The 115,343-nt window shown below is 70.6% G+C and carries 98 protein-coding genes, 2 tRNA genes, 1 pseudogene and 1 riboswitch (2 of these 102 running past the window's edge); of the genes and pseudogenes, 55 read left to right on the top strand and 46 right to left on the bottom strand.

The genetic code is table 11. The features are described from left to right. The 4 genes from xylB to H9Y04_RS00955 form a co-directional block, all read left to right on the top strand. Positions 1–484: the end of a xylulokinase gene (gene xylB, locus H9Y04_RS00940; protein ID WP_187811660.1), read on the top strand. The gene continues 998 nt to the left of window position 1, outside the view; only the last 484 of its 1,482 coding nucleotides appear in the window; the start codon falls outside the window, past its left edge; the stop codon is at positions 482–484. A 67-nt stretch (positions 485–551) separates the two neighbouring features. Beyond that, entirely contained in the window at positions 552–2,780 is a 2,229-nt protein-coding gene (yicI, locus tag H9Y04_RS00945) for an alpha-xylosidase (RefSeq protein ID WP_187811661.1), read from the top strand. A 131-nt stretch (positions 2,781–2,911) separates the two neighbouring features. Next, positions 2,912–3,604 carry a class I SAM-dependent methyltransferase gene (locus H9Y04_RS00950; protein ID WP_187811662.1) on the top strand — a complete coding sequence of 231 codons (693 nt, stop codon included), beginning with the start codon at positions 2,912–2,914 and terminating at the stop codon, positions 3,602–3,604. 77 nt (positions 3,605–3,681) lie between these two features. Beyond that, on the top strand, positions 3,682–4,410 hold the full coding sequence (locus H9Y04_RS00955) for a DUF1707 SHOCT-like domain-containing protein (protein ID WP_187811663.1): 729 nt from the start codon (positions 3,682–3,684) through the stop codon (positions 4,408–4,410). Between the two features lie 94 nt (positions 4,411–4,504). Here H9Y04_RS00955 and H9Y04_RS00960 read toward each other — a convergent pair whose 3' ends face one another. Together H9Y04_RS00960 and H9Y04_RS00965 are read right to left on the bottom strand one after the other, a co-directional pair. After that, complete coding sequence (locus tag H9Y04_RS00960) at positions 4,505–5,755, bottom strand: serine hydrolase domain-containing protein (protein WP_187811664.1); 1,251 nt, start codon at positions 5,753–5,755, stop codon at positions 4,505–4,507. A 110-nt stretch (positions 5,756–5,865) separates the two neighbouring features. Next, on the bottom strand, positions 5,866–6,717 hold the full coding sequence (locus H9Y04_RS00965; RefSeq protein ID WP_214660700.1) for a formylglycine-generating enzyme family protein: 852 nt from the start codon (positions 6,715–6,717) through the stop codon (positions 5,866–5,868). A 171-nt stretch (positions 6,718–6,888) separates the two neighbouring features. On the opposite strand from H9Y04_RS00965, the gene H9Y04_RS00970 reads away from it, so the two are divergent. Next, positions 6,889–7,959, top strand: coding sequence for a questin oxidase family protein (locus H9Y04_RS00970; protein ID WP_187811665.1), 1,071 nt, complete (start codon positions 6,889–6,891; stop codon positions 7,957–7,959). Positions 7,960–8,002: 43 nt separating this feature from the next. Here the strand turns inward: H9Y04_RS00970 and H9Y04_RS00975 are convergent, their stop codons facing one another. The 9 genes from H9Y04_RS00975 to H9Y04_RS01015 all read right to left on the bottom strand — a co-directional run bounded on the left by H9Y04_RS00975 (position 8,003) and on the right by H9Y04_RS01015 (position 22,351). Continuing rightward, positions 8,003–9,562 carry an alpha/beta hydrolase gene (locus H9Y04_RS00975; protein WP_187811862.1) on the bottom strand — a complete coding sequence of 520 codons (1,560 nt, stop codon included), beginning with the start codon at positions 9,560–9,562 and terminating at the stop codon, positions 8,003–8,005. After that, positions 9,562–11,172 carry an alpha/beta hydrolase gene (locus H9Y04_RS00980; RefSeq protein WP_187811666.1) on the bottom strand — a complete coding sequence of 537 codons (1,611 nt, stop codon included), beginning with the start codon at positions 11,170–11,172 and terminating at the stop codon, positions 9,562–9,564. Before H9Y04_RS00980 ends, H9Y04_RS00975 begins: the two co-directional genes overlap by 1 nt. 147 nt (positions 11,173–11,319) lie before the next feature. After that, positions 11,320–12,882 carry an alpha/beta hydrolase gene (locus H9Y04_RS00985; RefSeq protein ID WP_187811667.1) on the bottom strand — a complete coding sequence of 521 codons (1,563 nt, stop codon included), beginning with the start codon at positions 12,880–12,882 and terminating at the stop codon, positions 11,320–11,322. A 190-nt stretch (positions 12,883–13,072) separates the two neighbouring features. Then, positions 13,073–14,449, bottom strand: coding sequence for a protoporphyrinogen oxidase (hemG, locus tag H9Y04_RS00990; protein WP_214660702.1), 1,377 nt, complete (start codon positions 14,447–14,449; stop codon positions 13,073–13,075). Positions 14,450–14,619: 170 nt separating this feature from the next. Beyond that, positions 14,620–15,795 carry a TIGR04053 family radical SAM/SPASM domain-containing protein gene (locus H9Y04_RS00995; RefSeq protein WP_308800813.1) on the bottom strand — a complete coding sequence of 392 codons (1,176 nt, stop codon included), beginning with the start codon at positions 15,793–15,795 and terminating at the stop codon, positions 14,620–14,622. Then, positions 15,792–16,523 carry a respiratory nitrate reductase subunit gamma gene (gene narI / locus H9Y04_RS01000; RefSeq protein ID WP_187811668.1) on the bottom strand — a complete coding sequence of 244 codons (732 nt, stop codon included), beginning with the start codon at positions 16,521–16,523 and terminating at the stop codon, positions 15,792–15,794. Before narI ends, H9Y04_RS00995 begins: the two co-directional genes overlap by 4 nt. Then, positions 16,523–17,173, bottom strand: coding sequence for a nitrate reductase molybdenum cofactor assembly chaperone (gene narJ, locus H9Y04_RS01005; protein ID WP_187811669.1), 651 nt, complete (start codon positions 17,171–17,173; stop codon positions 16,523–16,525). Before narJ ends, narI begins: the two co-directional genes overlap by 1 nt. Next, positions 17,170–18,696, bottom strand: coding sequence for a nitrate reductase subunit beta (narH, locus tag H9Y04_RS01010; protein ID WP_187811670.1), 1,527 nt, complete (start codon positions 18,694–18,696; stop codon positions 17,170–17,172). Before narH ends, narJ begins: the two co-directional genes overlap by 4 nt. A gap of 4 nt (positions 18,697–18,700) precedes the next feature. Beyond that, the gene (locus H9Y04_RS01015) at positions 18,701–22,351 is read right to left on the bottom strand and encodes a nitrate reductase subunit alpha (RefSeq protein ID WP_187811671.1); all 3,651 of its coding nucleotides are present in this window, start codon (positions 22,349–22,351) and stop codon (positions 18,701–18,703) included. A 181-nt stretch (positions 22,352–22,532) separates the two neighbouring features. On the opposite strand from H9Y04_RS01015, the gene H9Y04_RS01020 reads away from it, so the two are divergent. Continuing rightward, entirely contained in the window at positions 22,533–23,318 is a 786-nt protein-coding gene (locus tag H9Y04_RS01020; RefSeq protein ID WP_308800814.1) for a YwiC-like family protein, read from the top strand. A gap of 38 nt (positions 23,319–23,356) precedes the next feature. Here H9Y04_RS01020 and H9Y04_RS01025 read toward each other — a convergent pair whose 3' ends face one another. Beyond that, complete coding sequence (locus H9Y04_RS01025) at positions 23,357–26,014, bottom strand: lysylphosphatidylglycerol synthase transmembrane domain-containing protein (protein ID WP_187811673.1); 2,658 nt, start codon at positions 26,012–26,014, stop codon at positions 23,357–23,359. Between the two features lie 275 nt (positions 26,015–26,289). Between H9Y04_RS01025 and H9Y04_RS01030 the strand changes: the two genes are divergently transcribed. The 7 genes from H9Y04_RS01030 to H9Y04_RS01060 all read left to right on the top strand — a co-directional run bounded on the left by H9Y04_RS01030 (position 26,290) and on the right by H9Y04_RS01060 (position 37,992). Further along, complete coding sequence (locus H9Y04_RS01030) at positions 26,290–26,658, top strand: MGMT family protein (RefSeq protein WP_187811865.1); 369 nt, start codon at positions 26,290–26,292, stop codon at positions 26,656–26,658. Between the two features lie 254 nt (positions 26,659–26,912). After that, positions 26,913–30,425: an ATP-dependent helicase gene (locus tag H9Y04_RS01035; protein ID WP_187811674.1), complete on the top strand. Its 3,513-nt coding sequence runs from the start codon at positions 26,913–26,915 to the stop codon at positions 30,423–30,425. A 77-nt stretch (positions 30,426–30,502) separates the two neighbouring features. Next, entirely contained in the window at positions 30,503–31,189 is a 687-nt protein-coding gene (locus tag H9Y04_RS01040) for a hypothetical protein (RefSeq protein WP_187811675.1), read from the top strand. Between the two features lie 82 nt (positions 31,190–31,271). Next, entirely contained in the window at positions 31,272–34,880 is a 3,609-nt protein-coding gene (locus H9Y04_RS01045) for an ATP-dependent helicase (protein WP_187811676.1), read from the top strand. Between the two features lie 194 nt (positions 34,881–35,074). Beyond that, a complete protein-coding gene (locus H9Y04_RS01050) occupies positions 35,075–36,472 on the top strand; it encodes a dipeptidase (protein ID WP_187811677.1) in 1,398 nt (465 codons plus the stop codon). 79 nt (positions 36,473–36,551) lie between these two features. Continuing rightward, entirely contained in the window at positions 36,552–37,505 is a 954-nt protein-coding gene (gene nudC / locus H9Y04_RS01055) for an NAD(+) diphosphatase (protein WP_187811678.1), read from the top strand. Positions 37,506–37,548: 43 nt separating this feature from the next. Next, entirely contained in the window at positions 37,549–37,992 is a 444-nt protein-coding gene (locus H9Y04_RS01060) for an OsmC family protein (RefSeq protein ID WP_187811679.1), read from the top strand. On the opposite strand, the gene H9Y04_RS01065 is transcribed toward H9Y04_RS01060, so the two are convergent. Beyond that, positions 37,989–38,939, bottom strand: a complete 951-nt coding sequence (locus H9Y04_RS01065; protein ID WP_187811680.1) for an adenosine kinase — start codon at positions 38,937–38,939, stop codon at positions 37,989–37,991. The genes H9Y04_RS01060 and H9Y04_RS01065 overlap by 4 nt on opposite strands. A gap of 76 nt (positions 38,940–39,015) precedes the next feature. Here H9Y04_RS01065 and H9Y04_RS01070 point away from each other — a divergent pair, with 76 nt between their 5' ends. Continuing rightward, positions 39,016–39,282, top strand: coding sequence for a glutaredoxin domain-containing protein (locus H9Y04_RS01070; RefSeq protein WP_187811681.1), 267 nt, complete (start codon positions 39,016–39,018; stop codon positions 39,280–39,282). A gap of 78 nt (positions 39,283–39,360) precedes the next feature. Here H9Y04_RS01070 and H9Y04_RS01075 read toward each other — a convergent pair whose 3' ends face one another. Continuing rightward, positions 39,361–39,603 (bottom strand): mycoredoxin, encoded by a 243-nt coding sequence (locus tag H9Y04_RS01075; protein WP_165332969.1) that lies wholly within the window; start codon positions 39,601–39,603, stop codon positions 39,361–39,363. A gap of 118 nt (positions 39,604–39,721) precedes the next feature. On the opposite strand from H9Y04_RS01075, the gene H9Y04_RS01080 reads away from it, so the two are divergent. The 5 genes from H9Y04_RS01080 to H9Y04_RS01100 all read left to right on the top strand — a co-directional run bounded on the left by H9Y04_RS01080 (position 39,722) and on the right by H9Y04_RS01100 (position 43,738). Continuing rightward, positions 39,722–41,977 carry an ATP-dependent DNA helicase UvrD2 gene (locus tag H9Y04_RS01080; protein WP_308800815.1) on the top strand — a complete coding sequence of 752 codons (2,256 nt, stop codon included), beginning with the start codon at positions 39,722–39,724 and terminating at the stop codon, positions 41,975–41,977. A gap of 209 nt (positions 41,978–42,186) precedes the next feature. Next, a complete protein-coding gene (locus tag H9Y04_RS01085) occupies positions 42,187–42,534 on the top strand; it encodes a hypothetical protein (protein ID WP_438818056.1) in 348 nt (115 codons plus the stop codon). 173 nt (positions 42,535–42,707) lie between these two features. Further along, positions 42,708–43,073, top strand: coding sequence for a WhiB family transcriptional regulator (locus H9Y04_RS01090; protein WP_187811682.1), 366 nt, complete (start codon positions 42,708–42,710; stop codon positions 43,071–43,073). Beyond that, positions 43,070–43,393, top strand: coding sequence for a putative WhiB-interacting protein (locus H9Y04_RS01095; protein WP_187811683.1), 324 nt, complete (start codon positions 43,070–43,072; stop codon positions 43,391–43,393). Before H9Y04_RS01090 ends, H9Y04_RS01095 begins: the two co-directional genes overlap by 4 nt. Before the next feature lie 111 nt (positions 43,394–43,504). Next, positions 43,505–43,738, top strand: coding sequence for a hypothetical protein (locus tag H9Y04_RS01100; protein WP_187811898.1), 234 nt, complete (start codon positions 43,505–43,507; stop codon positions 43,736–43,738). A gap of 148 nt (positions 43,739–43,886) precedes the next feature. Here H9Y04_RS01100 and H9Y04_RS01105 read toward each other — a convergent pair whose 3' ends face one another. After that, positions 43,887–45,302 (bottom strand): ABC1 kinase family protein, encoded by a 1,416-nt coding sequence (locus H9Y04_RS01105; RefSeq protein WP_187811684.1) that lies wholly within the window; start codon positions 45,300–45,302, stop codon positions 43,887–43,889. After that, positions 45,295–46,572 carry a ThiF family adenylyltransferase gene (locus H9Y04_RS01110; protein ID WP_187811685.1) on the bottom strand — a complete coding sequence of 426 codons (1,278 nt, stop codon included), beginning with the start codon at positions 46,570–46,572 and terminating at the stop codon, positions 45,295–45,297. Before H9Y04_RS01110 ends, H9Y04_RS01105 begins: the two co-directional genes overlap by 8 nt. 152 nt (positions 46,573–46,724) lie before the next feature. Between H9Y04_RS01110 and H9Y04_RS01115 the strand changes: the two genes are divergently transcribed. The 4 genes from H9Y04_RS01115 to H9Y04_RS01130 all read left to right on the top strand — a co-directional run bounded on the left by H9Y04_RS01115 (position 46,725) and on the right by H9Y04_RS01130 (position 50,592). Beyond that, a complete protein-coding gene (locus tag H9Y04_RS01115; RefSeq protein ID WP_187811686.1) occupies positions 46,725–47,393 on the top strand; it encodes a M48 metallopeptidase family protein in 669 nt (222 codons plus the stop codon). A gap of 124 nt (positions 47,394–47,517) precedes the next feature. Beyond that, on the top strand, positions 47,518–49,125 hold the full coding sequence (locus H9Y04_RS01120) for a TerD family protein (RefSeq protein WP_187811687.1): 1,608 nt from the start codon (positions 47,518–47,520) through the stop codon (positions 49,123–49,125). A 14-nt stretch (positions 49,126–49,139) separates the two neighbouring features. Further along, the gene (locus H9Y04_RS01125) at positions 49,140–49,820 is read left to right on the top strand and encodes an AIM24 family protein (RefSeq protein ID WP_165332976.1); all 681 of its coding nucleotides are present in this window, start codon (positions 49,140–49,142) and stop codon (positions 49,818–49,820) included. A 16-nt stretch (positions 49,821–49,836) separates the two neighbouring features. Continuing rightward, the gene (locus tag H9Y04_RS01130; RefSeq protein WP_187811688.1) at positions 49,837–50,592 is read left to right on the top strand and encodes an AIM24 family protein; all 756 of its coding nucleotides are present in this window, start codon (positions 49,837–49,839) and stop codon (positions 50,590–50,592) included. Between the two features lie 60 nt (positions 50,593–50,652). Here H9Y04_RS01130 and H9Y04_RS01135 read toward each other — a convergent pair whose 3' ends face one another. Beyond that, positions 50,653–51,174, bottom strand: a complete 522-nt coding sequence (locus H9Y04_RS01135; protein WP_187811689.1) for an NUDIX hydrolase — start codon at positions 51,172–51,174, stop codon at positions 50,653–50,655. After that, positions 51,171–52,634, bottom strand: coding sequence for a zinc-dependent metalloprotease (locus H9Y04_RS01140; RefSeq protein ID WP_187811690.1), 1,464 nt, complete (start codon positions 52,632–52,634; stop codon positions 51,171–51,173). The genes H9Y04_RS01135 and H9Y04_RS01140 overlap by 4 nt, the downstream gene beginning before the upstream one ends. A gap of 221 nt (positions 52,635–52,855) precedes the next feature. On the opposite strand from H9Y04_RS01140, the gene H9Y04_RS01145 reads away from it, so the two are divergent. The 5 genes from H9Y04_RS01145 (at position 52,856) to H9Y04_RS01165 (ending at position 57,397) form a co-directional block, all read left to right on the top strand. Then, positions 52,856–53,962, top strand: coding sequence for an SDR family oxidoreductase (locus H9Y04_RS01145; protein ID WP_187811691.1), 1,107 nt, complete (start codon positions 52,856–52,858; stop codon positions 53,960–53,962). A 46-nt stretch (positions 53,963–54,008) separates the two neighbouring features. Next, positions 54,009–55,367, top strand: a complete 1,359-nt coding sequence (locus tag H9Y04_RS01150) for a tetratricopeptide repeat protein (protein WP_187811692.1) — start codon at positions 54,009–54,011, stop codon at positions 55,365–55,367. A gap of 94 nt (positions 55,368–55,461) precedes the next feature. Next, positions 55,462–55,923: a molybdenum cofactor biosynthesis protein MoaE gene (locus H9Y04_RS01155; protein ID WP_187811693.1), complete on the top strand. Its 462-nt coding sequence runs from the start codon at positions 55,462–55,464 to the stop codon at positions 55,921–55,923. A 123-nt stretch (positions 55,924–56,046) separates the two neighbouring features. Continuing rightward, complete coding sequence (locus tag H9Y04_RS01160) at positions 56,047–56,238, top strand: hypothetical protein (protein WP_187811694.1); 192 nt, start codon at positions 56,047–56,049, stop codon at positions 56,236–56,238. A 70-nt stretch (positions 56,239–56,308) separates the two neighbouring features. Further along, positions 56,309–57,397, top strand: a complete 1,089-nt coding sequence (locus H9Y04_RS01165; RefSeq protein ID WP_187811695.1) for a YlbL family protein — start codon at positions 56,309–56,311, stop codon at positions 57,395–57,397. A gap of 63 nt (positions 57,398–57,460) precedes the next feature. Here the strand turns inward: H9Y04_RS01165 and H9Y04_RS01170 are convergent, their stop codons facing one another. Then, entirely contained in the window at positions 57,461–58,018 is a 558-nt protein-coding gene (locus H9Y04_RS01170) for a PPA1309 family protein (protein ID WP_187811696.1), read from the bottom strand. Positions 58,019–58,209: 191 nt separating this feature from the next. Here H9Y04_RS01170 and H9Y04_RS01175 point away from each other — a divergent pair, with 191 nt between their 5' ends. From H9Y04_RS01175 to H9Y04_RS01190, 4 genes are all read left to right on the top strand, one after another. Then, positions 58,210–61,140: a UPF0182 family membrane protein gene (locus tag H9Y04_RS01175; protein WP_187811868.1), complete on the top strand. Its 2,931-nt coding sequence runs from the start codon at positions 58,210–58,212 to the stop codon at positions 61,138–61,140. Positions 61,141–61,252: 112 nt separating this feature from the next. Then, positions 61,253–61,326, top strand: a tRNA-Met gene (locus H9Y04_RS01180). A gap of 276 nt (positions 61,327–61,602) precedes the next feature. Then, the gene (locus H9Y04_RS01185) at positions 61,603–63,489 is read left to right on the top strand and encodes a tetratricopeptide repeat protein (protein WP_187811697.1); all 1,887 of its coding nucleotides are present in this window, start codon (positions 61,603–61,605) and stop codon (positions 63,487–63,489) included. A gap of 91 nt (positions 63,490–63,580) precedes the next feature. Continuing rightward, positions 63,581–63,654 (top strand) — tRNA-Met (locus H9Y04_RS01190). A 72-nt stretch (positions 63,655–63,726) separates the two neighbouring features. Here the strand turns inward: H9Y04_RS01190 and H9Y04_RS01195 are convergent. From H9Y04_RS01195 to hisN, 6 genes are all read right to left on the bottom strand, one after another. After that, complete coding sequence (locus H9Y04_RS01195; RefSeq protein WP_187811698.1) at positions 63,727–64,863, bottom strand: ABC transporter substrate-binding protein; 1,137 nt, start codon at positions 64,861–64,863, stop codon at positions 63,727–63,729. A gap of 32 nt (positions 64,864–64,895) precedes the next feature. Beyond that, entirely contained in the window at positions 64,896–65,762 is an 867-nt protein-coding gene (locus tag H9Y04_RS01200; protein ID WP_187811699.1) for an ABC transporter permease, read from the bottom strand. Then, the gene (locus H9Y04_RS01205) at positions 65,759–66,547 is read right to left on the bottom strand and encodes an ABC transporter ATP-binding protein (RefSeq protein WP_187811700.1); all 789 of its coding nucleotides are present in this window, start codon (positions 66,545–66,547) and stop codon (positions 65,759–65,761) included. Before H9Y04_RS01205 ends, H9Y04_RS01200 begins: the two co-directional genes overlap by 4 nt. 206 nt (positions 66,548–66,753) lie before the next feature. Further along, a complete protein-coding gene (locus H9Y04_RS01210; RefSeq protein ID WP_187811701.1) occupies positions 66,754–67,170 on the bottom strand; it encodes a Fur family transcriptional regulator in 417 nt (138 codons plus the stop codon). Positions 67,171–67,269: 99 nt separating this feature from the next. Then, on the bottom strand, positions 67,270–67,671 hold the full coding sequence (locus H9Y04_RS01215; protein ID WP_187811702.1) for a CBS domain-containing protein: 402 nt from the start codon (positions 67,669–67,671) through the stop codon (positions 67,270–67,272). Positions 67,672–67,869: 198 nt separating this feature from the next. Then, positions 67,870–68,670: a histidinol-phosphatase gene (hisN, locus tag H9Y04_RS01220; protein ID WP_187811703.1), complete on the bottom strand. Its 801-nt coding sequence runs from the start codon at positions 68,668–68,670 to the stop codon at positions 67,870–67,872. A 146-nt stretch (positions 68,671–68,816) separates the two neighbouring features. Here hisN and H9Y04_RS01225 point away from each other — a divergent pair, with 146 nt between their 5' ends. Next, positions 68,817–69,413: a TetR/AcrR family transcriptional regulator gene (locus H9Y04_RS01225; protein ID WP_308800832.1), complete on the top strand. Its 597-nt coding sequence runs from the start codon at positions 68,817–68,819 to the stop codon at positions 69,411–69,413. 29 nt (positions 69,414–69,442) lie between these two features. Here H9Y04_RS01225 and H9Y04_RS01230 read toward each other — a convergent pair whose 3' ends face one another. The 4 genes from H9Y04_RS01230 to H9Y04_RS01245 all read right to left on the bottom strand — a co-directional run bounded on the left by H9Y04_RS01230 (position 69,443) and on the right by H9Y04_RS01245 (position 73,226). Continuing rightward, positions 69,443–69,766, bottom strand: coding sequence for a DMT family transporter (locus H9Y04_RS01230; RefSeq protein ID WP_187811705.1), 324 nt, complete (start codon positions 69,764–69,766; stop codon positions 69,443–69,445). 114 nt (positions 69,767–69,880) lie between these two features. After that, entirely contained in the window at positions 69,881–70,891 is a 1,011-nt protein-coding gene (gene rsgA, locus H9Y04_RS01235; RefSeq protein ID WP_187811706.1) for a ribosome small subunit-dependent GTPase A, read from the bottom strand. A 12-nt stretch (positions 70,892–70,903) separates the two neighbouring features. Further along, entirely contained in the window at positions 70,904–72,232 is a 1,329-nt protein-coding gene (gene aroA, locus H9Y04_RS01240) for a 3-phosphoshikimate 1-carboxyvinyltransferase (RefSeq protein WP_187811707.1), read from the bottom strand. Between the two features lie 178 nt (positions 72,233–72,410). After that, complete coding sequence (locus tag H9Y04_RS01245) at positions 72,411–73,226, bottom strand: SOS response-associated peptidase (RefSeq protein WP_187811708.1); 816 nt, start codon at positions 73,224–73,226, stop codon at positions 72,411–72,413. A gap of 70 nt (positions 73,227–73,296) precedes the next feature. On the opposite strand from H9Y04_RS01245, the gene H9Y04_RS01250 reads away from it, so the two are divergent. From H9Y04_RS01250 to def, 8 genes are all read left to right on the top strand, one after another. After that, positions 73,297–74,019: a M50 family metallopeptidase gene (locus H9Y04_RS01250; protein WP_187811869.1), complete on the top strand. Its 723-nt coding sequence runs from the start codon at positions 73,297–73,299 to the stop codon at positions 74,017–74,019. Positions 74,020–74,110: 91 nt separating this feature from the next. Further along, a complete protein-coding gene (locus tag H9Y04_RS01255) occupies positions 74,111–74,749 on the top strand; it encodes an alpha/beta hydrolase family protein (RefSeq protein WP_438818057.1) in 639 nt (212 codons plus the stop codon). Between the two features lie 225 nt (positions 74,750–74,974). Continuing rightward, on the top strand, positions 74,975–75,646 hold the full coding sequence (locus H9Y04_RS01260) for a sigma-70 family RNA polymerase sigma factor (protein WP_438818058.1): 672 nt from the start codon (positions 74,975–74,977) through the stop codon (positions 75,644–75,646). Continuing rightward, positions 75,643–75,954 carry a mycothiol system anti-sigma-R factor gene (gene rsrA, locus H9Y04_RS01265; protein WP_187811711.1) on the top strand — a complete coding sequence of 104 codons (312 nt, stop codon included), beginning with the start codon at positions 75,643–75,645 and terminating at the stop codon, positions 75,952–75,954. The genes H9Y04_RS01260 and rsrA overlap by 4 nt, the downstream gene beginning before the upstream one ends. A 229-nt stretch (positions 75,955–76,183) precedes the next feature. Further along, positions 76,184–77,554, top strand: coding sequence for an HD-GYP domain-containing protein (locus tag H9Y04_RS01270; protein WP_187811712.1), 1,371 nt, complete (start codon positions 76,184–76,186; stop codon positions 77,552–77,554). Continuing rightward, a complete protein-coding gene (locus tag H9Y04_RS01275) occupies positions 77,551–78,798 on the top strand; it encodes an HD-GYP domain-containing protein (protein ID WP_308800816.1) in 1,248 nt (415 codons plus the stop codon). Before H9Y04_RS01270 ends, H9Y04_RS01275 begins: the two co-directional genes overlap by 4 nt. Positions 78,799–79,059: 261 nt before the next feature. Continuing rightward, on the top strand, positions 79,060–80,040 hold the full coding sequence (locus H9Y04_RS01280) for a tetratricopeptide repeat protein (protein WP_187811713.1): 981 nt from the start codon (positions 79,060–79,062) through the stop codon (positions 80,038–80,040). 118 nt (positions 80,041–80,158) lie between these two features. Continuing rightward, on the top strand, positions 80,159–80,800 hold the full coding sequence (gene def, locus H9Y04_RS01285; protein ID WP_187811714.1) for a peptide deformylase: 642 nt from the start codon (positions 80,159–80,161) through the stop codon (positions 80,798–80,800). A 63-nt stretch (positions 80,801–80,863) separates the two neighbouring features. Here the strand turns inward: def and H9Y04_RS01290 are convergent, their stop codons facing one another. Then, positions 80,864–81,859, bottom strand: a complete 996-nt coding sequence (locus H9Y04_RS01290; RefSeq protein ID WP_187811715.1) for a helix-turn-helix domain-containing protein — start codon at positions 81,857–81,859, stop codon at positions 80,864–80,866. Between the two features lie 93 nt (positions 81,860–81,952). Here H9Y04_RS01290 and H9Y04_RS01295 point away from each other — a divergent pair, with 93 nt between their 5' ends. The 4 genes from H9Y04_RS01295 (at position 81,953) to H9Y04_RS01310 (ending at position 86,554) form a co-directional block, all read left to right on the top strand. Continuing rightward, complete coding sequence (locus tag H9Y04_RS01295) at positions 81,953–82,168, top strand: hypothetical protein (RefSeq protein WP_187811716.1); 216 nt, start codon at positions 81,953–81,955, stop codon at positions 82,166–82,168. An 85-nt stretch (positions 82,169–82,253) separates the two neighbouring features. Further along, complete coding sequence (locus H9Y04_RS01300) at positions 82,254–82,757, top strand: GNAT family N-acetyltransferase (protein WP_187811717.1); 504 nt, start codon at positions 82,254–82,256, stop codon at positions 82,755–82,757. Positions 82,758–82,852: 95 nt separating this feature from the next. Further along, positions 82,853–82,984: riboswitch (cobalamin riboswitch) on the top strand. Positions 82,985–83,120: 136 nt separating this feature from the next. Next, positions 83,121–85,523, top strand: a complete 2,403-nt coding sequence (locus H9Y04_RS01305) for a ribonucleoside-diphosphate reductase subunit alpha (protein ID WP_187811718.1) — start codon at positions 83,121–83,123, stop codon at positions 85,521–85,523. After that, positions 85,523–86,554 (top strand): ribonucleotide-diphosphate reductase subunit beta, encoded by a 1,032-nt coding sequence (locus H9Y04_RS01310; RefSeq protein ID WP_187811719.1) that lies wholly within the window; start codon positions 85,523–85,525, stop codon positions 86,552–86,554. The genes H9Y04_RS01305 and H9Y04_RS01310 overlap by 1 nt, the downstream gene beginning before the upstream one ends. A gap of 46 nt (positions 86,555–86,600) precedes the next feature. Here the strand turns inward: H9Y04_RS01310 and H9Y04_RS01315 are convergent, their stop codons facing one another. Further along, positions 86,601–88,130 carry an RNA-guided endonuclease InsQ/TnpB family protein gene (locus H9Y04_RS01315; RefSeq protein ID WP_236070494.1) on the bottom strand — a complete coding sequence of 510 codons (1,530 nt, stop codon included), beginning with the start codon at positions 88,128–88,130 and terminating at the stop codon, positions 86,601–86,603. On the opposite strand from H9Y04_RS01315, the pseudogene H9Y04_RS01320 reads away from it, so the two are divergent. Next, a pseudogene (locus H9Y04_RS01320) lies at positions 88,114–88,938 on the top strand (SDR family oxidoreductase). The gene H9Y04_RS01315 and the pseudogene H9Y04_RS01320 sit on opposite strands and share 17 nt — an antisense overlap. 45 nt (positions 88,939–88,983) lie before the next feature. Further along, positions 88,984–89,931 (top strand): phosphotransferase family protein, encoded by a 948-nt coding sequence (locus H9Y04_RS01325; RefSeq protein ID WP_438818059.1) that lies wholly within the window; start codon positions 88,984–88,986, stop codon positions 89,929–89,931. Positions 89,932–90,055: 124 nt separating this feature from the next. Here H9Y04_RS01325 and H9Y04_RS01330 read toward each other — a convergent pair whose 3' ends face one another. From H9Y04_RS01330 to H9Y04_RS01355, 6 genes are all read right to left on the bottom strand, one after another. Continuing rightward, positions 90,056–90,235: a YbdD/YjiX family protein gene (locus H9Y04_RS01330; protein ID WP_187811720.1), complete on the bottom strand. Its 180-nt coding sequence runs from the start codon at positions 90,233–90,235 to the stop codon at positions 90,056–90,058. Beyond that, the gene (locus tag H9Y04_RS01335) at positions 90,235–92,442 is read right to left on the bottom strand and encodes a carbon starvation CstA family protein (RefSeq protein WP_187811721.1); all 2,208 of its coding nucleotides are present in this window, start codon (positions 92,440–92,442) and stop codon (positions 90,235–90,237) included. Before H9Y04_RS01335 ends, H9Y04_RS01330 begins: the two co-directional genes overlap by 1 nt. Before the next feature lie 140 nt (positions 92,443–92,582). Beyond that, positions 92,583–92,777 carry a YbdD/YjiX family protein gene (locus tag H9Y04_RS01340; RefSeq protein WP_187811722.1) on the bottom strand — a complete coding sequence of 65 codons (195 nt, stop codon included), beginning with the start codon at positions 92,775–92,777 and terminating at the stop codon, positions 92,583–92,585. A 43-nt stretch (positions 92,778–92,820) separates the two neighbouring features. Next, positions 92,821–95,025 carry a carbon starvation CstA family protein gene (locus H9Y04_RS01345; RefSeq protein WP_308800817.1) on the bottom strand — a complete coding sequence of 735 codons (2,205 nt, stop codon included), beginning with the start codon at positions 95,023–95,025 and terminating at the stop codon, positions 92,821–92,823. 214 nt (positions 95,026–95,239) lie between these two features. Beyond that, a complete protein-coding gene (locus tag H9Y04_RS01350) occupies positions 95,240–95,548 on the bottom strand; it encodes a hypothetical protein (protein ID WP_187811723.1) in 309 nt (102 codons plus the stop codon). A gap of 155 nt (positions 95,549–95,703) precedes the next feature. Continuing rightward, entirely contained in the window at positions 95,704–96,483 is a 780-nt protein-coding gene (locus tag H9Y04_RS01355; RefSeq protein ID WP_187811874.1) for a GntR family transcriptional regulator, read from the bottom strand. 317 nt (positions 96,484–96,800) lie between these two features. Between H9Y04_RS01355 and H9Y04_RS01360 the strand changes: the two genes are divergently transcribed. From H9Y04_RS01360 to H9Y04_RS01375, 4 genes are all read left to right on the top strand, one after another. After that, the gene (locus H9Y04_RS01360; protein WP_187811724.1) at positions 96,801–98,099 is read left to right on the top strand and encodes a sugar ABC transporter substrate-binding protein; all 1,299 of its coding nucleotides are present in this window, start codon (positions 96,801–96,803) and stop codon (positions 98,097–98,099) included. 115 nt (positions 98,100–98,214) lie between these two features. Continuing rightward, complete coding sequence (locus tag H9Y04_RS01365; protein WP_187811725.1) at positions 98,215–99,231, top strand: carbohydrate ABC transporter permease; 1,017 nt, start codon at positions 98,215–98,217, stop codon at positions 99,229–99,231. Further along, positions 99,228–100,139 (top strand): carbohydrate ABC transporter permease, encoded by a 912-nt coding sequence (locus tag H9Y04_RS01370; protein ID WP_187811726.1) that lies wholly within the window; start codon positions 99,228–99,230, stop codon positions 100,137–100,139. The genes H9Y04_RS01365 and H9Y04_RS01370 overlap by 4 nt, the downstream gene beginning before the upstream one ends. A gap of 9 nt (positions 100,140–100,148) precedes the next feature. Next, a complete protein-coding gene (locus H9Y04_RS01375) occupies positions 100,149–101,624 on the top strand; it encodes a glycoside hydrolase family 3 protein (RefSeq protein WP_187811727.1) in 1,476 nt (491 codons plus the stop codon). A gap of 415 nt (positions 101,625–102,039) precedes the next feature. Here H9Y04_RS01375 and nagB read toward each other — a convergent pair whose 3' ends face one another. Continuing rightward, a complete protein-coding gene (gene nagB / locus H9Y04_RS01380) occupies positions 102,040–102,825 on the bottom strand; it encodes a glucosamine-6-phosphate deaminase (protein ID WP_187811728.1) in 786 nt (261 codons plus the stop codon). A gap of 683 nt (positions 102,826–103,508) precedes the next feature. Between nagB and H9Y04_RS01385 the strand changes: the two genes are divergently transcribed. Next, positions 103,509–104,564, top strand: coding sequence for an SIS domain-containing protein (locus H9Y04_RS01385; RefSeq protein WP_187811729.1), 1,056 nt, complete (start codon positions 103,509–103,511; stop codon positions 104,562–104,564). 252 nt (positions 104,565–104,816) lie between these two features. Here H9Y04_RS01385 and H9Y04_RS01390 read toward each other — a convergent pair whose 3' ends face one another. Next, positions 104,817–105,581 (bottom strand): SDR family oxidoreductase, encoded by a 765-nt coding sequence (locus tag H9Y04_RS01390; protein WP_187811730.1) that lies wholly within the window; start codon positions 105,579–105,581, stop codon positions 104,817–104,819. Between the two features lie 94 nt (positions 105,582–105,675). On the opposite strand from H9Y04_RS01390, the gene H9Y04_RS01395 reads away from it, so the two are divergent. Next, the gene (locus tag H9Y04_RS01395) at positions 105,676–106,374 is read left to right on the top strand and encodes a TetR/AcrR family transcriptional regulator (RefSeq protein WP_187811731.1); all 699 of its coding nucleotides are present in this window, start codon (positions 105,676–105,678) and stop codon (positions 106,372–106,374) included. Positions 106,375–106,755: 381 nt separating this feature from the next. Beyond that, a complete protein-coding gene (locus H9Y04_RS01400) occupies positions 106,756–108,222 on the top strand; it encodes a sensor histidine kinase (RefSeq protein WP_187811875.1) in 1,467 nt (488 codons plus the stop codon). Between the two features lie 250 nt (positions 108,223–108,472). Here H9Y04_RS01400 and H9Y04_RS01405 read toward each other — a convergent pair whose 3' ends face one another. From H9Y04_RS01405 to H9Y04_RS01430, 6 genes are all read right to left on the bottom strand, one after another. Then, a complete protein-coding gene (locus H9Y04_RS01405; RefSeq protein WP_040248489.1) occupies positions 108,473–108,730 on the bottom strand; it encodes a WhiB family transcriptional regulator in 258 nt (85 codons plus the stop codon). Positions 108,731–109,046: 316 nt separating this feature from the next. Further along, complete coding sequence (locus tag H9Y04_RS01410) at positions 109,047–110,015, bottom strand: diacylglycerol/lipid kinase family protein (RefSeq protein ID WP_052576828.1); 969 nt, start codon at positions 110,013–110,015, stop codon at positions 109,047–109,049. 363 nt (positions 110,016–110,378) lie between these two features. After that, entirely contained in the window at positions 110,379–110,807 is a 429-nt protein-coding gene (locus H9Y04_RS01415; RefSeq protein ID WP_187811732.1) for a hypothetical protein, read from the bottom strand. Positions 110,808–111,491: 684 nt separating this feature from the next. Then, positions 111,492–112,553 carry an RNA polymerase sigma factor SigF gene (locus H9Y04_RS01420; protein WP_187811733.1) on the bottom strand — a complete coding sequence of 354 codons (1,062 nt, stop codon included), beginning with the start codon at positions 112,551–112,553 and terminating at the stop codon, positions 111,492–111,494. Then, positions 112,550–112,963, bottom strand: coding sequence for an ATP-binding protein (locus tag H9Y04_RS01425; RefSeq protein WP_093608316.1), 414 nt, complete (start codon positions 112,961–112,963; stop codon positions 112,550–112,552). Before H9Y04_RS01425 ends, H9Y04_RS01420 begins: the two co-directional genes overlap by 4 nt. 355 nt (positions 112,964–113,318) lie before the next feature. Beyond that, a complete protein-coding gene (locus tag H9Y04_RS01430) occupies positions 113,319–113,579 on the bottom strand; it encodes a UBP-type zinc finger domain-containing protein (RefSeq protein ID WP_187811734.1) in 261 nt (86 codons plus the stop codon). Between the two features lie 65 nt (positions 113,580–113,644). Between H9Y04_RS01430 and H9Y04_RS01435 the strand changes: the two genes are divergently transcribed. Next, positions 113,645–115,237: a Na+/H+ antiporter gene (locus H9Y04_RS01435; protein ID WP_187811735.1), complete on the top strand. Its 1,593-nt coding sequence runs from the start codon at positions 113,645–113,647 to the stop codon at positions 115,235–115,237. 20 nt (positions 115,238–115,257) lie between these two features. On the opposite strand, the gene H9Y04_RS01440 is transcribed toward H9Y04_RS01435, so the two are convergent. After that, on the bottom strand, positions 115,258–115,343 hold the 3' portion of the coding sequence (locus tag H9Y04_RS01440) for a 1-aminocyclopropane-1-carboxylate deaminase/D-cysteine desulfhydrase (protein WP_187811876.1). It continues 826 nt past the right edge of the window; the window shows 86 of its 912 coding nt (coding positions 827–912); its start codon lies beyond the right edge, outside the window — the gene reads right to left on this strand; the stop codon is at positions 115,258–115,260.

Here is a 115,343-nt window from a genome sequence, read left to right on the forward strand (position 1 = left end):
CGGCCCGGCCGTGGTGCTGCCGTATCTGGACGGTGAGCGCACCCCCGATCTGCCGCACGCGAGCGGTCTGGTCACGGGACTTCGGCATGCCACGACGCGGCAGCAGCTGCTCGGTGCGGCATACGAAGGCGCCGTGTTCACGATCCTGCGCGCGCTCGACGGGCTGCTCGCGCCGACGGCCCCCGCCGCCGGGTTGCCCCTGCGCCTGATCGGCGGTGGCGCGAAGGGTCGTGCCTGGGTGGAGGCCGTACGGCGGCTCTCGGGCCGCACCGTCGTCCTGCCCGCGGCCACCGAACTGGTCGCACTCGGCGCGGCGGCGCTCGCCCAGGCCGCCGTGACGGGCGAGGACCCGGTGGCGGTCGCCACGGCATGGGACACCGGTCGCGGCCGTCAACTGCCGCCGTTGGAAAGGGACATGGCGGCGTGGCAGCGCATCGAATCGACCCTCACCGGGGCGGCGCCGGCGCTCCTGTCCCAGCCCTGACGATCAGTACCCCACCCCGCAGCCCCACCCCGCAGCCCCACCCCGCACCAACCCAAGGACTGGCCCCATGAAGTTCACCGACGGCTTCTGGCTGATGCGCGATGGCGTGCACGCCTCCTACGCCACGGAAGTACGCGACGTCCGCGCCACCGCCGAGACCCTCACCGCCTACGCCGCCGTGAAGCGCGTCGAGCGGCGCGGCGACACCCTCAACTCCCCGCTGATCACCGTCGAGTTGTTCTCACCCGCCGAGGGCGTCATCGGCGTACGGGCCACCCACCACGCGGGGAAGCGGGACAACGGCCCGCACTTCGCCCTGCCCGGCGCCACCGAAGGCGCCGGCAAGGTCGCCGGTGACGGCACGGTCATGACTCTCACCAGCGGCCCCCTGACCGCACGCCTGGACACCTCCGCGCCCTGGAACCTGACCTTCGAGAACGCGGACGGCGAGGTGCTGACCGCCGCCGAACGCAAGGGCATCGCCTTCGCGACCACCCCCGACGGCGGCCACCACATGATCGGACAGCTCGCGCTCGGCGTCGGCGAGCAGATCTACGGCCTGGGCGAACGATTCACGCCCTTCGTCAAGAACGGCCAGAGCGTGGACATCTGGCAGGCCGACGGCGGCACCAGCAGCGAACAGGCCTACAAGAACATCCCGTTCCACCTCTCCTCGCGCGGCTACGGCGTCTTCGTCGACCACCCCGGCAAGGTCTCGTACGAGATCGGCTCGGAGGCCGTCGGCCAGGTGCAGTTCAGCGTCGAGGACCAGTCCCTCGCGTACTACGTCGTGGCGGGGCCCACCCCCAAGGACGTGCTCGACCGCTACACCTCCCTGACCGGCCGTCCGGCCCTGCCCCCGGCCTGGTCCTTCGGCCTGTGGCTGACCACCTCCTTCACCACCTCATACGACGAGGAGACGGTGATGTCCTTCGTGGACGGCATGGCGGAGCGCGACATCCCGCTGAGCGTCTTCCACTTCGACTGCTTCTGGATGCGCGAGTACCAGTGGTCGGACTTCACCTGGGACAACGATGTCTTCCCCGATCCGGCCGGGATGCTGTGCCGCCTCAAGGGCAAGGGGCTGAAGGTCAGCGTCTGGATCAACCCGTACATCGCGCAGAAGTCCCATCTCTTCGACGAGGGACGGGAGTTGGGCTACCTCGTACGGCGGCCGGACGGCGACATCTGGCAGTGGGACCTGTGGCAGGCGGGCATGGCGCTCGTCGACTTCACCAACCCCGACGCGTACGCCTGGTTCCAGGCCAAGCTCAAGGTCCTGCTCGACCAGGGCGTCGACTGCTTCAAGACGGACTTCGGCGAACGCATCCCCACCGAGGTCGTCTGGCACGACGGCTCCGACCCCGAGCGGATGCACAACTACTACACGCACCTCTACAACCAGTGCGTCTTCGAGCTCCTCGAAGCCGAACGCGGCGAGGGCGAGGCCGTTCTCTTCGCACGCTCGGCGACGGCGGGCGGCCAGCAGTTCCCCGTCCACTGGGGCGGCGACTGCTGGTCCTCGTTCGGCGCCATGGCCGAGTCCCTGCGCGGCGGCCTCTCGCTCTCCCTGTCCGGCTTCGGCTTCTGGTCGCACGACATCGGCGGCTTCGAAGGCACCCCGGACCCGGACGTCTTCAAGCGCTGGCTCGCCTTCGGTCTGCTGTCCTCCCACTCGCGGCTGCACGGCTCGTCCTCGTACCGGGTGCCGTGGGAGTTCGGCGACGAAGCGGTCGACGTGGCGCGGAAGTTCACCAAGCTCAAGCACCGTCTGATGCCCTACCTGTACGACGCGGCCGCACGTGCCCACACCACCGGCATCCCCCTGATGCGCCCGATGCTCCTCGAATTCCCCGAGGACCCGACGGCCCGCGCCCTGGACCGCCAGTACATGCTCGGCCCCGACCTCCTGGTCGCCCCGGTGTTCAGCTCGTCCGGCGACGTCGAGTTCTATCTCCCCGAGGGCACCTGGACCCGGCTCCTGACCGGCGAACGCGTCCAGGGCGGCCGCTGGCTGCGCGAGAGGCACGGCTTCGACAGCCTTCCCCTGTACGTACGGGAGGGTGCGGTCCTCGCACTCGGCGCGGACGAGGGGCGTCCCGACGGCGACTGGCTGGACGGTCTGACGCTGTTCGCCGCGCACGGCGCGCCGGGCGAGCGCACGGTGTCCGTGCCCGACCGCACGGGCGCGCCGGCGGCGACGTACCGCGTGGTGCGTTCGGACGACGGGTCGGTCCGGCTTGCCGGGCCGGACGAGGGGGTCCGGCTGGTCGTTGCCGGGGAGGCGGCGATCTGAGGCCGTACGGCGTTCGAGGCAGCACGGTGCTTCGTCGCAGCAGGGCGCTTCGAGGCACCGCCGGGCGCTCTTGGGCGGCCGGAAGCCGCCGGCGTGGGAACTGGCGGGCGGATCCGGTCCGTTGATCCGGCATGGAGCTGAAGAAGCGTGCGGGACATCAGGGGACCGGGCCCGGGGCGATCACGCCCGACGGGTGCGCCGTCGAGCTGTACGCACGGCTCGCGGCCGGCACCGAGCCGGACGTGGTCGCCGCGGCCGTGCCGGCAGGTGCGCACATCCTCGAACTGGGCAGCGGTGCGGGGCGTGTGACGCACCCGCTCCTGGAGCGGGGCTTCACCGTGACCGCGGTGGACGAGTCCCAGGAGATGCTCGACCGCATCCGCGGGGCGCGTACGGTGTGCAGCCCGATCGAGGACCTCGACCTCGGCGAGACGTATGACGTGGTGATGCTCGCGTCGTTCCTCGTGCACGCCGCCGATATGGAGGTGCGGCGGGGGCTGCTGCGCACCTGCGCCCGTCATCTGGCCGCGGACGGAAGGGTGTTGATCCAGCGGGAGGGCGAGGACTTCCACCGGAATGTGCCGAGGGAGCGCGTCGACCCCGCCGGCTACACGGTGCGGATCGTGTCGGCGGAACCGGTCGGGGACGGGGTGACATCGGTGCACGCGGAGTACGAGTTCCCGGACGCCACCTGGACCCAGACGTTCCGGTCGCGGCCGTTGACGAAGGAGCAGTTCGAGGACGCGCTCGCGGAGGCGGGCCTCGAGGTGGAGGACTACCTGACGGAGGACCGGATCTGGGTGCGGGCGCGGCGGGCGGCCTGAGGGGGCAGTGCGGCAGTGGGGCCGGGGCCGGTTCCGTGTCCTGGCCCATGTCGCCGTTCGGGCTATAGCGTTGAGGTATGTCGGGAGAGATTGCCCCCAGCGGGGAGCCTGCAGGACCCGCAGGGCCCGCACCCACCGCGGCCTCCGCGCCCACCACGGCTGCCGCGGCCTCCGCGCCTGCCCCCGCCTCCGCCTCCGCTCCCGGACTGCGCGCCTCGCACGCGGACCGGGACCGTGTGGTGGACGTCCTGCGGATCGCCGCCGGGGACGGGTTGCTGACCTCGGACGAGCTGGACGAGCGGGTGGAGGCGGCCCTTTCGGCGCGGACCCTGGGTGAACTTGCCCCGCTCACCGCCGACTTGCCCGCGGTCTCCACCTCGGCCGGCACGACGGTGGGCGAGGTCAAGGACCTGGTGCGCATCGAAGGGGTGCACAGCGGCGCGGTCGTGCGCGAGGGCCGCTGGGTGGTGCCGCGGCGCATGGAGATCGCCGTGATGTGGTGCAAGGTGACGCTCGACTTCACGGATGCCGTGATCACCCAGGACACGCTGCGGATCGACGGGGAGATGGCGGGCAAGACCCTGGTCCTCATCACGCGTCCGGGCATCGTGGTGGACACCGGCGGACTCCAGCTGGTCCACGCCAAGGTCATCCACCGACGCGGCGCCCGCCCCGGCCCGGGCGCGCCGGTCACGCTCCGCATCGAACTCGCCGGCCACAAGACGCATGGCCGCGTGGTGATCCGCCCCGCGCGCCGGACCTTCACCCAGTGGCTGCTGCGCAGACGGCCCGACGCCACGGCGTAAGGCCGGCTCCACCGCGTAAGGCCCTACTCCACCGCGTACGGCAGCACTCCGCCTCGCAGGGCAGGACCCCGCCGCGTACGGCAGGTTGAGGCATTCAGCCCTTCTCCCCGCACAGGGCGTGATCGATGAGCTCGCGCATCCGTTCCTCCTGGAGTGCCGCCGTACGCGCGTCGCCGGGGCGGCTGTGCGCGCTGACCGTGAGGGTGCTGCGGCCGTCGGCCGTGGTGGCACCGCGCAGGACATAGCCGAAGCCGCTGCCGCCGTGCCCGAAGTACGCGCCGCCGCAGGACAGGGGAGTGGCGAACAGGCCGAGTCCGTCGCCGGTGCCCGCGGGATGATCGCCGTCGGCCGGTACGGGCACGGTGGTGCGCATCGCCTCCAGGGTGGCCGGTTCGAGGAGCCGGCCGTGGAGGAGGGCGGAGAGGAAACGGTTGAGCTCCGTGGCTGTCCCGGTCATCGACCCGTCGGCACCGGTATCGAAGGGCCGGTACGGGATCGTGGTGTCGATCAGCGGCCCTTCCGGCGCGAACTGCTGGTAGTTGAGAGCGTGCGGTCGCGGCAGGAACGGCGAGAGGCCGGGCGTATCGGTGCGGCGCAGGCCGAGCGGCCGCAGGATGCGCTCGTGCACCTGCTGTTCCCAGGTGCGGCCGGTCACCTTCTCGATGACCATGCCGGCGAGCACGTAGTTCGTGTTGGAGTACGCCCAGTCGGTGCCCGGGGCGAAGTCGGGTTCGTGCCGCATCGCGAGGGCCACCAATCGCCCGGGGCTGTACGCGTCCCAGCGCTTGGCGAAGTACGTCCGGGCGCTCGGGTCGGGGAACACGTCCGCCGTGTAGTCGTACAGGCCGCTGGTGTGCTGCAGCAGATCGCGCAGGGTGATGCGGTGGCCGTCGTTGCCGTTGCCGGTGACGACGCCGGGCAGCAGCTCCGCCACGCTCTGGTCGAGCGACAGCCTTTTCTCGTCCACGAGTTGGAGGAGCACGGTGGCGACGTAGGTCTTGGTGATGCTGCCGAGCCGCAGATAGCCGTGCAGGGGCACGGGCCGGCCGGTCGCCCGGTCCGCCACCCCCGACCGGACCGTGACCGTCCCGCGCGCGGTGTCCAACCGGACGGCCACGCCGGTGACTCCGGCATCGCGCAAGGCGTCGGCGTCCCGCTGCAGTGCCCCTTTCGCAGAGGAGTGCGACCCGTCCGCCGGCGGCGCGGCCGCGGCCGACGGCAGCCCCGCCGCGGCCAGCGTCAGGACACCCGCCCCTAAGAGAAGCCGGCGAGCAGGGGTGAGGTGGCGTGGAAGGTGCGGTCGAACGGGGTGCAGCCGAGGTGAGTTCCGCCGGAAGATCTTCATCCCCCGACGCTAGAAAGCCCCGCCGCCCCCCACCATCCGGCCCGCCCCCTGCCCACCGTCGGGCCAACCCCCTGCCCCCACCGGGGGTTGGCCGCAGTAGCACAGTCCGCTCAGGCGGCCACCGCCCCGTCGATCACCGCCGCGCCGGCCGCCACCCGGAAGCCGACGCCGATCGCGGCCAGGTCCCGCTCGTACGCGCCGTGCCGACGGGCACAGCGGGCCAGGTCGCGGTCGTGGCGGTAGGCGCCGCCGCGCGTGACGTGAGGGTCGAAGGCCCAGGTCTCGGCCGTGGGGACATCGGCGGGGGCGCCGGGGTAGGGCGCGTAGAGCGTCGAGGTCCACTCGTCGGCGTTGCCCGCCATGTCCAGGACCCCGAACGGGCTTGCCCCGTCAGGGAAAGAGCCGACCGGGGTGGTGGTGCCCAGACCCAGATCGACCAGGTTCGCCAGACCCGTGCGATACGTGTCGCCCCAGGGGAACTCGCGCGCGTCGTCCCCGCGGGCGGCGCGTTCCCACTCGTCCTCGCTCGGCAGGCGCACCCGCACACCGCCGAGCCGCCGTCCGAGCCAGTCGCAGTAGGCAGCCGCCTCGTCCCAGCCGACGCCCGTCACCGGGTGGTCGGCGGGCCCGTGCGGGACGGCGCGTCCGGTCGTACGGGCGAATGGCTCCCACTGGGCGTTCGTGACCAGGGTGCGGGCGATCCGGAAGGCCGGCACGAACACCTCCGCGCGCGGGGCCTCCTTCCGGTACCACTCCGCCGGGACCCCCGTGTCCGCATAGCGCCCGGCCACCTGCTCCAGGTCCTCGGCAGGCGTACCCCGCCGCAGCACTCCGGCCGGGATCTCGACCCAGTCAATCGGCTCCCGGTCCACCGGCTCCGAGTCCACCGGCTCCGAGTCCACCTGCTCCGAGTCCACCTGCTCCGAGTCCACCTGCTCCCGGTCCACCTGCTCCCAGTCCATCGGCAACCCCCTCGTACGCTCGCTCGTACGACCATGATCGACCGTACGGCCGTGGCGGACGTCCTCCAACGGGCCCATCCGGGCTGCCCTGTTGGACCTAGGTCCCGGCGCGTCGGCGGATACGTCGCTCGGCCGATCCGCCTGCGCGCCCGCCTGCCTAGAGTCGCCGGCATGGATACGTCAGGGATCACCGCAGGGATCACCGCAGGGGTCACGCCAGGGGATGCGTCAGGCGCGCTCGACGAAGCGCTGGAGCGGTTGCACGGCAGTGGGCCCGAGCGGCTCGGGCGGCTCACCAACCACGCGCCCATGGCCGTCGAGGCACTCGCCGCCCGCGGGCAGGCGCGGTCCGTGCATCGCTGGCTCGATCTGTACGCCCCCAAGCTGGAGGAGTTCCCGACCCGCGTCGAGCCCGTCACGGATGCCGACTGGCGTGCGGCGCTCGGCGATCCGCGGCGTGTGGCCGACTGGATCGGCTACTTCGGGACGCAGGTCGCCGAGCGTCCGTGGCGCGAGGTCCTCGCCCAGTGGTGGCCCCGGCTGCTGCCCGGCATGTACGGCGGCTCCACGCATCCCGTGATCCGCGTCGGCCACGCCGTACGCACGCTCCTGGCCGCCGAAGCGGGGACGACCGCCCCCGCCGAACCCCGTGTCGCCGAGCTCGCGCACGGCCTCGGCTACTGGGCCGCGCGCCACCACCCCGTGACCGTACGGGCGTTGCCGGGCGCGGGCACCGCGGCCGAAGCCCTCGACGCCGTACCCCTCATCGCCGAACAGGACGGCGGCTTCCCGACACGGCTCGCCCGCGTGAGCGCCGTGCCGGAATGGGCGGCCGAGGCGACCTCACCGGCCGACATCCACGCCCGCCTCACCGAACTGGTCCGTACGGCGACCCACCGGTACGCCACCCACGGCCACGGCGAGGAGACGATGCTGGTCCACGCGGCCACCGCACCCAACGCCGTCCTGCGCACCCTGCCCGCGCTCCCGCACGACCTCTGGCAGCCGAGCCTGCAGGCCGCCTGGACGGCCTCCGCCGCGGTCACCGCGATGTACGCCCCGGCCACCGGGGTCGACTACACCCCGCCCGGCACCTTCACCGCGGAGGAGGTCATGGAACGGGCGCTGTCCCACGGCGACGAGCACGTCATCAAGCTGACGGACACCGCCCTGGACGTGGGCGACGAGCAGGCGCTGGCGGCCGCTCTGCGCGCCATCGAGCTGAGCGCTCCGCTGGTCTGACGCGCAGAGGGCCGGCCGCACCTGAACGACCGCCGCCCTGGGGCTACTTGCAGGTCTTGCCGTCCTCCGGGACCTTTCCTTCCAGGAGGTAGGCGTCCACGGTCTCCGTGGCGCAGTCGTTCACGCCGTAGGTGCCGTGGCCCTCGCCGTCGACCGTGATGTTGACGCCGACGCCTTCGCCCAGGGCCTTCGCCATCTTCTCGGCGCCCTCGACCGGGGTGGCCGGGTCACCGGTGTTGCCGATGACCAGGATCGGGCCCGCGCCCTCCGCGGCGACCTCGGGCGTCTTGCGCTCGCCCTTCACCGGCCAGTCGGTGCAGGACATCAGGCCCCACACCATGGACTCCCCGAAGACCGGCGAGGCCTTCTTGTACGCGGGGAGCCGGCGCTTCACGTCCGCGAAGCCGAAGCGTTCCGAGGAGTCGGCGCAGCGGATCGCGGCGTTGGCCTGGGACATGTTGTTGTAGCGGCCGGTCTGCGGGTCACGGCCGCTGTAGGCGTCGGCGAGCAGCAGCAGGATCGAGCCCGAACCGGCGTTCTCGACCTCCTGGAGACCCTGGGTGAGATACGGCCAGGTCTCCTCGCTGTAGAGCGCCGCCGCGATACCGGTCTCCGCCAGGCCCCGGGTCAGCTTGCGGTCGCTGGAGGTGGGCAGCGGGGCGGCATCGACGCGTTCGAGGAGCGCCGCGATCTCCGCGGCACCCTTCTTGGGATCCTTGCCGGTGTCCTTCAGGTAGTTCTCCAGGGCGAGCTGGAAGCCCTCGGCCTGTGCGAGACCGCCCTCGACCTGGCCCTCCGTCGGGTCCACCACGGCGTCGAAGACGGTACGTCCGACCTTCTCCGGGTACAGGTGGGCGTAGACGCCGCCCAGTTCGGTGCCGTACGAGATGCCGAAGTAGTTGAGCTTCGGCTCACCGAGCGCTGCGCGGATCAGGTCCATGTCGTGGGCCGTGTCCGTGGTGCCCACGTGCGGCAGGAGCTTCCCGGCGCGGGACTTGCACGCCTCGATCTGCTCACGGGACTCGGCCGTGAACTCGGCCTCATCGGCCGCGTTCTCGGGCGGCCCGTCGTCCTCCTGCGAGAGCCGGTCGAGCTCCTTGTCGTCCACACAGCGCACCGTGGCCGTCTCGCCCACCGCGCGCGGGTCGAAACTCACCAGGTCGTAGCGCTCGTTGAGCTCCTCGTAGTCCCCGGCCGCCTGCGGCAGCGTGGCGACACCCGAGCCGCCCGGGCCGCCGAAGTTGAACAGGAGCGCGCCCAGCCTGCGGTCAGGCTCCGTGGCCGGCTTGCGGATCAGGGCGATCTCGACCTGCTCGCCCTTGGGTTCGTCCTGGACGAGCGGCACCTCGATCGAGCCGCACTGCCACTTGCTGCCGGGTGCCTTGCCCATGCCCTGATTCGCCGTGGGCGCCTTGCAGCGGGTCCAGTCGATCGCGCTCTTGTCCGGTACGCCCTTGCGGCCGTCCGACGCGGACGGCTTGTCCTCCCCCTCCGTATCGGAAGAACCGGAGGAGGTGCAGCCCGCCACGAGCAGTGCGGCCGCCAGCAAGCCGGGGGCAAGCGCCGCCGAAGGGCCGCGCGAGGAGCGGGACTTGGGGGATATCAAGAGCAGACCTTTCCGTCTTCCGGCACCTTGTGGTCGAGCAGATAGTCCTCGACCGTTCCGTCGACGCACGGGTTGCCGCCCCCGTACGCGCCATGCCCCTCGCCCTTGAAGGTGAGGTGCACCCCGACGCCCTTGCCGAGCTCGTCGGCCATGCGGCGCGCGCCCTCGAAGGGCGTGGCCGAGTCGCCGGTCGTGCCGATGACGAGGATCGGGTCCGCGCCGGGCGCGCTGACCTCGGGGGTCTTGTGCTCGCCGGCCACGGGCCACTGGTGGCACCAGCCGGCCGCGTCCCAGCCGAGATAGCCGCCGAAGACGGGGGAGATCTTCAGGAACTCCGGAAGCATCTTCCTCGCCTGCGCGGGCGTCGGCCTGACCGAGGTGTCCGCGCAGGAGATCGAGCGCTGCGAGTGCATCGCGGTGCTGTAACTGCCGGACGCGTCACGGTTGTTGTACTCGTCCGCGAGGGCGAGCAGCGGCGAGCCGTCGCCGTCCGCCGCGGCCTGCAGCGCGGCCGTCAGCTGCGGCCAGCTGCTCTCCGAGTACAGGGCTTGGGTGATTCCGGTGGTGCCGAGCGTCTCGTTCAGCTCACGGCCGCCGGCCGCCGGCAGCGGCTTCCTGTCGAGGGACTTGAGCAGCGCCGCGATCTCCCGGGTGCCGTCCTTCGGGTCCTTGCCCGTGGACTTCAGGTAGTTCTCCAGGGCGCGCTGGAAGCCGCGCGTCTGGTTCTTGGCGTGCCCGATGCCGTCCGCGCTCGGGTCGACCACCGCGTCGAGGACGAGCCGTCCGACCTTCTCGGGGAACAAGTGGGCGTATGTGCCGCCCAGTTCGGTGCCGTACGAGTAGCCGAGATAGTGGAGCTTCTCGTCGCCGAGCACGATCCGCATCAGGTCCATGTCGCGTGCCGCGTTGGACGTGGAGACATACGGCAGGATGTCGCCGGACTTCGCCTTGCAGCCCGCGCCGAAGTCCGCGGCGTCCTTGAAGTACGCCTGTTCCTCGGCGGCCGTGTCCGGGGTGAGGTCGATCGTGGTGAAGGCCTTCTCGGTCTCCTCGTCGGTGCGGCACGCCACACCGCCACTGCGCTCGACCCCGCGCGGATCGAAACCGACCAGGTCGTAGCGCTCCTGCAGCGCGGCATACCCGGGGGCCGCGGCCGGCAGCGTGGAGACGCCCGAGCCGCCCGGGCCGCCGAAGTTGAAGAGCAGCGAGCCGATCCGCGTGTCGTCGTCGCGGGCCTCGCTGCGGGTCAGGGCGATGCCGATGGTCTTGCCGTCCGGGTCGCCGTAGTCGAGCGGCACCTTGAGCGTCGCGCACTTCCACGCGCTGTCGGACGCGCCGGAGCCGCCGCCCTCGCACTCGCCCCAGGTCAGCTTCTGGCCGGTGAGCTCGGCGGGAAGCCCGGAATCATCCGTCTTGCCCGGCGCCTCGGCGGGCTTGCTCTGCGAGGTGGAGGCCCCGCCGCCCTTGTCCGCGGAACCTCCGTCGTCGCTGCATCCCGCGAGCAGCGCGCCGGCGAGCAGCGCCGCCACGGCCACGGCCGTGGTGCGCCCGTGCGACGGGGTCGTGCGTATGCGGCCGGTTTCCCGGTCCCCTGACGTGCCTGTCATGTACGACGTCCCCCCTTGAGCATCAATCCCGACATCCTAAAGGCGCCGTTGTGAGGGCAAACGGTTGCGGTCCGCCCTCACAGGCAACCGCGACTCCACCGTTATGAGGACACCGCCCCGGCCGTCATGAGCACACCGCCCGGACCGTCATGAGCACACGGTCCCGGCCTTCGGCTCCTTGCCGTCGAGCAGATAGCCGTCCACCGCCTCGCGCACGCACTTGTTCTTGCTGTCGTACGCGCCGTGCCCCTCGCCCTTGTACGTGAGCTCGATCCCGACGCCCTCGCCGAGGGAGTCGACCATCTTGCGCGCACCCTCGTACGGGGTCGCCGGATCGCCCGTGTTCCCGATGACCACGATCGGGGCGGAGCCCTTCGCGCTCACATCGGGATGGTCGGCCGCGCCGGTCACGGGCCAGTCGGAGCAGCCGAGCATGCCCCAGGCCAGATAGTCGCCGAACAGCGGCGAGGTCTCACGGAACTCCGGCAGCGCGGCCTTCACGTCCTCGACCGAGTAACGCGGCTTGTCGTCGGCGCAGTTGATGGCCACGTTGGCCGACTGGATATTGCTGTACGTACCGTCGAGATTGCGGCCGTTCATCGAGTCCGAAAGCGCCATCAGGATGCGCCCGTCCCCGTCGTAGGCGTTCTCGAGTCCCTCGGTCAGGTACTCCCAGAAGTCCTTGGAGTACAGGGACTGCGCGATCCCGTTGGTCGCGGCGGTCTGGGTGAGCTTGCGCTGTCCCAGGCCGGGCAGCGGCTTGGCGTCCAGGTCCTTCAGGAGCTGCGCGATCCGCTCCTGTACGTCCTCGGGGGTGTCGCCGACCGGGCAGTCCTCGACCTTGGAGGTGCAGTCCTTCGCGTAGTTCTCCAGGGCGAGCTGGAAGCCGCCGGCCTGGCCGAGCGAGCCCTGCTCGGGGGTCTGGGTCGGGTCGACCACGGCGTCGAAGACGGCACGGCCGACGTTCTCCGGGAACAAGTGGGCGTAGACACCGCCCAGTTCGGTGCCGTACGAGATCCCGAAGTAGTGGAGTTTCTCGTCGCCGAGCACCTGGCGCATCAGATCCATGTCCCGTGCGGCGTCCGTGGTGGCGACATGCGGCAGGACCTTGCCGGCCTGCTCCTCGCAGCCCTCGTTGAAGGTCTTCACATTGTCGAGGAGCGTCTGCTCCTCCTCGGAGTCGTCGGGGGTCGCGTCCTGCTGGTAGTACGCATCGAGCTGTACGTCGTCCTCGCAGGTGACCGGCTCGCTGCGGCCCACGCCCCGGGGGTCGAAGCTGACCAGGTCGTAGCGGGTGCGCAGCTTGGCGTAGTCCTCGCCGAAGGCGGGCAGCGCGGTGATGCCGGAGCCGCCGGGGCCGCCGAAGTTGAAGACGAGCGAGCCGATGCGGTTCTTCTTCTCACTCGCCTCGGCGCGGATCAGCTCGATGCCGATCGTCTCGCCGTCCGGCTTGTCCCAGTCGAGGGGGGCCTTCATCGTGGCGCACTGCCATTCGGCTCCCGCCGGGAGCGGGGAGGGCGCTTCGCCGCCGCCCTGGGCGGCCGTGGGGGCGGGGCAGTCCTTCCACTTCAGCTGCTGTGCCGAGAGGTTCAGCCGATCGGCCGTGGGGCCGGCGTCCTGGTCGGAGTCGCCGGTGCAGCCGGTGGCGAGAGCGGCGGTGAGGGTGAGGACGGCGGGCAGGGCCAGACGCACGGCACGGGGCTTGGGCATGAGCCCATCCTGCGGTCGGTCGCCGGGGGCCGCCTTTGGCACGGGCCGTCCGTGTGATCGTTACGGCTATCCGCCGTGGGCAGGTCGGCCTTTGCCGTGGGCAGTCGTGCCGCAGGGCGGCACGGGTGGGCACGGCACACCCAGGGCTACGCCCGCCTCTGCGCTCAGCCCCGGCGCGCCCGTCCTGGGCTCAGCCCTCGAACGCCTGCCGAGCAGCCTTGCGGCCGGTCGCCACGCACGCCGCGACACCGACCCCTTCGTACGCCGCACCGCACAGCCCGATGCCCGGCAGCTTGGTGACGGCCTCGCGGATGCGCTCGACCCGGTCGGAGTGGCCGACGCCGTACTGCGGCAGGCTCCGGTCCCAGCGGGTGACCCGCGCGGAGGTGGGCTCGCCGATCCGGCCCGCCGCGAGATGCAGCTCCGATACGGCGGTACGTATCAAGTGGCGGTCGGGCACGTCCAGTTGCTTGTCCTCGCCCGCGCGCCCGATCGAGACCCGCAGGACGAAGGAGCCCGGCGCCGACTCGTGCAGCCAGCTCCACTTGTTCGTCAGGAACGAGGCGGCCTTGATGACATGGCCGTCCACCGGCGGTACGAGGAAGCCGTTGCCCTCGGGCAGCGAGGGCGTACGGGCCCGGTCGAAGGCCATGGTGATGACCGCGGAGTTGGCGTGCTGGATCGCGGAGAGGTCCTCGAAGGCCGCGGGGGAGTGGCCGCGGAGCAGCTCGGCGGCGGCGAACGCGGGCAACGCGAGGATCACCGCGTCGGCCTCCATGACCAGCGGGCCGTCCGCGGTCAGGGCACAGACCCGCCAGCGTCCGGACGGCGTGGGCTGCAGCTCGCGGGCGCGGGTCCCGGTGAGGATCCGGGCGCCGGACGCCTTGGCCACGGCGGCCGGGAGCCGGCCCGTTCCGCCGCTTACGCCCTGGACCGCCGCCACCTTGGGGGCGCCGGCCGCGCGGACCCGGCGCAGGGCGCCGATGATCGAGCCGCCGTGCTCGGCGACCGCGGCCAGGCGGGGCATGGCCGCGCGCAGCGAGAGACGGTCGGCGCGGCCCGCGTAGACGCCGCCGAGCATCGGCTCGACGAGACGGTCGACGGCTTCCTGGCCGATGCGGCCGGAGAGGTAGTCGGCGACGGAGACGTCGGTGTCGCGCGGGAGCGGTCCTGCGGGGAGGTTCTCCTCGCGGCAGAGCCGCTCGAGGCCCTCGTCGGAGAGCAGTCCGGTGCCGGCCAGTGCGCGCGGTTCGGTGGGGATGCCGAGGACGTGTCCCGCGGGCATGGGCCGCAGGCGGCCGTGGGTCCAGACGGTGGTGGGGGCGGTGGCCGGGTCGCACAGATCGGCGCCGAGGCCGACTTCCTGGGCGAGCTCCACGGCCTCGGGGCGCAGCGCCATGATGGATTCGGCGCCCGTGTCGACGGGGATGCCGCCGATGGTGCTGGTGTGCAGCTTGCCGCCGATGCGCTGTTCGCTTTCGAGGACGGTGACGTCGGCCTTTCCGCGCAGCTGCCAGGCTGCGGCGAGGCCGCTGATGCCGCCGCCGATGACGATCACTGAGCGCATGGGGGTCTCCCTGGGAGTGGTGTCCGCGTCTTCGACGCTACGTTCCTCGGGGGTGCGGACGGCTCATGCTTCCGGCCCCTTTGTGGTGGCCGCCTGGCCATTTCGCGTCCGGCCACGTCCGGTCCGGGGCGGCGGCGCCTGCGGCGGGGTGGGGGAAAGAGAAGCCGAGGTCAAGCCGGCAGCAGCTCCCGCAGCTCCGCCTGGTAAGGGAACGACCCCGGTTCGTATGCGCACCACGGGTCCGCCGCCAGCGTGCGGCCCGTGACCCCGTACGCGCGCGACCGCGACCCGCCGCAGACAACGTTGAACTCGCACCGCCCGCACTTCCCCTCAAGCAGCGACGGATCGCGCAGCGAGTTGAAGAGGGCCGACCCCCGGTAGATGTCCGGGAGCGGATGGTTCTTGACGTTGCCCGCCGAGAGCGGAAGGAACCCGGAGGGATGGACCTCGCCCGTGTGGGAGACGAAGACGAACCCGCGGCCCGAGCCCACATCCATGGGAGGCCGCCGCACGGAACGCTGCGCGCCGGAGAAGACACCGAGCGAGCGGGCCCGCTCGACCAGCGAGGCGTACAGTTCACCCGTCACCGGAAGCTCACCCCGCCGCGCCAGAATCGTCCGCTGCAGCGCCACCCGCCGGAAGTGATGACCCTCCGTTGTCTTCGTCGCCATGACCGCACCGCAGTCGTAGAGGAAGTGCAGCACGTCCTCGATCTCGGCCGGCGAGAGCGCGTCCAGCTGCTCGCCGCGCCCGGTCGGGACCAGGATGAAGCCGCTCCAGATCATCGCCCCCTCGCGCCGGACCACCGCCGCGACATCCGCGAGATCCTCCAGGCTGTGCCGGGTCACGGTCGTGTTGATCTGCACCTTGAGCCCCAGCTCACGCGCCATCCGCCACCCGTCCAGCGTCCAGTCGTAGACGCCGGAGACACCCCGGAAGGCGTCATGGCGCGCGGCCGTCGAGCCGTCCAGAGAGAGCGACAGGGCGACCGCGCCCGCATCCCGTACGGACGCCAGATTCTCGTACGTGAGCGTCGGCGTCCCCGACGGAGAGACCGCGATCCGCAGGCCGAGCGAGGTCCCGTACGCGATCAGCTCCCGCAGGTCCGCGCGCTGGAAGGGATCGCCGCCCGTGATGACGAACAGCGGGCTCGGCCTGCCGAACGACGCGATCTGGTCCATCAGGAGGCGGGCGTCCGTGCCGTCCAACTCGCCCGGATCGCGCGCCAGTTGGGCCTCGGCCCGACAGTGCAGGCAGGCGAGCGGACAGGCGCGCGTCGCCTCCCAGATGACGATGAACGGCCGCTCGTCCACCGAGTGGCGCGGGGTACGGACGACGCGCTTCACGAGCCGACCTTCTCCCAGCCGCGCCGCGTCGGACGCTGGGCCGCGGCCTGCTTCGGATCCCGGCTGCGGTACACCACGTACGGGCGGAAGAGGTACTTCAGCGGGGCGCTGAACATGTGCACCAGGCGCGAGAAGGGGATCAACAAGAAGAGGCCGAGACCGAAGATCACATGCAGCTGGAAGGCGGCCGGTGCCTGGCCCATCAGGGCGTAGTCCGGCTGGAAGGTGAACAGCGAGCGGAACCACAGCGAGACGCCCTCGCGGTAGTTGTAATCGCCCATCGCCCCGGTCGAGTTGAGCAGCGTGGCCACGATCCCGAGCGTCATCGCGCCGAGCAGGAACGTGTACATCAGATGGTCGCTGCGCAGAGTCGCCTGCTTCACCGCGGGCACGGTGAAGCGGCGGTGGACCAGGATGCCGATGCCCGCCGCCGCCGCGAGACCCGCCACCGACCCGGTGCTCACGGCGAGCAGGTGGTACGTGTGGTCGCTGAGCCCCACCGCGTCGGTCCAGGTCTTGGGGATGAGCAGCCCGACCACATGCCCGACGACCACGAACGCCATCCCGAAGTGGAACAGCGGCGAGCCGATGCGGAGCAGCCGGGACTCGTGGACCTGCGTGGAGTGCGTGGTCCAGCCGAAGCGGTCGTAGCGCGCCCGCCAGATCAGGCCCGCGACCAGGAGCACGACGACGAGATAGGGGAAGACTCCCCACAGGATCAGGTCCATCAGGCCGGGGTCCTTTCCAACGGCATGGCGGGCCAGGGGAGTTCGACACCCGGCCCGAAGGGTTCCAGCGGATCGGAGAGCCCGACGCTCTCGTGCTGCGGGCCGCGCTTGGCGAGCGCCTTCGCCTCGGCCTTCGTCTCGGGGGACGGGCCCGGCAGCGTGGCACAGACCGCTTCGAGGACCCGCGCGTACGGGGTGTCGGCGGCGGTCACGGCCAGGCGGAGCAGTTCGAGCCCGGCGCGGTGCTCCTCGAGGAGCAGGGTGCCGGCCTCGGGGTGCAGGGCCGCGAACTCCAGGGCCACGGGCAGGAAGTCGGGGAGCTCCTCGCTCGCGAACTCCAGACCGAAGTCCCGGTAGATCCGCTTCATACGGACCAGGGAGAGCCCGCGGTTGCGGGTGTCGCCGTCCGTCCACCAGGTCAGGTACAGGCAGCGGCGGTTACGGGTGTCGAACATGTCGGTGTAGTGCGCGGCCAGCTCCAGCTCCGGCGTCACCCGGGCGTACGAGAGGAACTCCCCGATGAGGCGGGCCGGTTCGGGGGCCGCCCCGGCGAGGGCCTCCTCGTATCGCGGGAGTTCTGTGTGCAGGCGTGCGTCCGGGTACTGGAGGAGTCGGCCGGCGACCAGGCGTACAACGGCATCGGGGGTCATGCGCTCCTCCGCGTCGGGGAGAGGTTGAGGAGGGGACGGCTGTCGCAGAGGGCCTCGGCGGACACGGGGCAGGAGTCATCCAGCGGATGGGTGTCCGCCAGCGCGTCCGCGTCCGCGCGCGCCGCCGTCGGGATCACGTACCGGTCCTCGTACTTGGCGACCGCGAGCAGCCGGCACATGTCCTCGATCTCCTGCCCGGTCAGCCCGACCGCGGCCGCGATCGACTCGTCGCGCGGCTGCCCCAGATTGACCCGGCGCATGTACGCGCGCATCGCGGCCATCCGCCGGAGCACCGCGTCGACCACGTACGTGTCACCGGCCGCGAGCACCTCGGCGAGGTACTCGACCGGGATGCGCATCGCGTCGATCGCGCCGAAGAGATTGCCCGCGTCCTCGCCGTCGCTGCCGGTCGCGGCGACCGCGTCGACCACCGGCGAGAGCGGCGGGACGTACCAGACCATCGGCATGGTGCGGTACTCCGGGTGCAGCGGCAGTGCGACCTGGTAGGTGGCGATCAGGTCGTGGACGGGGGAGCGACGGGCGGCGTCCAGCCACTCCTCCGTTATACCCGCAGCCTTCGCCGCCGCCTGGACCGCCGGGTCGTGCGGATCGAGGAAGGCGCCCAACTGGGCCGGGTACAGGTCGTGTTCGTCCTCGACCGCAGCGGCTTCGGTCACCTTGTCGGCGTCGTACAGCATCACGCCGAGGTAGCGCATCCGGCCCACACAGGTCTCCGAGCACACGGTCGGCAGCCCGACCTCCACGCGCGGGAAGCAGAAGGTGCACTTCTCGGCCTTGCCGGTGGAGTGGTTGAAGTAGACCTTCTTGTACGGGCAGGAGGACACGCACATCCGCCAGCCGCGGCACTGGTCCTGATCGACCAGGACGATGCCGTCCTCCACGTGCTTGTACATCGCGCCGGACGGACAGGCCGACACACAGGCCGGGTTGAGGCAGTGCTCGCACACGCGCGGCAGATAGAACATGAAGCTCTTCTCGAACTCCATCCTGATCCGCTCGCCGACCTCGTCGCGGATCTTCTCGATGATCGGGTCCTTGACGGCGTGCTCGGGCGCGCCGCCCAGGTTGTCCTCCCAGTTGGGACCCCACTCGATCTTGTCGATCGGCTCACCCGTGACCTGGCTGACCGGGCGCGCGACGGGCAGGTCGTCGCCGGCGGGGGCCTCGGTGAGGTTCTTGTACTCGTACGTCCAGGGCTGGTAGTAGTCCTCGATCTGCGGCATCTCGGGGTTGGCGAAGATCTGCCCGAGGCGCTTGGCCTTGCCGCCCGCCTTGAGGCGCAGACGTCCGGAGCGGGTGCGCTCCCAGCCGCCCTTCCACTTCTCCTGGTCCTCCCAGCGCCGGGGGTATCCCTGGCCGGGCAGCGTCTCGACGTTGTTGAACCAGACGTACTCGGTGCCCTTGCGGTTGGTCCACGCCTGCTTGCAGGTGACCGAGCAGGTGTGGCAGCCGATGCACTTGTCGAGGTTCATGACCATGGCTACCTGTGCCATTACGCGCATGGGACTAGAACTCCACATCCTGGTTGCGGCGGCGGATGACAGTGACCTCGTCGCGCTGGTTACCGGTCGGGCCGAGGTAGTTGAAGGCCCAGGTCAACTGGGCGTAGCCGCCCACGAGATGGGTGGGCTTGAGCATGATCCGGGTCAGCGAGTTGTGGATACCGCCGCGCCTGCCGGTCTTCTCCGTCTTCGGCACACCGACCGTGCGCTCCTGCGCGTGGTTCATGTACACCGTGCCGGGCGGCATCTTGTGCGAGACGATCGCGCGGGCCGTGATCACGCCGTTGCGGTTGACCGCCTCGATCCAGTCGTTGTCCTTGACCCCGATGGACTCGGCGTCCTGCGGCGACATCCACACCGTCTGACCGCCGCGGCCGAGCGTCATCATGAACAGGTTGTCCTGGTACTGGCTGTGGATCGCCCACTTGTTGTGCGGGGTCAGATACCGCACGGCGACCGACTTCTCCTCCACGGTGCCGAGCTTCGGCTCCCCGTACAGCCGGTTCATGTCCAGCGGCGGCTTGTACGTGGGCAGCGCCTCGCCGACCTCGTGGATCCAGTCGTGGTCGAGGAAGAAGTGCTGGCGTCCGGTGAGGGTGTGCCAGGGCTTGAGGTGCTCGGTGTTCACGGTGAACGCCGTGTAGCGGCGGCCGCCGGACTCGCTGCCGGACCACTCCGGACTCGTGATGACCGGTACGGGACGGGCCTGGGTGTCCGCGAAGGTGATCCGCTTGCCCTCGGCCTCGGCGGCGAGATGCGCCATCTCCGTGCCGACCTTCTGCTCCAGGGTGTGGAAACCCTGGGTCGCCAGGCGCCCGTTGGAGGTCCCGGAGAGCGACAGGATCGCCTCGCAGGCCTGCTGCGCCGTCTCCAGCTTCGGCCGCCCGTCGGCGATTCCACCGCGTACGGTCCCGTTCTTGCTCTGCAGATACGCGACCTCCTCGGCCACATCGAAGGTGATCGCCTTCGTGGTCACACCGAGGGTGTCGACCAGCGGGCCGAGCGCGGCGAACTTCTCGCCGACCGCGCCGTAGTCCCGCTCGACGACCGTGAGGTTGTACATGGTCCTGCCGGGAATCGGCTCGCACTCGCCCTTCGACCAGTCGAGCGCCACACCGCCGGGCTGCGCCATCTCGCCGCCGGGGGTGTCGTGCTGCAGCGCGGTCGCGACGAGGTCCTTGCGGACGCCCAGGTGCTCCTTGGCCAGCTCGCCGAAGCGCTTGGCTATCGCGTGGAACGCGTCGTAGTCCGAACGCGCCTGCCACGGCGGGTCCACGGCCGGCGTGAACGCGTGCAGGAAGGGATGCATGTCGGTGGACGACAGATCGTGCTTCTCGTACCAGGTGGCCGCCGGCAGCACGACATCCGCGAGCAGCGTCGTCGAGGTCATCCGGAAGTCCATCGTGAGCAGCAGATCGAGCTTGCCCTCGACGTCCTCCTCGTGCCAGGTCACATCGCGCGGCTCACAACGCGGCCCGTCCTCGGGCAGGTTGGAGTGCGTGCCGAGCAGGTGCTTGAGGAAGTACTCGTTGCCCTTGGAGCTCGACCCGAGCAGATTCGCCCGCCATACGTTGAGCACGCGCGGCCAGTTGCCGGGGGCGTCCGGGTCCTCGCCGGCGAAACCGAGTTCGCCGTCCTTGAGCATCCGGACGGTGTGCGCGACCGGATCGTCGTGGTCCCCCAGCTCCAGGGGATTGCGGTCGAAGGTCGGATACGAGGGCATCCAGCCCATCCGCGCGGACGCGGCCAGACAGTCGGCGCCGGTCATGCCCTCGAAGCGGCCGTCGCCGAGGGGCGAGGCGAGCGCGTCGGCGGGCAGCGAGTCGTAACGCCACTGGTCGGTGTGGAGGTAGAACCAGCCCGCGCCGATCATGTGCCGGGGCGGCCGGCCCCAGTCGCTCGCGCTCGCGAGCGTGGCCCACCCCGTCACGGGGCGGCACTTCTCCTGGCCGACGTAGTGGCCCCAGCCACCGCCGTTGCGGCCCTGGCAGCCGGTCATCGTGAGCAGCGCGAGGAAGGCGCGGTAGATCGTCTCGGAGTGGAACCAGTGGTTGGTGCCCGCGCCCATGAGGATCATGCAGCGGCCCTCGGAGTCCACGGCGGTCTGCGCGAACTCCCGCGCCACACGGGTGGCTTGAGCGGCGGGGACGGAGGTGAGGGTCTCCTGCCAGCCGGGGGTGCCGGGGGTCTCGGTGTCCTCGTACGACGTGGGCCATTCGCCGGGCAGCCCCGCGCGCTCCACGCCGTACTGGGCGAGCAGCAGGTCGAAGACGGTGGTGACCAGCCGGTCGCCGACGCGGCGGACGGGGACGCCGCGGCGCATCACGCCGTCCTCGTCGAAGCGCGGCAGTGTGACCGTGACGCGGTCGTCGGCGTGGTCGATGAGGGAGAGCCGGGGCTCGGTGGTCCCGAGGTCCAGATTCCACTCGGGGGTCTCGTTCCTGCCCCAGCGGTGGCCCAACGTGCCGTTGGGAACGGTCAGTTCACCGGTCGCGTCGTCGACGAGCACGGTCTTCCACTGCGCGTTCTCGGTCTCCTGGCCGAGGTCGGCGGCGGTCAGGAACTTGCCGGGCACCAGCCCCTGCTCGCCCTCGCCGAGGCTGACGAGGAAGGGGAGATCGGTGTACTGCCGTACGTAGTTCTCGAAGAAATCCGTCTTCTTGTCGACGAAGAATTCCTTGAGGATGACGTGGCCCATGGCCAGCGCGAGCGCACCGTCCGTGCCGGGGTGCGGATGCATCCACTCGTCGGCGAATTTGGTGTTGTCCGCGAAATCCGGCGAGACGGTGACGACCTTCTGGCCGCGATACCGCGCCTCGGCCATCCAGTGGGCGTCCGGTGTACGCGTCACCGGCACATTCGAGCCCCACATCATCAGATACGCGGCGTCCCACCAGTCACCGGATTCCGGCACGTCCGTCTGGTCGCCGAAAACCTGCGGAGAGGCCACCGGAAGGTCCGCGTACCAGTCGTAGAAGGAGAGCATCGGCGCGCCGATCAGCGAATGGAAACGCGCACCGGCCGCATGCGAGGCCATCGACATCGCGGGAATCGGCGAGAAGCCGGCGACGCGGTCGGGGCCGTGGTTCTTGATGGTGTGCACATGGGCCGCGGCTGCGATCTCCGTCGCCTCCTCCCAACTGGCCCGCACCAGGCCGCCCTTGCCGCGCGCCTTCTGGTATTTGCGCCGGCGCTCGGGGTCGTTCTGGATGTCGGCCCAGGCCAGGACCGGGTCCTTCAGACGCTTCTTGGCCTCGCGGTACATCTCCAGGAGCACGCCGCGGATCAGCGGATAGCGCACGCGGGTGGGGGAGTAGCTGTACCAGGAAAAGGAAGCGCCCCGGGGGCATCCGCGCGGCTCGTATTCGGGCCTGTCCGGGCCGGTCGACGGATAGTCCGTGGCCTGGGTCTCCCAGGTGATGATGCCGTCCTTGACGTACACCTTCCAGCGGCACGATCCGGTGCAGTTCACGCCGTGCGTGGAATACACGACCTTGTCGTGGCTCCAGCGGTCACGGTAGAAGACCTCGGCCGCGCGGCCGCCGGTATGCGTGATGGTGCGCAGGTCGTCGGAGACCTCGGACGCTCCGGAACGGCGGAAGAAACCACCGGCCTTGATCAATGCTTCGGCAGCGCTCTTGCTGTCCTGCTGCACGCCTCGTCCCTCCGGACACCTGTGGAAACACCTGTGGAATTGGCTTCATTCGAGGCTATGCCCGCATTCCGGGTGCTTCCGGTGACAGAGGTCCCGTACGACAGGGACCTCTTCCCTGACTTCCCCAGGACCCGCGATGCGAAGGTGGGAGGCGTCAATCTTGTGGAGCCGGGAGGAATTTGTGAGCCGCAGTCGTAGCGGTGGCCGCAGCCGTAGCGGTGGTCGCAGCCGTAGCGGTGGTCGCAGCCGCTGGCTGCCGGACCAGCACGGCGCGTGGGCGATGCTCGCGGTGCCGTTCCTCGCCGGCACCTTCCTCGGCACACCGCGCTGGGCGCATCTGCCGCTGCTCGCGGCCTGGCTGCTCGGCTACATGGCGGCCTACCACGCCCAGCAGTGGCTCCGGCTCTCGCGGATCTCCCGCAATCCGAAGGCGCCCCGCCGCCACATCCGCCCGGCGCTGGTCCTCGGCGCGCTCTTCGCCGCGTTCGGCCTGCCGCTCGCGGTCCTCTGCCCATGGCTGCTGCTCGCGTGCGCCGCCGCGGCCCCGTTCGTGCTCGCCAACACCTGGTACGCCCGGCGCAACAAGGAACGCGCCCTGCTCAACGGCCTGCTCGCGGTGGTCCCTGCCTGCGGCATGCTCCTGGTCACCTACCGCCTGGGGGAGGGCGGTTGGGGCGCTCTCGCCCCGGCGCTCGCCTGTCTCCTCTACTTCGCGGGCACGGTCCCGTACGTGAAGACGATGATCCGCGAGCGCAACTCCCGCGCGTACTACCGCGGTTCGGTGGGCTACCACGCGCTCGCCCTGTGCGCGGCGGCGCTCCTGAGCCCCTGGCTCGCGCTGCCGTTCGCCGCCTATCTCGTACGGGCCGTCGTACTGCCGGGCCGCGGCGTGAAGGTGCCGGTGGTGGGCGCGATCGAGGTCATGGGCTCGGCGGCGCTGCTGGCGACGGTGTTGCTGACGTTCTGACCGCGCCCGGGGGACCGGGGGCGGAGCTCCCGCAAGGCTCAGAGCGCGCCCTTGCGGGTGAGGTGGTTGAACGCCAGCCATCCGGGGAGGACCGGCAGCCACAGAGTGAGCAGACGGTAGAGCAGCACCGCCGGCGCGGCGATCTCCGTCGGTACACCGGCGGAGAGCACCAGGAAACCGGAGAGCGCCAGCTCCACCGCGCCCACACCACCGGGTGTCGGCGCCGCCGACCCGATCGCGTTGCCCGCGAGGAAGGCCACGGCGACCCCGGCCAGACTCACCGAGGACGCGTCCGCGCCGAACGCCACCAGACACGCGTACAGACACATCACGAAGGACGCCGTCAGGAGCAGCATTCCGCCGATGCCCGTGAGCAGCTTCTGCGGCCGCTGCAGCACGTCCAGCATGCGCGGCACGACACCCGCGAAGAGCGAGCGCACCCGCGTGGACACGAACTTCCTCAGCAACGGCACCGCGGTCACCACGAGGACGAGCACCGCGGCCGTGAGGAGCCCGGCGATCACCGCGCGGGACGGCGTGAGATCCGCCTTGTTCTCGGTCCCGGTCAGATAGCCGAACGTCAGGAGCAGCAGAATGTGCGCCCCGAGCCCGAACAGCTGCGAGGCACCGACGCTCGCCACCGCGAGACCGGAGCGCACTCCGGCCCGCTGCAGGAAGCGCGTGTTGAGCGCCACGCCGCCGACCGCGGCCGGTGCCACCACCTTCACGAAGGACCCGGCCACCTGTGCCGCGATGGTCCGAAGCAGCGGCACCCGCTCCGGTACGAAGCCGAGCAGGCTCATGGCCGCGGCCAGATAACTGAGCGCGGAGAACGCGACCGCGGCCGCCACCCAGCCCCACTCGGCGTTCTGCAACTGGTCGAACTCGAACTTGGTCAGCTGACCGAACAGGAAGTACGCGGCGAACGCGCCCGCGATCCAGCTGATCAGCGTGCGCGGCTTGATCCGCTCCAGCTGGGCCGGCTCGACCGGTGCCTGCGGACGGATGCTGAGCACCTGGTGGCGGATCTGGGTGAGCAGATCCTCCTCGCGGGCCTCTTCGAGGGCCTCGTCGATGGCCCGCTTCTCCGCCTGCCGCTCGGCCTTGCTGGTCTTGCGGAGCAGATCCTCCGCCCCTGAGGCGCCGGACTCTGCGGCCCGTGCCTCCTTGGAGAGCCGCGAGGCCTCGAGCACCGCCTCGCGCTCACGCTCGCCCCGCTCCCTGCTGAGCTTGCGCAGCTCCGCCCGCGTGGTGCGCGACAGAGCGATCGGCTGCAGCAGCGGCAGACAGTCCGCGACGGTGTCACCGCCGAGCACCTCGACCGCCGCGGCGACGGACCGCTCGGCGCCGACCCGCAGCCCGAACGTGGTCAGGAGCTGCGCGATGTCCATGCGGAGCAGCAGATCCCCGGCGGCGATCTCACCGCCCCGGAGATCGGTGATGATCACCTTGCCGGAACGATCCACCAGAATCGCGTCGCCGGCGAGCCGCCGGTGCGCGATCCGTCGCGACTGCAGCGCCTGCACCTGGCGCCAGGTGTCCCGCATCAGCCCGTCGGTGATCGCTTCGTCGTCGAGCGAGTCGAGACTGCGCCCGCCGGTGTGCTCGTACACGAGCATGACGGCATCGGGACCCAGCTCGGATGTGGCGATCAGCTTGGGGGCGTTGGCACCGGCCGCGATCGCCGCGTACGCGAGCAGCGCCTCCTGTTCGAGGGCCTGACGCAGCGAGAGCAGCGACCTGCGGGTGGTCAGGGAGCGCAGCGTCAGACGCCGCCACACCCGGTAGAAGAAGCCGTGCGCCTGCTGTTCACGGTCGACCACCGTGATGTCCAGCGGCGGCCCGTCCTCGAGCGTCACGAAGTAGTGCCGGCCGCGGTCGCCGCTGTCCGGCGTGTCCCCCACGTCCTCCGCACGCGCCGCGCTCACCGGCTTGAAGCCGACATGGCGCAGACCGCTGAGGAGGTTCTGCGCGGTGGGCCGGACGTTGGGCGAACCGACCGCGTACAGCGTTCCGTACGCGACGGACCAGCCGATCAGGACGGTCAGGATGATCGAGAAGGGGGTCGTGTACCCGGCGACCAGCATCGAGACCGCGTCGAGCAGCAGCACCGCCCACAGCAGCACCCGCCAGCGCGGCCGCCGCGAAAGCCCGACGGCCGTCATGTACGCGATCACCGGGGCGAGATAGCCGTGCACCGGGTCGGTCAGCTGGCCCGCCTCGTTGAACCGGGTCAGCGCGTCCCGTACGGATTCGGGCGCGGCCTCGGCGACCCAGAGATCGGTGGCCAGGGTGACCCCGTGCGCCAGCACGGCCGCGAGCACACCGTCGGCGATGCGCAGCCCGTCCCGCTTGATCAGCCGCTCGATCGCGAAGGCCACGGGGACGAGCAGCACCGCGATGCTGGACGCCAGGCCCGCGAACTTGATCAGCAGATCCGGGGCCTCCCCGGTCCGCTTGGCGATGTCGTCCTCGAGGCCGGTCGTGGTGCCGTGCGCGAACGCGGCGACACCGAGAAGGAGGGCGATCGCCAGCGCGCCGACGAGCAGCCGCATCAGGTCGGACGGCCGGTGCACGCGGGCGGGCAGCAGCGGCTCGTCGCCCTCGACCCGGTCGATGGTCCCGTCCACCAGCGGATGCTCGTGGTGGTGCAGCTCCGGCCGCCTGCCGTTGCTCACCGTGCCGTGGCTTTCCATGCCGTTGTTCTCAGGGGTGGCCGGGCGCGACGAAGCGGCAGAGGTGCCGTCGCCCTTCGAGGCGTCCGCTCCCTGCGTACCTTCGGCATCCGTCGCTTTTTGATCTCGTATCACCAGTCACCGCCCGGATGATGGTGGCATGAGCCACCCACGTCAGGGGGCATCAGGGTGCAAACAAGAGACACCGTGTGCCGGTGTTGTGAGAGTTTGCCCGGGCCTTGCCGCCCGGTGCCCGTCGCCGCGGACCCGCCGGACTGTCGGTGCCGTACGGCACCATGGAGCGGATGAGCCAGCAGCCGCCCCCTGAGATCCACGAGATCCCTGAGTACGCCGAACGTGTGCTCGAGGTCGCCGAGCAGATCCCGCCGGGCCGGGTCATGACGTACGGCGATGTCGCCGAATGGCTGGGCGAGGGCGGCCCCCGTCAGGTCGGCCGGGCGATGGCGCTCTATGGCGGCGCGGTCCCTTGGTGGCGTGTGGTGCGCTCGGACGGTGTGCTGCTGCCGGGGCACGAGCGGCGTGCGCTCGAGCAGTACCGGGTGGAAGCCACACCGCTGCGCACGGCCGGGGACGGCAGCCAACGGCTCGACATGCGACGGGCGCGCTGGGACGGCGCGCCTGCTGAGGGGCCCACTCACACATGACAGCTTCCGGTATGCGCCGGCCGCAGGGGCGATGGCGGGCCCGTCCGGGGGAAGCGGGGTCAGGATACGGCGTTCACGCAGGCCAGGGGCAGGAACCTCGGGAAGCGGAGAGACGCGCGGCCGCACTCGCGTAGCGTCGGGCGCGGCAGTCACCGCGTTGCCTCCGCACCCGGCAGCCCCGGCGCGATCCCCTGACCGCGACCGTCACAGCCACCGCTTTCCACTCCGTACACCCACCAGGACCGGCGATCCACGTGAGTTCCTCCACTTCCGACCGGCGCACTCCGGACGCTTCCACGCGTCCGGGGACCCATGGTGCGTATCGCCTGGTGCGTACCCGGCCGCCGCGTGTGGATCCCCCTCGTCTTGACGCAGCTCAGCGCGCGGTGGTTGACCATGAAGGCGGACCGCTTCTCGTTCTGGCCGGACCCGGCACCGGCAAGACCACCACGCTCGTCGAGGCCGTCACGCGGCGCATCGAGGAGGGCACGGACCCCGAGCGGATCCTCGTCCTCACCTTCAGCCGCAAGGCGGCCGTCGAACTCCGCGACCGGATGGCGCTCAGGATCGGCGGCGTGCGGGCGCCGCAGGCCTCCACGTTCCACTCCTTCTGTTACGCGCTGGTCCGCGCCCATCAGGACGTCGACCTCTTCGTGAACCCGCTGCGCCTGCTCTCCGGACCCGAGCAGGACGTGATGGTCCGCGAACTGCTCGAAGGCGAGCTGGAACTGGCCGCCGAGGGCCGTGCCCTGATCCGCTGGCCCGAGGAGCTGCGCGCCTGTCTGACCACCCGCGGCTTCGCCGACGAGGTCCGCGCGGTCCTGGCCCGCAGCCGCGAACTCGGCCTCGGCCCGGACGCCCTGGCCGACTTCGCCCGCCGGATCGGCCGCCCCGACTGGAACGCGGCGGCCGGCTTCCTCGCCGAGTACCTCGACGTCCTCGACGCGCAGGGCGTCCTCGACTACGCCGAACTCGTCCACCGCGCCGTGCTCCTCGCCCGCCGCCCGGACGTCGCCGCCCAGCTCGCGCTGCGCTACGACGCGGTCTTCGTCGACGAGTACCAGGACACCGACCCCTCCCAGGTGCGCCTGCTGCGGGCGCTCGCCGGCGACGGCCGCACCCTGGTGACCTTCGGCGACCCGGACCAGTCGATCTACGCCTTCCGCGGCTCGGACGTGAACGGCATCCTCGACTTCCCGGACGCCTTCCCCCGTAAGGACGGACGCCCCGCGCCCGTCGAGGTGCTCACCACGTCCCGCCGCTCGGGCGCGGAGCTGCTCGCCGCGACCCGCCTGGTCACACGCCGCATGCCGTTGCCGCGCCTGCCGGTCGAGAAGGTCCGCCGCCACCGCGAGCTCTCGGCGCTGCGCGAGGGCGGCGGCGTCGAGGTCTACACGTATCCGACCCCCGGCACCGAACTCGACAACATCGCCGACCTGCTGCGCCGCGCGCACCTGGAGGACGGCGTCCCATGGTCGGAGATGGCGGTCCTGGTGCGCGCGGGCGCGCGCACCATCCCCGGCATCCGCCGCTCCCTGACGGCCGCCGGCGTCCCCCTGGAAATCGACGGCGACGACCTGGCCCTGCGCCACGAACCGGCCGTCGCCACCCTGCTGCTCGCGCTGCGGGCGGTGGCGGAGGGGGTGCTTTCGGTACGGGGAGAGGGCGATGAAGCCGTACGGGAGGCGGGTGCTGAAGCCGTACGGGGAGAGCGTGATGAAGCCGTACGGGAAGAGCGCGTTGAAGCCGTACGGGAAGAGCGCGATGAGGCCGTACGGGAAGAGCGCGATGAAGCCGTACGGGAGGACGAAGCCGAAGCCGCGACCGGCGAGGCGTCCGCGCGCGACGAGGCGGACGAGGCAGCCGCACGCGACGGCAGCGTCGCCCCCTCCTGGCTGTCCACCGAGACCGCGCTCACCCTCCTCAGCTCCCCCCTCGCCGGCATGGACCCCGCCGACCTGCGCCGCCTCGGCCGCGCGTTGCGCGACGAGGAGCGGGCCGGTGGCAACCGCACGCCCCGGCCCTCCGACGAGCTCCTCGCCCGCGCACTCGCCGAGCCCGAACGGCTCGCCGCGCACGACCCCGCGTACGCGAAGGGCGCCCAGCGGCTCGGCGCGCTGCTCCTGAAGACCCGCGAACTGCTCGCCGGCGGCGGCACCGCGGAGGACGCCCTGTGGGAACTGTGGGACGGCACCCCGTGGCCCCTGCGCCTGGAGCGCGCCTCCTACCGCGGCGGCGCCGCGGGCCGGAACGCGGACCGCGATCTCGACGCGGTGTGCGCCCTGTTCGCGACCGCGGCCCGCGCCGAGGAGCGCACCGGCGGCCGCGGCGCGCTCAACTTCCTGGAGGAGGCCGAGGCCGAGGACATCGCCGCGGACACCCTCACCAAGCGGACCGTGCGCCCCGACGCCGTACGCCTGATGACCGCCCACCGATCCAAGGGCCTGGAGTGGCGGCTCGTCGTGGTCGCCGGCGTGCAGGAGGGCCTCTGGCCCGATCTGCGCCGCCGCGGCTCGCTGCTCGAAGCCGACCGCATCGGCCGCGACGGACTCGCCGAACCGCTCACGCCGGGCGCGCTGCTCGCCGAGGAGCGCCGCCTCTTCTACGTGGCCGCGACCCGTGCCAAGGAACGGCTCGTCGTCACCGCCGTGAAGGCACCGGCCGAGGACGGCGACCAGCCCTCGCGCTTCCTCACCGAACTCGGCGTCGAGGCCAAGGACATAACGTCCCGCCCCCGCCGCCCCCTGTCCGTCGCCTCGCTCGTCGCCGAGCTGCGCGCCACCACCGTGGACCCGCGCGCCTCCGAGGAGCTGCGCGAGGCCGCCGCCGTACGGCTGGCCAAACTCGCCGCGCTCAGCGACGAGGACGGCCGCCCGCTCGTGCCCTCGGCGCACCCGTACCGCTGGTGGGGCATGTACGAGCCCACCCACAGCAAGGTCCCGCTGCGCGACCGCGACCGCCCCGTCGCGCTCTCCGGCAGCGCGCTCGACCAGCTGGCCAACACCTGTTCGCTGCAGTGGTTCCTGGGTCGCGAGGTGAAGGCCGACGCCCCCGCGAGCGCCGCGCAGGGCTTCGGCAACGTGGTCCACGTCCTCGCCGACGAGGTCGCCTCGGGCCGTACGCCCGCCGACCTCGACGTCCTGATGGCCCGCCTGGACTCCGTATGGGACTCGCTGTCCTTCGACGCGCCCTGGAAGTCCGCGCAGGAGAAGCAGAACGCGCGGGTGGCCCTGGAGCGCTTCCTGCGCTGGCACGTGGACTCCAACGCGACCCGTTCGCCCGTCGCGAGCGAGCACGGCTTCGACGTGACCCTGGAGACGGGCGACGTCGAGGTCCGTATCCGCGGCTCCATGGACCGCGTGGAGACCGACGCGCAGGGCCGCGCCTATGTCGTGGACTTCAAGACCGGCAAGAACGCACCCACCGCCGCCGAGGTCGAGCGCCATCCGCAGCTCGCCGTCTATCAGCTGGCGGTCCGCGAGGGCGCGCTCGACGAGGTCTTCGACGGGGAGCGGCCGCAGCCGGGCGGCGCCGAGCTCGTCCATCTGCGCCAGCCCGCGCCGAAGAAGGACGGCGGCGAGGCCCTGCCCCGAGTCCAGGCGCAGGGCCCGCTCAACGAGGGCGAATGGGTCGGCGACCTGCTCGCGAACGCCGCGGGCAAGGTCCTCGACGAACGCTTCCGGCCCTCGTCGGGCCAGCACTGCACCCACTGCTCGTTCCAGGCCTCGTGCAGCGCCCGTCCGGAGGGGCGTCACATCGTCGAGTGAGCGTGTGGGCCCTTTGCGTCCCCTTTCTCCCGTTAGGGTCCGGGTGTCTTCGATCACATAACGGGAGGAATGACGCAATGCGCCTGTACGGGAAGTCGCTCGCCGCGGTCGGCATCGTGGGCCTCGCCCTGACCGGATGTTCGAGCGGCGGCGGTGAGCAGAGCTTCGACGGCAAGAGCGCCGGCACCATCGCGGACGAGGCGACCGCGGCCATGAAGTCCGCGAAGTCCTTCCGCCTCGTCACCGACGGCGAGCAGCGCGGCCAGCGCACCAAGGTGGAGATGGATGTCGCCGCGAGCGGCACCTGCCGCACGAAGATGGACCTCCCGATGGTGGGAGTGGTCGAGTCGGTCACCGTCGACGGGGCCTCGTACTCCAAGGGCGGGCCCGACTTCATGAAGATGGCGCTCGGCGGCGAGGCGGCGGCGAAGGCCGCGCAGGGCCGCTGGGTGAAGTCCCCCGACAAGGCGGCCGACACCACCTGCCGTATCGAGTCGCTGTTCACGCCGGACGGGCTCAAGGGAGCCACGCGCGGCGCGGACTCCACGGTCGACGGCCGCCGCACGGCCACGCTGACGAAGTCCGAGCAGAACAACAAGGTGACGGTGCACGTGGCGGCCGAGGGCAAGCCCTACGTGCTGCGCATCGAGACGGACGGGCCCGCGAAGAACACGGCCACGTTCTCCTCCTTCGACGAGCCCATCGTGGTCAAGGCGCCGCCGGCGTCGGAGGTCGTGCAGGGCAAGAAGATGGGCAGCAGCTGACCCGCGTCGAACGGGGGTGGGTTCACGCCCACCCCGTCCGACGGCACCCCCGGATGTCAGAGCGCCCCAGTAGCCTCGGAGCGTGCCCGCAAGACTCACTCACCCCGATCAGCTCAAGGAGCTGCTCGGCATCCCCTTCACCCCGGAGCAGACGGCCTGCATCACGGCCCCGCCTGCCCCGCAGGTGATCGTGGCCGGAGCCGGGTCGGGGAAGACCACGGTGATGGCGGCACGCGTGGTGTGGCTGGTGGGCACGGGCCAGGTCGCCCCGGAGCAGGTGCTCGGCCTGACGTTCACCAACAAGGCGGCCGGTGAGCTCGCCGAGCGCGTCCGGGCCGCCCTGATCAAGGCGGGCATCACCGACCCGGAGACCCTCGACCCGGACGACCCCCCGGGCGAGCCCGTGATCTCCACGTACCACGCCTTCGCGGGCCGCCTCCTGACCGACCACGGTCTGCGCATCGGCATCGAGCCGACCGTGCGCCTGCTCGCCGACGCCACCCGCTTCCAGCTCGCCGCCCGCACCCTCCGCGAGGCCCCGGGCCCCTATCCGAACCTCACCCGCTCCTTCGCGGACCTCGTCAGCGATCTGCTCGCGCTCGACTCCGAGCTCGCCGAGCACCTCGTACAGCCGGGTGCTCTGCGCGCGTACGACCGGGAGCTCCTCCGGGAGTTGGAGGGCGCCAAGCTCAGCAACGCCGAGCTGCGCAAGGTCCCCGAAGCCGCGGCCGCCCGCCTCGAACTGGCCGAGCTCGTCGGGCGCTATCGCGAGGCCAAGCGCGCCAAGGACGTCCTCGACTTCGGCGACCAGATCGCGCTCTCCGCCACCCTCGCCGACACCCGGCCCGAGGTCGGGGCGATCCTGCGCGACGAGTTCCGGGTGGTTCTGCTCGACGAGTACCAGGACACCTCTGTTGCCCAGCGCATCCTGCTCTCCGGCCTGTTCGGCGCGGGCACCGGCCATCCCGTGACCGCGGTGGGCGACCCCTGCCAGGCGATCTACGGCTGGCGCGGCGCCTCGGTCGCCAACCTCGACGACTTCCCCGAGCACTTCGCGTACGCCGACGGCCGCCCCGCCGCGCGCTTCTCGCTCTCCGAGAACCGCCGCAGCGGCGGCCGCCTCCTCGACCTCGCCAACACGCTCGCCGAGCCGCTGCGCGAGCTGCACGCCGGTGTCGAGGCGCTGCGCCCCGCCCCCGGCGCCGAACGCGACGGCGTCGTACGGATCGCGCTGACGCAGACGCACGCGCAGGAGATCGACTGGCTAGCGGACTCGGTCGCGCACCTCGTCCGTACGGGCAAGGAGCCCAAGGACATCGCCGTGCTCTGCCGCACCGCGGGGGACTTCGCCGAGATCCAGGGAGCGCTGGTCGCCCGGGACATCCCGGTCGAGGTGGTCGGCCTGTCCGGACTGCTCCACCTGCCCGAGGTCGCCGACCTCGTCGCCGTGTGCGAGGTGCTGCAGGACCCGGGCGCCAACGCCTCGCTCGTCCGGCTGCTCACCGGGCCCCGCTGGCGGATCGGACCGCGCGACCTCGCGCTGCTCGGACGGCGGGCGCGCATGCTCGTCCACCACGCGCAGGATCCAGACGACGACGATGCGGACGCCCGGCTCGCCGCCGCCGTCGAGGGCATCGACCCGGCCGAGGTGATCTCGCTCGCGGACGCGCTCGACACCTTCCTGGAGCCCGCGGACTCCGCCGACACCGATCTGCCGTTCTCGCCGGACGCGCGCGTCCGCTTCGCGCGCCTGGCCACCGAGCTGCGCGAACTGCGCCGCTCGCTCGCCGACCCCCTGATGGACGTCCTGCACCGCGTCCTCGCCGTCACCGGCCTCGACGTGGAACTCTCCGCGTCCCCGCACGCGCTCGCCGCCCGCCGCCGCGAGACGCTCTCCAACTTCCTCGACATAGCGGCCTCGTTCGCCGCCAACGACCCCTCCGCCTCGCTCCTCGCCTTCCTCGCCTTCCTGCGTACGGCCGCGCAGTACGAGAAGGGTCTGGACAACGCGCTGCCGGGCGGCGAGAACACGGTGAAGGTCCTCACGGCCCACAAGTCCAAGGGCCTCGAGTGGGACGTGGTCGTGGTCCCCGGCCTGGTCACCGGCACCTTCCCCAGCGGCCAGGGCCGTGAGAAGTGGACCGCCCAGGCCAAGGTCCTGCCGCACGCCCTGCGCGGTGACGCGGTCACGCTGCCCGAGGTCGGCGACTGGGACAGCCGGGGCCTCAAGGCGTTCCAGGAAGACATGAAGGACCACCAGCGCACCGAGGAACTGCGCCTGGGATACGTCACGTTCACGCGCCCCCGCTCCCTCCTGCTCGGCTCCGGCCACTGGTGGGGCCCGACCCAGAAGAAGAAGCGCGGCCCGTCCGACTTCCTCCAGGCCCTGTACGAGCACTGCGCGGCCGGTCACGGCGAGATCGAGGTGTGGGCGGACGAGCCCGCGGACGACGCCGAGAACCCGGCCCTCGCGGAGGCCTCCGCCGAACACGCCTGGCCGCTCCCGCTCGACGACGAGTCCCTCGCACGCCGCCGTGCCGCGGCGGCCACGGTCCTCGCCCACCTCGACGCGCTCCGCAACGCCCAGCCGTCCCACGGCCACGACGACCCCCACCCGTCCGCTTCCGTGGCCGCCGTCCCCAGCGACGAGGCCCACGAGGACGCGTACGACCCGGAGTGGCCACCGGAGCCGGAGGACGCGGAGGAGCTGTACGAGGAGCTGTACGCGGAGGACGAGGAGGTGTTCGGGGCGGACGAGGAGCCGGCCGACTGGGACAGCCTGCCGCACCAGCGCCCGGACGCTGCGCCCTCGCGCACGCAGGACGCCCATCCTGCGGACCGGGCTGCCGGCGATACCCGCCCCGCGGACAGGGCCCGAGGCGTCGGGGAGCAGGCCCGCGAGCCGCGTCCCGCGGACCGCACGCACGACGTCCGCCCCATCCCCGTCCCCACCTACGTCCGCCCCACCCCCGTTCCCCGCGCCCGCACCCCCCGCACCCCCGAGGACCTGCGCACCGTCGCCTCCTGGGACCGCGACCTCGAAGCGCTCGCCACCGAGCTGCAGCGCTCGCGCCGCGCCTCGCACGACGTGCCGCTGCCCGCCTCGCTCAGCGCCTCGCAGGTGCTGCGCCTGTCCACCGACCCCGACGGCCTCGCCCGTGAGCTGGCCCGCCCGATGCCGCGCCCGCCGGCGCCCTCGGCCCGGCGCGGCACGCGGTTCCACGCCTGGGTCGAGTCCCGCTTCGAGGCGCTCGAACTCCCGCTCCTCGACCCGGACGAACTGCCCGGAGGCGACGCCGAGATCGCCGACGAGCACGACCTCGCGACCCTCAAGGACGCCTTCGAGCGCACGGCATACGCCCACCGCACCCCGTACGCGATCGAGGCGCCCTTCCAGCTGGCGATCGCGGGCCGGGTGATCCGCGGCCGCATCGACGCGGTCTACCGCACGCGGACCACCGAGGGCACCACGTACGAGATCGTCGACTGGAAGACGGGCCACGGCGGCACGGCCGACCCGCTCCAGCTGGCGATCTACCGCCTGGCCTGGGCGGAACAGCAGGACGTCCCCCTGGACAAGGTGACCGCGTCCTTCGTCTTCGTCCGCACGGGCAAGATCACCACCCCGGAACACCTGCCCACCCGCGAGCACCTGGAACGGTTGCTCACATTCAGCCCCTGCGGCGATTGAGCAGATCCGCACGAAGTGCGGATGCGGGGTCCGGGGCGGAGCCCCGGTTGCGGGAAGGGGCGGGGAGAAAAGCCCGCCGCAGGCGCAACCGCCCCGCACCCGGCGACGAGACCGCAACAAACCGCAGCGCACCCGAGACGGCCACCCCACCCGCCCCACCAGGGCACACACAAACCCTCCGTTAGGCTCGACGCATGAGCCAGACCCCGGACAACGCCGTCCGCCAGTACATCGAGCAGAACAGCGAAGCCTTCCTCGACGACCTCAAGGACTGGCTCCGCATCCCCTCCGTCTCGGCCCAGCCCGAGCACGCCGACGATGTACGCCGCAGCGCGGACTGGCTCGCCGCCAAGCTCAAGGAGACCGGCTTCCCGGTCACGGAGGTCTGGGAGACGGCCGGCGCCCCCGCCGTCTTCGCCGAGTGGCCGAGCGACGACCCCGACGCCCCCACCGTCCTGGTCTACGGCCACCACGACGTCCAGCCCGCCGCCCGCGAGGACGGCTGGGACACCGACCCGTTCGAGCCGGAGACGAAGGGCAGGCAGCTCTACGCCCGCGGCGCCGCCGACGACAAGGGTCAGGTCTTCTTCCACACCCTGGGCGTCCGCGCGCACCTCGCGACCACGGGCCGCACCACCCCCGCCGTGCACCTCAAGCTCCTCATCGAGGGCGAGGAGGAGTCCGGCTCCCCGCACTTCCGCACCCTGATCGAGCAGCACCGCCGCCGCCTCGCCGCCGACGCCGTGATCGTCTCCGACACCGGCATGTGGTCCGAGACCACCCCGACCGTCTGCACCGGCATGCGCGGCCTCGTCGAGTGCGAGCTCTCGCTGTGCGGCCCGGACCAGGACATCCACTCCGGTTCGTTCGGCGGTGCGGTGCCCAACCCGGCCACCGTCGCCGGCCGGATCGTCGCCGCGCTCCACGACGCGGAGAACAAGGTCGCGATCCCCGGCTTCTACGACGGCATCACCGAGCTCACCGACCGCGAGCGCGCCCTCTTCGCCGAGCTGCCCTTCGACGAGCAGGAGTGGCTGCGCACGGCCAAGTCGTACGCGGCCCACGGCGAGCAGGGCTACTCCACCCTGGAGCGCATCTGGGCCCGCCCGACCGCCGAGGTCAACGGCATCGGCGGCGGCTACCAGGGTGCGGGCGGCAAGACGGTCGTCCCCTCCAGCGCCTTCGTGAAGCTCTCCTTCCGCATCGTCGCGGGCCAGGACCCCGCCCGGGTCGAGGCCGCCATCACGCAGTGGGTCGAGGCACAGATGCCCGCCGGCATCCGGCACACGCTCACGTTCAGCGGCGCCACCCGCCCCTGCCTCACCCCGCTCGACCACCCGGCGCTCGAAGCCGTCGCGCGCTCCATGGGCCGTGCGTTCGAGCAGCCGGTCCGCTTCACACGCGAGGGCGGTTCGGGACCGGCCGCCGACCTTCAGGACGTACTGGAGTCGCCGGTGCTCTTCCTGGGCATCTCCGTACCGTCGGACGGCTGGCACGCACCGAATGAGAAGGTCGAACTCGATCTGCTCATGAAGGGCGTCGAGGCCGCCGCGTACCTGTGGACCGATCTGGCCGGCTCGCTGCGCACCTGACGCCCGAGGCCGCCACCACCTGCCGTATCCGCCGCCGTAGCCCTAAGTGCCCTTTCCATCGGGGGAGTTGGAAGTTCCTGTGACCACCTGGACCGACCGCACCGCTGACCGGCCCATCCCGCTCACCGCGCCGAGCGGCATCGACCGCGAGGCCCACCACCGTCTCGACGAGGCCTGGCTCGCCGCGGCCTGGAGCCACCCCACCACCCGGGTGTTCGTCGTCTCCGGCGGCCAGGTGCTCATCGACGACACCGCCGACGGCGGCACCGAGATCGTCATGACGCCGACCTTCGAGGCCCCGGACACCGAAGTGCACCGCTACTTCCTCGGCACCGACGAGGACGGCGTACGGTACTTCGCGCTGCAGAAGGACACGCTGCCCGGCCGCATGGACCAGTCCGCGCGCCCGGCGGGCCTGCGCGAGGCAGGACTGCTGCTCTCGCCGCGCGACGCGGGCCTGATGGTGCACGCGGTGGCGCTGGAGAACTGGCAGCGCATGCACCGCTTCTGCTCCCGCTGCGCCGAGCGCACCCAGATCGCCGCCGCCGGCCACATCCGCCGCTGCCCCGCGTGCGGCGCCGAGCACTACCCCCGTACGGACCCGGCGGTGATCATGGCCGTCACGGACGAGGAGGACCGCCTCCTGCTCGGCCGTCAGGTGCACTGGCCCGAGGGCCGCTTCTCGACCCTCGCGGGCTTCGTGGAGCCCGGCGAGTCCATCGAGCAGTCGGTGCGCCGCGAGGTCTTCGAGGAGGCGGGTGTGACGGTCGGCGAGGTCGAGTACGTCGCGTCCCAGCCCTGGCCCTTCCCGTCCTCGCTGATGCTCGGCTTCATGGCCCGTGCCACCTCCGCCGAGATCAATGTGGACGGCGACGAGATCGAGGAGGCCCGCTGGTTCTCCCGTGACGAGCTGCGCGCCGCCTTCGAGTCCGGCGAGGTCATCCCGCCGTACGGCATCTCCATCGCGGCCCGTCTCATCGAGCTCTGGTACGGCAAGCCGCTCCCCAAGCCGCTCCCGGCCACGGGGTCGTAACCTGCCTTACAGGGTCATTTCCGGGCGAAAGGCGTAGGAACCGATGGCCGACTACCGCATCGAAACCACCCGCAACGGCTACCGCGACTGGACCGCCCGCAACGAACGGGGCGCCGAGGTCCGGATGGCCGCGGCCGACGACGACTCGGCCCAGCCGTCCTTCACTCCCGTCGAGCTGCTGCTCGCGGCGATGGGTGGCTGCAGCGGCATGGTGCTCGACCGCACGGCACGCGCGGTCGAGCACGATGACCTCGCGATCACCATCGAGTCGGTCTCGACCCCCGAGGACGACGGCCGGATCGGCAAGATCCGCGTCACATACGAGCTGGACATCCCCGCCGACGCCAACAACGGCAAGGCGGCCGAGGTCTTCGCCCGCGGTGTCCGCCTCACCCACGAACAGTTCTGCACGGTCAGCCGTACGGTCGAGCACGGCGCCCGGGTCGAGGCGATCCTGCCGGACGGCTCGGTGGGGTTCGAGGGCTAGAGGCGCGACACTGTGGGCTTCGAGGGCTGGACGCGCGGCGTCGCGTCCAACTCCGCGGCGCGGGCGACGAGTTCGGCCCTGCTGATCGCGTCCGTCTTCGTCGACGGGACCGTACAGGCGAAGGCCCCCGCGACCGCCCCGTACAGAGCGCACCGCTCCAAGTCTTCGCCGCCGAGCCACCCGTAGAGGAAGCCGGCGGCGAAGGCGTCCCCCGCACCGTTCGAGTCGACGACGGGCGCCGGGGGCACGACGGCGGGCACCTTCGTGAGCTGCCCGTCCGCCAGCATCAGGGCGCCCTCCGCCCCCGCGGTCGCGACCACCACCCGCGCCCGGCCGCGCGCCGCGATCTTCCGTAGCGTGCGCTCCGGATCGGAGAGCGCGGCCGCGGACAGGAAGACGAGGTCCGCCTCGTACGCGAACTGCTCGTGGTACGGGTTCTCGCCGTCCCAGTTGTGCAGATCCGTCGAGACGGTCGGACCGGCCTCCCGCAGCAGCGGCAGCGCGAAGGCGCACGGATACGTGATCACGACATGGGCGTGCCGGCTCGCCCCGGCCAGCTTCCGTACGGTCGCCTCGGGCAGCCGGTCCGACTCCTGGGAGCGCGAGTCGTCGTACAGCGAGAGCCGCCGCCCGTCGGGACCGACGAGATTGACCGCGCGCTTCGTCCCGCCCGGCATCGGTACGAAGGTGCAGGGGATGTCACGGTCGCGGTGCAGCGCCCGGACGAGCTCGCCTTCGTGGTCGTCGCCCAGCATGTCCAGGTGATGGGTGCGCAGCCCCAGCGCGGCGACCGAGACGGCGACGAAGTCCCCGCTCTGTCCGGCCCGCGTGACGATGCCCGGCCGGATCATGTAACTGTCGGCGAACGGCAGCGGCAGCTCCGGCACATGGACGATGGTGTCCACGCCGGCGCCGCCCAGGACGAGGACATCGGTCTCGGTGCGCATGTGATCCTCTCGACTGCGAGCGGGGGAGTAGCCTGCTGGACCATCTCCTCATACGGAGACGGCGATCGGGGGCGTGATGAGCAACAACGAGGGCGTGACGGTCTATTGGCGCCCGGGCTGCCCGTACTGCATGCGTCTGCGCCTGGCCCTGCGCCTGCGGCGACTCCCGCGCACCGAGGTCAACATCTGGGAGAACGCGGACGCGGCGGCCTTCGTCCGCTCGGTCGCGGACGGCAACGAAACGGTCCCGACCGTCGTGGTCGCCGGCCACGCGATGGTCAACCCCTCGCCGGGCACGGTGATGGCAGAGGTGCGGGGCCGGGCGCCGCATCTGCTGACGTAGACGACCGAGGCGAACCAAAAGGAGCGGGCCCCGCCGGAAAACCGGCAGAGCCCGCTCACTCAGGTCCTACGGGCGCGCTCAGGCGCCGACCTTCTGCTTCACCTGGGCCAGCGAAGGGTTCGTCAGGGTCGAGCCGTCCTCGAAGAGGACCGTCGGCACGGTCTGGTTGCCGCCGTTCGCCTTCTCGACGAACGCCGCGGACTCCGGGTCGTGCTCGATGTTGATCTCCTTGTACGCGATGCCCTCGCGGTCCAGCTGCTTCTTCAGCCGCTGGCAGTAGCCGCACCACGTGGTGCTGTACATCGTCACAGTGCCCGGCATGTCTCTCGCGCTCCTTAAAGATCCCGGTGCGGGGTCGCACTTCGTGCTCGCACCTGGGGAGAACGTACGTCAGGCCTGCGCCATTCCCACAAAGGTCCGCTCATTAGTACGACCGATAGTGCCCCCCTGTGGACAAGCGGCACGGGCTGCTCCCGAGACCTGGCAGCATGGCGGGGTGACAGCTGCAACGCCTTCCCCGCTGTTCCCGGACGTCCCGGGAAGCGCAGACGCCGTGCTCGACGGGCTCGACCCCGAGCAGCGCGAGGTCGCCACCGCCCTGCACGGGCCGGTGTGCGTGCTCGCGGGAGCCGGTACGGGCAAGACGCGCGCCATCACCCACCGCATCGCGTACGGGGTGAGGGCCGGAATCCTCCAGCCGTCGAGTGTGCTCGCCGTCACGTTCACCAACCGCGCCGCGGGAGAGATGCGCGGCCGGCTCCGCCAGCTCGGCGCGACCGGGGTGCAGGCGCGCACTTTCCACTCGGCGGCGCTGCGCCAGCTGCAGTACTTCTGGCCCAAGGCCGTCGGCGGCGGCATGCCACGCCTGGTGGAGCGCAAGGCACAGCTGGTGGCGGAGGCCGCAGCCCGCTGCCGTATCCGCCTCGACCGGGGCGAGCTGCGCGATGTGACCAGCGAGATCGAGTGGTGCAAGGTCACCCAGACCGTCGCCGAGGACTACCCGGCGGCCGTGGTGAAGGCGGGCCGCGACGCCCCCCGCGATCCGGCCGAGATCTCCCGTATCTACACGCACTATGAGCAGCTCAAGCAGGAGCGCGGCGTCATCGACTTCGAGGACGTGCTGCTGCTCACGGTCGCGATCCTGCAGGACCGCTATGACATCGCCGAGCAGGTCCGCGCGCAGTACCAGCACTTCGTCGTGGACGAGTACCAGGACGTCAGCCCGCTCCAGCAGCGGCTGCTCGACCTGTGGCTCGGCGAGCGCGACAGCCTGTGTGTGGTGGGCGACGCGAGCCAGACGATTTACTCGTTCACGGGCGCGACCCCGGACCACCTCCTCAACTTCCGTACGCGCCATCCGCAGGCCACCGTCGTCAAGCTGATCCGCGACTACCGCTCGACCCCCCAGGTCGTCCACCTCGCCAACGGACTGCTTGCCGCCGCGAAGGGCCGCGCCGCCGAACACCGCCTCGAACTGGTCTCGCAGCGCGAGGGCGGCCCCGAGCCCGTCTATGCCGAGTACGGCGACGAGCCCACCGAGGCCGAGCACACCGCCCGCAGGATCCGCGACCTCATGGCCGCGGGCACCCCGGCGAGCGAGATCGCGATCCTCTTCCGTACGAACGGGCAGTCCGAGCTCTACGAACAGGCCCTCGCGGACGCCGGCATCGCCTACCAGCTGCGTGGCGCCGAGCGCTTCTTCGAGCGCCAGGAAGTACGCGAGGCGGGCGCCGCCCTGCGCGGCGCGGCCCGCTTCGGCGGCAATGACTCGCTGCTCGACGATGCCGTGGACCTGCCCTCGCAGGTGCGCGCCGTCCTGTCCACCAAGGGCTGGACCAGCCAGGCCCCGGCAGGATCGGGCGCGGTCCGCGACCGCTGGGAGTCGCTCGCCGCCCTGGTGCGCCTCGCCGAGGACTTCGCCGCGGCCAAGGCGGACGCCACCCTCGCCGACCTGGTCGCCGAGCTCGACGAGCGGGCCGCCGCCCAGCACGCGCCCACCGTCCAGGGAGTCACCCTCGCCTCGCTGCACGCGGCCAAGGGCCTGGAGTGGGACGCGGTGTTCCTGGTCGGCCTGACCGAGGGCATGCTGCCCATCGCGTACGCGACGACCGATGAGCAGGTCGAGGAGGAGCGGCGCCTGCTGTACGTGGGCGTCACCCGCGCCCGGCGTCATCTGTCCCTTTCGTGGGCGCTCGCGCGCTCGCCCGGCGGCCGGGCGAGCCGGCGGCCGAGCTCCTTCCTCGACGGACTGCGCCCGGGCTCCGTGGGCGCGGGGCTCCGGCGGGCCGGGGGAGTGTCGGGCGGCTCGTCCGTCGAGCGCGGCACCCGAGGTCCCGCGCGCAAGCCGCGCGCACCCGTGCCCTGCCGCGTCTGCGGACGCACCCTCACCGACGCCGGCGAGCTCAAGCTGATGCGCTGCGAGGACTGCCCCTCCGACATGGACGAAGGGCTCTACGAGCGGCTGCGCGACTGGCGTGCGGAGCGGGCTGAGGAGATCGGTCAGCCCGCATACTGCGTGTTCACGGACAAGACGCTCATAGCGATCGCGGAGAACATCCCGGACGACGAGCAGGCGCTCGCGCGCATCCCCGGGGTCGGCAGAAGAAAACTTGACCGCTTCGGCGCCGACGTCCTCGCCATCTGTGCAGGTGAGGCGCCTGCGACGGGAGTTGCGGAAGAGGACGAGGGTGTCTGAGGAAAACTCGTCGAAAAAATAGTTTGCGCGCGCCCGACGAAGACCCATAGGTTCTTCAAGCACGGAGACGGGCGCTTCATGAGGCCCTGAAACGGACGCTTCCTGAAGCCCGGATTCCGTGTTGTACTTGAAGACCTTGAACATCAGCGACTGGTGACTGTGGCAACACAGCACCACCGGTCCCGAGACGCCGAGAGGAGGCGAGTCCAGTGATCAGCATCATCAACCGCACCAAAATGACCGACGTTGACCGCTCGGTCGTCGCCACCTGCCCGCTCGGTATCTCGCTCCTGGGCACCGGTCTGTCCGGCGTTCGCGCCGGCCGTCTGGCCGCCCCGGCTCCCATTGCCGCTTCCGTGGATTCCGTCTCGCTGCTCGCCAGTGAGCGTCTCCTCGGCGGCAATGAGCGACCGACCAAGGCACCGGAAGCAGTAGTGGCACAGGCGCAGGCCTATGCCTTTGCGGCGGCCGGTGCCGGATCCCGGAAGCAGACGACGACGCAGCACCAGCACATGTGGGCCTTCCGCGGGCTCGAACCCTGGAGTGATCCAGCCTGATCGACGATCAGGCCGGCGCCTTCAGGGCCGCGGAACCCCATCCGGGATCCGCGGCCCTTTCGTTTGTCCCGAACCGGACGGACGAAGCAGAAGGAGCCATGGAAATGCAGTACCTGGTACCAGCCGCCACCCGGCCGACCGGCCGGAACGACCAGACGAGGACGACACACACCGTGCCTACCGAAACGCACGCCCCGTCAGTACCGCCTTCAGAGACGTACCCCCCGCCCGGCCTTCAGGAGAACACCTTGACTCCCCTCACCGCGCTCACCGCGCTTGACGACGCCATCGAGAACCTCGGTGTACCCGTCCCCTGCCGCTCGTTCGACCCGGAGGTCTTCTTCGCCGAGTCGCCTGCGGACGTCGAGTACGCCAAGTCGCTCTGCCGTACCTGCCCGCTGGTCGAGGCCTGCCTCGCCGGTGCGAAGGAGCGGCGCGAGCCCTGGGGTGTCTGGGGTGGCGAGCTGTTCGTCCAGGGTGTCGTCGTCGCCCGCAAGCGGCCGCGTGGCCGCCCGCGCAAGAACCCGGTCGTCGCATGAGCATCACCGGAACCATCGACCGCCCCCTGACGCACGACCCCATGAAGCAGGCCCCCATGAAGCCGTCCACTGAGCCCCGTAGCTCCAGCACCATCTCTGACTTCTCCCACGCCGGCGTGATCGACTCACGCCAGAACAGGACCCGCGAAATGCAACTCCAACCAGAAGCCCTGGCACGTGCACACATGCACGACCGACTGCGCGAGGCCGACGCCGAGCGCGAGGCGGTCCGCCTCGTGGCCGCGCGCCGGATGCAGCGCCGTGCGGAGCGAGCCTCGCTCCGTGCGCGCCGCGCCCTCGCGATGGCGGTCATGAGCTGACCGCCGCAGCCAGTTTGATCCTTCCGTGAACCGCGGGGGCCGTCCGAACCGGGCGGCCCCCGCGGTGCGTTGTGCCCGCGGCCGCCGTGGAAACGGGTCTATCGTCGCGGTGTGGACCAGCGCCCCGAGGAAGCCGACACCGCCACCGGCCGCGGGCAGGCCGAAGACCACCGCATGCCGGCCGGCGAGCAACTCGTCTGCGCCCGCTGTGGGATCACGGCCGCCCCGCCCCGGCCGACCTGGACCTGCTCCGTGGAGAACGGCAGCCGCCACTACTTCTGCGACGACTGCTCGCGCGAGCATCTCCGGGCGATCGAGAGCCGGTTGGACTCGTCCTGGTGGTGAGTGCGCAGGCCTCCGCCACCGTCTCCTCGGCGGCGAGCGCGCAGGCCTGCGCCACTGTCCCCTCTGCGGTAGGCGCGCAGGCCTCTGCCACCGTCTCCTCGGCGGTAGGCGCGCAGGCCTCTGCCACCGTCTCCTCGGCGGTGAGCGCTCAGGCCTCCGCCGCGGTCTCCTCGCCCTCGTCCTCTGCTTCCTCCGCTTCGGCGAGTGTCTCCACGAACCCGGGCAGCCACTCCTCGAGTTCCTCCCGCATCCGTACGGTCGCCCCCAGCTGGCACAGCACCCCGATGGTGCTCAGCGTGACGCGGTGGATCAGGAGATAGGCGGGCGGAAGATTCAGCCGCTTGCCCAACTGGTAGGCGGGGGAGCGGGGATCGCCGATCCGCGCGGCCTGGCTGCGCATCCAGCCGCGCGTGAACGTGAACTCCTCGGCGAGCGCCGGCTCGATGATCGGCAGTAGATAGTCGAGCACCGCGTCCGGTTCGAGGTCGATGCTCTCCTTGACGAAGCCCTCCTCGCACAGCATCGCGTACACCTCGTCGGCCTCGCCCTCGAGCGCCATCCGCAGCGCAAGGCCGATGGTCTCGGGCAGCCCGCCGGGCAGCCGGTCCACGGTCCCGAAGTCGAGGACACCAAGGCGCCACCCGGCAACATCGGAGCCGTCCTCGGAGTCGTCGGCATCGTCCGCCCCGGTCGGCACCAGACGGAAGTTGCCCGGGTGCGGGTCCGCGTGCAGCAGGCCGGTGCGGGCAGGACCCGAGAAGAGGAAACGCGTGAGCAGCTGGCCTGCGCGGTCGCGCTGCTCCTCGGTGCCCTCGGCTATCACCTCGGAGAGCGGGATGCCGTCCATCCACTCCGTGACCAGGACCTCCTCGGCCTGGTACACCACCGCGGGCACCAGGACATCGGGATCGCCCGCGAACTCCTCGGCGGTGGCACGCTGCGCGGCGGCCTCGAGCCCATAGTCGAGCTCCTCGGAGACCCGGTCGCGCAGCTCCGCGATCAGCGGCTTGATGTCCATGCCCGGGATGAGCGGGCCGAGGAGACGGGCGAACCGGCTCAGCTGATTGAGATCGGAGAGCAGCGCCTCGCCCGCGCCCGGGTACTGGACCTTCACGGCGACCTCACGGCCGTCGTGCCACACGGCCCGGTGCACCTGCCCGATCGAGGCGGCGGCCGACGGCTTGTCCTCGAACTCCTCGAACAGTCCGCGCCAGTCCTCGCCGAGCCGCTCGGCGAGCACCGCATGCACGGTGCGCGTCGGCATCGGGGGCGCCGCTTCCTGCAGCTTCGTGAGCGCCGCGCGATACGGGCCCGCTATCTCCTCGGGCAGCGCCGACTCGAAGACGGACAGCGCCTGCCCGAACTTCATCGCTCCGCCCTTGAGCTCGCCGAGCACCTTGAACAGCTGCTCGGCGGTGCGCTGCTGCAGCTCCTTGCCCACGATCTCGGCCGACTTGCCGCCGATCCGCTTGCCGAGGCCCCAGGCGGAGCGCCCGGCGAAGCCGAGCGGCAGCGCGGCCAGTTTGGCGGTTCGGGTGACCGCCTTGCGAGGAAGATCAGACATGCGCCCCTCCTGCTCCGGAAACCGGACTCCCAGTCCGGGGACCGGACTGCCGCGCCTTGACGGGCGGTTGGTGACCTCCGCGTCCTGTCACGCGTCGGGTCTGCACGCTCATTGTCTCCTGCGGTGTTGGATCTTCTGAGGCGGTATCGGGGTTGGGCTGCACGGACGCCTGCCGCGCCTGTGCCCAGCTGGTTTGTGCCCCGCAAGGGCACGCGGGATGCGGACGCAGCGGAATCGACTGCCAGGCGAGCCGGGGCAGGGTGAGCTCCCAGCGGTGTCCGGTGGCGGCTGGTATGTCCCCGTCGAGGTGGGCGAGCGCCTGAGCGGCGGCGAGCCCGGCGACCGCGGCCGACAGGGCGAGCGCCCCGGCCGGTACGGGAGCGCCGCGTCCGGTCCGTACGGCTCCGCCGGAGCGCCACTGGGTCAGGAGCAGAGGCCAGGCCGGATCCTCCGCGATCCGCTGCCGCTCGGCACAGCCCGCGCAGGGGGAGTGGCCGGGAAGGACGAGCGGCCCGGCGAATCCGGTTGCTTCGAGCACCCCCGCATAGAGATGGGGAACACCCCGGGCGACCAGATGCTCCGCCTCGGCGGGGTCCGGCGCGTAGGCCGCCAGGCCGTCACGCGGGGTGAGGACGACGAGGCCGTACCCGCGGCGGGGGCGGGTGGCGCAGCCGGACGCGCATCGACGCACAAGCCGTCGCGCGGCATCCGCTCTGCGCTCCCCGACGGCCGTGCCGGGCAGCCCGCCGGGCGTCACGTCCCACGGCTCCACGCGCCCGCTGTCGACCACATCGACCCGCCCGACCCCCGCGGCCGAAAGCAGCGCGGCCACCTGGGCGCCGACCCGTCCGGCCCCGCGCACCTGCACGCTCTTCCGCCCGCGCCAGGCCAGCCGGCGGATGCCCGCACCAGGTGCGCCGTCGACCAGGGAGAGCGCGGCCGCCTCGGGGGCAAGGCGGTCGGCGGCCTCCGGCCGCGCACGTAAGCGATCGACGGCCGGATCGCCCGCGCCCGCGGTGGCGTCGTCGAGCAGCCCGGCCGCGGTGAGGCGGTCGAGCAGGGCGTCCACCTGACCCTCCGGCAGGCCCGCGGCCCGGGCCTCGGCCCGCAGCAACGGCACCCCGCGGGTCCCGTCGAGCATGCGGAGCAGCCCGAGCATGCCGAGCGCGACCGGCCCGAGCGTCCGGGCATGCGCAGGGGTGACACCGAGCTGAAGGGTCGTGAGATCACGCCAGGCGTGGCGCAGCGAGGTCTTGAGTCGCGGGTGCATGCGGACACCGTGCACCAGGTCCCGTCGGCCCTGCAGAAAGTTGTCCACAGGCAGGCAGATAAGTCGTACAAACGCGACCCGTCCGCAGGCCGCCAGGCCCGAACCCGCCCGGAGACGGGACTTCCGCCATCCACAGCCGGTAACGTCGGGGCGTGCCCGCCGACCCACTGCACCGCGCCGGAAGTCCACAGCGCAGCACGAAGCACCAGCCGCCACGCGGCTCGGCGGCGAGCGCGGACCAGGCGGGTACGGGACAGGCCGGTACGGATCACGCGGAAGCACCGGAGTCGGGCCTGGACAAGGGCCAGGTCGAGGTCCGCCGCAGCGCCCGCCGGCGCCGCACCGTCTCCGCGTACCGCGAGGGCGACCGCACCATCGTGCTGATCCCCGCCCGGATGTCCGAGGCCGAAGAGCAGCGCTGGGTCGGTGTGATGCTCGACAAGCTCGCAGCTCAGGAGAGCAAGCGCCTCCTCGGCGACGCGGAACTCGCCGAACGCGCCGAGCTGTTGTCCGAGCAGTACTTCGAGGGCCGCGCCCGCCCCGTCTCCGTACGCTGGGTGACCAATCAGAACACCCGCTGGGGCTCCTGCACCCCGGCCGAGGGCAGCATCCGGCTCTCCCACCGGCTGCAGGGCATGCCCGAGTACGTGGTCGACTACGTCCTCCTGCACGAGCTGGCCCATCTGCTCGTGCCCGGTCACGGGCCCCGTTTCTGGCGCCTTCTGGAGGCGTACCCCCGTACCGAAAGAGCTCGCGGCTACCTCGAAGGAGTGGTGGCCGCCGAACGTCTTCCGCATCTTCCGGCCGCCCGCACCGAATAATCACAACCCGGCGGTCGTGAAGCCGCTGTGTACCGAGTCTGTCCCGGCTTGGCCCATGCCCAGGATTTGCGGTTAGCCTGACGCGCGACGCACACATCATCGGGATGGGGGACGGTCGTTACGCATGGCCAGGGAATTCCAACGCGGCCACAAGGCCAAGATCAGTGATCTCACTGCGGGCACCGATCTGTACGTAGGTGTGCAGATCGCGGCTCCCGGACTGAGCTTCGACATCAGCTGCTTCGGCCTCGACGCCAATGAGCAGCTCTCCGACGACCGCTATTTCATTTTCTTCAACCAGCCCAAGTCGCCCGAGGAGTCCTTGCAGCTCCTCGGCGCGCAGTCGGGCGACACGGAGTCGTTCCGGGTCACGCTTGACCGCATTCCGCCGCAGATCCAGCGGCTCTCGTTCACCGCGACGATCGACGGCAACGGACAGATGTCGCAGATCGGACCCGGCTACATCCGGATCGTGGCGGGCGGCGAGGAGGTGTGCCGGTACGCCTTCGACGGATCGGAGTTCACCACCGAGCGCGCCGTGATGCTCGGCGACTTCTACCTGAAGGACGTCTGGCGCTTCGCGGCCATCGGCCAGGGCTTCGACGGCGGACTCGACGCGCTTCTGAAGAACTTCGGCGGCGAGGTCGCCGAGGAGCAGCCCCAGGCGCAGCAGCCGGCGGCCGCACCGTCCTTCGGCGCGCCCGCGACACCTGCCGCGCCCCCGGCCTTCGGCGCACCTGCCGGCGGTCCGGCTCCCGCGCCCGCCCCGGCTCCGAACTTCGGCGCCCCGGCCGCGCCGGCCCCGCAGCAGACGCCGCCCCAGCCCCAGGCGCCCAGCGTCCACACGGCCCCCACCGTCGTCGCCCCGATGCCCACGGGCACGGTCCCGCCGCCGGCCCCGGCCCCCGGACAGCCCGCACCGCCGCCCGGCTACGGCCAGCAGCCGCCGCAGCAGCCGCAGTTCGGGCAGGTCCCGGGCCAGCCCGCCGCACCCCAGGGGTTCGGCCAGCCGCCCGGCATGCCTCCGCAGCAGGCCGGTTACGGCATGCCGCAGGCGCAGCCCGCCGTGGGCGCCGGCCTGCAGGCCGCGCTGCAGCCGTACAAGGAGACGGCCACCGGCACCCGCTGGACCCCGCAGAACCAGCAGATGATGCGGGTCGACCTCAGCATGGGCGGCACCCCGGTCCTGGCACGCCAGGGCAGCATGGTGATGTACCAGGGCAAGGTCGACTTCTCGTACAAGAGCGCCGGTTTCGCGGGCCGGATCATCGGCAACGCCACCGGCCAGGAAATGCAGTTGATGCGCTGCACCGGCCGCGGCCAGGTCTTCCTCGCCGAGAACGGTGCGCATCTGCACTCCATCGAGCTGCAGGGCGACGGCATCTGCGTCTCCGCCGAGAACGTCCTCGCCTTCGACGAGACGCTGCAGCACGAGGTGCGGCGTATCGAAGGCCACGGCATTCCGGGCGGCGCCCTGTTCACCATGCAGTTCCAGGGCACCGGCACCGTCATCGTGAAGACCCACGGCATTCCCGTGGTCCTTCCGGTCACGCCCACCACGTACGCGGACAGCAATGCGATCGTGGCGTGGTCCTCGGCGGCCCAGGTGATCATTTCCAGCCAGGTGCGCCTGCGCCGGAATTCCTTCCCGGGGCACAGCGGAGAGACCGTGAATCTCCAATTCCGGGGAGCGCCCGGCAACTTCATCGTCGTCCAGCCCTACGAGGTCTGAGGGAGCCCGAAGAAATGATGCAGCAACTCGCGGGCTACGCCCCGACCCCGATGGCCGCCCGTATGGAGAACCACGGCCGCACGATGCTCAAGGTCGCCATGGCCAGTGGCCAGGACCTTTACGCACGCACCGGCTCGATGGTGTCGTACGAAGGCTTCATCCAGTACGAGCCCAACCCGCCGGCCGTCCGCCAGATCGCCTCGCAGTGGATCACCGGCGAAGGCGCCCCGATCATGAAGTGCTCCGGCGACGGCCTGCTCTACCTGGCCGACTACGGCGCCGACGTGGTCGTCATCAACCTCAACAACGACTCGCTGTCGGTCAACGGCACCAACCTCCTCGCCTTCGACGCGCACCTGCAGTGGGGCGTCGAGAAGGTCAAGGGCATGGCCAAGTTCGCAGGCCAGGGCCTGTGGAACGTCGAGGTCGCCGGCACCGGCTGGGTGGCCATCACCTCGCGCGGTACGCCGCTGGTCGTCGACTGCGGCCGCGGTGAGGACGAGACGTACGTCGACCCCGACGCCCTGCTCGCCTGGTCCCCGAACCTCAAGGTGAAGGGCAAGCGCAGCTTCAAGGCCTCCTCCCTCGTCGGGCGGGGCAGCGGAGAGGCCTACCAGATGGCCTTCTCCGGCCAGGGCATCGTCGTCGTACAGCCGAGCGAGGACAGCTCCGACCGCCTGCGGGTCCGGGGCTAGGGGGAGCGAACACACCATGCAGAGTGCGCTTTTCAGCCAGACCGAGAACCAGAGCCAGGAGCGCTACGCCCTGCAGAACCCGCAGCTGCTGCGGGTCGCCCTGCAGGGTCATGACGACCTGCTCGCCCGCAAGGGCGCGATGGTCGCGTACCAGGGTCTGATCGAGTTCGACGGCGAGTACCAGTCCGCCGGCCAGCGCCGCGCGCGCAACCGCACGGGCGAGGGCCTCGACCTGATGCGCTGCTCAGGGCAGGGCACCGTCTACCTCGCGAACCTCGCGCAGTACATCCACCTCGTGGACGTGGAGCGCGAGGGCCTCACGGTGGACAGCCAGTACGTCCTCGCCCTGGACACCCAGCTCAACCACGAAGTCATCGCGGTGGACAGCCAGTACGGGATCTCCGGATCCGGCAAGTACCAGCTGAACATCACCGGCACCGGCAAGGTCGCGCTCATGACCTCGGGCCAGCCGCTGATGATGCAGGTCACGCCCGAGAAGTACGTGAGCGTCGACGCCGACGCGATCGTCGCCTGGTCGACCTCGCTGCGCGTGCAGATGCAGGCGCAGACGACCAACTCGAGCGTGCGCCGCCGCCGCGGCAACACCGGCGAGGGCTGGGAGCTCAGCTTCCTCGGCCAGGGCTATGTCCTGGTCCAGCCCAGCGAGGTCATGCCGCCGCAGAACGCGGTGATCGGCTCCGGGGTTGCCGCCCAGTTCGGCGCCGGCCAGCAGGGCGCCCGCGGTCAGAACCAGGGCAACGCCTGGTCGTAGCAAGGCAGTTGGGCAGTAGTAAGGGGCGGGTGCCAATGGCGCCCGCCCCTTACCCATGTGTCAGACCCGGGCGCGCGCCCGCTCCACAAGGCGTACGACCGACTCGTCGGCCACGCCCGCCACCTCGTCGTAGGAGAACCAGCGCAGATCGAGGGACTCGTCGCTGATCGCCTCCGGCGCTCCGGCCGGCGCGAGCGCCACGTACTGGATGTCCAGATGCCAGTTGCAGGGTGCCGGGATCGGGTGCCGGTCCAGGCGCACCGGGCCGCCGTCGAGGAGGGTGAGCCCCTCGATGCCGGACTCCTCGGTGGCCTCGCGCAGGGCGGCCTCCTCCATGGAGGTGTCGCCCGGCTCGCAGTGGCCGCCCATCTGCAGCCACATGTTCAGCTTCTTGTGCAGCGTGAGCAGCACCTTGCCGCGCGAGGGGTCGACGACCAGCGCGGAGGCCGTCAGATGACCGGCCTCACAGGCCTTCCACATGCCGTCGGGGTGCGCGGCCAGGTGGTCGAGGTACTGCTGACGCAGCTCTTCCTGGTCCTCGTACGACTTCAGTACGAGGGTGGCGTTCTCGTGCAGGCTCACTTGCTGTCGTCGTCCTCATCCTTGTGCTTGCGCAGGTCCGGCTTGCCCGCAGCCTCGCCCAGCATCTTGTCGATCGCGTCGAAGTCCAGCTTCGGCTCGTCGTCGTCCGAGGACGCGTCCGGGCCCTGGTCGCCGCGGTGCACGAACCCGTCCGGGTCGTCCAGGTCCTTCGCCGTCGGCAGCATGTCCGGGTGCGCCCACAGACCGTCGCGGCCGTCGAGGCCACGGGCGTCGGTCAGCGAGGCCCACAGGCGTGCGGCGTCGCGCAGGCGGCGCGGGCGCAGCTCGAGACCGATCAGCGTGGCGAAGGTCTGCTCGGCGGGACCACCGCTCGCGCGGCGCCGGCGCAGCGTCTCGCGCAGCGCGTTCGCCGAGGTCAGACGGTCCTTGGCGGCCTCGTGCACCACGGCGTCCACCCAGCCCTCGACCAGCGCGAGCGCCGTCTCCAGACGGGCGAGCGCGGCCTTCTGCTCCGGGGTGTCCTGGGGCTGGAACATGCCGGACTGCAGCGCGTTCTGCAGCTCCTCCGGGTTCGACGGGTCGAACTGGCCGACCACGTCCTCCAGCTTGGTGGTGTCCACCTTGATCCCGCGCGCATAGCCCTCGACCGCGCCGAACAGGTGCGAGCGCAGCCACGGCACGTGCGCGAACAGGCGCTGGTGGGCGGCCTCGCGCAGGGCGAGGTACAGCCGCACCTCGTTCTGGTCGATGCCCAGGTCCTTGCCGAACGCCTGGATGTTCACCGGAAGCAGCGCGGCCTTGCCGGCCGGGCCGAGCGGCAGACCGATGTCGGTGGAGCCGACGACCTCGCCCGCGAGCACGCCCACGGCCTGGCCGATCTGCTGGCCGAACATGGCGCCGCCCATGGACTTCATCATCCCGATGAGCGGGCCCGCCATGGCCTGCATCTCCTCGGGAAGCACATCGCCCATCGCATTGCCGACGCGCTCGGCGACGGGGTCCACGAGCTCCTGCCAGACCGGGATGGTCGCCTCGACCCACTCGGCGCGGGACCAGGCCACGGCCGTGTTCGCCCCCGACGGCAGCGAGGTCACGCCGTCCAGCCACAGGTCCGCCAGGCGCACGGCCTCCTCGACCGCGGCGCGCTCCGCCGTGCCGACGCTCGCGTCCTTGGTGCCGTCCGCGGTGCCCTGCGAGACGGTCTGGCGGGCGATCTGCTTGGCCATGTCCCAGTTCACCGGGCCGCCCTCGTACGAGAGCATCTGGCCGAGCTGCTGGAACGCGGCGCCCAGGTCATTGGGGTTCATCGACCCGAACATCGCGGCGAACGGATTGTCACCGCCCGGGCCGCCGACGCCGCCGGCCCCCGGGAACCCGAAACCGAAGGGGTTCCCCGGAACGCCGCCCTGGCCACCGCCGCCCTGGTCCTTCTTCTTGCCCTCGTCGCCGTCTTCCGGCTCCTCCGGCGGAAGGCCGAATCCGAATGGGGTGTCACTCACGGGAATCCTCGGCTCGTAGGGCCACCGGCTGACTGCCGGCGGCGACTGCCCGACTTGGGACCGGCCGGTGCGCGGCCGGTCGGTCACACCACCCAGCGTAGACACCCGGCCCGCTTCGGGCCTCGGTGCTCCGCCTTTGCAAGGCCTGCGGCAGGATGGACGCCACCTGGTACGTACGCGTCATTCACGTACGTACTGAAGACAACCGCTGGAGACGCCTGGTGAGTTCCCCGGATCCGAAGGTTCGCGCAGCGCGAAACGACTCAACCCTGCCGGTGCGGGGCCCCGTGGTCGCCGTGACCGGCGCGGCCACCGGCGTGGGCGCGAAGCTCGTCGAGCGCCTGGCCGCCTCGGACGAGATCAAGCAGGTCATCGCCATCGACGAGCGGCGCGGTGAGTGCGCGGCCGCCCAGTGGCACATCCTGGACGTACGGGACCCGGCGATCGCCGAGAAGCTGCGCGGCGCGGACGTGGTCGTGCACCTGGCGCTCGACCTCGACCTGGAGACGGACGCGGCCGCCCGCACCGCGTACAACGTGCGCGGCACCCAGACCGTGCTCACCGCGGCCGCCGCGGCCGGCGTCCACCGCGTGGTCCTGTGCACCTCCGCCATGGTCTACGGCGCCCTGCCCGAGAACGAACTCCCGCTCGCCGAGGACTCCGAGCTCAAGGCCACGGCGGAAGCGACCGGCGTCGGCGACCTGCTCGAGATCGAGCGCCTGGCCCGCCGCGCACCCCGCGCGCACCCCGGCCTCAACGTCACGGTCCTGCGCCCCGCGGTCCTGGTCGGCGGCACGGACACGGCCCTGACCAGGTACTTCGAGTCCCCGCGGCTGCTCGTGGTGGCCGGCTCGCGTCCCGCCTGGCAGTTCTGCCATGTCGACGACCTGTGCAGCGCCCTGGAGTACGCGGCCCTGGAGAAGGTCGAGGGCGAGCTCGTGGTCGGCTGCGACGGCTGGCTGGAGCAGGAGGAGGTCGAGGAGCTCAGCGGGATCCGCCGCATGGAGCTGCCGTCGACGGTCGCGCTCGGCGCCGCCGCCCGCCTCCACCGCATCGGCCTCACCCCGTCCCCGGCGGGCGACCTCGCGTACACGATGCACCCCTGGGTCGTCAGCGTGAGCCGCCTGCACGACGCGGGCTGGCGCCCGCAGTGGACCAACGAGGAGGTGCTCGCCGAACTCCTCGAAGAGGTCGCGGGCCGCCACACGGTCGCGGGCCGCCGCCTGGGCCGCAAGGACGCCACGGCCGCGGGTGCGGCGGGTGCGACGGTCGCGCTGCTGGGTGCGGCGGCGGTGGTACGGAGGGCTCGCAAGCGACGTGGGGTCTGACGACGCGGGGTCTGACAGGCCTGGGGCAGGGCTACGGTAGGTCGTCGTGGACGCTGCTGATCTTGACCACCGCGCCCGGACGCAATCCGGCTGCATACCGCCGGATCTGGTCTCCCGGCTCCTGGCATTCGGCCACGCCGCAACGGTCGAGGCCTGGGCCCGCCGCGGGGAGTGGTTCTGCGCACGGGAGTGGGCACGGCTGCTCGGCGAGCGGGACCGGCAGGCCGATGCCCTGGAGGTCCTCGCCCCGTACGTCGAGACGGGCTGGTGGACCGCCGTGAGGAGCACGGCGGAACTGCTGGAGAGCTGGGGGCGGGCCGACGAGGCAATCGCGTTGAGCCGAGCCCGCATGGAAGCCGGGCATCCGATGGCGCTGGAGTTCCACGCGCGCCTGCTGGCCCGGCACGGCCGCGGCGACGAGGCCTTCGACCTTGCGCGGCCCTGCATCGACGACTGGTCCGTCGCCACGGCCCTGGTCGACGTGGCGGAGTCGGCCGGCCGTGACGAGGAAGCGGCCGAGCTGCTCGCCGCCCGGATCCCCGCCGACCACCGATGCGACTCCCCGTGGTGCTGCCGCGGCCTGGACGCGGACACGGCGATCAGCCTGCTGGCCACCGTCCGTGAACGCCAAGGACGCGTGGACGAAGCGGTAACCCTGCTGCGCACCCGGAGCATCACGTCGGTCAACGGCCGCGATCAGCTGGCTGACCTGCTGGCCCGGCACGACCGGATCGAGGAACTGCGCGCCTATGCGGCCAGCGAGACCTTGGGGGACGCTCTGAGGTGTCTGGCCGAAGTGCTGGAGCGGCGCGGCGACATCGAAGGCGCGATCAGCGCGTATCGGAAGCAGGGCGACTGCTCTTCGGCCCACGGCCCCGACATCGCCTATGCACTCGCGCAGCTCCTGGCCCGGCACGGCCGCGGCGACGAGGCGATCGACGTGATGCGTGCCCAGGCGGAGACGTACAACGGCGACGACTGGATCCTCCATGCCCTGGCCGGGCTGTACCTCGCCCAGGGGCGTGCTGAGGAGGGACTGACGCACCTGGACGCCCTCGCGGGTGCCCGCAAGGGCAAGGAGGAGTGGGACCTGTACTGGATACGGCTGCCGCTCATGGCCGCCTGCTACGGCACCGATGAAGCGGTGGCGCGGGCCCGCTCCCATCCCGAAGCCGGCACCGCGTATGCCGCGGAGCCCATTGCCGAGCTGTACGCCGATGCCGGCCGTATCGAGGAGGCTGTGGCAGTTCTCGAGTCGCAGGCTGCCGTGCACAGGCGGCCCTTGGCCGGCTACCTGATCGAGCTGGGCCGGGTCGAGGACGCGGTGACAGTCCTCAAGGCGCCGGTCGCGAACCCGCCCGTGCAGTGGGGTGCTCCCGGGCACCACGACGAGCCGCCGTTCTGACCCCACGTGCTGTAGGACCCTCCGACCGGAGGACCACACCCCCGGTCGAAACCGCTATTCCGCGATGCCGCTCCCGTACGGCACGATGGAGGGCATGGCTGCACGGTATGACCACCCAGGCGAGCAGGCGGCGCAGGATCCGATCCGGCTGCTCGCGATCCGCGACACCCCGCTCTCGGTCGACGAGGTCTTCACGGCCGTCGGCGACAGCGCGGCAGGCGGCACCACGCTCTTCGTGGGCACCGTGCGCAATCACGACGGAGGCGCCGACGTCGACGCGCTCGGCTACTCCTGCCACCCGACCGCCGAGGCCGAGCTGCGCCGCGTCGCCGAGAAGGTGTGCGCCGACTATCCGGTGCGGGCGCTCGCGGCCGTCCACCGCGTGGGCGACCTCGAGGTGGGCGATATCGCGGTGGTCGTCGCCGTCTCCTGCCCCCACCGGGGCGAGGCCTTCGAGGCCTCCCGGCAGCTGATCGACACCCTCAAGCACGAGGTCCCGATCTGGAAGCACCAGAAGTTCTCGGACGGGACCGAGGAGTGGGTCGGCGCCTGCTGACCCACGGGCCACACAGACCCCTCCGGTTGCGTAACTCGAACCCCGCCGTGAGCGTTGTCGGTACGGATGGCTAATCTGCTGATCACTCAGTAGTGATCGGGCAGTTGGGGTCGGGAGGTCGGTATGGCATCGCTCGCATGGCTGCTCATTCCGCTTTTCGCCGCGATCGGCGCTGCCCTGTGGGCGAGTTGGGCCACGCGCGCCCGTAAGTCCGGACGTACGGGCGATGTCACCGAGCTCGCCGGATATGCGAAGTTCCGGGCCGCGATGGAGAGCAGCGGGGCCAAGACGGACACCGGGACGGACGCCGCCTGACACCGGTGCACGGCCCCGGACGGACCGGCCCCAGGGGTGCACTCACAGGGGCGTCCCGTACTGTCGTTCCATGCCTCGCCGCACCGCGACCATGCTCGCTTCCACCCTGCTGCTGATCGCGCTGCTGTGCGCGGGTGTGCTGATCAAAGTCCCGTACTCGGAGATGACCCCGGGCCCGACGGTGAACACCCTCGGCGAGCACGACGGCGAGCCGGTGCTGCAGATCTCGGGGCACAAGACGTACGAGACGACCGGCAACCTCAACATGACGACGGTCCGCGTCACCAGCGCCGACTACAAGATGAACCTCTTCGAGGCCGTCTACGGCTGGATCGCGCACGACAACGTCGTCGTACCGCACGACACCCTCTACCCGGACGGGAAGACGGAGGAGCAGTCGACGCAGGAGAACGCCGAGGAGTTCAGCCAGTCCCAGGAGAGCGCCAAGGTCGCCGCGCTCAAGGAGCTGGACATCCCGGTCCAGTCCCGGGTCATCGTGGCCACGGTGCTCAAGGACAGCCCGTCCGAGGGCAAGCTGCACGCCGGTGATGTGATCAAGGATGTGGACGGCACCGTCGTCGAGCAGCCCGACGACGTCGCCAAGCTGGTGACCAAGCACAAGCCGGGCGAGGACGTCGTGTTCACGATCGTGCCCGCCAAGGAGGCCGCAGCCGCCGAGAAGGCCGGCAAGGAGGCCACGGTCACCGAGAAGGTCACCGTCACCACGGAGAAGGCTCCCGAGGACGACCGGGCGATCGTCGGCATCCAGGCCGGGACCGATCACACCTTCCCGTTCACCATCGACATCAAGCTCGCCGACGTGGGCGGCCCGAGCGCCGGCCTGATGTTCGCGCTCGGCATCGTCGACAAGCTGACCCCCGAGGACCTCACGGGCGGCAAGTTCGTCGCGGGCACCGGCACCATCGACGACGACGGCAAGGTCGGGCCGATCGGCGGCATCGAGATGAAGACCGTCGGCGCCCGCAGCAAGGGCGCGGAGTACTTCCTCACCCCCGAGGCCAACTGCGCATCGGCCGCCAAGGACATCCCCGACGGCCTGACCCTGGTGAAGGTGAAGACCATCGACGACGCGGTGGACTCCCTGGAGAGGATCCGCGCGGGCAAGACCTCCGAGCTGCCTTCCTGCTCCACCGAGTAGGCGATACGGGACGGGGGCGCCGCACGGACATGTGCGGCGCCCCCGTCGTCGTAGCAGGAAGACCTAGCCGGCGAACGTCGCCGCCAGTGCCTCCGCGAGGCCCGGCACCAGATCCGAGCCGGTCAGCACATCGGTAGGCGAGTCCTTCTCGCGCAGCCGGATGGCCGACTCGCGCTTGCCGCCGCGCAGCACGCCCACCGTCATCCGCACCTCCTGCCGGTCCGGGTGCTTGCCGACCCACTTGGCCAGCTGCTTCTCGTTCAGGCCTTCCGGCACCGAGGCCTCTGCCGACGGCGGCAGCATCAGGCGCTCGACCGTGAGCGCGCAGCCGGCGACCGCGTCGGGCCAGGCGATCGTGCCGAGGAACTCGTCGAGCGGTGCGCCCGCGGGCAGTTCCTCCTGCTCGATGGGCGTCAGCGCGCCGGCCGCCTCCTCGCCGGTCAGACCGAGCCGGTCGGCCAGGCCCGGTTCCTGTGCGCGCAGCTTGGCGGTGTCCACCAGGGCGAACAGACGGGCGGGCTGGTCCCAGCCGAGACCGCCGACGTACTCGTCGATCTCGAGTACGGCACGGGTCAGCGGGCTCGCGGCCATCGGGGGGCCGGAGGGAGAAACATTCGACATGCCCCATATCCTGCCTGGTTCAGACCCTGGACGAAGAACTGGACCGCCCCGACCCGGACATCACGGATCGGAAACGCCAACCCCGGTCCGGGAACTGAGTAAAGCTTCAGTAAGTTGCACGAGTGGGCTCTACGATCGCGGAGCCCCCACACCGACCGCCGAACTTCGAGGTGCGCACCTTGGCTTTCCAGATGCCGGACCGCGGCTCAGGCCCCCCTTCGGGGCCACGGATCAGAGTGGGCCGTCCGTCCCGGCGTGTCCGCACCCTGCTGATGACCCTGGGCGTCCTGGCCGTGCTGGCCATGCTCTTCGTGATGTTCGCGGGGTTCTGGACGGACTGGCTGTGGTACAAGTCGGTCAACTACTCCTCGGTCTTCGCCACCACGCTGTGGACCAAGATCGGCCTGTTCGCCGTCTTCGGTCTCCTGATGGCCGCGGCCGTGGGCGTCAACATCTGGCTGGCGCACCGCTTGCGCCCGCCGCTGTCCGCGATGTCGCTCGAGCAGCAGAGCCTCGACCGCTACCGCATGGGCATCGCCCCGTACAAGAAGTGGACCCTGCTCGCGATCACCGCCCTGGTGGGCCTGATCGCCGGCGCCTCCGCGGCGGGCCAGTGGCGCACGTGGCTGATGTGGGTCAACGGGGTGCCGTTCAACCAGAAGGACCCGCAGTTCGGCCTGGACGTGGCGTTCTACGCGTTCGATCTGCCCTGGTACCGCTTCCTGCTCGGCTTCGGCTTCGCGGCCGCCGTGCTCTCGCTGATCGCCGCCGCGCTCACGCACTACCTGTACGGCGGACTGCGTGTCACCGGCGGCGCCCGCGCCACCTCGGCCGCGACCGGTCATCTCTCCGTGCTGCTCGGCCTGTTCGTGGCCCTGAAGGCCGTCGCGTACTGGCTCGACCGGTACGGACTCGCGGTCAAGTCCAGTGACTTCAAGGCCACCGGCAACTGGACGGGTCTGCGGTACGTCGACGCCAACGCGTACCTGCCGGCGAAAACCATCCTGTTCTGCATCGCGGCCATCTGCGCCGTCCTGTTCTTCGCGACGCTGTGGCGCCGCACCTGGCAGCTCCCCGTCATCGGCTTCGGCCTGATGGTGCTCTCGGCGATCCTGATCGGCGGCCTCTACCCGGCCATCGTCCAGAAGTTCCAGGTCGAGCCGAACGAGCAGGCCAAGGAGCAGGAGTACATCGAGAAGAACATCGAGGCCACGCGCAAGGCGTACGACATCGACGGTGTCAAGCTCCAGGACTACTCGGGCAAGGGCAAGACCGGCGACACCGACGCGGCCAAGAGCGAGCAGCGCGCGCAGGCCGCCTCGCAGGCCAGCTACCGCCTGATCGACCCCAACGTGGTGGGCCCGACGTTCGACGTCCTCGAGCGCAAGCGCGAGTACTACCAGTTCCCGACCACCCTCGACGTCGACCGCTACAAGGACGGCTCGGGCAAGGACCAGGACACCGTCATCGGTCTGCGCGAGCTCGACCTCGACGGCATCCCGAAGCGGAACTGGATCAACGACCACTTCACGTACACCCATGGCTTCGGCGCGGTCACGGCCAAGGGCACGGGCACGGACCCGAACGCGGACCCGGCGGGCTCCCCGGAGTTCACGGAGAAGGGTCTGCCGACCACCGGCACGCTGCCCGACAACTATGAGCAGCGGATCTACTACGGCGAGAAGACCGAGCAGTACTCGATCGTCGGCGGTCCGCAGAAGGAGCTCGACTACCCGGTCGGCACCGACTCCGGCGCGGAGAAGACCACCAGCTACAAGGGCGACAGCGGCGTCAGCCTCTCCAACCCGATCAACAGGGCTGCGTACGCGGTCGCGTTCAGCGAGCCGCAGATCATGTACTCGGGTGCGATCGGCGAGGGTTCGAAGATCCTCTACAACCGCACGCCCAAGGAGCGCGTCGAGGCCGTCGCGCCCTGGCTGACCATCGACGGCGATGCCTACCCGGCGGTCGTGGACGGCAAGATCCAGTGGATCGTCGACGCCTACACCACGACGAACGGCTATCCGTACGCCTCGCGCACCACGCTCGGCGACACCACGGCGGACTCGCTGACGGCGGCCAACAACCAGCGTGCGGTGGTGGCCCAGCAGAACCAGGTCAACTACATCCGCAACTCGGTGAAGGCCACGGTCGACGCGTACGACGGCACCGTGAAGCTGTACCAGTGGGACGAGGAGGACCCGGTCCTCAAGACGTGGATGAACGCGTTCCCGGGCACGGTCGAGAAGAAGAGCGAGATCTCGGCGGAGCTCAAGGAGCACATGCGCTACCCGCAGGACCTGTTCAAGGTCCAGCGTGAGCTCCTGACGCGCTACCACGTCGAGGACGCGCGCCAGTTCTACCGCGGCTCGGACGTCTGGGAGGTCCCGGAGGACCCCACGGACAAGGAGAAGAACGCGGTACCGCCGTACTACCTGAGCCTGAAGATGCCTCAGGACAACAAGCCGGCGGAGCAGCTGGAGCAGAAGTTCTCGCTGACGACGACGTTCACGCCCAAGGGCCGGCCGAATCTGCAGGCGTTCATGGCGGTCGACGCCGATGCCACCAGCAGTGACTTCGGCACGATAAGAGTCCTCAACGTGAAATCGGACGTGCCAGGACCAGGACAGTTCCAATCGGAGCTGAACGGCAGAAACGAAGTCGCCACCTTCGTCCGTGACCTCAGGGGCACCGACTCGGACATCGTCTACGGAAATCTCCTGACGATCCCGATGGACGACGGCTTCGTCTATGTCGAACCGGTCTACGTCAAGGGCGGCAGCGCCAACTACCCGCTCCTGAAGAAGGTCGGCGTCTCGTACACGGGAGCCCGCGCACCGGTGTTCACGGACACGCTGGCCGAGGCCTTCGACGCGGTCTTCGGAGCGCAGGGCGAGGACACCGGCCAGCCACCGACGGAGGATCCGGACAAGCCCACGCCACCGCCTTCCAGCGACCCCACGGTCAAGGAGGCGCTTGACGAGGCGCAGAAGGCCTTCGACGAGGCGGACAAGGCACTGAAGGCCGGTGACCTCTCGGGCTACGACGAGGCCATGAAGAAGGCCGAGGCCGCCGTCAAGCGGGCCATCGAGGCCGAGGCCAAGGCCGACAAGAAGGACTGAGCAGCCAAGAAGGGCTGAGCAGCCAAGAAGGGCTGAGCAGCCAAGAAGGGTTGAGCAGCGAAAAGCCGGTAAAGGCTCCACCTCGCGCCGTGGTACGGTTGCAACACAACGGCGCGGGGTGGAGCAGCTCGGTAGCTCGCTGGGCTCATAACCCAGAGGTCGCAGGTTCAAATCCTGTCCCCGCTACTAAAGACTGAGGCCCGGATCCCATTGGGATCCGGGCCTCAGTCATGTCCGGGGTCTTGAGGCGGCCTTGAGCCCGGCAGCCTGGCGCCCCCTCTCGTACGCATGTCCCTTGAACTCAGGGGCAGTTGGCAACCGCAAGTGTGACGACTGCGCCGTGCGGGGGGAGTTGGCAGATCTGTGTTTGACTTGTCTCCCTGTGGGCATGTCGACAAAACGCTGTAGTGACCTCACGGGTCGGGGTATACCAGGTGTACCCGGGTTGCAGGTGGTGCGACGATGGAACTTATGGGGGACAGGGCAACTCTGTTGGAGACAGGGCGACTTACGCAGTCGGCCGACGACCGGGAGGATCCGGCCACGGCCGCCGATGAGGCACGCCATCGCCGGGCCGCCGAGTGCGGCGACATCGCCTCGATGAGCGTCCTCGGTTCCCTGCTGCTGCGCCGCGGCGACCTCGACGGCGCCGAGCCCTTCCTGCGCAAGGCCACCGCCGACGGCGACCGTGCCGCCGCCAACAACCTCGGAGTACTGCTCCACCAGCGCGGCTATGCCGACGAGGCCGCCGGCTGGTGGCGGATCGCCGCCGTGGCCGGCAGCGCCGCGGCCGCGCACGCCCTCGGCCGCCACCACCGCGAGCGCGGGGACGAGCCGGCCGCCGAGTACTGGCTGCGCCAGTCCGCCGAGCAGGGTCACACCCTGGGCGCCTACGCGCTCGCCGACCTGCTCGAGCATCGCAGCGACGTCGGCGCCGAGCGCTGGATGCGCGCCGCCGCCGAGCGCGGGCACCGCGAGGCCGCGTACCGCCTGGCCCGCGCCCTGGAGCGGCGCGCGGCCGAGACGCGGGGCGCCCTGACCGGGACGGCCGCGCCGGCGCGTTCCTTCGTACAGGACAAGGCGCAGGAGGCCGCGCCGGAGATCACCGACACCGGCAGCCGCATCCTCGGCGGCAGCCTGCTCGCCGAGGCCGAGCAGTGGTACCGGCAGGCCGCCGCCCGCGGCCACCGCCGGGCCGCGCTGCAGCTCGGCGCGATCCTGGAGCGCCGCGGCGACCTCAAGGAGGCCGGCCGCTGGTACCTCACATCCGCCAAGGACGGCGAGGCCCGCGCCGCGTGCGCGCTCGGTTTCCTCCTGCGCGACGCCGGCGACGAGGACAGCGCCGCCGTGTGGTGGCTGAAAGCCGCCCAGGACGGCGATGGCAACGCTGCCAACGCACTCGGCGCCCTGCATGCCGAGCGCGGCGAGACCCAGACCGCCGAGCGCTGGTACCGGGCCGCCATGGACGCGGGCGATGTGAACGGCGCGTACAACCTCGGCCTGCTCTGCGCCGGGCAGAAGCGCATGCGGCAGGCGGAGCAGTGGTACCGCCGCGCCGCCTATGCGGGTCACCGCGAGGCCGCCAACGCGCTCGCCGTACTCCTCATGCAGGCTGGCGACGCCTCGGGCGCCGAGCCGTGGTTCTCCAAGGCCGCCGAGGCCGGCAGCGTGGATGCCGCCTTTAACCTCGGCATCCTCTACGCCGGCCGCGATGAGGAGCCGGTTGCCTTCGAGTGGTACGAGCGCGCGGCCGCGGCCGGGCACACCGAGGCCGCGCTCCAGGTCGGCATCGCGCATCTGCGCGAGGGCGACCGGCAGAGCGCCGAGAAGCATCTGCGCTGCGCTGCGGGCGGTGGCAGCGCCGAGGCCGCGTACCGGCTCGGCACGGTTCTCGACCGGGGGCCGCGCGACGGCCGTCACGGGGTGGCGCTCGGCGAGGTCGCGGCCGAGAAGACCGAGTGCGAGGAGTGGTACGAGCGGGCCGCCGAGCTCGGGCACCGGCGGGCGCAGGTGCGGATGGGTACCTTCGCGGCCGCGCGGGACGATGTGGTCGAGGCGGCGCGCTGGTACCGGATGGCGGCCGAGGCGGGCAGCCTCGGCGGCGCGTTCAACCTCGGACTGCTGCTCGCGCGCGAGGGCAGCGAGCCCGAGGCCCTCGTCTGGTGGCAGCGCGCGGCCGAAGCGGGGCACGGGCGGGCGGCGCTCCGGCTCGCTCTGCTCTACGCGCGTCGGAGCGATCTTCCAGAGGCGCAGAGATGGTGCGCCAAGGCCGTCTCCTACGGGCCCGCTGAGGTCTCCGAGCGGGCGGCGCGGCTGAGCGAGGCGCTGCAGCAGGAGCTGACCGCGTAAAGCGGCGGACGTTGCCTTACGGGGGCCCTGAGCTGCTCACGGAAAGCGATTTGCGCAGGTCCTCGCGCTGCCGTAAGGTTGGGTTCACCGACGCGGGGTGGAGCAGCTCGGTAGCTCGCTGGGCTCATAACCCAGAGGTCGCAGGTTCAAATCCTGTCCCCGCTACTGAATGACTGAGGCCCGGATCCTTCAAGGATCCGGGCCTCAGTCATGTGCGTCGTCACGTCATGTGCGCCGTCAGAGCTTGTGCCCGACCGCCTCCGCGTAGAAGGACCGGTCCACGGCCCTGTCCTCCGGTACGCGGTCACCCTCCGCGACCCCGGCCTCCTCGTACGCGTCCTGCAGCCGGTCCGTGGTGCCCTTGCGCAGCTCCCAGTCCATCCGCAGCGACGGGGTGGACTTCACGATCGCCTCGTCGATCTTCAGGAGCTCGGACAGCTCGGTCACGAAGGCCGGGTCGGACTTGTAGTCGCCGGCGAAGTACGTGTTGATCGTCCGCACGTACGCCCGCAGGAAGGCCACACCCGCGTCCTTGTCCTCGGTGAGCAGGTTCGGTCCGAACAGCGCGCCGCCCAGCGGCTCACCGAGCGGCTGGCCGCCCAGGAACGCGAACCCGTCCTTCCCGTCCACCTTCCGCCACACCGGGTCGAGCAGCCAGGCCGAGTCCACGCCGCCGTTCTCCAGGGCGGTCAGGACGTCCGCCGAGCCCAGCTGGCGGAAATCGACCTTGTCGAGCCCGCCGCCGTGCTGAGTGAGCGCCTTGCTCATCGGATACGCGATGACGGAGCCCTTGCCGATCATCGTGCCGAGCTTGCGGCCGGCCATCGGCACCTTGGTGGCGGTCTCCCCCTCCTTCAGGCGCACCCACAGACCGCTCCTGGACTCGGGGTCGGGGGAGAAGTTTCCGGCCACCCACTTGATGTCGAAGCCGCCGTTGATGCCGTTCATGACGGCGGCCTCGGGCGCGGCCCACTGGGCGTCGATGTCGCCCTTGGCGAGCAGGGGCAGGGCGTCCGGGGTGGGCAGCACCTTCAGCTCGACATCCAGGCCCTCCTTCTTGAACTCGCCCTTCGCGACGGCGACTTGGAGCGGCGCCACGTACTCGGCGCTCAGCGTGCCGGTCGCCACGACCAGCTTGCGCTCCTTGTGCAGCTTCTGCGGGGCGGGTGCGCCCTTCTCGCAGCGCGCCGGCTCGCGGTCCTCGGCGAGATCGGCCGGATCGGTCCAGCTGCCCTCGCCGCAGCCCTCGACGGCCTTGACGGCCCGTGGCTTCGAGGACTGCGCCGGTGGTGCGTCGTCCTCCTTGGCGCAGCCGGCGGACGCGAGCAGAGCGCCGGCCAGGAGCAGGACGGGGATCGCCTTACGGGTGTGCATCAGTGCCTCCGTACGTACGGACTCGGGCGTGATCAGGACTGGCCGCGGCCGCGGTCGCGCGGGGCCCAGGGGGTGAGCAGCCGCCCGGCGATCCGGACCAGTTCGGAGAAGACGACGCCGAGCACGGCGACGCAGACGATGCCGACGAACATCACGTCGTTCTGGAAGAGCGCACGGGCGTCGAAGATGAGATGGCCGAGGCCGTCGGACGCGGCGATGGACTCCGAGGCGACGATCACCAGGACCGCGACCCCCGCCGCGATCCGCGCGCCGACCAGGACCGCGGGCAGCGAGGCGGGCAGCAGGACGTGGCGGAACATCTGCCAGGGCGAGGCGCCGAAGACCTGCCCCGCGTCGCGATGCCCTTCGGGGACGGCGAGCACGGCGGCCATGGTCGAGATCCACACGAAGAAGAACACGGTCGCGGCGACCAGGGCGATCTGCGGTCCCTCGCCGAGCCCGAACATGTTCAGGAAGATCGGCAGCAGGGCCAGCTTCGGGACGACGTACAGCGCGTCCAGCAAGGGCTCAAGTGCCGCCCGTACCAGGGAAAGAGAGCCCATCAGGAGGCCGAGCACATAGCCTGCGACCGTGCCGATCGCGTAGCCGGCGAGGACGCGCTTGAGCGTGGCCCAGACGTCCGGCCACAGGTCGCCGTCGGCGGCGCGCTGCCAGCCGTCCTCGATGATCGTCTGCGGGGCGGGGTAGATGCGGTCGTCGATCCAGCCCTGTACGGCGGCCAGTTGCCACAGCAGGACGAGGGCGACGGGGACGGCGATGGCGAGCGAGATCTCCAGGGTGCGCCGGCGCCGGTGCGTGCGCGCGGGCTGGAGCTCCTGCGGCCCGGGCTTGCGGACGAGGACGCCCTCCTCGGTTCCCGGGGTCTTGGTCAGGCTCATACCGGCACCGCCTCCGTACGGACCTCGCCGCGCAGCAGTTCCCACAACTCGCTCTTCAGGGCGGTGAATTCGGGGGTGTCCCGGACGGCGCCGGAGCGCGGCCGCTCGAACGGGGGCCTGCGCTCGGCGATCACCCGGCCGGGGCGTGCGGACATCACGAGCACCCGGTCGCCGAGCACGATCGCCTCTTCGAGGCTGTGGGTGATGAAGAGGGTGGTGGTGCGGGTGGTCTGGGTGAGCTCAAGGAGCTCGTCCTGGAGGATCGTGCGCAGCTGTGCGTCGAGCGCGGCGAAGGGCTCGTCCATCAGCAGGATCTCCGGCTCCACGGCGAGCGCCCTGGCGATCGCGACGCGCTGGCGCATCCCGCCGGAGAGCGCCGCCGGGTAGGCATCGGCGAAGTCCGCCAGACCCATCCTGGTCAGCCAGTCGCGGGCGCGGGCGTCGGCCTCCTTGCGCGGGACGCGCTGGATGTCGAGGCCGAAGCGGACGTTGGCCAGGACGGTCTTCCAGTCGTAGATCCCGTAGTCCTGGAAGATCATCGCGGCGGGGCGCGGGCTCGACGTGCGGATCTCCAGCTTGCCCGCGCTGGGCCTGAGCAGCCCGGCGGCGATCCTGAGCAGGGTGGACTTGCCGCAGCCGGAGGGGCCGACGATGCAGGTGAACTCGCCGGGTGCGATGGAGAGTTCGACGGGCCCGAGCGCGTTCACCTGCTTCGGGCCGCGTCCGAAGGTGCGGGTGAGGTCGGTGGCGTGCAGTTTGGGTGGGGTCGGGTGCGGGTCTCCCACGGGAGCTCCTTGCGGAGTGCAGGGATGGAATTCGGCCGCCGACGACAATATGACGGTCCGTCAGATACGGGAAGGGGGTGGGGCGATGATGGTTGTACGGGGCATGCGCACGGCGGCGCGTCGGAGTGGGGGCTCCGCCGCCGGCCGTACGCGGGCATGCGAAAGCCCCCGCGTCCAGGACGCGAGGGCTTTCGCGGAGCTGAAGGTCAGGCGGAGGTGCAGTCCGGGCAGATGCCGCGGTAGGTGACCTCGACGTTGGAGATCGTGAAGCCGAAGCGCTCCGCGTCCGGCAGGGCGGCCAGCGGGTCGCCCGACGGGTGGACGTCGCGGATCGCGCCGCACTGCGCGCACACCAGGTGCTGGTGCGGGCGGTGGGCGTTCGGGTCGTACCGCTTGGCCCGGCGGTCCGTGGAGACCTCGAGCACCTCGCCGAGCGAGACCAGCTCGCCCAGCGTGTTGTAGACGGTGGCCCGGGAGATCTCCGGCAGCCGGGCCGCGGCGCGCGCGTGCACCTCGTCCGCGGTGAGGTGCATGTGGTCCCCGTCGAGGACCTCGGCCACGACGCGCCGCTGGGCGGTCATGCGCCAGCCGCGTCCGCGCAGTCGATTCAAGAGGTCGCTCATGGCCAGAACCCTAACATTTCAAGGGTCCTCGGCCCCGATTCGATGTGACTTTGGAACCTTGCCCACCTTGGATCCGGTCCAAGGTGGGCAAGGGGCGGCTCACCCCGCCAGCGTGCTGTGGCGGCGCCGGTCCGGGGCCCAGCAGCGGATGATGTCGCGTACGGAGACGATGCCCACGGGTTCGCGTTCATCGAGCACGATCAGATGACGGAAGCCGCCGTGCGCCATCGCCTCGGCGGCGTCCTGCAGGGTCCAGGCGGGAGAGGCGTAGACGACGTCGGTGGTGGTGTGGCGGCCTGCGGTCTCGAAGTCCGGGTTCTGTCCGGCGCCGAGTGAGTTGAGGATGTCGCGTTCGGTCAGGATGCCGATCCCGTCGGCGTCGACGTCGAGGACGACGGCCGCGCCGACATGGCGTGCGGACATCAGGCGTGCGGCCTGGCGGAGGGTGTGGTCGGGTCCGATGGTGAGGACCATCGTGCTCATGGCGTCACGGACGAGCATGGGCTGAAGCCACCTCCTAGTCGTGAGTCCGCCTCTTAGAGAACGGATTCACAAGTTCACAATGTGGGGGTAGGCTCAGCGTGGCAGGTCGACAGATGGTCAACAAGGGGGAGCGCGCGGCCAGTTGAGGGCGCGCGAGGAGCACACCCCGTCACCTGGGGCGCAGCGGCCGACGGTGCGGTGGCGCTGCGCCGGGTGTCAGTACTGCTGGTTCAGATAGCCGAGCAGCTCGTCGTGGAGCAGCCCGTTCGAGGCCGCCGCGTTGCCGCTGTGCGGACCGTGCCGTCCGTCGAGACCGGTGAACGTGCCGCCCGCCTCGGTCACCACGGCCGCGCAGGCCGCCATGTCCCACAGCGACAGCTCGGGCTCGGCACAGATGTCGATGGAGCCCTCGGCGACCATCATGTACGGCCAGAAGTCGCCGTATCCGCGCGTGCGCCACACCGCCCGCTGCAGCTCCATGAACCCGTCGAGCCGTCCGTGCTCCTCCCAGCCGGTCAGCGAGGAGTACGCGAACGAGGCGTCCTGGATCCGGCCGACCTTCGAGACCTGCAGGCGCGTCGCCGAGGTCAGGCTGCGCCCGGTGTACGCGCCGCCGCCCTTCGCGGCCCACCAGCGGCGGCCGAGCGCGGGCGCCGAGACCACGCCGACGACCGGCTGGTAGCCGCCCTCGCCGGCCTCCATCAGGGAGATGAGCGTGGCCCACACGGGCACGCCGCGCACATAGTTCTTGGTGCCGTCGATCGGGTCGATCACCCAGCGGCGCGGGCCCGTGCCCTCGATGCCGTACTCCTCGCCGAGGATCGCGTCCCGCGGGCGCGCCCGCTGCAGCTGGCCGCGGATCAGCTCCTCGGCGGCCTTGTCCGCCTCGCTGACCGGCGTCATGTCCGGCTTGGTCTCGACTTTCAGGTCGAGTGCCTTGAACCGGTCCATGGTGGTGCGGTCCGCGGCGTCGGCGAGGACGTGGGCGAGACGCAGATCATCGTGGTAGTCGGGCATGGTCGAACAGTAGCGATCGCGTACCCCGCGGACCACACGGCCCCGTGCCGGGCTGCCCGGACTCCTCGCTCCGACCCCTTGCGGGACCCCTTGACAGTGCCCCGAGGCGAGTCAACTCTCCCCATATCGGCCCGGCAGGGGAGGCGATCATGCCCGCAGCACGGGAGTCCTTGCTCGATGCGGCATACACCGCGCTCCAGCGCAGGTCATGGCCCACGGTCCGGATGGTCGACGTGGCCGCCGTCGCCGGGGTCTCGCGGCAGACCCTGTACAACGAGTTCGGCTCCAAGGACGGTCTGGCCCGCGCGCTCGTGCGGCGGGAGACGGACGCGTATCTCGCGGGCGCCGACCGTGCGCTCGCCGAGGGCGGACTGCCGCAGCTCGCGGAGTGGACGGTGACGGCGGCCCGTACGAACGCACTGGTCAGAGCCGTTCTGACCGGCTGCTGGAGCCCCCGGCTGCCCGCGCCCCCGCTCTCGGCCGTCCCGTCCACGTCGGCGGTCCCCGCGCAGCGCCGTGCGGACGGCCCGCTGCCCTCGCCCGCGGAGCTGGTCGCGCTCGTACGGGACCGGGCGGTGAACACCCGCGTCGCACCGGGAGCGGTCAAGGACGAGGCGTTACGGGCGCGCCAGGAGTGCGAACTGGCCCTGCGGCTCGCGCTGTCGTGTGTGATCGCGCCGGCGGGCGACGGGGGAGTGGGGCGCCTGGTGCGGGAGACCTTGGAGGCGGCGCCTCAGGCGTGACGGCGTCTTGTGCGTGCCGCCCGGCAGGCTCAGTGCGCGCTGCCCGACAGCTGCAGGCCGATCACGCCCACGATCACGAAGGAGATCGACACCAGCTTCAGCGTGGACACCACATCGCCGAGGAAGATCATCCCGTAGATGGCGGTGCCGGCCGCGCCGATGCCCGTCCACACCGCGTACGCGGGGCCGACGTCCAGGCGCTTGAGGGCCAGCGTGAGCAGGCCGAAGCTGCTCAGCGCGAACACGGCGAACGAGATCGTCGGCCACAGGCGGGTGAAGCCGTGGGAGAGCTTGAGGCACACCGCGAACCCCGTCTCGAGGAGCCCGGCGACGATGACCAGCAGCCACGCCATGGTGAATTGCCTCCCAGAACCTCGGTGACCGCTTCGTCGGCCTTGCCGCGCAGTGCTCCGGCTTGGTGCGATTATGCATTTACCTAGACGCTCTGCGCGCAAACAACGTTGAGGTCAGTCGCCCTCGCGTCGCTCGCGGGTGGCGAGCAGCCTGCGCAGCGAATACAGCCGCGCGGGATCCGCGTGGCCCTCCTCCACCCAGGCGTCGAGGGCGCAGTCGGGCTCATCATGACTGCACGCGCGGGGGCAGCCCTCAGTTCCCGGTTCCAGGTCGGGGAATGCGTGGATCACGCGCGACGGGTCCACATGGTGCAGTCCGAAGGACCGTACGCCGGGAGTGTCGATCACCCATCCCTCCGCACCCTCCAGCGGGAGCGCGAGGGCCGAGGTGGTGGTGTGCCGGCCGCGTCCCGTGACCGCGTTGACATGGCCGGTGACGCGCTTGCGGTCCTCCGGGACGAGCGCGTTCACCAGCGTCGTCTTGCCCACGCCGGAGTGGCCGACGAACGCGGTCGCCCGGCCCGCGAGGAACTCCCGTACGCGGTCGGCCGCGTCGCCGTTCTCCAGCTCCTCGCGGCTCGTGACGACGTACGGGAAATCGAGTGCCCCGTACGCCTCCAGGATCTTGTCCGGGGGTGCCAGGTCCGACTTGGTGAGGACGAGCAGCGGCGAGAGCCCGGCGTCGAACGCGGCGACCAGGCAGCGGTCGATCAGGCGCGGGCGCGGCTCGGGGTCGGCGAGCGCGGTGACGATGGCGAGCTGGTCGGCGTTGGCGACGACCACGCGCTCGAAGGGATCGTCGTCGTCGGCCGTGCGGCGCAGGACCGAGGTGCGCTCCTCGATCCGGACGATCCGCGCGAGCGTGTCCTTCTTGCCGGACAGATCGCCGATGAGGGCGACCCGGTCGCCCACGACTGCGGCCTTGCGGCCCAGCTCGCGGGCCTTCACCGCGTGGACCATCCGGTCTTCGACCAGACAGGTGAGCCGGCCGCGGTCCACGGTGAGGACCATGCCCCCGGCCGCGTCCTCGTGCTTGGGACGGATGTTCGTCCGCGGCCGGTTGCCCTTGCGGTTCGGGCGCTGGCGGATGTCGTCCTCGTCGGTGTGCTTGCCGTAGCGACGCATGGCGCTGTTCCCCTATGCCCCGGCCGCCCCGGTCAGCATCCCGGTCCACAGGGCGGGGAAGTCCGGCAGGGTCTTGGCGGTGGTCGCCACGTTCTCGATCTGCACGCCGTCCACGGCGAGGCCGATGACCGCGCCGGCCGTGGCCATGCGGTGGTCGTCGTACGTGTGGAAGATGCCGCCGTGCAGCCGGCGCGGCCGGATGTGGAGTCCGTCGGCGGTCTCGGTGACATCGCCGCCGAGCTCGTTGATCTCCTTGGTGAGCGCGGCCAGGCGGTCCGTCTCGTGCAGCCGCAGGTGCGCGACGCCGCGGAGCGTGGACGGGGAGTCGGCGAGGGCCGCGACGGCGGCGATGCCGGGGGTCAGCTCGCCGACCTCGCTCAGGTCGATGTCGATGCCGTGGATCTGTCCGGAGCCGGTGAGCACCAGGCCCTGCTCGGTCAGTTCGCAGGAGCCGCCCATCCGCGTGAAGATCTCGCGCAGCGCGTCTCCGGGCTGCGTGGTGTGCGCGGGCCAGTCCGGGATGGTCACACGGCCGCCGGTCACCAGGGCGGCGGCGAGGAACGGCTGGGCGTTGGAGAGGTCCGGCTCGATCACCAGGTCACGGCCGAGCAGCGCGCCCGGCGTGACCCGCCAGACGTTGGGCTCGCCGCCGGTCTCGGGCTCGTCGACCTGCACGCCGACGGCGCGCAGCATGTCGACGGTCATCCGGATGTGCGGCATGGACGGCAGCCGCTCGCCGGTGTGCCGTACCTCGACGCCCTGGTTGAAGCGGGGGCCGGAGAGGAGGAGGGCCGAGACGAACTGGGAGGAGGACGAGGCGTCGATCTCCACCGTGCCGCCGTCGAGTGCGCCGCCGCCGTGCACGGTCAGGGGCAGCGCGCCCCGGCCGTCGTCGTCGATCCGGGCGCCGAGGGCGCGCAGGGCGTCGATCACGCCGTGCAGCGGGCGCTCGTAGGAACGCGGGTCGCCGTCGAAGCGGATGTCGCCGTCGGCGAGGGTGGCGACGGGCGGCAGGAAGCGCATGACCGTGCCGGCGTTGCCGACATCAACCGTGGCCGGACCGGCCAGACCCGACGGGATGACCCGCCAGACCTCGCCCGAACCGTCCGGGCCGACGCCCTCCTCGATCCCGACGCCGAGGGCGCGCAGCGCACCGGCCATCAGCAGGGTGTCGCGGCTGCGCAGCGGGCGGCGGATCCAGCCGGGCTCGGCGGCCAGGGCGGCCAGGACGAGGGCGCGGTTGGTGACCGACTTGGAACCGGGCACGTGGACCGTGGCGTCGACGGCGCCGCTCGCTAGGGGGGCGGGCCAGAGGGTGCTGTGCGCGGGGTTCTCGGTCATGCGGCCCACTTTAGTGGGGTGGGGTGCGGTGCGTTTTCGGGTGCGGGCGGTGGGGGTGCGGGTGGGGCGCCTGCGGCGGGCTGTTTCCCCTACCCGCCCCTTCCCGAAACCGGGGCGCAGCCCCGGGCCCCCTCATCCGAACTTCGTTCGGATCTGCTCAAGCGCCGCAGGGGCTGAGTTAGAACAGCGTTCCTTCTTCGGGGCCCTCCAGTTCCTTCAGCAGCTCCGGGCCGTTGTTGCGCACGTTGCTCACCGCCGTGGACACCGGGTACGCGCGCATCAGGCCCTCCGGCGGTGGGGTGAGCAGGGACTGGAGGTCGTCCGTGGCCGTGCGGGCGGGGTCGAGCCAGGCGTCCCAGCGGTCCGGGGTGAGCATCAGGGGCATGCGCGGGTGGATGTCCGCGAGGGACTGCGGGCCCTCCGCGGGGGCGACGCCCAGCGGGCCGGTCTCCGCCTCCGTGGTGATCACCGAGCAGGTGACCCACCAGGCGAGCGGGTGGTCGTCGGCGAGGGTGCGGTCGCGCCAGAACTCGTACAGACCGGCCATCGCGAAGACCGAGCCGTCGGCCGGGGTCACGAAGTACGGCTGCTTGCGCGGGCGCTTCTTCTTGCCCTCGACCTCAAGCTCGCGCTCGGCGGCCGCGGTGACCCACTCGTAATAGCCGTCGGCCGGGATGATGCAGCGGCGCGAGGTGAAGGCCTTGCGGTACGAGGGCTTCTCGTGGACCGTCTCGGCCCGCGCGTTGATCATGCGGGCGGCGCCCTCGGGTGATTTCGCCCACGACGGGACGAGTCCCCACTTGAGCTTGCGCAGCTGGCGAACCGGGCGAGGGGAATCGGCGTCCTTCACAGCACGGTCCAGTACGGCGTAGACCTCTTTGGTCGGCGCCACGTTGTAGTCCGGGGCCAGGGTCTCCTCGGGGTCCCACTTCTCGACCTCGAAGATGGTCGCGAGGTCCTCGGGTTTACGACTGGATGCATACCGTCCGCACATACGTGCCACACTGCCAGATCCGTCCCGCCCACAGGAGCCCGGTCCGTATATGCACAGCACCGCCGCCGCTATGCACAGCCTCGCCGCCTCGTCCCCGGCCGATCTCTGGGACCGCGTCTTCGGCACCCAGCCCGACCCCGAGCAGTGGCTCGTGGTGGTCACGGGTGTGGTGGCGCTCGCGGTGATCCTGCCGCACCAGCTGTGGGTGGTCTCGCGCAACGCGATCACCATCGCGCACGAGGGCGGGCACGGTCTGGTCGCGCTGCTCAGCGGGCGCAAGCTGCAAGGGATCCGGCTGCACAGCGACACCAGCGGTCTGACGGTCAGCCGCGGCAAGCCGCACGGCATCGGCATGATCCTCACCGCCGCGGCGGGCTACACCGCACCTCCGCTGCTCGGCCTCGGCGGCGCGTGGCTGCTCGCGGCCAACCACATCACGGCCTTGCTGTGGCTGGCCACGGCGCTGCTCCTCGTGATGCTGGTGATGATCCGCAATGCGTACGGAGCCGTCACGGTGATCGTCACCGGCGGTGCGTTCCTGGTGGTCTCGTGGCTGGCGGATCCGGAGGTGCAGGCGGCCTTCGCGTACGTGGTCGTGTGGTTCCTGCTCCTCGGCGGTGTGCGTCCCGCCTTCGAGCTGCAGTCCAAGCGCCGCCGCGGCGGGGCCCCGGACTCCGACGCCGACCAGCTGGCCCGCCTCACGCACGTACCGGCGGCGCTGTGGTTCTTCTTCTTCCACGCGGTGTCGCTGGCCTCCCTGCTCGGTGGCGGGCGCTGGCTTCTCGGGTGGTGAGCTTCGGCCTCCGGCCCGAGGCCCCGGCATCCGAACTTCGTTCGGATCTGCTCAAGCGCCGCAGGGGCTGGATGTTGGCACCATGTCTCGCATGACCAGCATCGAGACCGTCGAGACCGACGCCGGACAGGCGCGTATCACCTGGCACCCCGCCAAGAAAGCCGACTTCGTGCTCGCCGTCAGTCATGGCGCAGGCGGCGGGATCGACGCGCGTGATCTGCAGGCCCTGGCCCGCGAGCTGCCGCAGCACGGCGTCACCGTCGCCCTCGTCGAGCAGCCCTGGCGCGTGGCCGGCAAGAAGGTGGCGCCCGCGCCCAAGACGCTCGACGTCGGATGGCGGGGGATCTGGCCCGCCGTGCAGCGCAAGAAGCTGCCGGTGATCGCCGGTGGGCGCAGCGCCGGTGCGCGCGTCGCGTGCCGTACGGCACAGGAGCTCGGCGCGGCCGCCGTGCTCGCGCTCAGCTTCCCGCTGCACCCGCCGGGCAAGCCCGAGAAGTCGCGCGCGGACGAACTCCTGGGCGCCGGCGTGCCCACGCTCGTCGTGCAGGGCGGCAACGACCCCTTCGGCAAGCCCGCCGAGTTCCCCGACGGGACGTACGACCTCACGGAGATCCCGTACGGGGATCACAGCTTCGCGGTGCCCAAGCGCGCGGAGATCGGACAGGACGAAGCAGTGGCGCTCATCACGCAGTCGGTGACCGACTGGATCAAGGGCCTGCGGGAATGTTGAGACCTTGACGACGGTTGTGGCGAACGTCGGTACAAGACGAAGTGAAGGGTGTTCGCCGTAATGGGTTCAGTCGCCTGCACGAGCCGCACCAGCCCCTCCGACATGGAGCGGGAGCTGCTGGCCGCGGCCAAGACCGCCCCTATCCGGGCGGCGGGCGGACCGGTTGGTCGTCTATCCTCCGATTCGGGCAGGGCCGGTTTCGGCACTGCGACGACGCTTGAGGAGGTGGGTCCGGTCACTGGGACCGACGAGGGCCGCACGGAGGACACCGCTGAGGCATCGGCGGCGGAGTCGACAGCCGAGCGCAACGCCCGCTTCGAGCGTGACGCGCTGGAGTTCCTCGACCAGATGTACTCCGCCGCACTGCGGATGACGCGCAACCCCGCGGACGCGGAGGACCTGGTGCAGGAGACGTATGCCAAGGCGTACGCGTCCTTCCACCAGTTCCGTGAGGGCACCAACCTCAAGGCGTGGCTGTACCGCATCCTCACGAACACCTTCATCAACTCGTACCGCAAGAAGCAGCGCGAACCCCAGCGCAGCGCCGCCGAGGAGATCGAGGACTGGCAGCTCGCGCGCGCCGAGTCCCACATGTCCACGGGTCTGCGCTCCGCCGAGTCGCAGGCGCTCGACCACCTGCCGGACTCGGACGTGAAGGAAGCGCTGCAGGCGATTCCCGAGGAGTTCCGCATCGCGGTCTATCTCGCGGACGTAGAGGGCTTTGCGTACAAGGAGATCGCGGACATTATGGGGACACCCATCGGTACGGTGATGTCCCGCTTGCACCGTGGCCGCCGCCAGCTGCGGGGCATGCTCGAGGACTACGCCGTCGAGCGTGGCCTGGTACCGGCAGGTGCGTCGGAGTCGACGAACGGAACGAAAGGCTCGGGCTCATGAGCTGCGGAGAGCCGCACGAGACGGATTGCTCTGAAGTCCTGGACCATCTCTATGAGTTCCTGGACCACGAGATGCCCGACAGCGACTGCACCAAGTTCGAGGTGCACTTCGAGGAGTGCTCCCCGTGCCTGGAGAAGTACGGGCTCGAGCAGGCCGTGAAGAAGCTGGTCAAGCGGTGCTGCGGGAGCGATGACGTGCCCGCGGACCTGCGGGCCAAGGTGATGGGACGGCTCGATCTGATCCGTTCCGGACAGGCCGTGCCCGACCAGGATCTGCCGGTGTCGGCGGACCGTCCGGCCGAGGCCTGACGAACTCACTGCCAATACCACACAGTTGACCGGCCGCGGCTGCCCTCCGGGGAAGCCGCGGCCTTCTGTCACCCGTTGGCGCTAATCCGCGCCCCGGTGACCGGGCGAATCCTCCATTCCCGTCCCGTCGGCCACGCCTGCCGCTCTATTCTCCGGATTCCGTACGGGTGTGAACGGCCGTGCCCCGTACGGGACTTGAACGGCGCGGTGTCACGGGGAGGAGAACGCCATGCGGCCGATCCCTGTCCCGGCGCGCCTCCTGATCGCCGTGGTCGCGCTCGCGGGCGCGGCCTGCGTGCTGCCCGTCGTCGCCACCCCGGGGATCCGCTGGGGAGCCGTCGCGCTGCTCGCCGCGCTGTACGCGATGTGCGAGTGGGTCACCCGCTGCCCGTTCCTGGGGGAGCGGGCGCCGCGTTCGATGGGCGCGTTCTTCCCCGTCCTGCTCGCCGCGATCTTCCTCCTTCCGGCCGCGGCCGCCGCGCTCGCCGCCGTGCCCGGCGCGCTGCTCGGCCGTGTGGAGCAGCGGCCCGTGGCGCCCCGCCGGATCTGGCGCGGCGGCCAGCTCGCGCTCGCCTGCTGGGCGGCCGGGCAGGCCCACCAGCTGCTCGGCGGGCGGGCCTCGCTCGGTGCGGGCGGCGCCCCCGACTTCCCGTACGCGCTGCTGCCGGCCGCCGCGGCCGCCGCCGCGTTCTGCCTGGTCATGGCGGTGCTCGACGGGCTCATCCTGGCCGCGGTCGGCGGTCAGGGCCGACGGCTCACCGCGCTTGTACGCGGCGCGGGCGCCGGCTTCGCGGGCTCGCTCGCGCCCACGCTCGTCCACGGACTCGCGGGCCTGATGATGGCCGTCCTGTGGGTCAGCCCGTACGGGCCCTTCGCGGCCCTCCTCGTCCTCCTGCCCATGTACATCTCGTACTGGGTCTTCGAGCAGTACCACCGCGAGCGCAGCGCCCACCAGGCCACCATCCGGGCCCTGGTGCAGGCCGTGGACATCAAGGACGAGTACACCCGTGGGCACAGCGAGCGGGTGGGCAAGGCGTCCGTGCTGATCGCGCGCGAACTCGGGATGCCGGACGACCGCGTGGAAGTGCTGCGGTTCGCCGGCATCCTGCACGACGTGGGCAAACTCGGCGTCCCCACAAGGCTGTTGCGCAAGGACGGGCCGCTGACCCCCGAGGAGCGGCGGATCATCGAGCTGCATCCCGAGTACGGGCACGAGATGGTGCGCGGCATCGGCTTCCTGGGCGAGGCGCGCACCGCGATCCTGCACCACCACGAACGGCTCGACGGCAGCGGCTATCCGTACGGGCTCGTGGGCCGCCAGATCCCGGAGTTCGCCCGGGTCGTGGCGGTCGCGGACGCCTTCGACGCGATGACCTCGACCCGTTCGTACCGCAGGGCGCGGCCGGTCTCCGAGGCCCTGGCCGAGCTGAAACGGTGCGCCGGCAAGCAGTTCGACCCGCAGATGGTACGGGCGCTGGTGCGCGCCCTCGACCGGCACGGTTGGCATCCGACGGTCACGTCCGACGAGACCGCCCCCGTACAACTTCCCTTCCAGGAACAGCAGTTGTCCCGCGAGACCGCCACGGGCACGGCCCCGTGACGCGCGCGCACGGTTCGCCGGTGATCGTGGTGGCGGCGGGCGCGGCGGGGGCGCTCGCGGTGTACGCCCTCGGGCACACGCTCTGGTACGGGGTGACCGAGCGCGGGATCGCGCTCGCCTTCGGGATCCTCATCGCCGTCGGCGAGCTGGCCCGGTGGGGCGGGCGCAGGGTCTCGGGCGCGGTCGCCCGCGAACCCGCGCCGCTCGGCGCGGCCGGCGCCCTCGCGTACGCCCTGCTCGGCGAGAGCGGTGGCCGGCCCACGCACCACGGAGTGCTGCAGATCATCGCGGTCGTCTCGGCGGCGACGCTCGCGGGCGCGGTCCCGCACGTGGCCACGGGTGGCGGCCCGTCGCCCGACCACCTGATCCGCCGGGTCCTCACGGTCGGCTTCGCGGCGGTCTGCTTCCAACCCCTCTACAACTCCGGCGAGTTGCAGGACCTGGTGGGCCTCGGGCCGCTGTACGCGGTATGGCTCGCGGTCGTCCTCGCGCTCACCGCGCTGTGCGACGCGGTCCTGTCGGCCGTCCTGATCCGGGCCCGTACGCACTGGCCGTACGGGCCGCTGCTGCGCGACGAGCTGCGCGCGCTGGTCGGGATCGGGTCGGCGGTCGGTGCGACCGGGGCGGTCATGGCGCTGGCCGTGGCCGTCGTGGGGCTCTGGGCGCTGCCCGTCTTCAGCGCGCCGCTGCTGCTCACCCAGCTGGCCTTCCGCCGGTACGCCGCCGTCCGTACGACCTACCGCCAGACGATCACGTCCCTCGCGCGGGCCACGGAGATCGCCGGCTACACGCCCGCGGGGCATGCGCGGCGGGTGGCCGTCCTGAGCTGTGCGGTGGGCCGCGATCTGGGGCTCTCGGAGGCGGATCTGACCGTTCTCGAATACGCGGCCCTGATGCACGACATCGGCCAGCTCTCCCTGGTCGATCCGATACCCGCGGGGGCGACGGCGCTGCTCCCCTCCGCGGAGCAGCGGCGTATCGCCCTCCTCGGCGGTGCGGTGGTCCGGCAGACCGGGGTCCCCTCCGACGTCGCGGTCGTCGTCGAACGCCAGGCGGATCCCTACCGTGACCAGCCCCTCACGGCGCGCATCATCCGTACGGCCAACGCGTACGACGAGCTGTCCCGCCTCTCCGGCCCCAGCGGCGTCCTCACGGCCCTGGAACGCCTCCGCCTCGGCACGGGCCACGACTACCACCCCCAGGTGGTGGAGTCGCTGTCCCGGGTGGTGGGGCAGGGGGTGTGAGGCCGGCCTGCGGCGGGCGGCCCCGGCGCCCGCGAGCCCGTGGTGACGGGTGGGACGTGTGCGGACCGGGTACCCGGGGGAGGCGGGGAACACGGAAGCCGAACCCGGTGGGTGCGGGCCCCCGGGTCCGGGTAACCCATGGGTAATGAGCGGCGCCCCAACCCGGCATGGTTGGATGCGAATGTACGTAAGACGACAAGGCAACACGATGGAATCGGCCGCGACGGGGCGCGCCAGAGACACCGACCGCAGGCGGGAATCGTGAGGATCTTCGGCAAGGGACGGCACCGGCCCTCCGCCTCATGGCGGCAGGCCACGGACCGCGCGTTCACCCTCATCGGCGACGGCCGGTACGAGGACGCCGGCGCGCTCCTGACACGCGCCGCCGACCTCGAGCCCTGGCTGTCCGAGTCCTGGTTCAACCTCGCACTCCTGCACAAGTTCCGGCACGACTGGGAACAGGCCCGCGCGGCCGGCCTCAGGGCCGTCGCCCTGCTCGACCGCGAGACCGGCGCCCCCGATTGGTGGAACGTCGGCATCGCCGCCACCGCCCTCCAGGACTGGCCCCTCGCCCGCCGCGCCTGGCAGGCGTACGGGCTCAAGGTCCCCGGCGGTGCGGTCGGCGCCGGCGAACCGCTCGGCATGGAGCTGGGCAGCGCCGCCGTACGCCTCTCGCCCGAGGGCGAGGCCGAGGTGGTCTGGGGCCGGCGGCTCGACCCCGCCCGTATCGAGGTCCTGTCCATCCCGCTCCCGAGCAGTGGCCGCCGCTGGGGCGAGGTCGTCCTGCACGACGGCGTCCCGCACGGCGAGCGCACCACCGCGGCCGGCCAGTCCTTCCCCGTGTTCGACGAGATCGAGCTCTGGGCGCCGTCCCCCGTACCGACGTGGGTCGTGCTGCTCGAAGCCGCCACCGAGGCCGACCGGGACGCCCTGGAGAAGCTGGCCGCCGACGCCGGTTTCGCCGCCGAGGACTGGTCCTCCTCCGTACGGCTGCTCTGCCGGATGTGCTCCGAGTCCCGGATGCCCTCCGACGAGGGCGACGGCGAGCACCTCGACCCGCACGACCACAGCGAGCCCGGCCACCCGGGCCCGCTCGGCCACCGCACCGCCGGCGCCCTGTGGGTGCCCGAGCGCGAGTGCGGGATCGCGGCGCCTCCCGGTCTCGTACGGGGGCTGCTCGACGGCTGGGTCGCCGACAGCCCGGACTCCCGGGACTGGCGGGATCTCGAAGAGGTCTGCTGAGCCGGTACGGAACGCCTGTGGGCCCGGGCACAACCCCGGCCCGGGCACCGGGCACCTCACCGTGCCCGTAGGCTTGACGGGTCACCAGGTGGAGAGTCGAGGAAGGCGTACGGGCCCCATGACCGAACAGCAGCAGACGGCCGGAGTGCTCCCCGTCGACGACGAGGGATACGTCATCGACTCGGAGAACTGCGAGGAGCGCGAGACCGCCTACCGCGAGCGGGGCACGTCCCGCCCGATCACGGTCGTCGGCAACCCCGTACTCCACAAGGAGTGCAAGGACGTCACGGAGTTCGACGACGAGCTCGCGAAGCTGGTGGACGACATGTTCGCCAGCCAGCGCACCGCCGAGGGCGTGGGCCTGGCCGCCAACCAGATCGGCGTCGACAAGAAGGTCTTCGTCTACGACTGCCCCGACGACCAGGGCGTACGGCACACCGGCGTCGTCGTGAACCCGGTGCTCGTCGAGCTCCCGGCCGACCGCCGCGTCCTCGACGACGCCAACGAGGGCTGCCTCTCCGTCCCGACCGCCTATGTCTCCCTCGCCCGCCCCGACTACGCGGAGGTCACGGGCCAGGACGAGAAGGGCAACCCGATCAAGGTCCGCGGCACCGGCTACTTCGCTCGCTGCCTGCAGCACGAGACGGACCACCTGTACGGCTACCTGTACATCGACCGGCTCTCCAAGCGCGACCGCAAGGACGCCCTGCGCCAGATGGAAGAGGGCACGCCGCGCTACGAGGTCGTCCCCAACGACTGATCGGCGACCGAGCAGCGACCGATCACGGCCCGATCGCCGAAGTCCGCGCTGCCTGACGGGAGTTCAGGCAGCGCGGGACGGTTTCCCGCCGTCGGGCAGCGCCCGCGACGGGCCCTGGAACGTCCGCCGGTACGCGTTCGGCGTCGTGCCGAGCGATCGCAGGAAGTGGTGGCGCAGCGTCGCCGCGTTCCCGAACCCGGCCCGCCCCGCGATCGCGTCCACCGTCTCGGCCGTGCACTCCAGCAACTCCTGGGCGAGCAGCAGCCGTTGCTTGAGCAGCCAGCGGTACGGGGTCGTCCCGGTCTCCTCCTTGAAGCGCCGCGCGAACGTCCGCGGCGACATCAGCGCATGCTCCGCGAGCTGCTCGACGGTGATCTCCTCGTCGAGATGCCGCTCCATCCACGCCAGTACGCCGCCCACGGTGTCGCAGGCCGTACGCGGCAGCGGACGCGCCACGAACTGCGCCTGGCCGCCGTCCCGATGGGGCGGTACGACCATGCGCCGGGCGATCGCGTTGGCGACCTCCGTGCCGTGCTCCTGGCGCACGATGTGCAGACAGGCGTCGATCCCGGCCGCCGTGCCCGCCGAGGTGATCACCGGCCCCTCGTCCACGTACAGGACATCGGGTTGGACCCGGGCCCGCGGATAGCGGATCGCCAGCTCCTGCGCGTGCTTCCAGTGCACCGCGCAGTTGCGCCCGTCGAGCAGCCCCGCCGCGCCGAGCACGAAGACGCCCGAGCAGACCGACAGGATCCGCGCGCCGCGGTCGACCGCGCGGTGCAGCGAGGCGAGCAGGTCGTCGGGGAACTCCCGGTTCACATACGAATGTCCGGCCGGCACTGCGATCAGGTCCGCCTCTTCGAGCCGCTCGAGACCGTGCGCGGTGGTGATGGTGAAGCCCGCGTGTGTGGACAGCTCGCGGGCGGCGGCGGAGGCCACGGCGAAGTCGTACACCGGCAGCCCCTCGTCGCTGCGGTCGAGGCCGAACACCTCACAGACCACGCCGAGTTCGAAGGGGTGGACGCCCTCGAGCAGCACTGCGGCAACGTTCTTCAGCATGCTCCCCAGTGTGCCGCGCAACTGGCAGGAAATCGAGGGTGTATGACAGTCCTGCCACTGCTCGCGGCCGGCCGTACGCGAGACCGTAAGGGCATGACGACAAACACCCTCTTCGACTGGTTCACCGTCCTCTTCGTCTTCGCTCTCCTCGCGGCGCCCTCGCTCGTCGGGTACGCCCAAGACCGCCGTATCGACCGGCAGTTGAAGCAGGCCGAGCGCCGGCCCCTCGGGTCCTCCGCCCGGATCCACCGGTTCGTTCCGCGCGCCTCCGCCGCGGCCGACCGTCCGGCGCACTCCCGGGCCGCGTAATCCGCGCTCCGTGCAGCTCGCACAGTCCGCGCGGCGCCCGTAATCCGCTTGATCGGTGCCGCTTCCCGGGCGGCAGAATGCCCGCATGGACTTCACCATCAGGCCCGCGCTGCCCGAGGAGTACGCCCCGCTCGGCGAGCTCACCGTCCAGGTCTATCTGGCCGACGGTCTGCTCGACTACGGCGAGGAGGACCCGTACATCCCGACGCTGCGCGATGTCGCGGGCCGTGCCGCCACCTCCGAGGTCCTGGTCGCCGTCGACGGCGAGGAACTGCTCGGCGGCGTCACGTTCGCCCTGTACGGAACTCCGCAGGCCCAGGTGTCCAAGCCGGGCGAGGCGGAGTTCCGTGCGCTCGCCGTGGCGCACGCGGGCCGCGGACGCGGAGCGGGGGAGGCCCTGGTGCGGGCGTGCGTGGACCGGGCGCGGGCGGCCGGCTGCACCGGTGTCGCCCTGTCCACCCAGCACATGATGCACAGCGCCCACCGCATCTACGAGCGCCTCGGCTTCGTACGGACCCCCGAGCGGGACTGGAATCCCCTGGCCGACCGGGACGACCTGATGCTCCTGACGTACGTCCTGACGCTGTGAGGATCTGACGTCCCGACGCTGTGCGGCGCCGACACTCCGACGGGAAGGCTTCCGCGCCAACACAACATGTGGGCTTGCCGAAGACAGCCACCACAACATGTATGCTCAACCTCGCTGTCGCCGCAGGGGAATCCGGTGCAAGTCCGGAACTGTCCCGCAACGGTGAACGAGGCGTACGCAAAGGGCGCCCCGTGAGTCCGAGCACCTGCCGAGAGCGCACCCGTACCGACCGGTCCGGGTGCCGTAGACGTCCGGGCCTCGCGGAATGGGCCGGTGGACGCGGAGTGGTGCGCCCTGCCCTGCGCACGCCTCGTGCACGCCTTCCTCGCCGTACGGCCCAGAGCCGAGCGAGGAGTGCATCCCGTGACCATCGCGCCCGTGGATCCCGCCACCGTCCGGGCCGAAGCCGGTGAGCAGGCCGCCCAGGAGTCAGCGGACCAGCCGGGTACCGCCCTGCTGCGGACCCTCACCGAGCTGACCGCCGACCTCCCCGACGCCGACCCCGGCCGCGTCGCCGCCGCCGCGCTTCGCGGCCGCAGCGCCCGCGCCGACGAGGCCGAGCTGCGGGAACTGGCCACGGAAGCCGCCGCAGGACTGATCGCCGACGACCCCGCGTACTCCCGGCTCGCCGCCCGTCTGCTCGCGCGCACCATCGCCGCCGAGGCGGCCACGCAGGGCGTGCGCACCTTCACGGAGGCCATCTCGACCGGCCACCGCGAGGGCCTGATCGCGGACCGCACCGCCGAGTTCACCTGGGCCCACCACGAGCGGCTCGACGCCCTCGTCGACACCGAAGGCGACGACCGCTTCGGCTACTTCGGCCTGCGCACGGTCTACTCCCGCTATCTGCTGCGCCACCCGATCACCCGTAAGGTCATCGAGACCCCGCAGCACTTCATGCTGCGCGTCGCCGCCGGCCTCGCCGCCGACGAGTCGACCGCGGCGGTGGACGAAGTGGCCGCCCTGTACCGGCTGATGAGCCGCCTGGACTACCTGCCGTCCTCGCCGACGCTCTTCAACTCCGGCACCCGCCACCCGCAGATGTCCTCCTGCTACCTGCTCGACTCGCCGCTCGACGAGCTCGACTCGATCTACGACCGCTACCACCAGGTGGCCCGGCTCTCGAAGCACGCCGGCGGCATCGGCCTCGCGTACTCCCGTATCCGCGCCCGCGGTTCGCTGATCCGCGGCACGAACGGGCACTCCAACGGCATCGTCCCGTTCCTCAAGACCCTCGACGCCTCGGTCGCGGCGGTCAACCAGGGCGGCCGGCGCAAGGGCGCCGCGGCCGTCTACCTGGAGACCTGGCACGCGGACATCGAGGAGTTCCTGGAGCTCCGCGACAACACCGGCGAGGACGCCCGCCGCACCCACAACCTCAACCTCGCGCACTGGATCCCGGACGAGTTCATGCGCCGGGTCGAGGCGGGCGGCGACTGGTCGCTGTTCTCGCCGGCCGACGTGCCCGAGCTCGTGGACCTGTGGGGCGACGCGTTCGACGCCGCGTACCGGCAGGCGGAGGCCGACGGGAAGGCGCTGAAGACCATCCCGGCCCGCGACCTGTACGGCCGCATGATGCGCACCCTCGCGCAGACCGGCAACGGCTGGATGACCTTCAAGGACGCCGCCAACCGCACCGCCAACCAGACCGCGGAACCGGGCAACACCGTCCACTCCTCGAACCTGTGCACCGAGATCCTGGAGGTGACGGACGACGGCGAGACGGCCGTCTGCAACCTGGGCTCGGTCAACGTCGGCGCGTTCGTGGTCGACGGCGACATCGACTGGGAGCGCCTGGACGAGACGGTCCGTACGGCCGTCACCTTCCTGGACCGCGTCGTCGACATCAACTTCTACCCGACCGAGCAGGCGGGCCGCTCCAACGCCCGCTGGCGCCCGGTCGGCCTCGGCGCCATGGGCCTGCAGGACGTCTTCTTCAAGCTCCGCCTGCCGTTCGACTCGCCCGAGGCGCGCGACCTGTCCACGCGGATCGCCGAACGCATCATGCTCGCCGCATACGAGGCTTCCTGCGACCTCGCCGAACGCGAAGGCCCGCTCCCGGCCTGGGACAAGACGCGCGCGGCCCGCGGCGTCCTGCACCCCGACCACTATGACGTCGAGCTCAACTGGCCGGAGCGCTGGACCGCGCTGCGCGCCCGTATCGCCGCGACCGGTATGCGCAACTCGCTGCTGCTCGCGATCGCGCCGACGGCCACCATCGCCTCGATCGCCGGTGTCTACGAGTGCATCGAGCCCCAGGTCTCCAACCTCTTCAAGCGCGAGACCCTCAGCGGTGAGTTCCTCCAGGTCAACGCCTACCTGGTCGACGAGCTCAAGCAGCTCGGCGTCTGGGACGCCCAGACCCGCGAGGCGCTGCGCGAGGCCAACGGCTCCGTGCAGGGCTTCAGTTGGATCCCCGCCGAGGTCCGCGCCCTGTACCGCACCGCCTGGGAGATCCCGCAGCGCGGCCTGATCGACATGGCCGCCGCGCGCACCCCGTTCCTCGACCAGTCCCAGTCCCTGAACCTGTTCCTCGAGACGCCCACCATCGGCAAGCTCAGCTCGATGTACGCGTACGCCTGGAAGCAGGGCCTGAAGACCACGTACTACCTGCGCTCGCGCCCGGCCACCCGGATCGCCCGCGCCGCCGGATCCGGCCGCGCCGCCGCGACGGAGCCCGCCCCCCTGCCCGTACAGCAGACGACCGACGAAGAAGCGCTCGCCTGCTCCCTGGAAAACCCCGAGTCCTGCGAGGCCTGCCAGTAATGACCACCGCACCCGAGAAGACGACGTCCGAGAAGAACCTGCTGGACCCAGGCTTCGAACTGACCCTGCGCCCGATGCGCTACCCGGACTTCTACGAGCGCTACCGGGACGCCATCAAGAACACCTGGACCGTCGAGGAGGTCGACCTCCACTCCGACGTCTCCGACCTCGCGAAGCTCTCGCCGGGCGAGCAGCACATGATCGGCCGCCTTGTCGCGTTCTTCGCGACGGGCGACTCGATCGTGGCGAACAACCTGGTCCTGACGCTCTACAAGCACATCAACTCCCCTGAGGCGCGGCTGTACCTGAGCCGCCAGCTCTTCGAGGAGGCCGTCCACGTCCAGTTCTACTTGACGCTCCTGGACACGTATCTGCCCGACCCGGAGGACCGCGCCGCCGCCTTCGCGGCGGTGGAGAACATTCCGTCCATCCGGCAGAAGGCAGACTTCTGTTTCCAGTGGATGGATTCCGTCGAGGGCCTTGACCGCTTGGAAACGAAGACGGACCGTCGCCGATTCCTGCTCAACTTGGTTTGCTTCGCGGCCTGCATCGAGGGGCTCTTCTTCTACGGCGCTTTCGCGTACGTGTACTGGTTCCGCTCGCGGGGCCTGCTGCACGGTCTTGCCACGGGCACCAACTGGGTCTTCCGTGACGAGACCATGCACATGAACTTCGCGTTCGAAGTCGTCGACACCGTCCGCAAGGAAGAGCCCGACCTCTTCGACGACGAGCTGCGGCAGCAGGTCACGGACATGCTGAAGGAGGCCGTCGAGGCCGAGCTGCAGTTCGGCCGCGACCTGTGCGGCGAGGGCCTGCCCGGCATGAACACCGAATCGATGCGCCAGTACCTGGAGTGCGTGGCCGACCAGCGCCTCGAACGCCTGGGCTTCGCTCCGGTCTACGGCTCGGAGAACCCCTTCTCCTTCATGGAGCTCCAGGGCGTCCAGGAACTGACCAACTTCTTCGAGCGGCGACCGTCGGCTTACCAGGTCGCAGTCGAAGGTTCTGTCGGGTTCGATGAAGAGTTCTGACAGGGGCAGAGCGCCAAATGTTGTCCTGACTGGTGCAGCCATGGGTTCACCTCGGCGAATTGCCGAGTTCTGCTTCAATTGACATCCTCCCCCTCTTCCTGGGGAAGAGGGGGATTCCAATCCGAGTGGATTGAGGTTCACGGGCGTTCGAACGGCCGATGACCGCTGTCACCCCTCCGGCACCGGCGGTTTGCCGGGGGCGGGGAATCCCGCCCTGTCCTGCCGCGACGTTGTTGCTTGCGTTCTCATCAGCGTTCCAGGTGAAGCCGCAGGACACACAGATGAAGTCGGCTTGGCTCTTGCGCGACTTCTTGTCGATCCATCCGCAGGCACTGCAGCGCAGCGAGGTAGAGGTATAGGAGGCGGGGACGTCCTGGACCCGGCCCGGGGCTTTCTGTTCGGTGCGTCGCCGGAGCAGGCCCCAGCCCTGAGCGAGGATCGCCCGGTTCAGTCCGGCCTTCTGCCTGACTCTCTTGCCAGGCTGCTCGGGCGTTCCCTCAGCAGAACGAGTCATGTTCTTGATGTTCAGTTTCTCGAACCGCACCAGACGGTAGGTTCTGGCCAGCATGGTGCTGGTCTTCTCGCACCAGTCCTTGCGCCGACTGGCTTCGCGCGCCTTGAGCTTCGCGACCTTGGCGTACGCCTCGGCCTTGACCTTGCTGCCCTTTGAGGCGCGGGCTCCACGCCTCTGGTGCTTGCGGATCTGCGCGCGCTCCTTGACCGTGAGCTGCGGGCAGTTCAGCTTCCGCCCATCGGACAAGGCGGCAGTGATGGTCACACCCCGGTCGATGCCAATGACCGCGTCCGTGTCGGCCGCGCCAATCGGTTCAGGGATCACGGCGAACGCGATGTGCCATTGCCCGTTACGGAAGGTTACGCGGAACGTCTTCGCACTCGGCAGCTTCGCGCCCTTGCCTGTGGCGCTGAGCCGGAAGCGCACCCAGCCACAGCCGGGCACCTGCACCTGCGCCCACCGCCGGTTCAACCGCTGCACCACCACCGACCGGGCCAGTACCTGCCCGCCTTTGGCGTTCAGCTTCGCCGACCCGTCCTCGTTGCGCTCGGGCACTCGTCTGGTGCCGATGACCCGGAAGCCCTCGTGCACGTACTTCCGGCGCCATGTCGGTTCACCGAAGCCGGAGGTGAACCGGGCGCTTTTGGCCTTCGCGAAGTCCTTGAGGGCCTGTTGCTGCACGTCGGCGTTACCCGCTCCGAGCCACTCGTTTTCTCGTCGGGCCTCCGTGAGTTGACGGCACTGCTCGACGAAACCCGGCGCGGTCTGGCGCCCTTTGGACCAATGCGCATGCTGTTCTACAGCAAGGTTCCACACATACCGCGCGTGTGCGCAGTGATCGAGCATGATGCCCGCCTGCTCTTTCGTCGGGTACATCCGGAACCGTGCCACGTTGCGAACTTGGGCATCCAGTTCCTCATCCGTAAGAGCAAGCGGTCCGCCCCACTCGTGTGGGTGACTTCGCTCCTTGTTGCCCGCGTTGGTGACGCACATCTGTCGGGCGGCCGGAGCCCGAGCGGCCGAAGCGTCGTCTACGCTGCCGCGGGTGACGGTTCTGATCATCGGTGGCAGCGGGTGCCTGGGCAGTGAGCTGGTCCGGCTGGCGGCGGGGGCCGGGCCTGAGACGGTGGCGAGCTTTGCGACCGTTCCCGGCGGTACTCCGGGCGTTCGGTGGTGTGCACTCGACCTGCGTGACGCCGGGCGGATCGAAGGCGTCCTTCGCCGAGGTGAAACCGCGCGTCGTCATCAACGCCACCAGTGGCGGGGCGGATTGGGCGGTGACGGCGGAAGGTCCCGTCCGCCTGGCGATGAGTGCGGTGACGTACGGATGCCGCCTGATCCATGTGTCCAGCGACGCCGTGCTCTCCGGCGCTTCCGTTCACTATGACGAAACCTGCCTTCCCGACCCCGTCACGCCTTACGGAGCCGCGAAAGCCGCTGCCGAGACCGGCATCCGGCTGGTGGCGCCGGATGCCGTCGTTGCCCGCACCTCGCTGATCATCGGAGACACCCGGTCCACGCACGTACGCGCAGTCCATGAACTGGCATCCGGCACCCGCGAAGGAACCCTGTTCACCGATGACTTCCGCTGCCCGGTCCACGTCGGCGATCTGGCCGCAGCGCTGCTGGAACTCTCGGATTCGGACGCACGCGGTGTCCACCACCTCGGGGGCGCCGACGCCGTCAGCCGGTACGAGCTCGGCGTCCTCGTCGCCATGCGCGACGGACTCGACACCTCCCGGTTGGTGAAGGGGCTGCGGAGCGATTCGCCGATCCCTGGAGCCTGGACGCCCGTCTGGACAGCCGCGCCACCCAGCGTGGTCTGCGTACGAGGTTGCGTGGTGCACGGGAGTTTCTGGCCGTCGATTGATCGGTATCGTTCGACGACGAATTCTGATCATGGGGGATCGACGTGGTGCCTGAGGTGCAGAGCTGGGACTCGACGCGTGCCTGGGTGGAGAAACAGCTGGCCGAGGGGGAACGCATCGAAGGCGTCACGCGGTTGCGAGGCGGGTGGACCTCGCAGATGCGGCGTCTGGAGGTGCGAGGACCGGGCGGCCGGCGGTGGCTGGTGCTGCGTTCCTTCACCAAGCCGTTCTACGTACGGCATGCCGATGGCCTGCTGACACGTGAGGCGGATGTGCTGCGGCTGCTCGCGGAAACGCCGGTGCCTGCGGCCGAGTTGGTGGCCGTGGACGCGACGGCGCAGTACTGCGGCCATCCGTCTCTCCTGATGACCTTGCTCCCCGGGTCGGTGCGTCTGGAAGACTCCGGGGCCGGGCGCCGTGCGGATGTGCTGGCCCGGCAGCTGGCGGGGATTCACCGGCTGCCGGTGGAGGGTGCGGCGCGGCCGCGGACGTATCAGGCGTGGACCTCGCCCGAGCGGGTCGGCCGGCCCGAGGCCACGGCGCGTCCCGAGCTGTGGGAGCGCGCTGTGGATGTCATCCGGCGCGAACCCCCGCCGTACGAGGGCTGCTTCCTGCACCGGGACTTCCATCCCGGCAATGTCCTGTTCACCGGGGACGGCGGTGATCTGCGGATCAGCGGCGTGATCGACTGGGTGGAGACCTCATGGGGCCCGGCCGATCTGGACGTGGCCCACTGTTCGACTGCCCTGGCCTTGTTGCACGGCGTCGACGCGGGGATGGCCTTCGCCGGTCGGTATGCCGCCGAGGGAGGAACGCTGTCCGGGGACCGCGCCGCCCACCTCTACTGGCGGCTCCTCGATGCCCTGGCCTTCGCACCCGACGCCGAGAAGGTCGCCGTCCCGTGGCGGGAGTTGGGCCGGTCCGACCTGACGCCCGCAGTCCTTGGCGGTCGACTGGAGGGGTACCTCCAGGCACTTTTCGAGCGGTACGTCTGAGGCGCGACCTGCCCTTCGGGGCGGTGCTCCGTGCGCTGTCGTCCGGACGCAGTGGAACGGGTCGTCGGATACCCTGAGGGGACCGACGGCCCGTTCCAGTACTGGTTGCTGCTGTCGGCGCGGGTCAACAGCAGCGGAACCCCTCCCGGGGGTCCGCCTCCTGTGCATCCGTCCGGTCCCGGTAGAACTCGCGGCGGGACTTGGGGACTTGGCCGTGGGAGCGGGTGTGGGCCACGTACCGGTCGTACACGGCCTCGCCCGAGAGCTCACGCCACCAGTAGCGGACCTGCTCGAGGAGCGTCATCAGGACTTCCCGGCCGCCACCGGCGTACCGCCTTCGGGCGCGGACTCGGCGGCGGCAGCCGCCAGTTCCGCCTTCTCCTCGGCCGTCGCCCACAGGCCCGCCGGGGCCACGATCTTGGACTCGACGTACTCGGCTTCCTTGATCTCGGCCGAGCCCGGGTTGCGGATCGCCTTGATGCAGACGCGGGTGGCGTCGGCCAGGACGATGACGATGAGGATCGCGAAGATCGCCGCGAGGACGCCGTCCACCGTGGAGTTGGTGACGATGGTCTCCATGGCCTCGCGGGTCTTCGCCGTGCCGAGCTCCGTTTTCCCCGCGTCGAGCGCGTCCTGGTAGAGGTCGCGCTGCGCGAAGAAGCCCACCTTCGGGTCGTCCGAGAACACCTTCTGCCAGCTGGCCGTGAGCGTGACCGCCACGTCCCACGCGAGCGGAATACCCGTCACCCAGGCCCACTTGAGGCGGCCCGACTTGATGAGCAGCGTCGTACCGACGGCGAGCGCGACCGCGGCGAGCAGCTGGTTGGCGATACCGAAGAGCGGGAACAGCTGGTTGATGCCGCCCAGCGGGTCGTGCACGCCGACCCACAGGAAGTAGCCCCAGCCGCCGACGACCACGGCGCTGGTGAGCCAGACGCCCGGCTTCCAGGAGACGTCCCGCAGCGGCTTCCACACGTTGCCGAGCGTGTCCTGGAGCATGAAGCGGCCCACGCGCGTACCGGCGTCGACGGTCGTGAGGATGAACAGCGCCTCGAACATGATCGCGAAGTGGTACCAGAACGCCTTCATCCCAGCACCACCAATCACCGCGGAGAAGATCTCCGACATGCCGAGCGCGAAGGTGGGCGCACCACCGGTCTTGCCGGCGATGGAGGGCTCGCCGACGTCCTTCGCCATCTGCGCGAGCTGGTCGGGCGTGATGGAGAAGCCGATGCCCTTGACGAACTCGGAGGCCGACTCAAGGGTCGGACCGAGCGCACCCGCGGGGGAGTTGACCGCGAAGTAGAGGCCGGGCTCCAGGATGCAGGCGCAGATCACGGCCATGATCGCGACGAACGACTCCGTGAGCATCGAGCCGTATCCGACCAGCCTGACCTGCGTCTCCTTCTGGATCATCTTCGGTGTCGTACCGGAGGAGACCAGGGCGTGGAAGCCGGAGAGCGCACCGCAGGCGATGGTGATGAACACGAACGGGAACATCGATCCCGCGAAGACCGGGCCCTGGCCGCTGGTGGCGAAGGCGGTGACCGCGTCCATCTTCATGGTCGGCATCGCGATGACGACGCCGAGCGCGAGCAGCACGATCGTGCCGACCTTCATGAAGGTCGAGAGGTAGTCACGCGGCGCGAGCAGCATCCATACGGGCAGCACGGAGGCCAGGAAGCCGTAGATGACCATCCAGATGACGAGCGTGCCCGGTTCGAGCGTGAAGGTGTCGGCGAGTGAGGACTCGGCGACCCAGCGGCCGGAAACGATCGCGAGGAGCAGCAGCGCGACACCGATGACCGAGACCTCGGTGACCCGGCCCGGACGCAGAACGCGCAGGTAGACGCCCATGAACAGGGCGATCGGGATGGTCATCGCGATGGAGAAGACGCCCCACGGCGAGCCCTTGAGCGCGTTCACGATCACCAGGGCGAGCACCGCGAGCAGGATGATCATGATGGCGAACACGGCGACCAGCGCGGCCGCACCGCCGAAGGGGCCGATCTCGTCCCGCGCCATCTGGCCGAGCGAACGGCCGTTGCGGCGCGTGGAGAAGAACAGCACCACCATGTCCTGGACGGCACCGGCGAAGATCACGCCGGCCACGATCCAGATGGTGCCCGGCAGATAGCCCATCTGCGCGGCGAGCACCGGACCGACCAGCGGGCCCGCGCCGGCCACGGCCGCGAAGTGGTGGCCGAAGAGCACACGGCGGTCGGTGGGGTGGAAGTCGACACCGTTGTCGAGGCGTTCGGCCGGGGTCGCGCGCTTCTTGTCGACCTTCAGGACACGGTTCGCGATGAACTTCGCGTAGAAGCGGTATGCGATCGCATACGAGCCGAGCGCGGCCGCGAGCAGCCAGGCCGCCGAGATCTCCTCACCCCGCGAGAGGGCGAGCACGCCCCAGCCGGTGGCGCCCACGAGGGCGACCAGCGACCAGATGACGATCGACTTGGGAGTTATCCTCCGCGCTGGTCTGCTGGTGTCCGGCACTGTTTCCGGCATGGTGGCTCCGTCCCCTAGATCACCGTGTAACTCGGCCGAAATCTAGGGGTGCCGGACCGGGATACGGAAGCCCCTGTCCGCATATCGGTCCCCGGACAGGGGCTTTGCTCACGTATGCGAATCCCTGTGGGGCGCGTCCGTCAGCAGCAGCGGAACCCCTGCCGGGGATCCGCCTCCTGCCGGTCGGTCCGCTCCCGCTCGAACGCGCGGCGCGAGGGCACGGGAGCGTCCGGGTGGTCTTTGCGTACATGGGCGACATAGCGCTCGTACGCGGTCTCTCCGGTCAACTCCCGTACGTACCACCAGATCTTGGCAGTCGCGGACTTCACGGTCATGGAGCCACCTCCTGCACGGTCATGGGGCCACCTCTTCGCACGGTCATGGGGCCACCTCTTCGCGCGGACCGTCGGTGCGCCCACCGCCGGACCCGAGCCCCGCCGCCCGCAGCTCGGCCTTCTCCTCCTTGGTGGGGAAGAGCTGGGCGGGCGCGATGTACTTCGACTCCACGTACGGCTCCTCGTGCGAGACGACCGATGCGGGATGGCGTATCGCCTTGATGCATACCCGGGCCGCGTCCGCGATCACCAGGATCACGAGCAGCGCGAAGAGGGCCGAAAGGACGCCGTCCACCGTGGTGTTGGTGACGATGGTGTGTGCGTCGTCCAGCTCCTTGGCGGTGAGCTCCTGGCCGTTCGGCTTCAGGCCGGTGTCGATCTGCTTCTGCGCCACGTCGCCCTGCGCGAAGAACCCGACGCGGGGATCCGCGGAGAACACCTTCTGCCAGCTCGCGGTGAGCGTCACGGTCGCCACCCAGGCCAGCGGAACGCCGGTCACCCAGGCCCACTTGAGCCGTCCCGACTTGATGAGGAGCGTGGTGCAAACGGTCAGCGCCACGGCGCCGAGCAGCTGGTTGGAGATGCCGAACAGCGGGAAGAGCTGGTTGATCCCGCCGAGCGGGTCGCGGACGCCCACCCACAGGAAGTAGCCCCACAGGCCGGTCACGATCGCGCTGGAGACGATGAGTCCCGGCCACCAGCTGACGCGCTTGAGCGGCTTGTAGATGTTGCCGAGGGTGTCCTGCAGCATGAAGCGGCCGACGCGGGTGCCGGCGTCGAGCGCGGTGAGGATGAACAGCGCCTCGAACATGATCGCAAAGTGGTACCAGAACGCCTTGAGCCCGTCCCCGGTCACCGAAGCGAAGATGTCGGCGACACCGATCGCGAAGGTCGGCGCCCCTCCCGTACGGCCCCACAGCGTGGCCTCTTCGACCGACTTGGCGTACGCGGCCATATCGGCCTCGGTGAGCGTGAACCCCCAGCCCTGGATGGTGCTCACCCAGTCCTGGACCTCGGCTCCGAGCACCGCGGGCGCCGAGTTCATGCCGAAGTAGAGGCCCGGGTCGAGGACGCAGGCCGCGATCATCGCCATGATCGCGACGGAGGACTCCAACAGCATGGAGCCGTATCCGATCATGCGGACCTGGGTCTCCTTCTCGACCATCTTCGGCGTCGTGCCCGAGGAGATCAGCGAGTGGAAACCGGACAGCGCCCCGCACGCGATGGTGATGAAGACGAAGGGGAAGAGCGATCCGGCGAACACCGGTCCCGTGCCCTGCGTGGCGAAGTCCGTGACCGCGTCCATCTTCAGGCTGGGCGCGGCGACCACGACGCCGATGAAGAGCAGCCCGATGGTGCCGAGCTTCATGAAGGTGGAGAGGTAGTCACGCGGCGCGAGCAGCATCCATACGGGGAGCACGGAGGCGACGAACGCGTAGGCCACCAGCCAGATGACCAGCGACTCCTTGCTGAGCGTGAAGGCCTCCGCCCAGGAGGACTTGGCCACCCAGCGGCCCGCGACCAGGGCGATCAGGAGCAGGGCGACACCGATCAGCGAGACCTCCGCGATCCGCCCCGGCCTGATCACCCGCAGGTAGAAGCCCATGAACAGGGCGATGGGGATGGTCATCCCGATGGAGAAGACGCCCCAGGGCGAGCCGGCGAGGGCGTTCACGATCACCAGGGCGAGCACCGCGAGCAGGATGATCATGATGGCGAACACGGCGAGCAGCGCGGCCGCGCCACCGATCGGGCCGATCTCCTCGCGCGCCATCTGGCCGAGCGAACGGCCGTTGCGGCGGGTCGAGAAGAAGAGCACCACCATGTCCTGCACGGCGCCCGCGAAGATCACGCCGGCGATGATCCAGATGGTGCCCGGCAGATAGCCCATCTGCGCGGCGAGCACCGGGCCGACCAGCGGGCCCGCGCCGGAGATCGCGGCGAAGTGGTGCCCGAACAGCACGCGCCGGTCGGTGGGTTGGTAGTCGATCCCGTTGTCGAGGCGCTCGGCGGGGGTGGCCCGCGTCTTGTCGACCTTCAGGACCTTGTACGCGATGAACTTCGAGTAGAAGCGGTAGCCGATCGCGTACGAGCCGAGCGCGGCGGCCACCATCCAGGCCGCCGACACCTCCTCGCCGCGCGACAGGGCGAGCATGGTCCATCCGGCCGCGCCCACCAGAGCGACGACGGTCCAGATGACTATGGAGCGGGTCTTCCTTGGGTCAAGGCCGGTGGTTGCGGTTGACACGGGCGTCCCTCCCGTTCATGCGGCGACGGGAGGACGGTAGAGCAGGAATGTGATGTGCGCTACACCGCGTGCTGAACGGGGTCGGCGCCGCGTGTTGAAGGGGGTCGGCGCCGGAGGCGCACCGCGTAGGCACCGTGTGCCGCACGGCGACGCCCCCGGTGGGCGGGCCCAAGTCCCTTGGCCGGTGGCCGAGTCGAGGGCCCGCCCGGATGCCTCAGGCCCAGTCGATCACCGCGGAGAGCGCGCCGCGGGTCGGACCGCAGTCGACCAGGGACGTCATGTTCCAGTCGGCGTTGGCGCGCCGCCAGGGCCCGTAGACGGTGTTCTTCGTGGTGCCGTTGGTGCAGACGACCTGGGCGCGGAAGGTCTTGTTCGAGACGCCTGCCGGGCACTTGGCCCAGCCCAGATGGCCGGAGGTGCCGGTGCTGCAGCCCGCCGCCTGGGCGGGCGCGGCCAGCGCGACACCGCCGAGCATCAGCACCCCGGTCAGGCCTGCGGTGGCGAGCTTCTTGCCGATACGCATGGAGGATCCCCCTCGGTCGAAGTGATCACGTGGTCGGTGTGATCGCTCAGGACCGTAAGGGGATCTTGACGGCCGGGGCAAGGGATTAGTCCGTACCAATTCGCCTGCCCTGTGCCGGAGTTGGAACGCGGGACGGACCGTGAGCCGCCGCCCCGTCAGTCGTTCGGACGCTTGAGGCGGGCCACGAACTTGTAGCGGTCGCCGCGGTACACCGAGCGCACCCACTCCACCGGCTTGCCCTCCGCGTCCACGGAGTGCCGCGACAGCATCAGCATGGGCAGGCCCACGTCCGTACCGAGCATCGCCGCCTCGGTCGGGGTGGCCAGGGAGGTCTCGATGGTCTCCTCGGCCTCGGCCAGGTGGACGTCGTAGACCTCGGCCAGCGCGGTGTAGAGCGAGGTGTACTTGACCAGCGAGCGGCGCAGCGCGGGGAAGCGCTTGGCCGACAGGTGCGTGGTCTCGATGGCCATCGGCTCGGCGTTCGCGAGCCGCAGACGCTGGATGCGCAGGACGCGGCCGCCGGTGGTGATGTCGAGCAGCTCGGCGAGCCGGTCGTCGGCCGTGATGTAGCCGATGTCCAGGAGCTGCGAGGTGGGTTCGAGACCCTGCGCCCGCATGTCCTCCGTGTACGAGGTCAGTTGGAGCGACTGCGAGACCTTGGGCTTGGCGACGAAGGTGCCCTTGCCCTGGATCCGCTCGAGCCGGCCCTCGACGACCAGCTCCTGCAGCGCCTGGCGCACGGTGGTGCGCGAGGTGTCGAACTCGGCGGCGAGCGTGCGCTCCGGGGGCACGGGCGTACCGGGCGGCAGCGTCTCGGTCATGTCGAGCAAGTGCCGCTTGAGCCGGTAGTACTTGGGGACGCGGGCCGCACGGCCGGGACCCGTCGGTTCTCCGGTGGTGCTGCCGCCCTGGTTGGTGCCGGCCTCGGTGCCCATGCGTCCGCCCGTCTCCTGGCTGCCGCCGCGGGTGGCGCCCTGCTGCGGCTCCTGTGCTGCTGCCGTCACCGGCTCCTCCGTCTGTCGCGGCTCACATCGTGGCATGGCCCTGTCCCGGCCAGTCGCCCTCGCTCAGGTGTCGGTCCGGTAACGGGATATGGAGCCCCTCTTATACACCCTTGACACCCCCAAAGGTCTAGGCCAAGCTCCCCGTACTGGTCTACACCATTAAAGACCAGGTCCCAGCCCCACGAACAGTGTCCTGTCGATGTCACCGAAGTGGGTGGGGGGTTGCTGGATTCCCTGAGGAGGGTGACGTGAAGCGCAAGCTCATTGCGGCAGTGGGTGTCGCAGCCATGATGACCGGTGTTGCTGCGTGTGGTTCGGACGACGGCGACAGCGCTGCGAAGGACCCGAAGGACCGCAAGGAAACACTGACGGTCTGGCTGATGTCCGACGCCCAGACCTCCTGGCCTGAGCTGGTCAAGGACGTCAACGACCAGTTCAAGAAGAAGTACCCGAACGTCACGGTCAAGGTGCAGTACCAGCAGTGGGCCGACAAGGCCAAGAAGCTGGACACCGCACTCGGCGGCGACAGCTTCCCGGACGTGGTCGAGCTCGGCAACACCGAGACCATGCAGTACATCCTCAACGGTGCGCTCGCGGAGATCGACCCGAAGAAGTACGACAACAGCGACACCTGGATCCAGGGCCTCAAGGACACCTGCTCCTTCGAGGGCAAGCTGTACTGCGTCCCCTACTACGCCGGTGCGCGCGTCGCGATCTACAACACCGACATGTTCAAGAAGGGCTCCGGCAGCGACAAGCTGCCCGAGACCGAGGCCGAGATGCTCACCGCTCTCGACAAGGTCCAGGCCGAGTACGGCAAGAAGGACAAGCGCTTCTCCTCGCTCTACCTGCCGGGTCGCTACTGGTACGCCGCCATGTCCTACGTGGCCGCGTACGGCGGCAAGATCGCCGAGTACGACGAGGGTTCCAAGGAGTGGAAGGCCTCGCTCTCCAGCCCCGAGGCCAAGCAGGGCATCGAGCACTTCATCGACCTGGTGAAGAAGTACAACAAGGGCGACATCACCAAGGACGAGCAGGACCACGCCAACGTCATGGCCAACGAGAAGGCCGCCCTTCTCTACGGCAACGGCTGGGAGTCCGGCGTCGTCATCGACCCGAAGGCCAACGGCAACCCGAAGCTCGAGGGCAAGATCGCCACGGCCGGTATGCCCGGTCCGAACGGCAAGGCCCTGCCCTCCTTCATCGGTGGCTCGGACCTCGCGGTGACCGGCAAGTCCAAGGTGACCGACCTCGGCCAGGAGTGGATCTCCCTCTTCACGAGCGAGAAGTCGCAGGACGTCCTGGTCTCCAAGAACATCCTGCCGAACAACACCAAGCAGCTCGAGCCGCTGAAGGCGAAGCCGGAGACGGCCCCGATCGCCAACGCCGTGCCGGACGCCTGGTTCACCCCGATCGCCCCCGGCTGGACCGCGATCGAGAAGGAGGAGGTCCTGGAGGTCATGCTCCTCGACATCCTCAAGGGCAAGTCGGTGGACGAGTCCATCAAGAAGGCCGAAGACAAGATCAACGAGCTGATCAACAAGTAGTCCCGAGCCGACAGGCTCCCTGGCGGCGGGTGAGGCCCAAGCACCAACGGGTCTCGCCCGGCCGCCCCTTTCGGTGCACCCGACGGTGCAGTGCGACAAACGGAAGGTCAGCCACGTGAGTGCCGCCGACACCACCCAGGCCACGGGGACCGGTGTCCCCGCGCAGCGGGCAACCGAAGAACCCGGGCACGTCCCGGTCAAGTCGTCGCCCGGCGGCACCCGCCGCGGCGCCAGGAAGTACAAGAAGGGGGCGCTGCTCCCGTATCTCCTGATTCTGCCGGCGATCATCGCGGTCGCCGCCGTGTACGCGTATCCGCTCGTCAAGACCGTCATCATGTCCTTCCAGGACATGGGCCGGCGCGAACTGTGGACCGGACAGGACCCGCCATGGGTCGGCTTCGAGCAGTTCACCAACATCCTCGGGGACTCCGAGTTCTGGATGGTCACGGCCCGCACGGTGCTCTTCATGACCGTCTGCGTGGTGATCACCATGGCCGCCGGCCTGCTGATCGCCCTGCTGATGCAGCGCGTGTCCACCTGGATCCGCCTCGCGCTCACCGCGGCGCTGGTCGCCGCGTGGTCGCTGCCCCTGCTCGTGGCCACCTCCATCTTCCGGTGGCTCGCGGACTCGGACTACGGCCTGATCAACACCCTGATCGCCAAGGTGGTGGGCGAGGACTTCCTCGGCCACAACTGGTTCCTCGACCCCTGGCAGGGCTTCGCGATCATCTCGGCCCTGGTCATCTGGGGCGCACTGCCCTTCGTGGTCATCACGCTGTACGCGGCGCTGACCCAGGTCCCCAAGGACCTGGAGGAGGCCGCACAGCTGGACGGCGCGAACGCCTTCGGCGTCTACCGCTTCGTCACCTGGCCCGTCATCAAGCCGGTGTTCGTCATGGTGACGACGCTGTCGGTCATCTGGGACTTCAACTGCTTCGGCCAGATCTGGCTGCTGCGCGGCAGCAAGCCCGAGCCGGAGTACGAGACCCTCGGCCTCTACTCCTTCTCCAAGGCGTTCGAGTCCACTTCCTTCAGCCAGGGCACCGCGATCGCCCTGATCACCGTGCTGCTGCTGTCCGGCGTGGCCGTGTACTACCTGCGCCAGCTGATCAAGACAGGAGAGGTCGAATGAGCGCCTCCGCCTCCACCCCGGTCGCCAAGTCCGACGCCGCAGGCGTCCGGGGCGACGCCGGCCCTCAGCAGGTGCTGCGCCCCGACCGCAAGAAGACCCGCCTCGGCTACAACATCATCGGGCTCGTCGTCACCGTGATCATGGCGTTCCCGGTGTACTGGCTGGTCATCAGCGCCTTGCGCCCCAACCACGAGATCCGGTCGTACGACCAGACCCTGTGGCCCTCGTCGATCACCTTCGACAACTTCAAGCGCGCGGTCAACCAGCCCAACTTCGACACGGCCATCCAGTCCAGCCTCATCGTCGCGATCGCGGCGGTCGTCGGCGGCATGGTGATCGCGACCCTCGCGGCCCTCGCCATCGGACGGTTCAACTTCTTCGGCCGCAAAGCACTGCTCATGGTGCTCATCCTGGTGCAGCTGCTCCCGCCGACGGCGATGCTCATCCCCATCTACGCCCAGCTCAACACCATGGGCGGACTCAACGAGTACTGGGGTCTCATCGTCGTCTACCTCGTGTCGACCCTGCCGTTCGCGGTCGTCATGATCCGTGGGTTCGTCGTCAACATCCCCGTGGAACTCGAGGAGTCCGCGATGGTCGACGGCTGCACCCGCATGGGAGCCTTCCGCCGGGTCGTGTTCCCGCTGCTCGCCCCCGGCCTCGCCGCCGCCTCGATCTTCGCCCTGGTCAACGCGTGGAACGAATACCTCTTCGCGTACGTCCTGATGAACGACAACGACAAGTACACACTGAACGTGTGGCTGATGACGTTCACGACGGAACGGGGCACGGACTTCGGCGCGTTGATGGCCGGTTCCACACTCATCGCCCTGCCGGTGGTGGTCTTCTTCATGATCGTCCAGAAGAAGATGGCCGCCGGTCTCACCTCAGGCGCCGTGAAGGGATAACCCCCGGACATGACGACACTCGCCCGCGGCACCGACACTCTGACGCGCGATGCCCTTGCCGTCCTGCAGCCCGGCTTCGTCGGGACCAGCGCACCGGACTGGCTGCTGCGCCGGATCGGTGAAGGTCTGCACTCCGTCGGCCTGTTCGGCCGCAACATCCACTCTCCGGAACAACTCGCCGCGCTCACCGCCCAGTTGAGGGCCGAACGCGACGGCGTCCTCGTCGCCATCGACGAGGAGGGCGGCGACGTCACCCGCCTCGAGGTGCGCACCGGTTCCTCGTTCCCCGGCAACCACGCGCTCGGCGCGGTCGACGACGACGTGCTCACCCACGACGTGGCGGCCGAGCTCGGCCGCCGCCTCGCGGCCTGCGGCGTCAACCTCAACTGGGCGCCGTCCGCCGACGTCAACTCCAACGCCGACAACCCCGTCATCGGGGTCCGCTCCTTCGGCGCGGATCCCGCCGCGGTGGCCCGGCACACCGCCGCGTACGTCCGGGGCCTGCAGTCCTCCGGCGTCGCGGCCTGCACCAAGCACTTCCCGGGGCACGGCGACACGAGCGTGGACTCGCACCACGCACTGCCGCGGATCGACGCCTCGCCCGAGGTGCTGCGGGAACGGGAGCTCGCGCCGTTCCGCGCCGCCATCGCCGCCGGCACCAAGGCGGTCATGAGCGCGCACATCCTGCTGCCCGCGCTCGACGCGGATCTTCCGGCCACCCTCTCGCACCGCATCCTCACCGGACTGCTGCGCGAAGAGCTCGGCTTCGACGGTCTGATCGTCACGGACGGCATGGAGATGCAGGCCATCTCCGCCACGTACGGCATCGAACGCGGCAGTGTCCTCGCCATCGCCGCCGGTGCCGACGCGATCTGCGTGGGCGGCGGCCTCGCGGACGACGACACGGTGGTCCGGCTGCGGGACGCGCTCGTCGAGGCCGTGCTCAGCGGCGAACTCGCCGAGGAGCGCCTCGCGGACGCGGCCGCCCGGGTGCGCACGCTGGGGGAGTGGACCGCCGCTTCCGTACGGGGAGAGGGCGCGCCCCGGACCGACATCGGCCTGGTCGCCGCACGCCGGGCGCTCAAGGTGACGGGCTCGGGTCCGCGCCTGGACGCGCCCGCGTACGTGGCGGCCTTCACGCCGATGGCCAACATCGCGGTCGGCGACGAGACGCCCTGGGGGGTGGCCGCGGAACTGGGCCGGATGCTCCCGGGCACCGAGACCGGCTCGTACGGCGACGGTGTCTCGGCCGGCGAGGTGCTCGCGGCCGCGGGTACCCGCCGCGTCGTGGCGGTGGTGCGCGACGAGCACCGCCACCCGTGGATGTCCGCCGCGCTCGACGGGCTGCTCGCCGCACGCCCCGACACGGTCGTCGTCGAGATGGGCGTCCCGCAGTCCGCACCCCGCGGCGCCCTCCACGTGGCGACGTACGGAGCGGCCCGGGTGTGCGGAGTGGCCGCGGCGGAGGTCCTCACGGGTCCCTGACCCCGGCGACACACACGCCAAGGGCGCCTTTTCCACGGGGGGGAAGGCGCCCTTGGCGTATGCGGGGGAGGGGAGGGCGCCCTTGGCGCAGGTGGGGGCCGGGGAGATGCTGAGCGGGGGCTCGGAGCGGGGGAGTGTCTGCTGGGGCTCGGGGTGGGGAGCGTCGGCTTGGGGGTGGGGAGGCTCTGCTCGGGGAGGGGGAGTGCCTGCTCGGGGGCGGGGAGGGTCTGCTCGGAAGTGGGGAGCAGTCGGCCCGGAGGCCGTGGCCGAAGCGCTGGCCACCGGGGCCGGGTTCCGTCCCGCGAATCCGGCAGGTCCACCCACGCAGAAGCGGCCCCTCACCCCAGTGGGGTGAGGGGCCGCTTCTGCGAGAGATGTTAGCCCGGCGGCATGGCCCCCGGGCTCACGCCGAGTGCTAAATGCCCTGCCAGGCAGGCTTGTTGTCGAAGGCGTGGCGGAAGTAGCCCGCCAGCTTGAGCTTGGACGCGGCGGCCTCGTCGACCACGACCGTCGCATGCCGGTGCAGCTGCAGCGCGGAGGCCGGCACCAGGGACGAGATCGGACCCTCGACGGTCTGTGCCACGGCCTCGGCCTTGCCCTCACCGGTCGCCAGCAGCACCAGGTGGCGGGCGTCGAGGATGGTCCCGATGCCCTGGGTGATCACGTGGTGCGGCACCTGCTCGATGTCGTTGTCGAAGAACCGCGCGTTGTCGATCCGGGTCTGCTCGATCAGCGTCTTGATCCGCGTACGCGAAGCGAGCGAGGAGCAGGGCTCGTTGAACCCGATGTGCCCGTCGGTCCCGATTCCCAGGATCTGCAGATCCACGCCGCCCGCGGAGGCCAGCGCCTCGTCGTACGCGTCACACGCGGCCTGCACGTCCTCGGCGCTGCCGTCGGGGCCCATGAACTGCGTCTCGGGCAGGCCGAGCGGCTCGACGACCTGGCGCAGGACCGTCGCCCGGTACGACTCGGGGTGCCCGGCGGGCAGTCCCACGTACTCGTCGAGCTGGCAGATCCGGGCCTTGGAGGCGTCCACCGCACCCGCGTTCACCTGGGCGATGAGCGCGTCGTAGATGGGCAGCGGGGTGGAGCCGGTGGCCACGCCGAGCAGCGCGTCGGGCTTGCGGGCCAGCAGGTCCACGATGGCCCCCGCGATGAGCTCGCCGCCTGCCTTGGCGTCCTTGACGATGACAACTTCCACGCTGGGCCTGCCGATCTGGAGAGTTGGGCGAATGGGGGAGGTGCTGACTGCGTTGTGGTATAGACCAATCTAACAGAGCAATCCCCGCCCCGCCCCCGGAACTGCTCCGCCCGTGAACACCCAATCCGGCCCGCGCCCGCGCGCCCGCCCGGATCGGCACGCCCCATCGCGCGGCGACCGTCACCACTGCTGCACCGGCGCAGCTCACCACCGGATGCACCCGCGCTCCTCACGCCCAGCACGCCGCGCTCCTCACAGCCAGCGCATCCGTGCCCCCGCCGCCATGGCGCCGCGCTCCTCGCGACTGCCGCGCCCGGGTTCCCCGCCCCGCCAGCGGATCCGCGCGCTCGCCGTCCATGGCGCCGCGCTCCTCGCGACCACCGTGCCTGGGTTCCTTGGCCCGCCAGCGGATCCGCGCGCTCGCCGTCCATGGCGCCGTGCTCCTCGCGACCACCGCACCCGGCTTCCTCGCCCCGCCCAGTGCATCTGCGCCTTCGCCGCCCAGCACGCCGCGCTCCTCACCGCCACCGCACCCTCACTCCTCACCGCCACCGCACCCTCACTCCTCACCGCCACCGCACCCTCACTCCTCACCGCCACCGCACCCGCGCTCCTCACCACCCAGCGCGCCCGTGCCCCCCGGCGCAGACTGAGGGGAGGCCAACCCGGGAAGGTAGACCAGCATGTCGCCCCTCAGTGAGCAGGCCGGCCGGATCATGGCGGCCGAAATGGCGGAGCAGCCCACCGTTCTGCGGCGGATCCTGGAGCAGGGAGCGCCCAGGATCCGCGCGGTGGCCGAACAGATCGCCGCCCGCAAACCCCGCTTCGTACTCCTCACCGCCCGCGGCACCTCCGACAACGCCGCCCTGTACGCCAAGTACCTCCTCGAGATCCGGCTCGGCCTGCCCTGCGGCCTCGCTTCGATGTCGACCACGACGGCCTACGGAGCCCGCCCCGATCTGCGCGATGTCCTGGTCATCACGGTCAGCCAGTCCGGCGGCTCACCCGACCTGGTCGACTCCACCAGGGCGGCCCGCGACGCCGGGGCGATCACGCTCGCCGTCACCAACAACCCCGACTCCCCGCTGGCCGCGGTCTCCGAGCACCACATCGACATCCTGGCCGGCCCCGAGAAGGCCCTGCCCGCGACGAAGACCTACACGGCCTCCCTCCTGTCCCTGTACCTCTTCGTCGAGGGCCTGCGCGGCGGCGACGGCGCCGAGGCGGCGGTCCTGCCCGACCTCGCCGAGGAACTCCTGGCCCGCGGCGACGAGGTCAAGCAGCTGGCCTCCCGCTACCGCTTCGCCGAGCGCATGGTCATCACCTCCCGCGGCTACGGCTTCCCGACCGCGCAGGAGGCCGCGCTCAAGCTCATGGAGACCAGCTACATCCCCGCCCTCTCGTATTCGGGCGCGGACCTGCTGCACGGCCCGCTCGCCATGGTCGACAACATCTCCCCGGTGATCGCGGTCGTGACGGACGGCAAGGGCGGCGAGGCGCTCCAGCCCGTGCTCGACCGCCTCCGCGGCCGGGGCGCGGATCTGGTTGTCATCGGCCCGCGCGAACAGGTCGCCGCGGCCTCGGCCGGCTTCGAACTCCCCACGGCCGGCCTCCCCGAGGAACTCCAGCCCATCCTCGAAATCCTCCCCCTCCAACTCCTCGCCTACGAGGTCACGATCGCCCGCGGCCAGGACCCGGACGCCCCACGAGCCCTGGCCAAAATCACCGAAACCCACTGACCTCCCACCACGACCCAAGCCCCACCACGCCCGACCACCACCCCGCCCGGCCGCCATCTGAGCCCAGCCATCACCCGAGCCCTACCCGAGCCCGGCCACCGCCCGAGGCTCACCGCACCGGCCACAGCCCGAACCCGCCGCCCCGGACCACCGCATGCGACCCACCGTCCCCGGCCGCCGCCCAAGCTGACCGCCCCCGCCCCCTTCCGCCCTCAGCCCCTCTACTGGCCCAAGCCCCAAGCCCTCAAGCCCCTAAGCCAACGACCCACCCGTCGCATCAACCCACTGCCCCGTCACCCACCGCCCGTCCTCCGAAGCGAGGAAAGCCACCACATCCGCAATGTCCGCCGGTGTCCCCACCCGGCCGAGCGCCGACATCGCCGCCGCTCCCGCCCATGCCTCCTCGCTCGTACGGAGCCAGTCGGCGTTCACGTCGGTGTCCACGATTCCGGGTGCCACCGCATTGACCGTGATTCCGCGTGGCCCGAGGACCTTCGACAGATTGCGGGTGAAGACGTCGAGAGCGCCCTTCGTCATCGCGTACGCGATGAGGTCGGGCAGCACCGCCGCATGCGAGACGCCCGACGAGATGTTGATGATCCGTCCGTCGTCGCGCAGCCGCTCCGCCCCGAGCTGCGTCACGAAGAACGGCGCCTTGGCGTTCACCGCGAACACCCGGTCGTACTCCTCCTCGCCGATGCTCGCGAAGGGCCGGGTCGAGCCGATCCCCGCATTGTTGACCAGAATGTCCACCCCCTCCGCGTGCCGGTCGAACTCCGCCCACAGCCGCGCCGCATCCCCCGGCACCCCGAGCTCCGCCCGTATCGCGAAGGCCGAGCCGCCCGCCCCCTCGATCGCGGCGACCGTCTCCTTGGCTGCGGCCTCATTGCTCGCGTAGTGCACGGCCACCCGCGCCCCGTCGCGTCCGAGACGCTCCGCGATCCCGCGTCCGATGCCCCGGCTGCCGCCCGTGACCAATGCCGTCTTCCCCGTCAGCCTGCCTGCGAGCACGCTCATGACTGCGTCCCCCTCTTTCGCTAGTGGTCGCTACAGAAAGAAAGCTAGCCCACGCCGCCGCTGAATTTCTAGTGCCCGCTATAGAATTCACTCCATGGTGGAGAAGCACCCCGACAGGCACCCTGACGAGCAGCCCGACAAGCAGCCCGAGCCGCACCCCGAGCCGCGGACCAAGCCCCGCGGCCGCCCCCGTTCCTTCGACCGGGCCACCGCGCTCGAGAAGGCGCTGCAGATCTTCTGGGAGCGGGGCTACGAGGCGACCTCGGTCTCCGACCTCACGCGCGCCATGGGAATCGGGCCGCCCAGCATGTACGCGGCGTTCGGCGACAAGCGGTCGCTCTTCGCCGAGGTCCTGGTCGAGTACGGGCGTACGCACGGAGCCGTGCCCGGCCGCGCGCTCGAAGCGGAGCCCACCGCCCGCGCCGGGATCGAGCGGATGCTGCGCGAGGTGGCGACCGCGTTCACGGAGCCGGGCCATCCGCACGGCTGTCTGGTGATCCACGCGGCCACCAACTGCACGACCCCCGAGGTCGAGGAGACCCTGCGGGCCCAGCGCAATGCCAATGTGGCCGACTTCGAGCGCCGTATCCGGGACGACATCGCCGCCGGCGAGCTGCCGCCCGACGCCGACGCCAGGGTGCTCGCCCTGCATGTCGCCGCCGTCTTCCAGGGCATGTCCCAGCAGGCCAGGGACGGCGCGAGCGCCGAGGACCTGGAGCAGGTCGCCCGCCTCGCCATGCGCGCCTGGCCGCCCGCGCCCGTCGGCATCCGTACCGAATCCGTGGCGGGGTGAACTTTTTCCCGCAGCGGGACGTTGGAGAAAGAGACGAGAACAAACATCTGCCGACGCATGGACATCGGATAATGGTCTAGTCCACAATGCGGGTGGGGCCCAGGCCCCGGACGCCGGGGCCCAAGCCCCGCACAATCAAAGAACTTCCGCTCTTCCCGCACAGAAGAGCGGAGTGGGGTGCAGCGCTCTCTGCCCTGACTGCGCACGCACCCCCACTCGGTCCGAGGGTCCGCACACCCACCGGCCGATGCAACTCCGGGCTGCGGTGCCGGGCGGGTTGAGGGTCCCTCCCAGGCGCCGCGGCCCGCGGGTGTTTCCGGGCCCTGTTCACCAGGCGTACGGCTGCGCGAACCGCCAGGTACGCTCGCACACGTGCCCTCCATGAACGATCTCGTACGCCAGCACACCGCCCTCGGGGACACCGACCTCGAGTGGCTGCATCTGCTGGTCTCGGAGTGGCAGCTGCTCTCCGACCTCTCCTTCGCCGACCTGGTGCTCTGGGTGCCCACGCTCGACGGCACGCGCTATGTGTCGGTGGCCCAGATGCGGCCCAACACCGGCCCCACCTCGTACCAGGACGACATGGTCGGCCACCTCGTCCCGCGCGGCCGCCGGCCTCTGCTCGACGCCGCGCTCGACGAGGGCCGGATCGTGCGCGAGGGCGATCCGGAATGGCGCGAGGAGGTTCCGGTTCGCGTCGAGTCCATTCCCGTACGACGGGAGGGCCGCGTCCTCGGTGTCATCGCGCGCAACACCAACCTGCTCACGGTGCGCACCCCGAGCCGCCTGGAGCTGACCTACCTCCAGAGCGCCTCGGATCTCGCGCAGATGATCGCGGCGGGCTCGTTCCCCTTCCCCGGCCAGCAGGTCGACATGGACGCGTCGCCGCGTGTCGGTGACGGGCTGATCAGGCTGGACGCGGAGGGCATCGTCCAGTACGGCTCGCCCAACGCGCTCTCCGCGTACCACCGTCTCGGCCTCTCCTCCGACCTCGTCGGACAGCACCTCGGAAAGGCCACCGCCGAACTCGCCCCGTCCCGCGGCCCCGTGGACGAGGCCCTGGTCAAACTGGCCAGCGGCTGGGCCCCGCGCGAGACCGAGGTGGAGGGCAACGACTGTGTGATCCAGCTGCGCGCCATTCCGCTCAAGCCCAAGGGGACGCGGATCGGTTCGCTCGTCCTGCTGCGCGACGTCACCGAACTGCGTCGCCGCGAACGTGAGTTGATCACCAAGGACGCCACCATCCGGGAGATCCACCACCGGGTGAAGAACAACCTCCAGACCGTGGCCGCCCTGTTGCGCCTTCAGGCCCGCCGGATCGACTCGCAGAGCGGCCGTGAGGCGCTCGAAGAGGCCGTACGGCGCGTCGGCTCCATTGCGATCGTCCACGAGACGCTCTCCCAGAACCTGGACGAGCGCGTGGAGTTCGACGAGATCGCCGACCGTGTGCTCGCGATGGTCGCCGAGATCTCCCCGGGCAAGGTCACCGGCCGGCGCACCGGCCGCTTCGGCATCCTGGATGCGGAGGTCGCCACTCCGCTCTCCATGGTCCTCACCGAAATCCTGCAGAACGCCCTGGAGCACGGCTTCCGCGAGGGCGACCACGGCACGGTCGAGGTCTCCGCGGTCCGCGGCGGCTCCAGCAAGGACGCCCGCCTCCTCATCACCGTCCAGGACGACGGCGTCGGACTGCCCGAGGGCTTCGACCCGAAGCGCGCCGGCAACCTCGGTCTGCAGATCGTCCGCACCCTGGTCGAGGGCGAGTTGGGCGGCACCTTCGACATGAAGGCCGCGCCCGAACGCGGCACCCAGGTGCTGCTCGACATCCCGGTACGGCCGCAGAAGTAGTTCCCGTACGGGGGAGGCAAAGCCAGAAGCAGCCGCCCCCGTACGGCACTTGGGCAGCGGGCGGGAATTCCGCGGCAGGTGCACAGCAGCCCGCTGTACGGGAACAGCAGAAAGCCCCGGACCTGTTGGTCCGGGGCTCAAAGCTTCAAACGGCTCTGCGCGTTGAGGGTACTGCGCGCTGCGGCTCGGGGGCGGGAGATGCGTACTCGCTGTACGCGCCGCCGGGCTCAGGTCCGCTCGGGGTGGAGCGTCAGGCGGAGGCCTGACGGGCTCGGTTGCGGGCGGCGCGGCGCTTCATTGCGCGACGCTCGTCCTCGCTGAGGCCACCCCAGACGCCGGAGTCCTGGCCGGACTCGAGCGCCCACTGCAGGCACTGCTCCACGACGGGGCAGCGACGGCAGACGGCCTTGGCTTCCTCGATCTGCAGCAGCGCAGGACCGGTGTTGCCGATGGGGAAGAAGAGCTCAGGGTCTTCCTCGCGGCAAACGGCGTTGTGACGCCAGTCCATGGCTGCTCCATCTCCTAGGTATTGCTGGCAGGTTGCTTGTGAATGTGAACGCTTTCACGAATCCCTCCGCAAGTGAAGGGCCGATACCAGTTTCCTGGTGTAGGTCCTGTGAGAGAGGAGGGGTTCTGGCTCTCTGTGGGGCTGGTGTTGCGAGCCGCGTCGAGCGCCAAGAAGAGATTCGCAAACCTCGACGACGGATACAACCCCTTCCGGAAAGTTTTTTTTGATTCCTCGGTGTCGGCTAGCTCACAGCCGTACTTCCATGGGGTGGACCCTGGTCTAAACGTTCGAGTGAAAGGACTTTGGGCCCTTCCACTCACACAATCACACGCAGTGCACGACGTACGCCTGTGAAGGTAACGCTCGTGCGGAGGCCCAAGTGGTCACCGTCCATCTGGAACGGGAGCGGGGCCTTTGATTGCAAGGTGAAGTCCGTCAGGTCGTGCAGGAGCGAGGCGTGCTTGCCCTTGGGACCGCGCTCGGGTGTCGAGGTGAGCAGCTGGGTGGCGTAGCGGGCCATCGCGGGGGTCGACAGCTTGCTCAGACCGAGCACGTCGAGACCGGTGTCGAAGGAGGCCTGCGGGGACGCGTACACCGGACGATTGCCCAGGTAGGTCCAGGGGGAGGTGTTGCAGACTATCGACAGGACAAGATCGCTTACGGGGTCCTCACCGGGGCGGCTGAGCGTGATCGTGCCGTGCCGGCGGTTGGGTTCGTCGAGGAACTGGCGGACCATCTGCCGTACGTAAAGCGCATGGGTCGAGCGCTTGCCGCGTTCCCGTTGCTGTTCGACTCGTCCGATGACGCTGGCGTCGAATCCGAGGCCCGCGCAGAACGTGAACCAGCGCGCCGGCACCCCTTCGTCCTCGGTGCCCTCCGTACCGGAGGCGAGGCCGAGGCCGACAGTGCGCTGACTTCCCGTACGCAGAGCGTCCAGGAGGGCGCCGGTGGCCTCGACCGGATCGTTCGGGAGGCCTAGGGCGCGGGCGAAGACGTTGGTCGAGCCGCCGGGGACGACCGCGAGTCCGGGAAGAGACTCCGGACGGGGGCCGTTGTGGAGCAGTCCGTTGACGACTTCGTTGACGGTGCCGTCGCCGCCGAGGGCGACGACCAGCTCGATGTCCTTGCTCTGCGCCGCCTGGCGTCCGAGGTCGCGGGCGTGGCCGCGGTACTCGGTCGTCACGGCCTCGAGCTTCATCTCGCTGGCGAGGGCGTGGATCAGTACGTCACGGGTGCGGGCACTGGTGGTGGTTGCCGCTGGATTGACCACGAGGAGTGCACGCATGCGAGGAAGGGTACCTAGCGCTCTTGATCTCGCCCATACCTAGGTCCCCTCTGAGGGGTGGGGGAGAGATTCCCGACACGTGGGGGAGGGGTGGGCGGCGTGGGATGGGGGATGCCTGGTGCCGGCGGAGAGCCGAGATGTCTCTGGCTCCTGGCTCCTGGCTCCTGGCACGTGGCGGAGATGTGCCCTGTCCCCGGTGGGTGGTCGGAGATGTGCCCTGGCCCCGGTGGGTGGCGGAGAGTCCCCTGGCCTCGGTGGGGGGCGGAGACGGCACGTGGTCCCCGGTACGTGGCGGAGACGGCACATGGTCCCTGGTACGTGGCGGACAGATGCCCGCACGCCCTGGGGGTGCCGGCGGCGCTGTCAGCTTTCGCGCGGGCCGATGCCGAGGGCCTGGGTGGTGGCCGGGTTGAGGAGCAGGACCAGGGTCGTGACCGAGACGACCGCGAGGGCGATGCCCGCGGGGATGGCGATGCTGTCGGCCTGCAGCAGCTGCCAGGCGACGGGGAGCGCGAGGATCTGCGTGATGATCGCGGGGCCGCGGCTCCAGCTGCGCAGCTTGAGCAGGCCGCGGGCGGCGAGCAGGGGGATCGCGGCGAGAACGATCATGGTGATGCCGCCGGTCTCGGCCTGGGTGGCGTTCTCGGTGTTGCCGGCCAGGCCGTCGGCCAGCATCCAGATGCCGATCGCGATCAGGGCGAGGCCTTCGAGGGCGGCGAGGGCCGCGGCTGCGGTCAGGCGCGGGGGGCGGGGGGTTGCCGTCGGGCCGGCGGCGGTCTGGTCACTGCTCACCCTTGCAGGGTAGCGGGGTGGGCTGCGCCGCTTTCGGGGGTGGTGGGTTCGCGGGGTGGGTGGGCTGCGGTGGGTGGTGGGGTGCGGGTGGGGCTGCGGTGCGTTCGTGGGGTGCGGGTGGGGCTGCGGTGCGTTCGTGGGGTGCGGGTGGGTGGCGCCTGCGGCGGGCGGTTTTCCCCTACCCGCCCCTTCCCGAAACCGGGGCTCCGCCCCGGACCCCGGCGTACGGGCGCCTGGGGTGGGTGGGGCCTGCTTGGGGCTGCGGCCCGGACCCCCGTTGACGGAGTCCTCAGAGTGGGTGTGCCCGCGGAGGCTTCGCCCCCTGCACCCCCTTGGGGCTTCGCCCCTTGCCCCCGCTGGGGCTTCGCCCGGACCCCGGCGTACGGGCGCCTGGGGTGGGCCCCCTTGGGGCTCCGCCCCGGACCCCGGCGCATGAGCGCCTGGGGTGGGTGGGGCCTGCTTGGGGCTTCGCCCCCAGACCCCGCCGTCGACGACGACGGCGGGACCGGAAGTGACCCACCGGAGGTGACCGACCGACCGGGACCGACCAGACGCAACCGCCCGGCAGTGACAACCCGCACGCGACTGCCCGGACGCGACTGCCCGGACGCGACGGACCGGACGCAACCGCCCGGACGGAACCGACGGGCAGTGACCACCCGCACGCGGCCGCCCAGACGAGGCCTACTCCTCCACCAGCAACCGCTCCCGCAGCTGCGCCAGCGTGCGGGCCAGCAAGCGGGAGACGTGCATTTGGGAGATGCCGACCTCCTGGGCGATCTGGGACTGGGTCATGTTGCCGAAGAAGCGGAGGAGGAGGATGCGCTTCTCGCGGGGCGGGAGGTCCTCCAGGAGCGGCTTCAGGGACTCGCGGTACTCGACGCCCTCCAGGGCCTCGTCCTCCGCGCCCAGCGTGTCCGCGACCGCGGGGGACTCGTCGTCCGTGTCGGGGACGTCCAGGGAGAGGGTGGAGTACGCGTTGGCCGACTCCAGGCCCTCCAGGACCTCTTCCTCCGAGATGCCGAGCCGCTCGGCCAGCTCGTGGACCGTGGGGGAGCGGCCGTGCTGCTGGGAGAGCTCGGCCGTCGCCGTCGTCAGCGCCAGGCGCAGTTCCTGCAGGCGGCGCGGTACGCGGACCGCCCAGCCCTTGTCGCGGAAGTGGCGCTTGATCTCGCCCACGACCGTCGGGGTCGCATACGTCGAGAACTCCACGCCCCGCTCCGGGTCGAAGCGGTCCACCGACTTGATCAGGCCGATCGTCGCGACCTGCGTGAGGTCGTCCAGGGGCTCGCCGCGATTGCGGAAGCGGCGCGCCAGGTGCTCGACCAGCGGGAGGTGCATCCGGACGAGACGGTTGCGCAGCTCCGCGTACTCCGGGCTGTCGGAGGGCAGCTTGCGCAGCTCCACGAACAGAGCCTTCGCACCGCTGCGGTCCTGCGGATCGTGCTGATGCCCACTCATGTGTCCCGCCCTCCCCCGGCTGCCGCCGGGAGGTGTCCCCGGCCCGCGCCCGGCCTGGCCGAAGAGCGCGCCGCGCTCGCCCCTGTCGCCCACCTGCTGCTCCGCGCCCGGAGCGTCCTCCGTGTCCGGATGCGGCCGGGCCTGCTGTTCGGGAATGCCCGGGAGCTCGTCGGCGCCCCGGATCCCGGCAGGGCCGGTCCGCCCGGCGTCGGTCGTGCCGCCTTCGGCGGGCAGACCCCATGCGCCACGCTCATCGCCTCGCACCGGCCCGTCCCCGTTCCTCACGCCGGCCCGGGTCCCGCGCCGCGCTGTTTGTACAGGCTGATCGAGACGTTCTTGTCGTCGTCCACCGTGGATTCGACCTTGCCCGCGAGCGCGGAGAGCACCGTCCAGGCGAAGGTGTCCCGCGCGGGGGCCCGTCCGTCCGTGGTGGGCGCCGAGACCGTGACCTCGAGGGAGTCGTCGACAAGGCGGAAGACGCAGCTGAGGACCGAGCCGGGCACGGCCTGCTGGAGCAGGATCGCGCAGGCTTCGTCGACCGCGATCCGCAAGTCCTCGATCTCGTCGAGGGTGAAGTCCAATCGGGCCGCGAGTCCTGCTGTGGCGGTGCGCAGCACGGACAGGTAGGCACCGGCAGCCGGAAGCCGGACTTCGACGAAGTCCTGGGCCGCGGGCTCGCCTGCGATCTGGGACACCCTCACCTCCAAGGTGGTCGAACATGTCGGGCCGAGGGTGCAGGCGCCTTCGGTCTTCCTTGGCGGCCTGCGCCTTCGGGCTCTCGGCCCGCCGGCGGGCGGCGGGCCATACGCAGCGTCGCACGAGTAACGCGCCGCAAGGTCCAGCGGTGACGCTATCGCGCTCCGAGGCTCCCTGTCCCGGGGGCCCATAGCCTTGGGGGCCCGTTGGTGTCACTCATAGTAAGCCTATGCGTACGGACAGTGGCTAGGGGTCTGCGGGCCCAATTGCCAACAGAGTGCGCCGGGTTGACGTACCCACGCCTTGCGCCGTCGAACCCCTGGGCTCGCGCCCCCGCGTACGCCCGCGGCCGGCTCAGACGATGGCCGCGTCCAGGAAGCACCAGCGCCAGCTCTCGCCGGGCTCGAAAGAGCGCATCACCGGGTGCCCGGTGTCCTTGAAGTGCTGGGTGCCGTGCTGGAACGGCGACGAGTCGCAGCAGCCCACATGCCCGCAGGCCAGACAGAGCCGCAGCTGCACCGGGTGGCTGCCCGCCGCCTCGCATTCGAGGCAGGTGGCGCTGAGCGGCGCGGGCTCCGGGTGGGGCAGCAGGTCAACGTGCGTGCACTCGTTCATGATTGCAGCGTACGACGCAGGTCAGGGAAGCAGCTCATGATCACGGACGGGGTGCGGGGACCACGATGGATGTCTTGCCACTGCTGATGCTGGTCGCGGGAAGCGCCGCGGTCGCCGGGTTCGCGCGCCGCACGCCCGTGCCCGCGCCCCTGCTCCTGGTGGCGGCCGGCCTCGTCGTGTCGTATCTGCCGGGCGTGCCCGCGTACGAGCTCGATCCGCATATCGTCCTGCCGCTGCTCCTGCCGCCGCTGCTCTACACGGCGGGCGTCGAGAGCTCGTATCTCGATCTGCGGGCGAACTGGCGTCCCGTGATGCTGCTTTCGGTGGGGTACGTGCTGTTCGCGACGCTGGTCGTGGGCTATGCGATCTATCTGATCGTGCCGGATCTGCCGCTCACCGCCGCGCTCGTGCTCGGTGCGGTGATCGCGCCGCCGGACGCGGTGGCGGCGACCGCGATCGCGCGCCGGGTGGGCCTGCCCTCGCGGATCACCACGATCCTGCAGGGCGAGTCCCTGGTGAACGACGCCACCGCGATCACCGCGTACAAGGTGGCGCTCGCCGCTGCAGTCGGTGAGGGGGCCAGCTGGGCGGGCGGTCTCGGCGAGTTCGCGCTCGCGTCGCTCGGCGGCGTGGGGGTCGGTCTGATCCTGATGGTGCCGCTGCACTGGCTGCGCAAGTGCCTCAACGAGGCGCTGCTGCAGAACACCCTGTCGCTGCTCATCCCCTTCGTCGCCTACGCGGCGGCCGAGGAGGTGCATGCGTCCGGGGTGCTCGCCGTGGTGGTCGTGGCGCTCTACCTCGGGCATCGCTCGTGGCAGGTCGATTTCGCGACCAGGCTGCAGGAGGCGGCCGTCTGGAAGATGGTCGCGTTCATCCTGGAGTCCGCCGTCTTCGCGCTCATCGGGCTGCAACTGCCGGTGGTGTTGAAGGAATTGGGGGAGTACGAGGGGCTGCGGGCCGCCTGGTACGCGGTGGCCCTCTTCGTGATCGTGGTCGTCGCGAGGTTCGTGTGGGTGTACCCGGCGACCTTCATCCCGCGCCGGCTGTCCCCGCGGATCCGCGAGCGGGAGCCGGACCCCGGCTGGACCGGGCCGCTGATCGTGGGCTGGGCAGGGATGCGCGGAGTCGTGTCGCTGGCCATCGCGTTCTCGATCCCGCACGTCCTCGACGACGGATCGCCCTTCCCCGCGCGCAATCTCGTGCTCTTCCTGACCTTCACGACGGTGATCGGCACCCTGGTCGTGCAGGGGCTCAGCCTGCCCGGCCTGATCAGGATGCTGAAGGTGCCCGGGCGCGATGTCCGGGCCGAGACGCTGGCCGAGGCGCAGGCGCAGAGCGAGGCCTCGCGGGCCGCGCAGGAACGCCTCGACACGCTCCTCGCCGATGAGCGCAACACCCTGCCGGACGCGCTGGCCGACCGGCTCCGCGCCGTGCTTGAACGGCGGCGCAACGCCGTGTGGGAGCGGCTCGGCACGGTCAACGCCGTGACGGGGGAGAGCGCGGACGACACGTACCGGCGCTTGGCGGGGGAGATGATCGACGCCGAGCGCGAGGTCTTCGTACGTCTGCGGGACCAGCGGCGGATCGACGACGAGATGCTGCGGACGCTGCTGCGCCGGCTCGATCTGGAGGAGGCGGCGGCCTACCGCGAGGAGTAGCCGCCGGCGTGCCTACGGGGTCAGGCCGCGGTCTCCGGGCCCGGGCGGCCCGTGATCACCGCGGCGAGGCGGGTGCCGGGCGGGAAGGCGCCCTCCTCCGTGAGCG

Origin of the sequence: Streptomyces polyasparticus (assembly GCF_014493765.1) — a bacterium.
GTDB lineage: Bacteria > Actinomycetota > Actinomycetes > Streptomycetales > Streptomycetaceae > Streptomyces > Streptomyces polyasparticus.

Excerpts from the sequence above, each read along its gene's own strand:
- yicI (WP_187811661.1), top strand. The coding sequence starts at position 552 with ATGAAGTTCACCGACGGCTTCTGGCTGATGCGCGATGGCGTGCACGCC.
- H9Y04_RS00950 (WP_187811662.1), top strand. The coding sequence starts at position 2,912 with ATGGAGCTGAAGAAGCGTGCGGGACATCAGGGGACCGGGCCCGGGGCG.
- H9Y04_RS00955 (WP_187811663.1), top strand. The coding sequence starts at position 3,682 with ATGTCGGGAGAGATTGCCCCCAGCGGGGAGCCTGCAGGACCCGCAGGG.
- H9Y04_RS00960 (WP_187811664.1), bottom strand. The coding sequence starts at position 5,755 with ATGAAGATCTTCCGGCGGAACTCACCTCGGCTGCACCCCGTTCGACCG.
- H9Y04_RS00965 (WP_214660700.1), bottom strand. The coding sequence starts at position 6,717 with ATGGACTGGGAGCAGGTGGACCGGGAGCAGGTGGACTCGGAGCAGGTG.
- H9Y04_RS00970 (WP_187811665.1), top strand. The coding sequence starts at position 6,889 with ATGGATACGTCAGGGATCACCGCAGGGATCACCGCAGGGGTCACGCCA.
- H9Y04_RS00980 (WP_187811666.1), bottom strand. The coding sequence starts at position 11,172 with ATGACAGGCACGTCAGGGGACCGGGAAACCGGCCGCATACGCACGACC.
- H9Y04_RS00985 (WP_187811667.1), bottom strand. The coding sequence starts at position 12,882 with ATGCCCAAGCCCCGTGCCGTGCGTCTGGCCCTGCCCGCCGTCCTCACC.
- hemG (WP_214660702.1), bottom strand. The coding sequence starts at position 14,449 with ATGCGCTCAGTGATCGTCATCGGCGGCGGCATCAGCGGCCTCGCCGCA.
- narI (WP_187811668.1), bottom strand. The coding sequence starts at position 16,523 with ATGGACCTGATCCTGTGGGGAGTCTTCCCCTATCTCGTCGTCGTGCTC.
- narJ (WP_187811669.1), bottom strand. The coding sequence starts at position 17,173 with ATGACCCCCGATGCCGTTGTACGCCTGGTCGCCGGCCGACTCCTCCAG.
- narH (WP_187811670.1), bottom strand. The coding sequence starts at position 18,696 with ATGCGCGTAATGGCACAGGTAGCCATGGTCATGAACCTCGACAAGTGC.
- H9Y04_RS01025 (WP_187811673.1), bottom strand. The coding sequence starts at position 26,014 with ATGGAAAGCCACGGCACGGTGAGCAACGGCAGGCGGCCGGAGCTGCAC.
- H9Y04_RS01030 (WP_187811865.1), top strand. The coding sequence starts at position 26,290 with ATGGAGCGGATGAGCCAGCAGCCGCCCCCTGAGATCCACGAGATCCCT.
- H9Y04_RS01040 (WP_187811675.1), top strand. The coding sequence starts at position 30,503 with ATGCGCCTGTACGGGAAGTCGCTCGCCGCGGTCGGCATCGTGGGCCTC.
- H9Y04_RS01050 (WP_187811677.1), top strand. The coding sequence starts at position 35,075 with ATGAGCCAGACCCCGGACAACGCCGTCCGCCAGTACATCGAGCAGAAC.
- H9Y04_RS01060 (WP_187811679.1), top strand. The coding sequence starts at position 37,549 with ATGGCCGACTACCGCATCGAAACCACCCGCAACGGCTACCGCGACTGG.
- H9Y04_RS01065 (WP_187811680.1), bottom strand. The coding sequence starts at position 38,939 with ATGCGCACCGAGACCGATGTCCTCGTCCTGGGCGGCGCCGGCGTGGAC.
- H9Y04_RS01070 (WP_187811681.1), top strand. The coding sequence starts at position 39,016 with ATGAGCAACAACGAGGGCGTGACGGTCTATTGGCGCCCGGGCTGCCCG.
- H9Y04_RS01075 (WP_165332969.1), bottom strand. The coding sequence starts at position 39,603 with ATGCCGGGCACTGTGACGATGTACAGCACCACGTGGTGCGGCTACTGC.
- H9Y04_RS01095 (WP_187811683.1), top strand. The coding sequence starts at position 43,070 with ATGAGCATCACCGGAACCATCGACCGCCCCCTGACGCACGACCCCATG.
- H9Y04_RS01105 (WP_187811684.1), bottom strand. The coding sequence starts at position 45,302 with ATGTCTGATCTTCCTCGCAAGGCGGTCACCCGAACCGCCAAACTGGCC.
- H9Y04_RS01110 (WP_187811685.1), bottom strand. The coding sequence starts at position 46,572 with ATGCACCCGCGACTCAAGACCTCGCTGCGCCACGCCTGGCGTGATCTC.
- H9Y04_RS01120 (WP_187811687.1), top strand. The coding sequence starts at position 47,518 with ATGGCCAGGGAATTCCAACGCGGCCACAAGGCCAAGATCAGTGATCTC.
- H9Y04_RS01125 (WP_165332976.1), top strand. The coding sequence starts at position 49,140 with ATGATGCAGCAACTCGCGGGCTACGCCCCGACCCCGATGGCCGCCCGT.
- H9Y04_RS01130 (WP_187811688.1), top strand. The coding sequence starts at position 49,837 with ATGCAGAGTGCGCTTTTCAGCCAGACCGAGAACCAGAGCCAGGAGCGC.
- H9Y04_RS01155 (WP_187811693.1), top strand. The coding sequence starts at position 55,462 with ATGGCTGCACGGTATGACCACCCAGGCGAGCAGGCGGCGCAGGATCCG.
- H9Y04_RS01160 (WP_187811694.1), top strand. The coding sequence starts at position 56,047 with ATGGCATCGCTCGCATGGCTGCTCATTCCGCTTTTCGCCGCGATCGGC.
- H9Y04_RS01165 (WP_187811695.1), top strand. The coding sequence starts at position 56,309 with ATGCCTCGCCGCACCGCGACCATGCTCGCTTCCACCCTGCTGCTGATC.
- H9Y04_RS01170 (WP_187811696.1), bottom strand. The coding sequence starts at position 58,018 with ATGTCGAATGTTTCTCCCTCCGGCCCCCCGATGGCCGCGAGCCCGCTG.
- H9Y04_RS01175 (WP_187811868.1), top strand. The coding sequence starts at position 58,210 with ATGCCGGACCGCGGCTCAGGCCCCCCTTCGGGGCCACGGATCAGAGTG.
- H9Y04_RS01185 (WP_187811697.1), top strand. The coding sequence starts at position 61,603 with ATGGAACTTATGGGGGACAGGGCAACTCTGTTGGAGACAGGGCGACTT.
- H9Y04_RS01195 (WP_187811698.1), bottom strand. The coding sequence starts at position 64,863 with ATGCACACCCGTAAGGCGATCCCCGTCCTGCTCCTGGCCGGCGCTCTG.
- H9Y04_RS01200 (WP_187811699.1), bottom strand. The coding sequence starts at position 65,762 with ATGAGCCTGACCAAGACCCCGGGAACCGAGGAGGGCGTCCTCGTCCGC.
- H9Y04_RS01210 (WP_187811701.1), bottom strand. The coding sequence starts at position 67,170 with ATGAGCGACCTCTTGAATCGACTGCGCGGACGCGGCTGGCGCATGACC.
- H9Y04_RS01215 (WP_187811702.1), bottom strand. The coding sequence starts at position 67,671 with ATGCTCGTCCGTGACGCCATGAGCACGATGGTCCTCACCATCGGACCC.
- hisN (WP_187811703.1), bottom strand. The coding sequence starts at position 68,670 with ATGCCCGACTACCACGATGATCTGCGTCTCGCCCACGTCCTCGCCGAC.
- H9Y04_RS01230 (WP_187811705.1), bottom strand. The coding sequence starts at position 69,766 with ATGGCGTGGCTGCTGGTCATCGTCGCCGGGCTCCTCGAGACGGGGTTC.
- rsgA (WP_187811706.1), bottom strand. The coding sequence starts at position 70,891 with ATGCGTCGCTACGGCAAGCACACCGACGAGGACGACATCCGCCAGCGC.
- aroA (WP_187811707.1), bottom strand. The coding sequence starts at position 72,232 with ATGACCGAGAACCCCGCGCACAGCACCCTCTGGCCCGCCCCCCTAGCG.
- H9Y04_RS01245 (WP_187811708.1), bottom strand. The coding sequence starts at position 73,226 with ATGTGCGGACGGTATGCATCCAGTCGTAAACCCGAGGACCTCGCGACC.
- H9Y04_RS01250 (WP_187811869.1), top strand. The coding sequence starts at position 73,297 with ATGCACAGCCTCGCCGCCTCGTCCCCGGCCGATCTCTGGGACCGCGTC.
- H9Y04_RS01255 (WP_438818057.1), top strand. The coding sequence starts at position 74,111 with ATGACCAGCATCGAGACCGTCGAGACCGACGCCGGACAGGCGCGTATC.
- rsrA (WP_187811711.1), top strand. The coding sequence starts at position 75,643 with ATGAGCTGCGGAGAGCCGCACGAGACGGATTGCTCTGAAGTCCTGGAC.
- H9Y04_RS01270 (WP_187811712.1), top strand. The coding sequence starts at position 76,184 with ATGCGGCCGATCCCTGTCCCGGCGCGCCTCCTGATCGCCGTGGTCGCG.
- def (WP_187811714.1), top strand. The coding sequence starts at position 80,159 with ATGACCGAACAGCAGCAGACGGCCGGAGTGCTCCCCGTCGACGACGAG.
- H9Y04_RS01290 (WP_187811715.1), bottom strand. The coding sequence starts at position 81,859 with ATGCTGAAGAACGTTGCCGCAGTGCTGCTCGAGGGCGTCCACCCCTTC.
- H9Y04_RS01295 (WP_187811716.1), top strand. The coding sequence starts at position 81,953 with ATGACGACAAACACCCTCTTCGACTGGTTCACCGTCCTCTTCGTCTTC.
- H9Y04_RS01300 (WP_187811717.1), top strand. The coding sequence starts at position 82,254 with ATGGACTTCACCATCAGGCCCGCGCTGCCCGAGGAGTACGCCCCGCTC.
- H9Y04_RS01310 (WP_187811719.1), top strand. The coding sequence starts at position 85,523 with ATGACCACCGCACCCGAGAAGACGACGTCCGAGAAGAACCTGCTGGAC.
- H9Y04_RS01315 (WP_236070494.1), bottom strand. The coding sequence starts at position 88,130 with ATGATCAGAACCGTCACCCGCGGCAGCGTAGACGACGCTTCGGCCGCT.
- H9Y04_RS01330 (WP_187811720.1), bottom strand. The coding sequence starts at position 90,235 with ATGACGCTCCTCGAGCAGGTCCGCTACTGGTGGCGTGAGCTCTCGGGC.
- H9Y04_RS01335 (WP_187811721.1), bottom strand. The coding sequence starts at position 92,442 with ATGCCGGAAACAGTGCCGGACACCAGCAGACCAGCGCGGAGGATAACT.
- H9Y04_RS01340 (WP_187811722.1), bottom strand. The coding sequence starts at position 92,777 with ATGACCGTGAAGTCCGCGACTGCCAAGATCTGGTGGTACGTACGGGAG.
- H9Y04_RS01350 (WP_187811723.1), bottom strand. The coding sequence starts at position 95,548 with ATGCGTATCGGCAAGAAGCTCGCCACCGCAGGCCTGACCGGGGTGCTG.
- H9Y04_RS01355 (WP_187811874.1), bottom strand. The coding sequence starts at position 96,483 with ATGGGCACCGAGGCCGGCACCAACCAGGGCGGCAGCACCACCGGAGAA.
- H9Y04_RS01370 (WP_187811726.1), top strand. The coding sequence starts at position 99,228 with ATGAGCGCCTCCGCCTCCACCCCGGTCGCCAAGTCCGACGCCGCAGGC.
- H9Y04_RS01375 (WP_187811727.1), top strand. The coding sequence starts at position 100,149 with ATGACGACACTCGCCCGCGGCACCGACACTCTGACGCGCGATGCCCTT.
- H9Y04_RS01385 (WP_187811729.1), top strand. The coding sequence starts at position 103,509 with ATGTCGCCCCTCAGTGAGCAGGCCGGCCGGATCATGGCGGCCGAAATG.
- H9Y04_RS01390 (WP_187811730.1), bottom strand. The coding sequence starts at position 105,581 with ATGAGCGTGCTCGCAGGCAGGCTGACGGGGAAGACGGCATTGGTCACG.
- H9Y04_RS01395 (WP_187811731.1), top strand. The coding sequence starts at position 105,676 with ATGGTGGAGAAGCACCCCGACAGGCACCCTGACGAGCAGCCCGACAAG.
- H9Y04_RS01400 (WP_187811875.1), top strand. The coding sequence starts at position 106,756 with ATGAACGATCTCGTACGCCAGCACACCGCCCTCGGGGACACCGACCTC.
- H9Y04_RS01405 (WP_040248489.1), bottom strand. The coding sequence starts at position 108,730 with ATGGACTGGCGTCACAACGCCGTTTGCCGCGAGGAAGACCCTGAGCTC.
- H9Y04_RS01410 (WP_052576828.1), bottom strand. The coding sequence starts at position 110,015 with ATGCGTGCACTCCTCGTGGTCAATCCAGCGGCAACCACCACCAGTGCC.
- H9Y04_RS01430 (WP_187811734.1), bottom strand. The coding sequence starts at position 113,579 with ATGAACGAGTGCACGCACGTTGACCTGCTGCCCCACCCGGAGCCCGCG.
- H9Y04_RS01435 (WP_187811735.1), top strand. The coding sequence starts at position 113,645 with ATGGATGTCTTGCCACTGCTGATGCTGGTCGCGGGAAGCGCCGCGGTC.